Annotated in this window: 101 protein-coding genes, 2 tRNA genes, 1 other RNA gene, 1 pseudogene and 2 riboswitches (2 of these 107 only partly in view); of the genes and pseudogenes, 61 read left to right on the top strand and 44 right to left on the bottom strand. The window is 50.2% G+C overall.

The genetic code is table 11. The annotated features are described in order from the left end of the window. The 4 genes from ruvB to fba all read right to left on the bottom strand — a co-directional run. Window positions 1-703 carry the 5' portion of a Holliday junction branch migration DNA helicase RuvB gene (gene ruvB / locus JMW05_RS02535; RefSeq protein WP_201505492.1) on the bottom strand. It extends 275 nt beyond the left edge of the window, so the window shows 703 of its 978 coding nt (coding positions 1-703); the start codon lies at window positions 701-703; its stop codon lies off the left edge, out of view. Between the two features lie 218 nt (window positions 704-921). Further along, window positions 922-1,176, bottom strand: a complete 255-nt coding sequence (locus tag JMW05_RS02540; RefSeq protein ID WP_201503841.1) for a hypothetical protein — start codon at window positions 1,174-1,176, stop codon at window positions 922-924. 143 nt (window positions 1,177-1,319) lie between these two features. After that, window positions 1,320-1,940, bottom strand: a complete 621-nt coding sequence (gene ruvA, locus JMW05_RS02545; RefSeq protein WP_201503842.1) for a Holliday junction branch migration protein RuvA — start codon at window positions 1,938-1,940, stop codon at window positions 1,320-1,322. A gap of 85 nt (window positions 1,941-2,025) precedes the next feature. Further along, window positions 2,026-3,063, bottom strand: coding sequence for a class II fructose-bisphosphate aldolase (gene fba / locus JMW05_RS02550; protein ID WP_201503843.1), 1,038 nt, complete (start codon window positions 3,061-3,063; stop codon window positions 2,026-2,028). 31 nt (window positions 3,064-3,094) lie between these two features. Between fba and JMW05_RS02555 the strand changes: the two genes are divergently transcribed. Continuing rightward, on the top strand, window positions 3,095-3,298 hold the full coding sequence (locus JMW05_RS02555; protein ID WP_201503844.1) for a hypothetical protein: 204 nt from the start codon (window positions 3,095-3,097) through the stop codon (window positions 3,296-3,298). A gap of 47 nt (window positions 3,299-3,345) precedes the next feature. Here JMW05_RS02555 and JMW05_RS02560 read toward each other — a convergent pair whose 3' ends face one another. Then, window positions 3,346-3,750: a hypothetical protein gene (locus tag JMW05_RS02560; RefSeq protein ID WP_201503845.1), complete on the bottom strand. Its 405-nt coding sequence runs from the start codon at window positions 3,748-3,750 to the stop codon at window positions 3,346-3,348. A gap of 296 nt (window positions 3,751-4,046) precedes the next feature. Then, window positions 4,047-5,255: a phosphoglycerate kinase gene (locus JMW05_RS02565; protein ID WP_201503846.1), complete on the bottom strand. Its 1,209-nt coding sequence runs from the start codon at window positions 5,253-5,255 to the stop codon at window positions 4,047-4,049. Between the two features lie 251 nt (window positions 5,256-5,506). On the opposite strand from JMW05_RS02565, the gene JMW05_RS02570 reads away from it, so the two are divergent. Next, complete coding sequence (locus JMW05_RS02570; RefSeq protein WP_201503847.1) at window positions 5,507-5,836, top strand: TraR/DksA family transcriptional regulator; 330 nt, start codon at window positions 5,507-5,509, stop codon at window positions 5,834-5,836. Window positions 5,837-5,906: 70 nt separating this feature from the next. Here the strand turns inward: JMW05_RS02570 and JMW05_RS02575 are convergent, their stop codons facing one another. Next, entirely contained in the window at window positions 5,907-6,572 is a 666-nt protein-coding gene (locus JMW05_RS02575; protein WP_201503848.1) for a thiamine phosphate synthase, read from the bottom strand. Window positions 6,573-6,664: 92 nt separating this feature from the next. Next, a complete protein-coding gene (locus JMW05_RS02580; protein WP_201503849.1) occupies window positions 6,665-7,717 on the bottom strand; it encodes a serine hydrolase in 1,053 nt (350 codons plus the stop codon). Window positions 7,718-8,139: 422 nt separating this feature from the next. On the opposite strand from JMW05_RS02580, the gene JMW05_RS02585 reads away from it, so the two are divergent. From JMW05_RS02585 to JMW05_RS02595, 3 genes are all read left to right on the top strand, one after another. After that, a complete protein-coding gene (locus tag JMW05_RS02585) occupies window positions 8,140-8,775 on the top strand; it encodes a response regulator (RefSeq protein ID WP_201503850.1) in 636 nt (211 codons plus the stop codon). Between the two features lie 44 nt (window positions 8,776-8,819). Then, window positions 8,820-10,571, top strand: coding sequence for a sensor histidine kinase (locus JMW05_RS02590; protein ID WP_201505493.1), 1,752 nt, complete (start codon window positions 8,820-8,822; stop codon window positions 10,569-10,571). Between the two features lie 143 nt (window positions 10,572-10,714). Further along, the gene (locus JMW05_RS02595; RefSeq protein ID WP_201503851.1) at window positions 10,715-12,334 is read left to right on the top strand and encodes a sigma-54-dependent transcriptional regulator; all 1,620 of its coding nucleotides are present in this window, start codon (window positions 10,715-10,717) and stop codon (window positions 12,332-12,334) included. Between the two features lie 26 nt (window positions 12,335-12,360). Here JMW05_RS02595 and JMW05_RS02600 read toward each other — a convergent pair whose 3' ends face one another. Beyond that, window positions 12,361-13,800 carry a S41 family peptidase gene (locus tag JMW05_RS02600; RefSeq protein WP_201503852.1) on the bottom strand — a complete coding sequence of 480 codons (1,440 nt, stop codon included), beginning with the start codon at window positions 13,798-13,800 and terminating at the stop codon, window positions 12,361-12,363. Between the two features lie 291 nt (window positions 13,801-14,091). Further along, a complete protein-coding gene (gpmI, locus tag JMW05_RS02605; RefSeq protein ID WP_201503853.1) occupies window positions 14,092-15,711 on the bottom strand; it encodes a 2,3-bisphosphoglycerate-independent phosphoglycerate mutase in 1,620 nt (539 codons plus the stop codon). Between the two features lie 168 nt (window positions 15,712-15,879). On the opposite strand from gpmI, the gene ssrS reads away from it, so the two are divergent. Beyond that, a non-coding RNA gene (ssrS, locus tag JMW05_RS02610) (6S RNA) lies at window positions 15,880-16,074 on the top strand. Between the two features lie 111 nt (window positions 16,075-16,185). Here the strand turns inward: ssrS and JMW05_RS11985 are convergent. Beyond that, window positions 16,186-16,851: a tetratricopeptide repeat protein gene (locus tag JMW05_RS11985; protein WP_227691413.1), complete on the bottom strand. Its 666-nt coding sequence runs from the start codon at window positions 16,849-16,851 to the stop codon at window positions 16,186-16,188. Between the two features lie 20 nt (window positions 16,852-16,871). On the opposite strand from JMW05_RS11985, the gene JMW05_RS11990 reads away from it, so the two are divergent. After that, on the top strand, window positions 16,872-17,045 hold the full coding sequence (locus JMW05_RS11990; RefSeq protein WP_227691414.1) for a hypothetical protein: 174 nt from the start codon (window positions 16,872-16,874) through the stop codon (window positions 17,043-17,045). Between the two features lie 619 nt (window positions 17,046-17,664). On the opposite strand, the gene JMW05_RS02620 is transcribed toward JMW05_RS11990, so the two are convergent. Then, a complete protein-coding gene (locus tag JMW05_RS02620; protein WP_201503854.1) occupies window positions 17,665-19,194 on the bottom strand; it encodes a cardiolipin synthase in 1,530 nt (509 codons plus the stop codon). Between the two features lie 469 nt (window positions 19,195-19,663). Here JMW05_RS02620 and JMW05_RS02625 point away from each other — a divergent pair. Both JMW05_RS02625 and JMW05_RS02630 read left to right on the top strand, forming a co-directional pair. After that, window positions 19,664-19,739, top strand: a tRNA-Val gene (locus JMW05_RS02625). 36 nt (window positions 19,740-19,775) lie between these two features. Then, window positions 19,776-19,852, top strand: a tRNA-Asp gene (locus tag JMW05_RS02630). 190 nt (window positions 19,853-20,042) lie between these two features. Here the strand turns inward: JMW05_RS02630 and JMW05_RS02635 are convergent. Then, on the bottom strand, window positions 20,043-20,954 hold the full coding sequence (locus JMW05_RS02635; protein ID WP_201503855.1) for a DMT family transporter: 912 nt from the start codon (window positions 20,952-20,954) through the stop codon (window positions 20,043-20,045). A 420-nt stretch (window positions 20,955-21,374) separates the two neighbouring features. Here JMW05_RS02635 and ppc point away from each other — a divergent pair, with 420 nt between their 5' ends. After that, window positions 21,375-24,152 carry a phosphoenolpyruvate carboxylase gene (ppc, locus tag JMW05_RS02640; protein ID WP_201503856.1) on the top strand — a complete coding sequence of 926 codons (2,778 nt, stop codon included), beginning with the start codon at window positions 21,375-21,377 and terminating at the stop codon, window positions 24,150-24,152. 141 nt (window positions 24,153-24,293) lie between these two features. Continuing rightward, window positions 24,294-25,592 carry a serpin family protein gene (locus tag JMW05_RS02645; RefSeq protein ID WP_201503857.1) on the top strand — a complete coding sequence of 433 codons (1,299 nt, stop codon included), beginning with the start codon at window positions 24,294-24,296 and terminating at the stop codon, window positions 25,590-25,592. A gap of 112 nt (window positions 25,593-25,704) precedes the next feature. Here the strand turns inward: JMW05_RS02645 and JMW05_RS02650 are convergent, their stop codons facing one another. After that, a complete protein-coding gene (locus JMW05_RS02650; protein WP_201503858.1) occupies window positions 25,705-25,980 on the bottom strand; it encodes a YrhK family protein in 276 nt (91 codons plus the stop codon). A 264-nt stretch (window positions 25,981-26,244) separates the two neighbouring features. Beyond that, window positions 26,245-26,739, bottom strand: coding sequence for a hypothetical protein (locus JMW05_RS02655; RefSeq protein ID WP_201503859.1), 495 nt, complete (start codon window positions 26,737-26,739; stop codon window positions 26,245-26,247). 233 nt (window positions 26,740-26,972) lie between these two features. Between JMW05_RS02655 and JMW05_RS02660 the strand changes: the two genes are divergently transcribed. After that, the gene (locus tag JMW05_RS02660) at window positions 26,973-27,575 is read left to right on the top strand and encodes a hypothetical protein (protein ID WP_201503860.1); all 603 of its coding nucleotides are present in this window, start codon (window positions 26,973-26,975) and stop codon (window positions 27,573-27,575) included. Then, window positions 27,572-27,997, top strand: a complete 426-nt coding sequence (locus tag JMW05_RS02665; RefSeq protein ID WP_201503861.1) for a GNAT family N-acetyltransferase — start codon at window positions 27,572-27,574, stop codon at window positions 27,995-27,997. Before JMW05_RS02660 ends, JMW05_RS02665 begins: the two co-directional genes overlap by 4 nt. A 78-nt stretch (window positions 27,998-28,075) precedes the next feature. Here JMW05_RS02665 and JMW05_RS02670 read toward each other — a convergent pair whose 3' ends face one another. Both JMW05_RS02670 and JMW05_RS02675 read right to left on the bottom strand, forming a co-directional pair. Next, window positions 28,076-28,456, bottom strand: coding sequence for a carboxymuconolactone decarboxylase family protein (locus JMW05_RS02670; protein WP_201503862.1), 381 nt, complete (start codon window positions 28,454-28,456; stop codon window positions 28,076-28,078). Between the two features lie 18 nt (window positions 28,457-28,474). Further along, window positions 28,475-29,125 carry a GntR family transcriptional regulator gene (locus tag JMW05_RS02675; protein ID WP_201503863.1) on the bottom strand — a complete coding sequence of 217 codons (651 nt, stop codon included), beginning with the start codon at window positions 29,123-29,125 and terminating at the stop codon, window positions 28,475-28,477. 182 nt (window positions 29,126-29,307) lie between these two features. On the opposite strand from JMW05_RS02675, the gene JMW05_RS02680 reads away from it, so the two are divergent. The 6 genes from JMW05_RS02680 (at window position 29,308) to JMW05_RS02705 (ending at window position 36,225) form a co-directional block, all read left to right on the top strand. Then, entirely contained in the window at window positions 29,308-29,910 is a 603-nt protein-coding gene (locus tag JMW05_RS02680) for an amino acid synthesis family protein (RefSeq protein ID WP_201503864.1), read from the top strand. Window positions 29,911-29,943: 33 nt separating this feature from the next. Then, window positions 29,944-30,768, top strand: a complete 825-nt coding sequence (locus JMW05_RS02685) for an alpha/beta fold hydrolase (protein WP_201503865.1) — start codon at window positions 29,944-29,946, stop codon at window positions 30,766-30,768. 41 nt (window positions 30,769-30,809) lie between these two features. Next, a complete protein-coding gene (locus JMW05_RS02690) occupies window positions 30,810-31,727 on the top strand; it encodes a flavin reductase (protein WP_201503866.1) in 918 nt (305 codons plus the stop codon). A 73-nt stretch (window positions 31,728-31,800) separates the two neighbouring features. After that, window positions 31,801-32,838 carry an LLM class flavin-dependent oxidoreductase gene (locus JMW05_RS02695; RefSeq protein ID WP_201503867.1) on the top strand — a complete coding sequence of 346 codons (1,038 nt, stop codon included), beginning with the start codon at window positions 31,801-31,803 and terminating at the stop codon, window positions 32,836-32,838. An 89-nt stretch (window positions 32,839-32,927) separates the two neighbouring features. Then, window positions 32,928-34,415: an aldehyde dehydrogenase gene (locus tag JMW05_RS02700; protein WP_201503868.1), complete on the top strand. Its 1,488-nt coding sequence runs from the start codon at window positions 32,928-32,930 to the stop codon at window positions 34,413-34,415. Between the two features lie 49 nt (window positions 34,416-34,464). Beyond that, on the top strand, window positions 34,465-36,225 hold the full coding sequence (locus tag JMW05_RS02705) for a BCCT family transporter (RefSeq protein WP_201503869.1): 1,761 nt from the start codon (window positions 34,465-34,467) through the stop codon (window positions 36,223-36,225). A gap of 174 nt (window positions 36,226-36,399) precedes the next feature. Here JMW05_RS02705 and JMW05_RS02710 read toward each other — a convergent pair whose 3' ends face one another. The 3 genes from JMW05_RS02710 to JMW05_RS02720 all read right to left on the bottom strand — a co-directional run bounded on the left by JMW05_RS02710 (window position 36,400) and on the right by JMW05_RS02720 (window position 39,182). Then, the gene (locus tag JMW05_RS02710) at window positions 36,400-37,710 is read right to left on the bottom strand and encodes a lytic murein transglycosylase (protein WP_201503870.1); all 1,311 of its coding nucleotides are present in this window, start codon (window positions 37,708-37,710) and stop codon (window positions 36,400-36,402) included. 272 nt (window positions 37,711-37,982) lie between these two features. Further along, complete coding sequence (locus JMW05_RS02715) at window positions 37,983-38,600, bottom strand: hypothetical protein (RefSeq protein ID WP_201503871.1); 618 nt, start codon at window positions 38,598-38,600, stop codon at window positions 37,983-37,985. 261 nt (window positions 38,601-38,861) lie between these two features. Continuing rightward, entirely contained in the window at window positions 38,862-39,182 is a 321-nt protein-coding gene (locus JMW05_RS02720; RefSeq protein WP_201503872.1) for a YcgL domain-containing protein, read from the bottom strand. Window positions 39,183-39,405: 223 nt separating this feature from the next. After that, window positions 39,406-39,499: riboswitch (glycine riboswitch) on the top strand. A gap of 24 nt (window positions 39,500-39,523) precedes the next feature. Further along, window positions 39,524-39,643: riboswitch (glycine riboswitch) on the top strand. Window positions 39,644-39,726: 83 nt separating this feature from the next. Between JMW05_RS02720 and gcvT the strand changes: the two genes are divergently transcribed. The 5 genes from gcvT to JMW05_RS02745 all read left to right on the top strand — a co-directional run bounded on the left by gcvT (window position 39,727) and on the right by JMW05_RS02745 (window position 46,166). After that, window positions 39,727-40,887, top strand: a complete 1,161-nt coding sequence (gene gcvT / locus JMW05_RS02725; protein ID WP_201503873.1) for a glycine cleavage system aminomethyltransferase GcvT — start codon at window positions 39,727-39,729, stop codon at window positions 40,885-40,887. A gap of 135 nt (window positions 40,888-41,022) precedes the next feature. After that, window positions 41,023-41,403 carry a glycine cleavage system protein GcvH gene (gene gcvH, locus JMW05_RS02730; RefSeq protein WP_201503874.1) on the top strand — a complete coding sequence of 127 codons (381 nt, stop codon included), beginning with the start codon at window positions 41,023-41,025 and terminating at the stop codon, window positions 41,401-41,403. Between the two features lie 160 nt (window positions 41,404-41,563). Then, window positions 41,564-42,307, top strand: a complete 744-nt coding sequence (locus JMW05_RS02735) for a nitroreductase family protein (RefSeq protein WP_201503875.1) — start codon at window positions 41,564-41,566, stop codon at window positions 42,305-42,307. A gap of 95 nt (window positions 42,308-42,402) precedes the next feature. Beyond that, a complete protein-coding gene (gcvP, locus tag JMW05_RS02740; RefSeq protein WP_201503876.1) occupies window positions 42,403-45,306 on the top strand; it encodes an aminomethyl-transferring glycine dehydrogenase in 2,904 nt (967 codons plus the stop codon). 149 nt (window positions 45,307-45,455) lie between these two features. Next, entirely contained in the window at window positions 45,456-46,166 is a 711-nt protein-coding gene (locus JMW05_RS02745) for an alpha/beta fold hydrolase (RefSeq protein WP_201503877.1), read from the top strand. Between the two features lie 148 nt (window positions 46,167-46,314). On the opposite strand, the gene JMW05_RS02750 is transcribed toward JMW05_RS02745, so the two are convergent. The 4 genes from JMW05_RS02750 to JMW05_RS02765 form a co-directional block, all read right to left on the bottom strand. Then, window positions 46,315-47,565, bottom strand: a complete 1,251-nt coding sequence (locus JMW05_RS02750) for a ribonuclease D (RefSeq protein ID WP_227691415.1) — start codon at window positions 47,563-47,565, stop codon at window positions 46,315-46,317. Between the two features lie 104 nt (window positions 47,566-47,669). Next, entirely contained in the window at window positions 47,670-48,263 is a 594-nt protein-coding gene (recR, locus tag JMW05_RS02755) for a recombination mediator RecR (protein ID WP_201503878.1), read from the bottom strand. A 326-nt stretch (window positions 48,264-48,589) separates the two neighbouring features. Next, window positions 48,590-48,919, bottom strand: a complete 330-nt coding sequence (locus JMW05_RS02760; RefSeq protein ID WP_199508567.1) for a YbaB/EbfC family nucleoid-associated protein — start codon at window positions 48,917-48,919, stop codon at window positions 48,590-48,592. 101 nt (window positions 48,920-49,020) lie between these two features. Next, a complete protein-coding gene (locus JMW05_RS02765; protein WP_201503879.1) occupies window positions 49,021-50,274 on the bottom strand; it encodes an O-succinylhomoserine sulfhydrylase in 1,254 nt (417 codons plus the stop codon). Between the two features lie 556 nt (window positions 50,275-50,830). On the opposite strand from JMW05_RS02765, the gene JMW05_RS02770 reads away from it, so the two are divergent. The 3 genes from JMW05_RS02770 (at window position 50,831) to dusA (ending at window position 54,992) form a co-directional block, all read left to right on the top strand. Next, complete coding sequence (locus JMW05_RS02770; protein ID WP_201503880.1) at window positions 50,831-52,480, top strand: phospholipase D family protein; 1,650 nt, start codon at window positions 50,831-50,833, stop codon at window positions 52,478-52,480. 141 nt (window positions 52,481-52,621) lie between these two features. Then, entirely contained in the window at window positions 52,622-53,926 is a 1,305-nt protein-coding gene (locus JMW05_RS02775; protein ID WP_201503881.1) for an MFS transporter, read from the top strand. Window positions 53,927-54,020: 94 nt separating this feature from the next. Next, window positions 54,021-54,992 carry a tRNA dihydrouridine(20/20a) synthase DusA gene (gene dusA, locus JMW05_RS02780; protein WP_201503882.1) on the top strand — a complete coding sequence of 324 codons (972 nt, stop codon included), beginning with the start codon at window positions 54,021-54,023 and terminating at the stop codon, window positions 54,990-54,992. A gap of 85 nt (window positions 54,993-55,077) precedes the next feature. Here the strand turns inward: dusA and JMW05_RS02785 are convergent, their stop codons facing one another. The 4 genes from JMW05_RS02785 to JMW05_RS02800 form a co-directional block, all read right to left on the bottom strand. Next, entirely contained in the window at window positions 55,078-55,842 is a 765-nt protein-coding gene (locus tag JMW05_RS02785) for a CPBP family intramembrane glutamic endopeptidase (RefSeq protein WP_227691416.1), read from the bottom strand. A 77-nt stretch (window positions 55,843-55,919) separates the two neighbouring features. Further along, window positions 55,920-56,816, bottom strand: coding sequence for an alpha/beta fold hydrolase (locus JMW05_RS02790; RefSeq protein WP_201503883.1), 897 nt, complete (start codon window positions 56,814-56,816; stop codon window positions 55,920-55,922). A gap of 243 nt (window positions 56,817-57,059) precedes the next feature. Beyond that, on the bottom strand, window positions 57,060-58,109 hold the full coding sequence (sppA, locus tag JMW05_RS02795) for a signal peptide peptidase SppA (RefSeq protein ID WP_201503884.1): 1,050 nt from the start codon (window positions 58,107-58,109) through the stop codon (window positions 57,060-57,062). A 139-nt stretch (window positions 58,110-58,248) separates the two neighbouring features. Continuing rightward, window positions 58,249-60,927 carry a ComEC/Rec2 family competence protein gene (locus JMW05_RS02800; RefSeq protein WP_201503885.1) on the bottom strand — a complete coding sequence of 893 codons (2,679 nt, stop codon included), beginning with the start codon at window positions 60,925-60,927 and terminating at the stop codon, window positions 58,249-58,251. A gap of 216 nt (window positions 60,928-61,143) precedes the next feature. Here JMW05_RS02800 and JMW05_RS02805 point away from each other — a divergent pair, with 216 nt between their 5' ends. After that, window positions 61,144-61,725: a DUF2062 domain-containing protein gene (locus tag JMW05_RS02805; protein ID WP_201503886.1), complete on the top strand. Its 582-nt coding sequence runs from the start codon at window positions 61,144-61,146 to the stop codon at window positions 61,723-61,725. A gap of 46 nt (window positions 61,726-61,771) precedes the next feature. Here the strand turns inward: JMW05_RS02805 and lolD are convergent, their stop codons facing one another. Both lolD and JMW05_RS02815 read right to left on the bottom strand, forming a co-directional pair. Next, window positions 61,772-62,458, bottom strand: a complete 687-nt coding sequence (gene lolD / locus JMW05_RS02810; protein ID WP_201503887.1) for a lipoprotein-releasing ABC transporter ATP-binding protein LolD — start codon at window positions 62,456-62,458, stop codon at window positions 61,772-61,774. A 70-nt stretch (window positions 62,459-62,528) separates the two neighbouring features. Then, the gene (locus JMW05_RS02815; RefSeq protein WP_201503888.1) at window positions 62,529-63,764 is read right to left on the bottom strand and encodes a lipoprotein-releasing ABC transporter permease subunit; all 1,236 of its coding nucleotides are present in this window, start codon (window positions 63,762-63,764) and stop codon (window positions 62,529-62,531) included. Window positions 63,765-64,203: 439 nt separating this feature from the next. Here JMW05_RS02815 and JMW05_RS02820 point away from each other — a divergent pair, with 439 nt between their 5' ends. Next, window positions 64,204-65,169: a hypothetical protein gene (locus tag JMW05_RS02820; protein WP_201503889.1), complete on the top strand. Its 966-nt coding sequence runs from the start codon at window positions 64,204-64,206 to the stop codon at window positions 65,167-65,169. 97 nt (window positions 65,170-65,266) lie between these two features. On the opposite strand, the gene JMW05_RS02825 is transcribed toward JMW05_RS02820, so the two are convergent. Next, the gene (locus tag JMW05_RS02825; RefSeq protein WP_201503890.1) at window positions 65,267-65,656 is read right to left on the bottom strand and encodes an SCP2 sterol-binding domain-containing protein; all 390 of its coding nucleotides are present in this window, start codon (window positions 65,654-65,656) and stop codon (window positions 65,267-65,269) included. Between the two features lie 941 nt (window positions 65,657-66,597). Between JMW05_RS02825 and ccoN the strand changes: the two genes are divergently transcribed. The 6 genes and pseudogenes from ccoN (at window position 66,598) to JMW05_RS02855 (ending at window position 72,544) form a co-directional block, all read left to right on the top strand. Continuing rightward, window positions 66,598-68,076 (top strand): cytochrome-c oxidase, cbb3-type subunit I, encoded by a 1,479-nt coding sequence (gene ccoN / locus JMW05_RS02830; RefSeq protein ID WP_201503891.1) that lies wholly within the window; start codon window positions 66,598-66,600, stop codon window positions 68,074-68,076. Window positions 68,077-68,085: 9 nt separating this feature from the next. Further along, a complete protein-coding gene (ccoO, locus tag JMW05_RS02835; RefSeq protein WP_201503892.1) occupies window positions 68,086-68,724 on the top strand; it encodes a cytochrome-c oxidase, cbb3-type subunit II in 639 nt (212 codons plus the stop codon). Then, a complete protein-coding gene (locus JMW05_RS02840; protein ID WP_201503893.1) occupies window positions 68,724-68,903 on the top strand; it encodes a cbb3-type cytochrome oxidase subunit 3 in 180 nt (59 codons plus the stop codon). The genes ccoO and JMW05_RS02840 overlap by 1 nt, the downstream gene beginning before the upstream one ends. Next, window positions 68,900-69,970 (top strand): annotated as a pseudogene (ccoP, locus tag JMW05_RS02845) (cytochrome-c oxidase, cbb3-type subunit III); the annotation flags it as partial. The gene JMW05_RS02840 and the pseudogene ccoP, both read left to right, overlap by 4 nt. A 395-nt stretch (window positions 69,971-70,365) precedes the next feature. Then, the gene (gene ccoG, locus JMW05_RS02850) at window positions 70,366-71,772 is read left to right on the top strand and encodes a cytochrome c oxidase accessory protein CcoG (RefSeq protein ID WP_201503895.1); all 1,407 of its coding nucleotides are present in this window, start codon (window positions 70,366-70,368) and stop codon (window positions 71,770-71,772) included. A gap of 163 nt (window positions 71,773-71,935) precedes the next feature. Beyond that, complete coding sequence (locus tag JMW05_RS02855) at window positions 71,936-72,544, top strand: FixH family protein (protein WP_201503896.1); 609 nt, start codon at window positions 71,936-71,938, stop codon at window positions 72,542-72,544. 111 nt (window positions 72,545-72,655) lie between these two features. Here the strand turns inward: JMW05_RS02855 and ttcA are convergent, their stop codons facing one another. Then, window positions 72,656-73,720, bottom strand: coding sequence for a tRNA 2-thiocytidine(32) synthetase TtcA (ttcA, locus tag JMW05_RS02860; protein ID WP_201503897.1), 1,065 nt, complete (start codon window positions 73,718-73,720; stop codon window positions 72,656-72,658). 232 nt (window positions 73,721-73,952) lie between these two features. Here ttcA and queC point away from each other — a divergent pair, with 232 nt between their 5' ends. The 12 genes from queC (at window position 73,953) to JMW05_RS02920 (ending at window position 86,832) form a co-directional block, all read left to right on the top strand. Further along, a complete protein-coding gene (gene queC / locus JMW05_RS02865) occupies window positions 73,953-74,729 on the top strand; it encodes a 7-cyano-7-deazaguanine synthase QueC (RefSeq protein WP_201503898.1) in 777 nt (258 codons plus the stop codon). A 229-nt stretch (window positions 74,730-74,958) separates the two neighbouring features. Continuing rightward, entirely contained in the window at window positions 74,959-75,288 is a 330-nt protein-coding gene (locus JMW05_RS02870) for a hypothetical protein (protein WP_201503899.1), read from the top strand. A gap of 209 nt (window positions 75,289-75,497) precedes the next feature. Continuing rightward, window positions 75,498-75,995, top strand: coding sequence for a peroxiredoxin (locus tag JMW05_RS02875; RefSeq protein ID WP_201503900.1), 498 nt, complete (start codon window positions 75,498-75,500; stop codon window positions 75,993-75,995). A 147-nt stretch (window positions 75,996-76,142) separates the two neighbouring features. Then, window positions 76,143-77,606 carry a dihydrolipoyl dehydrogenase gene (locus JMW05_RS02880; protein ID WP_201503901.1) on the top strand — a complete coding sequence of 488 codons (1,464 nt, stop codon included), beginning with the start codon at window positions 76,143-76,145 and terminating at the stop codon, window positions 77,604-77,606. 87 nt (window positions 77,607-77,693) lie between these two features. After that, window positions 77,694-78,860 (top strand): mechanosensitive ion channel family protein, encoded by a 1,167-nt coding sequence (locus JMW05_RS02885; RefSeq protein ID WP_201503902.1) that lies wholly within the window; start codon window positions 77,694-77,696, stop codon window positions 78,858-78,860. A 175-nt stretch (window positions 78,861-79,035) separates the two neighbouring features. Then, entirely contained in the window at window positions 79,036-81,309 is a 2,274-nt protein-coding gene (rlmKL, locus tag JMW05_RS02890) for a bifunctional 23S rRNA (guanine(2069)-N(7))-methyltransferase RlmK/23S rRNA (guanine(2445)-N(2))-methyltransferase RlmL (protein WP_201503903.1), read from the top strand. 224 nt (window positions 81,310-81,533) lie between these two features. Then, window positions 81,534-82,109 (top strand): TerD family protein, encoded by a 576-nt coding sequence (locus tag JMW05_RS02895; RefSeq protein ID WP_199508542.1) that lies wholly within the window; start codon window positions 81,534-81,536, stop codon window positions 82,107-82,109. Window positions 82,110-82,336: 227 nt separating this feature from the next. Further along, window positions 82,337-83,404: a DUF475 domain-containing protein gene (locus JMW05_RS02900; RefSeq protein ID WP_201503904.1), complete on the top strand. Its 1,068-nt coding sequence runs from the start codon at window positions 82,337-82,339 to the stop codon at window positions 83,402-83,404. Window positions 83,405-83,551: 147 nt separating this feature from the next. Next, window positions 83,552-84,478 (top strand): glutaminase, encoded by a 927-nt coding sequence (locus JMW05_RS02905; protein WP_265090592.1) that lies wholly within the window; start codon window positions 83,552-83,554, stop codon window positions 84,476-84,478. A 216-nt stretch (window positions 84,479-84,694) separates the two neighbouring features. Further along, the gene (locus JMW05_RS02910; protein ID WP_201503905.1) at window positions 84,695-85,270 is read left to right on the top strand and encodes a TerD family protein; all 576 of its coding nucleotides are present in this window, start codon (window positions 84,695-84,697) and stop codon (window positions 85,268-85,270) included. A 153-nt stretch (window positions 85,271-85,423) separates the two neighbouring features. Then, entirely contained in the window at window positions 85,424-86,176 is a 753-nt protein-coding gene (locus JMW05_RS02915) for a TIGR00266 family protein (protein WP_201503906.1), read from the top strand. Window positions 86,177-86,223: 47 nt separating this feature from the next. Beyond that, entirely contained in the window at window positions 86,224-86,832 is a 609-nt protein-coding gene (locus JMW05_RS02920) for a TerD family protein (RefSeq protein ID WP_201503907.1), read from the top strand. A gap of 108 nt (window positions 86,833-86,940) precedes the next feature. Here the strand turns inward: JMW05_RS02920 and JMW05_RS02925 are convergent, their stop codons facing one another. Next, on the bottom strand, window positions 86,941-88,206 hold the full coding sequence (locus JMW05_RS02925) for a TerD family protein (RefSeq protein ID WP_201503908.1): 1,266 nt from the start codon (window positions 88,204-88,206) through the stop codon (window positions 86,941-86,943). 299 nt (window positions 88,207-88,505) lie between these two features. On the opposite strand from JMW05_RS02925, the gene JMW05_RS02930 reads away from it, so the two are divergent. The 5 genes from JMW05_RS02930 to JMW05_RS02950 all read left to right on the top strand — a co-directional run bounded on the left by JMW05_RS02930 (window position 88,506) and on the right by JMW05_RS02950 (window position 94,034). Next, a complete protein-coding gene (locus tag JMW05_RS02930; protein WP_201503909.1) occupies window positions 88,506-89,591 on the top strand; it encodes an ATP-grasp domain-containing protein in 1,086 nt (361 codons plus the stop codon). A gap of 91 nt (window positions 89,592-89,682) precedes the next feature. After that, complete coding sequence (locus tag JMW05_RS02935; RefSeq protein WP_201503910.1) at window positions 89,683-90,951, top strand: phosphoribosyltransferase domain-containing protein; 1,269 nt, start codon at window positions 89,683-89,685, stop codon at window positions 90,949-90,951. Window positions 90,952-90,955: 4 nt separating this feature from the next. After that, entirely contained in the window at window positions 90,956-91,771 is an 816-nt protein-coding gene (locus JMW05_RS02940) for an HAD hydrolase family protein (RefSeq protein ID WP_201503911.1), read from the top strand. A gap of 7 nt (window positions 91,772-91,778) precedes the next feature. Beyond that, the gene (locus JMW05_RS02945) at window positions 91,779-92,954 is read left to right on the top strand and encodes a cysteine protease StiP domain-containing protein (protein WP_201503912.1); all 1,176 of its coding nucleotides are present in this window, start codon (window positions 91,779-91,781) and stop codon (window positions 92,952-92,954) included. A gap of 57 nt (window positions 92,955-93,011) precedes the next feature. Then, a complete protein-coding gene (locus tag JMW05_RS02950) occupies window positions 93,012-94,034 on the top strand; it encodes an HpcH/HpaI aldolase/citrate lyase family protein (protein ID WP_201503913.1) in 1,023 nt (340 codons plus the stop codon). A gap of 14 nt (window positions 94,035-94,048) precedes the next feature. Here the strand turns inward: JMW05_RS02950 and JMW05_RS02955 are convergent, their stop codons facing one another. The 4 genes from JMW05_RS02955 to acnB form a co-directional block, all read right to left on the bottom strand. Next, the gene (locus tag JMW05_RS02955) at window positions 94,049-94,864 is read right to left on the bottom strand and encodes an alpha/beta fold hydrolase (RefSeq protein ID WP_201503914.1); all 816 of its coding nucleotides are present in this window, start codon (window positions 94,862-94,864) and stop codon (window positions 94,049-94,051) included. A 376-nt stretch (window positions 94,865-95,240) separates the two neighbouring features. Then, on the bottom strand, window positions 95,241-95,678 hold the full coding sequence (locus tag JMW05_RS02960) for a PACE efflux transporter (protein ID WP_201503915.1): 438 nt from the start codon (window positions 95,676-95,678) through the stop codon (window positions 95,241-95,243). Between the two features lie 266 nt (window positions 95,679-95,944). Further along, window positions 95,945-96,868 carry a hypothetical protein gene (locus JMW05_RS02965; protein WP_201503916.1) on the bottom strand — a complete coding sequence of 308 codons (924 nt, stop codon included), beginning with the start codon at window positions 96,866-96,868 and terminating at the stop codon, window positions 95,945-95,947. Window positions 96,869-97,052: 184 nt separating this feature from the next. After that, window positions 97,053-99,656, bottom strand: coding sequence for a bifunctional aconitate hydratase 2/2-methylisocitrate dehydratase (gene acnB, locus JMW05_RS02970; protein ID WP_201503917.1), 2,604 nt, complete (start codon window positions 99,654-99,656; stop codon window positions 97,053-97,055). 497 nt (window positions 99,657-100,153) lie between these two features. Between acnB and lipA the strand changes: the two genes are divergently transcribed. Both lipA and JMW05_RS02980 read left to right on the top strand, forming a co-directional pair. After that, window positions 100,154-101,200: a lipoyl synthase gene (lipA, locus tag JMW05_RS02975; protein WP_201503918.1), complete on the top strand. Its 1,047-nt coding sequence runs from the start codon at window positions 100,154-100,156 to the stop codon at window positions 101,198-101,200. A 200-nt stretch (window positions 101,201-101,400) separates the two neighbouring features. Then, a complete protein-coding gene (locus JMW05_RS02980; protein ID WP_201503919.1) occupies window positions 101,401-101,727 on the top strand; it encodes a hypothetical protein in 327 nt (108 codons plus the stop codon). 98 nt (window positions 101,728-101,825) lie between these two features. Here JMW05_RS02980 and JMW05_RS02985 read toward each other — a convergent pair whose 3' ends face one another. From JMW05_RS02985 to JMW05_RS02995, 3 genes are all read right to left on the bottom strand, one after another. Beyond that, the gene (locus JMW05_RS02985) at window positions 101,826-103,874 is read right to left on the bottom strand and encodes a TRAP transporter permease (protein ID WP_201503920.1); all 2,049 of its coding nucleotides are present in this window, start codon (window positions 103,872-103,874) and stop codon (window positions 101,826-101,828) included. Further along, complete coding sequence (locus JMW05_RS02990) at window positions 103,846-104,304, bottom strand: DUF1850 domain-containing protein (RefSeq protein WP_227691417.1); 459 nt, start codon at window positions 104,302-104,304, stop codon at window positions 103,846-103,848. Before JMW05_RS02990 ends, JMW05_RS02985 begins: the two co-directional genes overlap by 29 nt. 64 nt (window positions 104,305-104,368) lie before the next feature. Next, on the bottom strand, window positions 104,369-105,379 hold the full coding sequence (locus tag JMW05_RS02995; protein WP_201503922.1) for a TAXI family TRAP transporter solute-binding subunit: 1,011 nt from the start codon (window positions 105,377-105,379) through the stop codon (window positions 104,369-104,371). A 358-nt stretch (window positions 105,380-105,737) separates the two neighbouring features. On the opposite strand from JMW05_RS02995, the gene JMW05_RS03000 reads away from it, so the two are divergent. The 6 genes from JMW05_RS03000 (at window position 105,738) to JMW05_RS03025 (ending at window position 111,442) form a co-directional block, all read left to right on the top strand. After that, window positions 105,738-106,664 (top strand): alpha/beta fold hydrolase, encoded by a 927-nt coding sequence (locus tag JMW05_RS03000; protein ID WP_201503923.1) that lies wholly within the window; start codon window positions 105,738-105,740, stop codon window positions 106,662-106,664. Window positions 106,665-106,825: 161 nt separating this feature from the next. Then, window positions 106,826-107,647 carry a 2,3,4,5-tetrahydropyridine-2,6-dicarboxylate N-succinyltransferase gene (gene dapD / locus JMW05_RS03005; RefSeq protein ID WP_201503924.1) on the top strand — a complete coding sequence of 274 codons (822 nt, stop codon included), beginning with the start codon at window positions 106,826-106,828 and terminating at the stop codon, window positions 107,645-107,647. A 296-nt stretch (window positions 107,648-107,943) separates the two neighbouring features. Next, the gene (queE, locus tag JMW05_RS03010; protein ID WP_201503925.1) at window positions 107,944-108,666 is read left to right on the top strand and encodes a 7-carboxy-7-deazaguanine synthase QueE; all 723 of its coding nucleotides are present in this window, start codon (window positions 107,944-107,946) and stop codon (window positions 108,664-108,666) included. Between the two features lie 45 nt (window positions 108,667-108,711). Then, a complete protein-coding gene (locus JMW05_RS03015; protein WP_201503926.1) occupies window positions 108,712-109,800 on the top strand; it encodes a multidrug resistance efflux transporter family protein in 1,089 nt (362 codons plus the stop codon). A 167-nt stretch (window positions 109,801-109,967) separates the two neighbouring features. Then, window positions 109,968-110,603 carry a trimeric intracellular cation channel family protein gene (locus JMW05_RS03020; protein WP_201503927.1) on the top strand — a complete coding sequence of 212 codons (636 nt, stop codon included), beginning with the start codon at window positions 109,968-109,970 and terminating at the stop codon, window positions 110,601-110,603. A 23-nt stretch (window positions 110,604-110,626) separates the two neighbouring features. Then, complete coding sequence (locus JMW05_RS03025) at window positions 110,627-111,442, top strand: trimeric intracellular cation channel family protein (protein ID WP_406947445.1); 816 nt, start codon at window positions 110,627-110,629, stop codon at window positions 111,440-111,442. A 90-nt stretch (window positions 111,443-111,532) separates the two neighbouring features. Here the strand turns inward: JMW05_RS03025 and recJ are convergent, their stop codons facing one another. From recJ to JMW05_RS12095, 3 genes are all read right to left on the bottom strand, one after another. Then, window positions 111,533-113,287 (bottom strand): single-stranded-DNA-specific exonuclease RecJ, encoded by a 1,755-nt coding sequence (recJ, locus tag JMW05_RS03030; protein ID WP_201503928.1) that lies wholly within the window; start codon window positions 113,285-113,287, stop codon window positions 111,533-111,535. A gap of 144 nt (window positions 113,288-113,431) precedes the next feature. Then, a complete protein-coding gene (locus tag JMW05_RS12090; protein ID WP_201503929.1) occupies window positions 113,432-113,773 on the bottom strand; it encodes a LysE family translocator in 342 nt (113 codons plus the stop codon). Window positions 113,774-113,787: 14 nt separating this feature from the next. Further along, window positions 113,788-114,081 (bottom strand): LysE family translocator, encoded by a 294-nt coding sequence (locus tag JMW05_RS12095; RefSeq protein ID WP_201503930.1) that lies wholly within the window; start codon window positions 114,079-114,081, stop codon window positions 113,788-113,790. A gap of 522 nt (window positions 114,082-114,603) precedes the next feature. Between JMW05_RS12095 and JMW05_RS03045 the strand changes: the two genes are divergently transcribed. Continuing rightward, window positions 114,604-115,119: a hypothetical protein gene (locus JMW05_RS03045; RefSeq protein WP_201503931.1), complete on the top strand. Its 516-nt coding sequence runs from the start codon at window positions 114,604-114,606 to the stop codon at window positions 115,117-115,119. A 99-nt stretch (window positions 115,120-115,218) separates the two neighbouring features. On the opposite strand, the gene JMW05_RS03050 is transcribed toward JMW05_RS03045, so the two are convergent. Then, a protein-coding gene (locus JMW05_RS03050; protein ID WP_201503932.1) for a LysR family transcriptional regulator crosses the window boundary here: on the bottom strand, window positions 115,219-115,343 show its end. 835 nt of this gene lie beyond the right edge of the window; 125 of the gene's 960 nt are visible here — the last part of the coding sequence; the start codon falls outside the window, past its right edge; its stop codon occupies window positions 115,219-115,221.

Here is a 115,343-nt window from a genome sequence, read left to right on the forward strand (position 1 = left end):
TTTTGACCTCAGCATAGTCACGCACACGGCGCAACAGGCGGTTGGCGATACGTGGTGTCCCGCGCGCACGGCGGGCAATCTCCACCGCGCCCTCTTCACTCATGGACACTCCCATCAGACGCGCGGCACGGCGGACAATCGTGGTCAAATCCGCCACGCTATAAAACTCAAGGCGCTGTACGATACCAAAACGATCACGTAGTGGTGAGGTCAACAGTCCCGCACGCGTGGTCGCCGCCACCAAGGTAAAAGGTGGCAAGTCGAGCTTAATCGAGCGCGCCGCAGGACCTTCACCTATCATAATATCAAGCTGAAAATCCTCCATCGCAGGATACAGAATTTCCTCAATCACAGGGCTTAAGCGGTGAATCTCATCGATAAACAACACATCACCTGCTTCAAGATTGGTCAGCATCGCCGCCAAATCGCCCGCACGCTCCAGCACAGGACCTGAGGTTGAGCGCAGATTGCCGCCCATCTCGCGCGCAATGATATTGGCAAGCGTGGTCTTACCCAGCCCAGGCGGTCCAAATATCAGCGTATGGTCAAGCGCTTCATCACGAGCGCGCGCCGCACCAACAAAGACCTCCATCTGCTCACGCACCACGGGCTGACCGATATATTCAGCCAGTAACGCAGGACGAATATTGCTGTCAGGGGCATCGGTGGCGGTTTCGTTGGGATTGATCAGGCGGTCTTGCATCATAGTATCTACATCATCTTGGGTTATCATCAGCGCTGCTATCAGCAATAGACAGCATACCCAATGCCGCGTACAAAGTCATGCAAAAAGGCACAGCATTGCAACAGGTATTAAAAATAAGCGACAATGAATGTCGTGTTATATGGTGTACTGGAATTTGAAGGGCGTGGAGGTAATACTGAGTGTACAGTGAAAAGAAATCTATCTGTACAATATAGTTATTCAATATTATAAGAAACTAACTGAGCTAATAAATCATCAATAATTTTTAAGCACGTTTCTTGTGACAATACAAACTCAGCACCAATATCCATCGCAATCAAGCTGTGTAGATCGCTCTGCATACAGTAGGGTATCTCAGCGGAATATTGTAATAAAAAACGCATGGACAATTCTGCTACCTTAATGGGCTGGTAGTCGACTGCTATTTTCTCCCGCAAGCTTAAAAGCTCTTTTTGCTTCATTGACTTCATATTTTTTCAACATTAACATTTAATTATCATTCAGTTCTATATAGCCTTTAAGCTGCTTTATTAGTCATAACATATAAAACATTATAGCGAACAATAAAAAAAGCTGGCTACTTTACAGTAACCAGCTTTGATAAAGCACCTGATTAAAAGCTCGACAGCTGCCGTAGGGTCGCTTTGAGCAAGCTTTGCGTGTCATCAAAGTCATCTGACTGACCACGCGCCGCTTTAATCGCTTGCTGCGCTTCTTTTTCCTTATAACCAAGGCTAATCAGCGCGCCTTCAACCTCTGCATTGATGCTGCTATCACTGCTGATGGCGTGCTCGGTATACTCAGGCATACCTGCATTGCCCGCCACTTCAATATTCTTAAGCTTGTCTTTGAGCTCAATGAGTAAGCGCTGTGCCGTCTTTTTACCAATACCTGGAATACGCGTCAGCGCAGCTTCCGAGCCTTGCTCGACCTGCGCTTTTAGCTCTGCCGCCGACATCGCTGAGAGCATCGCGAGTGCCATTTTTGCGCCCACGCCGTTGATTTTAATCAGCTGGCGGAACACATCACGCTCACTGCGACTCATAAAGCCATAGAGCAGCTGGGCATCTTCGCGCACATGGTGGTGTGTCCAGATACGCGCATCGTGCTCTAATTGCAGCTGACAAAATGATGGCAGCGGCAGTTCGATATCATAGCCGACCCCTGAGCTGGTCAAGACACAGGCGCTGGGGGCACTTAGGTGTACCACTTGCCCACAAATCAGTCCAATCATCGCCTGCTCCTCTATTCTCTATTGGTGGCTGTTCTTTGACTGCCGCCATGAATACATGACGGCGATTTGCGCTATATCGCCAAGCTTACTCGTAAAATGCGACCATGCCTTCTAGGCTGATTGGACGGATTTTGCTGGCTTGACCTGCTGAACCAAAGGCTTCAAAGCGGTTGGTGCAGATATCTGCCATCGCTTGCATTGAGGCTTTGAAGTATTTGCGTGGGTCAAATTCGCTTGGGTTGTGCGCCAAGTACTGACGAATCGCGCCCGTCGATGCCAAACGCAGATCAGTGTCGATATTGACTTTACGCACGCCGTGCTTGATGGCCTCAACGATTTGCTCAACCGGTACGCCGTACGTTTCGCCAATCTCACCGCCAAACTCGTTAATCACTTTTAGCCATTCTTGCGGCACGGATGATGAGCCGTGCATGACCAAATGCGTGTTCGGGATACGTGCATGGATTTCTTTGACGCGCTCGATAGATAGGATGTCCCCTGTCGGTGGACGGGTGAACTTGTACGCGCCGTGGCTGGTACCGATGGCGATAGCAAGGGCATCGACGTTGGTGTCATTTACGAACTGCTCCGCTTCATCCGCGCTGGTCAATAGCTGGGTGTGGTCGAGTACGCCTTCTGCACCGATGCCGTCTTCTTCGCCCGCCATGCCCGTCTCTAAGCTGCCTAGGCAACCGATTTCGCCTTCAACAGACACGCCACACGCATGCGCCATTTTGACCACTTCTCGGGTCACGTCAGCATTGTAGTCGTAGTCCATTGGCGTTTTGCCGTCGGTACCGAGTGAGCCGTCCATCATCACTGATGAAAAGCCCAGCTGGATTGAACGCTGACAAACGGCAGGCGATGTGCCGTGGTCTTGGTGCATTACCACAGGAATATGTGGCCATTCTTCAATCGCGGCAATAATCAGATGACGCAAAAACGCTGAGCCTGCATAGTTACGCGCGCCCGCACTCGCCTGTACTATAACAGGTGAGTCACAAGCATCCGCCGCCATCATGATGGCACGCATTTGCTCTAGGTTGTTGACGTTAAAAGCAGGAACGCCATAGTTGTGTTCAGCCGCGTGGTCTAACAATTGACGCAAGGAGATTAAAGCCATAAATCGCTCTCTGGTTGGGTATAAAAAAGTCATGATGACAGCAGATAACCGCACGCATCACCATCAGGCGCAGATTATAACAAAAATCATCGCGCTCTCGCAGCTTTACGCCATTATTTATGCCAATCTGTATGCAAAATCCTCAGACACAAAAAAAGCCTTAGCAATAACTAAGGCTTTCGTCACAATGAGGACTAATAAGAAGCAAATGCGCTATACATTGACCATCAAATAAACAGCAATGTACTTATATGGCATGTCGCTAAGCGTTTATAAAAACGATTAGTAGTTTTGCTCTTCAGAAACTTTGTCTTTCGCTTCAGCGTCAGCAGCGACATCGTTCGCGCCTTCAGCAACGTTGTTTGCGCCATCAGCAACGGCTTCAGCAGTGTTTTCTACTGCATTGTTAGCGCCTTCTGCGATTGCGTCACCAGCGTTTTCAGCAGCACCCGCAGCAACTGCGCCTGCAGTCTCTGCACTGTCAGCAACTTCTGCGCCAGCGTTTTGAGCTGCAGCTTCTGCATCAGCAGCAGCAGCTTGGGTGTTTGCAGCAGCGTCATCAGCTGCAGATTCTGCAGCTGCTTCAGTGTTGCCTGCATCCGCTTGCTCTTCAGTTTGTTGGCTACAAGCCGTAACTGCAAAAGTACCAGCAAGTACGCTAGCAAGTAACAAATGACGTTTTAACATAGTCAACCTCGTGTAAATAATGCATGCCCTCTGCATGCTGGCGCTATTTTATAGCCAGTAAATCAGACATGCAATAATAATTTTTAGTATAAAATTTCATACCTGCGTAAAAATCATTGCTATTGTCAGTATGGCTATTCATCTTATTAGTATGGCTTCATAATGTTGATACTATGACGCATACTGATATGGGCTAAATAGCGCTGCGCTCCTATAAATGGCGCAAAGCGACTGACAACGTGCTTATAGCCTATCGCAGTTAATTGTCACTTGCTGTACGTATCGTGTTACCGAGTTTATACTTGTAGTGCAGCAACGGCGGGTAATACCTTGCCTTCGACAAACTCTAAGAACGCGCCGCCACCCGTTGACATGTAGCTGACGTCATCGGCGACATTGTACTTGTCAATCGCCGCGAGCGTATCACCGCCACCTGCGATGGAAAAGCCTGCGCTTTCTTTGACCGCTTGTGCCAAAATCTCAGTACCTGCACCAAAGGCATCCACCTCAAACACACCGACAGGACCGTTCCAAAGAATGGTTTTGGCGTGGCAGATGGCATCGGCCAATACCGCGGCGCTCTTTGGTGCGATATCCAAAATCATATCATTGTCACCGATGGCATCGACCGCTTTGATGGTCGCCGTCGCGTCTTGCAAGGAGTGCGTAAAGTCTGAAAAATCAATCTCACTCTTATCCGCGACCACCACATATTCAGGCAATAAGATGTCGGTTTTGGTCATAATCTCGCGCGCGCTGTCAATCAAGTCAGGCTCATACAAAGACGCGCCCACGCTGTGCCCTTTGGCCGCCAAGAAAGTATTGGCAATGCCGCCGCCGACGATGATTTGCTTGCACACTTCAGCCAGACTGTGCAGCACTTCAAGCTTGGTTGACACTTTTGAGCCGCCCACGATGGCGAGCATGGGCTGGGCTGGCGTTTCAAGCGCACGGCTTAGCGCGTCCAGCTCGGCGGCAAGCAGCAAGCCTGCACAAGCGCTCTTGCCTTCTTCACGCATGATGCGGGTCACGCCTTCTGTCGAGGCTTGCGCGCGATGCGCCGTACCAAAGGCATCCATCACGAACACATCGCATAGGTCAGCGTATTTTTTGGCAAGGGTCGCGTCGTTTTTCTTCTCGCCTGCATTAAAGCGCACGTTTTCGAGCAATACCAGCTCGCCTGCGGCAATCTGTACGCCTTCGGTCAGATAGTCGCGGCTTAAGGTAACTGGGCTCTTTAGCTCTGTCGCCAGTGCGTCATTCAGATAATCAGCGACAGGGGCGAGCGAATACTTTTCTTCAAACTCGCCTTCGGTGGGGCGACCCAAATGCGAGCAGACAATGACCGCCGCGCCTTTTTCGAGCGCCAAGCGAATGGTGGGCAAACTTGCCTGCAAGCGTGCAGCACTGGTCACCTGCCCGTTTTTGATAGGCACATTCAAATCTTCACGAATCAGTACCACTTTGTTGTTTAGCGAAAGCTCACTCATACGCAAAAAATTCATGACTCACTCCTATTATAGACATCGATAGAATAAAAAATTGGCGGCACAGGCGATAGTGATGCCCGATACACAGTCGCGCGTGAGTGTAGCACAGCCATAGATTTTGCGGTAAAAATATCGCCATTTACCGCCCAGACGGTGTCACTTGCGCGTTGTAACATTTCGTGGTGGCAACCGCTGCCCTATACTTTTACTATAGACAGTCACAACAACGATTGATAAAAAATTGCTTAATATTAAAGGATAAGACAATGACCGATAACAATAATGATGCCCGCCAGCGCCTATTGGCACTCAAAGAAGAATACCGCACGCGTATCGACGCCATCGAAGACCATATTCAAAACCCGCAAGACGACTTAAACGAACATTGGGAAGACCAAGCCATCTCCTATCGCCAAAACGACATGCGTAAAAACCTGCAAGCAGAAGCGCAGCAAAATCTGGTGTATGTGGACAATGCCTTGAGCCGTATCGAAAATGGCACCTATGGCGAATGCGAAGTGTGCGGTGAAGCCATTGAGCCGCAGCGCCTAGAAGCCGTCCCTTATGCAACCCTGTGCATGCAGCACGCTGAATAAACGCCTATCCATATATTTAATAATAAGCGCCTATCCATGAGGCGCTTTTTTTGTGCTGGGCACTATGCTACTACGACTTGGCACCCAGCTTTGCTAAAGCGCTTTGCCATTCTGCGCAGCGCGCAGCAATCTTGTCAGCGGGCAAATCCATGACATCGCCGACCACCGCCACATAACGTATCGGCAGACCTGTAAGCGACGATACGTTATGCGGGGTCAAGCCACCAATCACACAAATCGGCATGCCTGTTGCGCAGCCATCCGCGAGCGCTTCTCTACTGATGGTCGCCGCATTCGGCTTGGTCGTTGAGGCAAAAATCGCACCCATCGCCGCATAATCTGCGCCCGCCGCTTGCGCGTCTTTTACCAAGTCCGCGTCGCCATGACAGGTGCGACCAATGATTTGCCCTTTTGCCAGCTGGGCTTTTGCCTCACGGACACTGCCGTCTTGCTGTCCAAGATGCACACCGACGCCCAGCTGTTTTGCCAAGTCCATATCATCGTTCATGACCACAGGGACATTATACTGCTTAGCAAGGGCAACCATTGCTTTGGCTTCAGCGTACAGCTGTGCTTGCCCATCAGCCTGCGCCAAGACTTGTTTGCGGCGTATTTGTAACAGACCGACCACCTGCGTAGCAAAGGCGGCTTTAAGCTTTTGCAGCAACACATCAAGCGGGTCATCGTTGGTCAATAGATACAGCATTGGGGCTGCTGGTGGATGCGGCTGGGTCATAGCAAGATTCTTTTATGGTTAATGGCAATAAAGCGCGGCAATAAAAAAGACCGTTATGGCAATAACAGTCTTTTTTTAAAGCTTACACTGACTTATACCGTACGGCGCGTCGCCAAACTGGTTAGGATATTTTTGGCATCGCCCCAGCGGGTGGCTGAGCTGTTCGCACCTAGGATAACAATGATGGCAGGGCGGTTGTTGACGCGGGTTTCCATCACCACGCAGCGACCTGCTTCGTTAATAAAGCCTGTTTTTGACAAGCCAATTGGGTAATCGCCTGAGCGTACTAGGCTGCTGGTGTTGTTGGCTTTGTACACGCGGTTGCCGCTTGAGTAGTTTGACACATAAAAGTCATAGCTTTTGGTGGTCGAAAAACGGCGAATCACGTCATAGTTGCCCGCAGCGCGTACCATTTTGACAAGGTCATTTGGTGAGGCGACATTGCGCTTATCTAAGCCTGTTGGGTCACCAAAGAAAGCGCTGGTCATGCCAAGCGATTGCGCTTTGCGGTTCATATCACGGATAAAGGCATTGTAACCGCCTGGATAATTGCGCGATAGGCTCTTAGCGGCTGGGTTTTCTGATTTCATAAGTGCCATCAGCAAAAGCTCAGCACGGTTCATGCGGTCGCCTGATTTGAGATTTGAGCTGGCACGTTTTGGACCTACAAAGTCTTCGGGGTCAAGCGTAATCTCTTCACGCATATCAAGGTTGGCGTCTAGGACGACCATCGCGGTCATCAGCTTACTGATACTGGCGATAGGACGCGCCACATCAGCACTTTTTTCGTAAAGCGCTTCGCCTGTTTCGGCATCAATCACCGCTACGCTACGCGAATCGGCACTGATAGGAATCATATTGCTGCTGCCAAAACTGCCACGGTAAGTGGTTTTGTATGTATTGGCGCTGTTGGTATTGGTGATGTTGGTGGTGCCATAACCAGAATCTACTGAGCGAATGCTTGAGCTGCCACTGCTGCTGTACATAATGTTACGTGCTTCTGACAGACCGTTCGCGCCGCCCCAACCGATACGTGCGCTGCTGTCTGCGCCATTAATAGTAAGTCCCGCCTGTGCAAGGCTGCCTAGGCTCAAGGACATCATAGCAGCAAACAGTTGCTGCTTCGTTAATGGTAGATATTTCATGCTTCCCCCGCTCATATTTCCGCGGCAACAAGGTACATATTGTCGCGATGAGGTGATTACGTTGCGATTTTAAGTGCTTTGTAGGTAGTCGTACAAGGTTTTTGTACTTTTAGTGTATCATGGTTTGTATTTAAGTTTAGTGTACGAAGCGGTTATCATAGAGTTTTTTCATCCTTGTTCAAACTTTATTACATTCCCTTATGTTTTGGACAATCTTGCTTAACACTATAGCAATATATAATATTCAAACACCTTTTGCAGCATATTGACGCAAAATAAGCGGCTTTTTTTCAATGATTTATCCAAATATGGTCATAAAAGCGTGTATCAATAAGTCCCCATCTTCCCCGTAACTGCGTTACACTAATGATATGGTCGGTGGCGGATGCTGCTGTCATTGAACAGTGATGAAGAGTGAGATTATGATTCGAGTGTTGGTGGTTGATGACCACGATTTGGTACGTATGGGTATCAGCCGAATGCTGGCAGACAGTGATGATATCGAGGTGGTCGGTGAGGCAGACAGTGGCGATATGGCCATCAAACTTGCCAAGCAGTTGAGCCCCGATGTGGTACTGCTGGATGTCAATATGCCCAATATTGGCGGGCTTGAGGCGACCAAGCGCTTGGTGCAATTGGATATGGGTATTAAAATTTTAGCGGTCAGCAGTATGGCAAGCCAGCCCTACCCATCGATGCTGCTAAAGGCAGGGGCAAACGGCTATATCACTAAGGGCACGCCACTTGATGAGATGATACGTGCGATTAAAAAGCTGTATCAAGGCGGGCGTTATTTTAGTCAAGATGTCGCCGAACAGCTCGCTGAGGTACTGCTCTCAGACAATGCAGGCTCGCCTTTTGATCTGTTAAGCGACCGCGAAAAACAGGTGGCGATGATGGTGGTCAACTGCCAAAGTCCGCAGCAAATCGCAGACCAACTGTTTGTCAGTGTAAAAACCATCAATACCTATCGCTACCGTATTTATGAAAAAGTGGGCGTCGATAGCGATGTAAAACTCACGCATATGGCCATTCGTCACGGACTCATTCAGCCATAATCACAATGCCTTATGAGCACTCACCCCAATAGGATGACGCTTTGATGAAATCGGCCACCTCCCCCATCAACGATGCCATCTTAGGCTACTTACAGCGCGCCGACACCCTGCCTCGACCCCAGCTCAGAAAGCTGGGACTGATTTATAGCAGCTATCGCGTGGCGGTCAGCCTGTTTTTTGTGATGATGGGCTACGTCTCTGTCAAAGCGGACAGTAACTTTTTGCTGGTCACGCTATTGCAGCAGGCTGCATTGCTGTTTTATGTATTGCTCAGTGTCATTTTATTTGCGCTGTTTTTGGTGGTCACCAAGCGGCCATGGCACCAGTTGGCATTTGGGCTTGGGCTGGATGTGATTATTCTAAGCCTACTGCTGTATACCAATGGCGCGCCCGATTTGCAGCTGACCATGCTGTATATGGTGGTGGTGGCGGCAAGTTTTATGCTGCTGCACGGCACGCAAGCGCTGATTATCACGCTGCTCGCCATTATTTTGGTCATTTATCAGCAGTTTTTTTATGCGATTGCCAACAGTATGAGCCTGACCAATTTGGGCGATGCGCTACTCATGTCGGCAAGTTTTTTGGCGGTCGGGTTTTTAAGCTGGTCGGTCTCTCAGCGCTTGGTACACGTCGAGCGTATGGCGCTACAGCACGCAGAAGAGGTGGAGCGCCTAAATACAATCAACCAAGAAGTCATCAGCCAGATGCTAAACGGGGTGATGGTGCTAGAGTGTGGCCGCGTGGTGATGGCCAATACCGCCGCCTATCAGCTCTTGGGCATCAGCGACCATCACGAAGATATGCCACAGGATGCGCCCACAAATGAGCGCCGCTGGTATCAAAAAAAAGTCATTACAGACAATCTTGACCCCTTAGCGGCGTTTCAAGCGCAATTGCAAGAGCAGCACGACACGTTATATCAAGGGTTTTCAGCGGTGCCGTACGGGCAGTCGCGCGCCTTTGTGTACGAGCCTCCTTATAGCATTCAAGAGACGGCTGCCAGCAAGATACGGGTGCAAGTCATCCCGCTCAAAGACCGCAGCCAGCTGATACTGCTTGAGGACTTGCGCCGCGAGCAGGCCCAAGCGCAGCAGCTCAAGCTTGCCGCCCTTGGGCAGCTGACCGCCAGTATCGCGCATGAGATTCGTAACCCACTCGCCGCCATTTCACAAGCCAGCCAGCTATTGATGGAAGATGTGACTGAGCTTGAGGAGACCGAGACGCCTATGGGCATGGCGATGGCGGCTAACTTTGAGCTGTATGAGATGATTTTTGGTCAAACCAAGCGCGTCAACCGCATCATCGAGGATGTGTTAAAGCTCTCCAAACAGCAGCCGCCCAAGCAGCAGCGTATTGATTTGTCCTTGTGGCTGCCTGAATTTTTAAAAAATTATTTTACAGGGCATGATGTGTTTTTGCGCTGCAAACTGTGCCCCAGCATACAGTTTGATACCCATCAGCTTGAGCAAGTATTGATTAATTTGATTAACAATGGGCTGCGCTACAGCAGCTATGCCCACCCTCATGCGTGTGTGGAAATCGAAACCTATTGCCAGCAGAACGATGTTATAATCGACATCCTAGATGACGGCGCGGGCATACGCCCTCAAGACGTTGAGCAGCTTTTTCATCCTTTTTTTACCACCGATAAAGCAGGCACAGGACTGGGACTGTATTTGTCGCAAGCCTTTTGTGAAGCCAATCACGCGCGCCTGCTGTACGTGACAGAGCATGAAAAAACCTGCTTTCGCCTGTTGATACCGACGGCAGGCTATCAAGTAGACATTCACACCTAGCACATACTGCCTATCACAGCGCAGTTGCAGCCGCCGCTACGTCTGCTATGCTAAAGGTGACAACAACAATAAACGACAAACCGCAATACACATGACATCTGCACGCAGGCGGGTGTCATCGTGATGGGCACTATGGGGTGATTATGACAGCAACAGCATTGGTGGTTGATGATGAGGTGGATTTGTGCCGTTTGATGCAAATCACACTGACCAAAATGGGCATCAAAAGTGATGTCGCCTATACCCTAACCCAAGCGCGCGAGTATTTAGAAGACAAAAGCTATGACTTTTGCTTGACCGATTTAAAGCTGCCTGATGGCTCGGGACTGGAGCTGGTGCAACAAATCAGCGGCAGCCGTACCCCTGTTGCGGTGATTACCGCGCATGGAAGCATGGACTTGGCGATTGAGGCGCTTAAGCTTGGCGCTTTTGATTTTGTCAATAAACCCCTTGAGCTGCCTCGCTTGCGACAATTGGTCGAAAATGCGCTGAAGGTGGCGGCGCAAGCAACCGCTGAAACTGCCCCCAATACCCGCACCCCCGAACAGGTGCTGCTCGATGAGCGCTTAATCGGACAGTCTGCGGTTATGGTGCAGCTAAAAACAACCATCTTAAAGCTGGCGCGCTCGCAAGCGCCCGTGTTTTTATCTGGAGCATCCGGCACGGGTAAAGAGGTGGTGGCGCGTTTGATACACGATTTAAGCCCTCGCCGCGAGCACAGTTTTGTGCCTGTCAACTGCGGCGCGATTCCCTCCGAGCTCATGGAGTCGGAGTTTTTTGGGCATAAAAAAGGCAGCTTTACTGGTGCGGTGACGGACAAGCAAGGACTGTTTCAGCAGGCGAACGGTGGCACGCTGTTTTTGGATGAGGTGGCGGATTTGCCGCTTGCCATGCAAGTCAAGCTCCTGCGCGCCATTCAAGAAAAAAGCGTACGCGCTATCGGGGACACCAAAGAAGTCGCGGTCGATATTCGCATCTTGTCGGCCACGCACAAAGACTTAGCGCAGCTGGTACAGGTGGGCGCGTTTCGACAAGATTTGTATTATCGCATCAACGTTATTGAGCTGTCTTTGCCCGCCCTACATGCAAGGCAAGAGGACATTCCCGCCCTTGCGCAACATTTTTTGGCGCTGATTGCCAAAGAATGGCAATTAGAGAGTCTCTTTACCCTCACGCCCGCCGCCTACCAACGTTTGCGCCAGCATGAGTTTGCAGGCAATGTGCGTGAGCTGCGCAATATCTTGGAGCGCGCCATCACACTGGCAGAAGATTCAGAGATTGACGTTTCGCATTTGGGTCTGTCAACGCCTGTAGCGCCTGAACGCAATAATACAGCGGATATGACAGAAGCCACCGAAGCGACCGAGACTGCCCGCAGCGTACCATTTGAAGAGCCTGTCCTTGCAGTCACAGGCAAACATGCGGTGTCCGCTGCCGTAAATTTGCACCCCTATCGTACCAACAGCCAGCCATACCCGTCAGCCATCTCGTCTTTGGCCCACCCGCCTTTGCACGCGCCTGCGAGCGAGGCGTCATATAACGATGATGATGCAGCGTCTGAATCCGCATCGTCCACTACTGAGCTGCCACAAAAAGGGTTGGAAGCCTATCTGCAAGAACAAGAAAAGCGCTTGATTATCACAGCGCTAAAACAAACCGACTGGAACAAAACACAAGCGGCAGAGCTCTTGGGCACGACCTTTCGCTCATTACGCTATCGTATGAAAAAGCTCAATATCGATGACGGTCGCTACGATGATTGATAGCGACCGCGCTTGTTTGACCGCCGCTATTTTTTACTTGCCGCTTTATTTTTAGAGACAAAGCGAATCCCTGGCGTATAGGCTTTGTCTTGCAGTACAGCCAAAGCCTTGTCCTCCCACGTACGCTCATCATCAATTAAAGCAATGTCTGGCGTCACGCCCACCTCATCAATGCTCTTGCCTTTGGCAGTCAGATAATGCGCGACGGTTAGCTTGACCGCATGCTCATCATCAAGGGGAATCACCGACTGTACCGACCCTTTACCATAGCTGACCTCACCAACGATGGTCGCGCGCTTTTGCGTTTGTAGGCTGCTGGCCAAGACTTCTGCTGCCGAGGCTGAATATCGGTTTTGTAATACCACGACGGGCAGGCGTTTTAGGAGCGCACTGCCTTTGGTGCTGAGTGTCTGTAGCGGCTCTTTGCGGCTTTTGACTTTGACCACGTCTGTATTTTCCATAAAGAGGCTGGCGACTTGTACCGCCGCATCCAGCACGCCGCCTGGATTGTCACGCACGTCAATGACCACGCCAGATATGGGCGCATCAAGCTGAGTAAGTCCCTGCAATATCTTTTCGCGGCTGTTGTTTTGAAAGGCAGGCAGCTTTATCACTGCCATACCGTCTACCAGCTTGGTTTCGATGGTTTGCGGGTGGCTGTTGTTGCGCTGTAGCGTGCTGGTGTGCTTGCGCCGTCCTGCGCGCGAGGTGACCACGTCCACTTGCGTCCCTGCAATGCCTGTGAGCATCTGCGCCACGTCGTTGTCTTGTTGCTCGGTATCGAGTCTTAGCTCATCAATCTGATGCAGGTAGTCGCCTGTCTTGATGCCTTGCTTGGCGGCAGAAGAATTGCTGAGCACTTTGGTAATCACCCAGTAGCCCGCGTTTTCATCATAAGCGGCGCTGATGCCCACATCGCCGACATCGCCTTGGGTAAAGGCGCGTAGGTTTTCATAAGCCTCGGCATCCAAAAATTCTGCATGCGCATCAAGTTTGCTGAGCATACCGCTCATGGCATTGTTAAACAGCACTTCATCATTGACAGGGTCAACATACTCGCGGCGTACCAAATCGATGACGGAAACAAAGGTCTTTAAGGTTTCAGGAGAAATCGCGTTTAAAGACACGTGCGCCACAGGGTTGTTGCTCGCCTCTTCTATGGGCAAATCCTCGATATCAAAGGTGTCCTCTGACAAGTCATCGTCCACCGCGCTCATATCGCGCTCGCCATCAATCCAGTCGTCCTCGTTGATGCCCTCGCCATCATCAAAACCATTGCCTGCAGGCACCGCATCCCCTTGCAGGCTGATAAGCTCAATGCCTTTGGTCGCGTCTGGCGCGGCAAACGCGGTCACGGGCAGCAGCAGTGCACCGACCAAGCCCACGCTACAGGCTTGCGTTAAGCGGCTGGGCACAAGGACACGCCCGACAGACGCATGTAACAACTTATAAATGGCTTTATGCATATCTGAACTCAAAAAATAAGTAAATAAAAAAAAGCATAACATCAACCCGCCACACCAATCTAGAGCTGTATTGCAAGCGATGTGTGAATATACGCTAACAGATAAAGCGCACGCGTAGCCACCCGCATCGGCGCACAAAAAAGGGAAAGACAAAGATGCCTCTCCCTTTTTTAGCTGGCAGATTGTTCGCCAATAATCTTTCGCTAACCATTTCTTAGCCAACCATTTATTAAATAGCCGCGACTGCCAATAGTGGCGCAGTCATGACGCGTTTTGCCAGCAAAAATGGCATTACGCGCTTTGAAGCAAGCTCTCGCCCGTCATCTCTTCAGGAATCGGTAGCCCCATCAATGACAAAATAGTGGGCGCAACGTCGCTAAGCTTGCCGCCTTCACGCACATTGACCGCACGCTCGCCGACATAAATCAAAGGCACAAGCTCGGTGGTATGCTGGGTGTGTACCTGCCCGCTGTCGTGGTCGTGCATCTGCTCGCAGTTGCCGTGGTCAGCGGTAATCAGCATCTCGCCGCCCGCCGCACGCACCGCCTCTTCAATACGCGCCACGCAGACATCTAGCGCTTCGACTGCCTTAACCGCCGCATCAAAGACACCGGTATGCCCAACCATATCGCCGTTGGCATAGTTGACCACCAACACATCATATTTGCCCGACTCAATCGCCGCTACCAGCTTATCAGTGACTTCAGGCGCGCTCATCTCAGGCTGCAAGTCATAGGTCGCCACATCAGGAGACGACACCAGTATACGCGACTCGCCGTCGTATTCTGCTTCGCGGCCACCACTAAAGAAAAAGGTCACATGCGCGTATTTTTCGGTTTCGGCAATACGCAGCTGGGTTTTGCCTTGGTTTTGCAGATATTCACCCAACGTGTTGGTCAGTGAGGTGGGTAAATAAGCAATACTGGTGTGCGCGTTTTGCGCCAGCTCGTCTGAGTATTTGGTCATCATGACAAAGGCGGCAAGCTTTGGCTGCTTATGACGGGCAAAGCCTGAAAACTCGTGGTCAGGCAGGACAAAGGCTTGCGACAACTCACGCGCGCGGTCGGCACGAAAATTCATAAAAATCAGCGCGTCATTGTCATTGATAGTAATGGGCGTCTCACCGTGCTCAATGACCGTGGTTGGGGCAACGAACTCGTCCGTCTCACGCGCCTTGTATGCTGCTTGTACCGCGCCATCTGCACGCGTCGCTACACGGGCGCTTTTACCTTCGGTCATCAGCTCATACGCTTGCTGTACGCGGTCCCAGCGGTTGTCACGATCCATCGCATAATAGCGACCGATGATGCTGGCAATCTGCGTGTGCCCATCGTAGTGCGCGTTTAATTGGTTAAGATGCTCGCGCAAACGGTTGATGTACTTGTCTGCTGATTTTGGCGGGGTGTCGCGACCATCCAAAAAGCAATGCACAAAGACATTTTTGGCGCCATGCACCAGCGCCATGTGGCACATGCTTTCAATATGGTCTTGATGCGCATGCACGCCGCCATCTGAGAGCAGACCCATGATGTGTACGTCACCGCCTTTGTCATTGGCGGCATTGATGGCATTGACCAGTGCTTCATTTTTATAAAACTCACGGCTGGCGATTTGGCTTGAAATCAAGGTTGAGTCTTGATACAACACGCGACCTGCGCCAAGGTTCATGTGCCCGACCTCTGAGTTACCAAACTGCCCATCAGGCAAGCCCACATCTTCACCCGAACCTGAGATTAAACCATGCGGATACTGCGCATAGATACGGTCCATATTGGGCGTATCAGCCGCGGCAATCGCGTTGTCTTCAGTGTCTTCACGATGCCCAAAACCGTCCAATATCATAAGGACGTGTGGGGTCTTTTTCGTTGTGTTCGTAGCTTGCGCTGCTTGGGTGGTGTCTGTACTCGTCATAGATTACCGCTCCTTGAGTAAATAAGCGTCTATAGTGCCATAGTGAGGTGTTGTCAGCCTGCTATCTTAACACACATCTGAAAATTGCCGAAAACAACCCGCTCACAGCACCAAAAATGGGCTCTACAAATCTGACTTGCAATCTGACAAACCATTGGTTAAGATGGGTCTATTCTGAAGTGTTGGCTAGTAGATGTTTATTCCCTGAGCCGATAATCTTTTAAATGGATGCGCTACCTATTGTGTCAATGTGTATGCCTGCACCCTTGCGGTGTATCAGGAAACCTACCGATACAATGACGCATCCGCCCTGAACTTCACGGTTCATGGGTCACCATCTTACGGCGGCACTTCGGTTGTTATATTCCGCGACATACAGGCACAGATACCCGATTGGTTGATGCCTGTTAGCGATTTAAGCCCCCACTGTCTTTGACAATGGGGGCTTTTTTACGGTTATTTTTTATGAATAATTTACAAAAGAACAATCAGCAGTATTGCCACCACAGCGACAATGCCCAATAACATCTGATAGCGCTGGATGCTCGATTGCTCTTGTTTGCTACTCATCATCAGCGCTTCTGCTTGCTGCCACTCGGCAATCAAGGCACTTGCCTCAGGATGTCCATTGCTGGCGGCTTTCTCTAGCCAATATTTGCCTTGCAAGGCATTCATCGGCACGCCAATGCCTTGGTAATACAGATGACTGAGCAAGCGCTCGGCGCGGACATCGCCTTTTTCTGCCGCTTGTTTGACTAAGCTGACGCCCACTTCCTTATCATCATTTATTCCCTCGCCCAATAGCGTATACATGGCAAGACGCAGCTGTGCGCCTGTATGTCCTGCGTTGGCGGCTTGCTGCAATGTCAATAAAGCCTGCTTGCGCGCGCTGATGTGCTTGTCCGAAAAATGCACCTCAGCACGCGGTTTGTTTTGCTTGGCGATATGCTGCTCAAACTGGTCAAGGACTTTGCTGGCGTTTTGGTAGTCTTCTATCCCTGCGGTTTGTGCCACGTCGATACTTACAAGCTCATCTAACAGCTGCATAAAAGGCTGCGGGGTGGGCTTGATAGGCTGTGGTTTTGGTGGCGTTTCAACAACAGTCGCAACAGACTCAGGTTCAGGCTGAGGCGCTGGCATGGGCGGTTCTGGTAACACTTTTGGAGCTGGAGCTGGAGCTGGAGCTGGAGCTGGAGCTGGAGCTGGAGCTGGAGCTGGAGCTGGAGCTGGAGCTGGAGCTGGAGCTGGAGCTGGAGCTGGAGCTGGAGCTGGAGCTGGAGCTGGAGCTGGAGACAGGCTATCGCCTGCCGTATGGGCTTGCAAATAGCCACTGACCGCTTGATACAGCCCGCCTGCCACCGTGCCGCCTGCCGCAGCGACAAATGGTCGGTCAATCGAGCCAAACAAGCGCTGACCTATCGGCTCTAATAAAAACAATACCTGAGCCGACGGCGACTCATCATGCACCAGCGCCATCTGCTGATAAAAATCTGTCGGCGTCAATGTGAGCGTGGGCGCATACTGCTGCAAAGCAGCCTGACCATACCAGTGCCACGGCTGTCGGCTGGTCATCGCCAATACCCGCCCCGCATAAAATGCCAAGAACAACACCAAATGACGACTCGGCGCATGTTGCAACCGCATTACCTCATTACTGTCAGTCGCGCGCAACCAGTCACGGCGCACTTGCGAAAGCAAGCGATCCAAGCGCTGCAAACTGGCAAGCGACAAGTCCAGCTGACACGCACGCACCTCGTCTTCATAGGCCATGCCCCCAGCAATCGGACGTGCGGCAATCACATCTTGCCAGTAGTCTGCCGCCACTTCATCCAACGGCGTCTTGGTCTGTACTGCATGGTTCATAACTGCCCATCACCTCGTATTTGTGGCCCGTTTGACTGCCAGTAGTCTTTGATTTAATAAAAGCTTGTCAGCGTGTTATCCAATTAATCATTACAGCAGCGGGCTAAACAAGCGAATCACATCATCCAATAAGCGCTCAGTTCGTGGACGATAGCGCCACGTCTCAAGGCGCAAATACTCACAACTTTGTAAATAAGATGCCTGACACGCGGCAATCTGCGCCACCATATCTGGCGTATAAATGGCCAAACTGACTTCCATATTCAAATAAAAGCTGCGCATATCAATATTAACCGTGCCAAACAGCGCGTAATCATCATCCACCACCACTGTCTTGGTGTGCAGCAGCCCACCTTTAAAGCGTGCAATGTGAACGCCCGCCTCCAGCAGCTCTTGATAATAGGCTTGGGACGCGTGCTGTACCAAGAACGAATCCACCTTTTCTGGGATAATCAGCGTCACCGTGACTCCGCGCTTTGCCGCCGTACACAGCGCGCCTGACAACGCCTCATCAGGCACAAAATATGGCGTGGTGATGCGGATGCGGTGATTGGCACGGTGGATAATCGTCACCAGCGTGTTGTATATCACATGCGCAGTCACTTGCGGGGCAGAGGGAATCAGCTGCGCCACCACATCAGGTACGGCAGGCATCTGCGGCATACAGCGCGGATGCCGTGCGGCGTCATCGACCGTCTGTGCCGTCTCGACCAGCTGTACGCGGCTACTGATATCATTGATGGTCGGGCGCGACACATAAAGCTTACGCGTGTAGCTGTTCATGCGGTGATTCAGCGCGCTTAGGTTTTCATTGCTCTCCGCGCCGATGTCGGTCACCACCACTTTCGCCATCGCTGTTGCGATACTGACAGGCGCATCGCTCACGCTACGTATCATCACATCAATCCACTGACCGACGTTTTTTTCTTGTTTAAAAAACTTGGGATCAACCAAGTTAAAGCTGCCTGTATAGCCGATAGACTCATCAATCACCACCATCTTACGATGATTGCGCAAATCTGAACGCTTAAATAAAGTCTTAAACAGACCCACGGGCAGGGATTGGTGCACAAATACCCCTGCTTGCTCTAATGCCTGATGATGCACACTGCTTAAAAAGCTAAAACTGCCCACACTATCGACCAAGATATGGCACTCGACCCCGCGCTTTGCCGCCGCCGTCAGTGCAGCAAACACATCGAGCACCCGACCTTTGGGATAAATGATATAAAACTCCATCAAAATCCGACTGTGCGCCGCATTGATGTCCTTAATCAACCATTCAAACACCGCCTCTGTTGACGCGAGCAAGCGCATCTCTTGATTGCCAAGCACGCCAAACCCTGTCCAGCGTGTGCCGATACGGCTGACCCCGCGATATTCTGCGTCCAGCAGCTCCTCACCTTGGTCAAACACCAAGCGCTCGCGCGTCGCCATATCATTCATCAATAGCCGCGCCTGCGTCATACGCTGACGATAGCGCCGTCCGATGGTCGGCTCACCCACCAACATATAAGCAATCAGCCCCACCAGCGGCAAGGTATACAGTACCGCAATCCATGCGATAGCGACACCAATATTGCGCTGGATGCTGACGATACGCAGCGTCAGTACCACCATCACCAAGATATGGAGCAGCAGACCCAGACCCGCAAAGTCGCCCCACGTCCATGACGCCAGATACTGCTCATTCTCTAAAGCCGCTATAACCCTCTCCTAGCCCAATACTGCCCCAAACCTCCTTAGTATAGAGGCTTTTACCGCGCAGACAACAGCGATAACCTGTAACGCTGAGTGACCGCTTGCACCCTTGGTATCCATACCTATTTATTTATAAAAATATTATCTACAAAAACAATACCTTATAAAATATTTTAAAAAAAAGGCAAAATAACTGCAAAAAGTGTTTGACAGGGGTATGTAAATCTATATAATACACACCCACAGCAAGGGGCTAAACAAAACAAGCCCAGCTGGTTAAGTTAACATCGAGTGTGACAGCTGATGATAACGAAGCAATACAGAATTTTCGAATAAGAAAATTCTCTTGCGAACCTAAAATTGCAGTGCAATTTTTCAACGGTTCTCAGGGTGATTAGCTCAGTTGGTAGAGCGTCTGCCTTACACGCAGAATGTCGGCGGTTCGAATCCGTCATCACCCACCACTTATTAGCTTGTGGTAAAAAAGCTAGACGACCTAAGCAGCGGTAGTTCAGTTGGTTAGAATACCGGCCTGTCACGCCGGGGGTCGCGGGTTCGAGTCCCGTCCGCTGCGCCATATTTTAAAACGAATTTAAACTTTACGTTTATACAAGTTTCGCCCCAAGCATTAGATTGTTTGGGGTTTTTTTGTGCTTGTTGATTTGAACAGCTTCTATCTCTAATGACTTATTGTTAGGTATTGCCTATCGCAAATCTATTAGGTCATACCGCATGTAAACATCTGCAAGTACGACCGTATCTGTCGTCTACGACTTTGCCCCCACGGCATTGACCAAGGTCGCAAACACAATCAGCACCACGCCAAAGGTTTGTAACGGTTTTAAAGATTGATTAAGCAGCACGACTGCCAGCGTGATGGCGGTGAGTGGTTCAATGATGGTAAATACAGAGGCTTTGGTAGCGGAGAGTTTGTTTAGCGCACTGGTATACAAAAAAAACGGCGCAATCGTTCCGACCACACTCAAGCCGAGCGCCAGCGCCCATGCCGACATCGGCAGCTGAATTAACGCTCCGTAAGTCTGGTACGTTTGCGGGAGGAACAATAATACTGCCGCACTAAAGGTGACGGAGCTAAACAGTACCAGATTCGGCGGGTGCTGGTAGGAGAGCGCTTTTTTGCCCAAAATGCCGAATAACGAATAGCACACCCCAGAGAGTAGCCCGACCAGCATACCAAGGTTAACACTGATTTTGTCGCCGAGCATCAGGCACGCCACGCCCATAACCGCAACTATTGCCAATAATGCCGACTTAATAGACACCGCCTCGCCCAAAATAACTCTGGCAAAAATCAGACTAAAAATAGGCGCGGTGTATAAGAGCGCGACCGCCATACTGACGCCAACATGCGCGACGGCAAAAAAATAACACAGCGTCATACCAAGCACGCCGACGAGCGACTGCAGTATCAGATTCATCCATTCGGGGAGCTGCATGGTTTTGAGGGTTGACCAAACCTGCGGCAGCAAGGTCAATAGCAACACGCCTGCCGTCAGTATGCGCAGTATCGTGATTTGAAAGCTGCTAAAACCCATAGCGCCAAGCTGTGTTGAGAATATGCCAAGCGTGCCCCAACACACGCCCGCCATAATCACCTGTAGCGAGCCTATCAGTGCACCATGATTGACACTTGGTCTCGCCCCTATCGCTCTATTCATCCCGCCTTCCTTGATTTTTTATAACTTGATTTTTGTTCAATGAATATGCCTGAGTATACACGGCAAAATCTCGCTGCCCTATAGTCAATGCTGACTATACTGGGCACTCATACGATATTTAAACAATGACACATTGTATCTGAGGATTGCTTGCCTTCACTGCTCAATTTTTGCCGTATTTTTGAGCAATTTATCAGTAATTCTGCAAAAAATCCCTAATAACAGCATTGATTTTGTGCGATGGCTTGTATCGTCATACAGCTGTGGTATAAAAGAGCATACGGCGAGTGCAAACTCTTGCCGCTAAAATGTGTCATAACGTGTTAAAAATAAAGGGCGTAAATCACAACACAGGCGATAGGCTAAAAGTTTAAGCTTTACGCCGTGTTTTTTTATCCATCAATGTTAGGGAAGTTAGGGATGACTTTAGATAATGATGTATTGCGTAGACGTACCAGTGTGTTGGGCTCGTTATTGGGGGATGCCATCTCGCGCCAGTCTGGCAACGAGACGCTGGCGATTATTGAAAAACTGCGTAAAGGCTTTGTACAACAGCGCCGCACGCCCGATGAAGCGCACAAACAGCAGCTGCTTGATTTTATCGCCTCACTTGACAATCAGACGTTAAAAAACGTTATTCGCGGCTTTTCTATTTATTTTTTCTTAGCCAATCTGAGCGAAGAAAACTACCTGCGTGAAGTGCGCCGCGCCCAACGCACCCAGTTGGAGCAAAGTTGGGAAGGCTCGTTTCGCCGCACGCTACTTGAATGCCGCGAGCGCAATATCGAGCCTGCGCAAATGCAAGAATTGCTCGAGCATCTCAAATACATGCCTGTCTTTACCGCGCATCCCACCGAAGCACGTCGGCGTACCACCATGAATGTGCTGCAAGGGCTGTTTGCGCATAGCGATGCGCTGAACAACTATGAAGAAGGCAGCTACGCCTACGAAGAAGCCAAAGCGCAGACCGCACAGGCGATTGATTTGTTATGGCTGTCAGATGAGGTGCGGACCCGCAAACCCTTGGTGTATGACGAGATTAATAACGGGCTGCATTATTTTAATGCCAGCTTATTTAGCGCCATTCCCAAAGTCTATCGCAATTTAAAAAATGCCATCGTTGATATTTATCCTGAGCTGACAGACAACCCAGTACCTGCCTTTTTGCGCTTTGGTTCGTGGATTGGCGGCGATAGAGATGGCAATCCCTTTGTGACCCATGAGACCACTGAGCTTGCGGTATTAAAGCATGCCGATACGGTGCTGCGTCACTATCAAGTCTTAATCCGCCAGCTGCGCCGCCAGCTGATTCATAGCGATACCATCGTCACGGTATCACAAGCGGTTTATGCCAAAATCGACAGCTATGACGACTTAGCGCAGCGGGTGTTTGAATACAATCTTGATGACTACAGCAATGAGCCGTACCGCCGCTTGCTGTCGCTTATCTTTGCCAAGATCAATGCCACCAACCGCTTGATTCAAAGTAAAGGCGCGGACACGGATGCCAAACGCGATGCCTACAGCGATCCTGAAGCGCTGCTCGATGACTTGCGCTTGATTCGCCAGAGCGTCAGTACGCACGACAAGGCACACGCGGACGGTCTGCTGCTCGATACCATTCGCTTGATTAAAACCTGCGGCTTTCATTTGGCGGCGCTCGATATTCGCCAAGAGTCGTCTTATCATGGCGAGGTCATTGCCGATATTTTTGCCAGCGCCTCGAACCTGCCCGACTACCACAGTTTGAGCGAAGAGGAACGGCAAACATGGCTGACGCGCCTGCTGTCGCATCAAGGCACGCCGCTGATGTATACCGACAATCTTAGCGATAAGACCCGCGAGCAGCTGTCCTTAATGAACTCAATTGCTAAGCTGCGTAAACTTGTGGGTAAAGACACCTTTGGCAGCTATGTCATCTCGATGACCAACAATGCCAGCCAGCTGCTCGAAGTCTTGCTGCTTATGCGCTTTGCGGGTTTATGCACCATTGATGATGACGGCGTACTGTCAGCGGATTTGCCCGTTGCGCCTTTGTTTGAGACCATTGAAGATTTAAAAAATATCGACACCATCTTGCCTGCCGTACTTGATAATCCGCTATACCGCGGGCTACTGCAACACGGGGATAATACGCAAGAGATTATGCTCGGCTATTCGGACTCGTCCAAAGATGGCGGCATCATCACCTCGGCATGGCAGCTGTACAGCGCGCAGCAAACCATCAACGGCATTGCCGAAAAATACGGCATCAAAACCCGCCTGTTCCACGGTCGCGGCGGCTCAGTCAGTCGTGGCGGCGGCTCGACGCATAAGGCGATTGCCGCGCAGCCAGCAGGCACACTACACGGTCAGATTAAAATCACCGAGCAAGGCGAAGTGCTGTACGCCAAATATGCCAATACCGACACCGCTGTGTTTGAGCTGACGATGGGCATCACAGGTGCGCTCAAAGCCTGCTCTAGCCGCTTTGTCATGCAGCCTGAGGCGCTGCCCAATTACGAAGCCTTATTTGCGCGCCTTGCCGAAGCGGGCGAACAGCGCTACCGCCAACTGACCGACCATACCGATGGCTTTTATCAGTTTTATTCGCAAGTCACGCCAGTGCAAGAAATATCCTTGCTCAATATCGGCTCACGCCCCGCGCACCGCAAAAAAGGCGTGCCCAGCAAAACCACCTTACGCGCCATTCCGTGGGTGTTTGGCTGGTCACTCGCGCGCTTTACCTTGCCCGCGTGGTATGGCGTTGGCAGCGCGCTGCATAGCGTCGCTGAGGATGGCGAACTGATGAAAGAGATGAATGACAACTGGCCGTTCTTTAGTGTGTTTATCAGCAATATTGAAATGGCATTTACCAAATCGGAGATGAACATTGCCAAGGCCTATAGTCAGCTGTGCGATGATGACACGCTGCGTGATGCGATTATGAATGAGGTGCTAGAGGAGCACGCGCTGACTGAGTCGGGGCTGAACACCTTGCTTGACCAAGATACCTTGTTATCCAGTCAGCAAAGCCTCGCCAGCTCATTGCAATGGCGCGATGCGCACCTTGACCCGATTAATTACATTCAAATCGAGCTGCTCAAACGCGCCCGCCAGCAAGACGCCGACAGCCTTAACGATGGCGAGCTGAATGTGGAAGACCCCTTGATTCGTAGCATCAATGCGCTCGCCGCAGGTCTACGCAACACAGGCTAAAGGTATAATGAGGCGAATGAACGGTATCTGTCGAGCGATATGTTGCTGGACAGATACCGTTTTTAGCATACCGTTACGGTAGTAAACCAAACCTTTGTATATACTTAAGTCATATTTTTATGACTTAGCGTGTGTATGATTATGAAAACTTCTGACTCAATCCAGCAAAAACCAAGCCTATTTACCCCAAAAAAACTGAGCCTTGCCGTACTGGTCATCAGCGGTATTGTTGGGCTGAGTGCCTGTACCACCATGCCGACGACGGGTCAACCGAACGACGACCGTGACAGCGCCGAAGAGCGCATTGCCACCCCTGAGGGCATCGCGCAAGTGGTCAATGCCAACAACCAATTCGCTATCGATATGTATAAAGAAATCAATAGCAGCAATACGACAGACAATGTGTTTTTCTCGCCTTATAGCTTATCGACCGCCGTTGCCATGCTCTATGCAGGCGCGCAAGGCGACACGCAAGCGCAAATCCAAAACACCTTTCACTACCCTGCGCCACTGATATTAAATGCCAACAGTGCCGCGCTATACAACCGCTTTAACCAAGCGAACGCCGCCTACGACATTACCACCGCCAATGATTTGTGGCTCGATAATACACTCAAACCCAAGCAGCGCTATATCGACACCATCACCCGCTACTATGGCGGTAAAGTCACCAATTTAGACTTTGCCAACCGTCCTGAACCTGCGCGCCAAACCATCAACAGCACCATTGCTCAGCACACTCAGCAGATGATTCCTGAACTGCTACCCTCGGGCAGCATCAAGCGCGATACCGCCTCAGTATTGACCAATGCCATTTATTTTAAGGGCGATTGGGACGAAGCATTTGACATGAGCAGAACCGCTGACAACTTTTATAATCTTGATGGCACGGCGACACAAACCAAAATGATGATAAAAGACAAGCAATTTGACTATATGGAAAATGCGCAAATACAGATGGTCTCATTGCCTTATAAAGGCGATGACTTGTCGATGCTCGTTGTCGTGCCCAAATCAAAGAACGCCAGCGCCATACGCCAGCTAAACGCCAATCTCAGTATGGACAAAATCAACAGCTGGACAGCACAGTTAAAGTCTCGATACGCACGCGTGACCATGCCGAAGTTTAAACTGAGCGAAGACTATCAAATGAAACCGCTACTCAGCAAAATGGGCATGCCGATTGCCTTTAGTAGTCGTGCGGACTTTAGCGGCTTTAGTGACACCGTGCCATTGACGGTGGACGCTATCGTGCATAAGGCGGTGGTCGAAGTGGATGAAAAAGGCACCAAAGCTGCCGCAGGTACAGGCGTGACGATAAGACCTGTTTCTACTGAGTTCGCAAGCGTACCCGTCAAAGCCGATCACCCCTTTATGTTTATGATTAAAGACAACAAAACCAATGCTATCTTGTTCTTAGGACAAGTGAATGAGATTTGATTGAGACTGTTTTTTTTAAGCAGTATTTCAAGTAAAAACGCGCATTTTAAAAAAATTAACCTCAAGCATTTAGGTGCTTGAGGTTTTTTATTACTCATTGATGAACACAATATCAGCCATCAGCATTCTTAGCATAGCTTTTATACACCCGTCCCACATGAATCAGACCAATCAATTTAATCAATGGCTTGATAAGCAGCTGGGCGCTACCGACAATAAACAGCCACGTACCATCGGTGGTCAATGATTCTTTTAAAAAGAAAACACTGCCAATCAAAAACCAAATCGCAATCAGCGCGTCATTCACTGCCCCAAGCGCGTCATAGCGCCGCTGTATCACGATGTGTCGCTGCCCGATATCCACGTCTAGCTTATTATGTTGACTCAAAATCATTCCTTTCTTTCTATTATTTGCTTAGGGCGTGTCTTTATTTTAAAAATGACGATAAAAATGAGATAAATCGCAGGCAAACAAGGAAAATAGCGCAGCTAATATTGAGATATTAACCATCTATTTGACACCGTTTGCCAAAGATTTAGCCATTTTTAGCCCATTTAGTCTTAATCGTTTAAAGTGAAGACACGCCCTATACATTGCGCCATTAGGTATAGCAGCTGGGCATTTACGCTGTCAATGTCGTCCCTGTTGTCATTAGGCAGGCTCGATGCTGTTTGCCAGCCATGCCCGCTCTGCCACGCATTTAGTTTTTGGGGGCTGCTGCCATGGGGTGTCAAATGTCAGTATGTTTTGATAGGTCGTAGATGAGCCACCGACGACGACGCGCTCACCGAGGCGCACTGCTACTCTGTCGCCATCCGTGATGGTAAAGGGCGCATCTGTCCAGCGAATATAGGGACTGGCGATAATGACCAACATATCATCGACGTACAAACAACCGTGCTGGATGTTTAATACGCCTTCGCTCGCGGCGGCATTGCCTTCGTTACTTGAGACGTCGAGCGCAGTGACATAAACGGGCGGATGGTTATTGTCCTGGGTGGTGGTACTGACAATTGTTTTGGTATTAGCTGCTGTGTCGGTATTAGAAGGCTGGCTCTGTGTTTGCGCGTCGTTGATGGGTTGGCAGGCACTGATGGTGAGTGTGCTGATGAGTAGGCTGATGCTAATATCTTTTTTTGTCTTCATAACCTTTTCCAAAAGCTAAAATTATTTTGGGTATTTTACGTTATACTCATTATGGTGTGATATGCGGTTTATCTTGATTTAAGTTTACTGCTTTATTGTTTATAAATATATTTGAGTCCATCATCATGCGCCACACCCTACGCATTGCTGTTATTTTTATAGTAACAGCGAGTGCCTTAACAGGCTGCCAGAGTCAGCACTTAAGCCACTCTACGGCACCTCTTGACCAAAAAGTGAATACAAAAGCCGCCGAACCCTTTGCATCCTTAGTGCATGAGGATATTGAGATACTGCCCTGTCAGCCATGGTCAATGGGTATGTATGGTGATCCTAACGGTGTTGAGCTGGTCGATGTTGACCCAGACTATCAGCCGCCTGAGTTTGCACCTCTTGGCGCGGCTCAGATATTGGCTATCGACTCAAAATACTACGCGCTCGCTTACGGTGTGAGCCATACCGAGGCTATGCGTCAGATGCTCATACAACATGATAATAGTGCGGCTACAGAGGAGATACGGGCTGAGTTTGGTGACAAAATCACGGCAATCGGTCTGACTACTGAACCAGAATACGGCATGGTCGTAATATTAAAGGACGTAGAGACTGCGCCACCGATGCGCAGGATGTATCGTGATGCCAAACCATTGGCAGAACGCAAAATCGTTGCCGCTAGTTTTGCAACACCCAATGATCGGGGCGTCACGCTAACGCAAGCAGAAGTAGACACCGCAACGGCATTGATAACGTCGCCAACGGCGTTTATTGTCAGATTTGAGCTAGAAAAAGACTTGCTACCTCTTCCTGAGCCAGAATATAGATTGTGTACAAATCCATGATTACGCCCGCCACCTCACACGATACCGATGCCATTTTGTCTGTTTGGCTACAGACGTCCAAACAGGCGCATGATTTTATTACCCCCGATTTTTGGGACAGTCAGTTGCCTGCGATGAGGGAGGTTTACTTGCCTGCCGCAGATACTTATGTGTATCGCTTAGAGGATGCGGTATGCGGATTTTATTCGATGGTGGGTGATACGCTGGCGGCTATCTTTGTATTGCCAAGCCATCAAGGTCAAGGCATTGGCAAGCAGCTGATCAACCATGCAAAAGCGCGGCATCAAACGATAACGCTGAGGGTCTATAAAGACAATCAGGCGGGCGTTGGTTTTTATAAGGCGCAAGGGTTTGTGGTCACGCAGGAGCAAATGGACGCGCATAAGGGGCAACTTGAATGTGTGATGGTCTTTAATACATAGAAATAAGGCAGCGCATAACAATATGCCCTGCCCTTTTATCGTCTAATTATGGCGTTTGATTGTCGCTTTTGATTACCGTCACAGCATGCCGTGCTTGGTCAAAACAGGACGAGCAATACGGAAGCACTCGACCCCTTGTGGTACGCCGCAATAAATAGCGATGGCATGGATGGCGGCGCGGATTTCTTCGACTGTGCAGCCGTTGGTAATCGCGCCGTTCAAATGCAATTCCCACTCGTGCATTTTGCCGAGCGCCGCAATCATAGTGAGGTTCATTAGCGAGCGCGTTTTGGCATCAATCGCATCATCGCCCCAACCAAAGCCCCAGCACCATTCGGTCATGGCTTCTTGAAACGGCTCATTAAATGCATCGGCGGCTTGTAGGTTGCTCTCCACATAGTCAGCGCCTAGCGTGGCTTTGCGTTTGCTTAGTCCCAGTTCAAATCGCTGCTTATCCATCGTACGACTCCTTGTTTATTATTGATTCAATCGCAGACCTGTGCGGCATGCTTCATTGATGTGTTTGCGGCACGCATCCACCGCAGCGGCACTATCGCCTTTGGCAATATTACTGACGATATCTTCTAGATTTTTGGGACCTTGAATCACCCGTTCTTTGGTTGATAGGGTCAAAAACCGCAGGCGTCCGATACGTCCATTTAGTCTGTCAGTCAGCTCCCATGCTACCGTCATGCCTGCCGTCAAAAACAAGCATTCATAAAACAAATAGCTGTATTCCAAGGCTTTGACCACATTACCTGCCAGTAGCTCTTTACGTATTTCAGTCACTGCGGTTTCAAGCGTGGCGATGATTTCTGGGGTTGCTTGCTCTGCGCAGTGGCGCACCGCCTCACTCTCGAGCATAGCGCGCAGCTCGTAGACTTGACGAATCTCATCATTACCGAGCACGGCGACAGAAGGCCCGCCAGAGGACACCGTGACCAAGTGTTCACTTTCCAAGTGACGAATACATTCCCGTACGACCGTACGACTGACACCCATCTGCTCGCACAATGTGCGCTCTACCAAACGCTCCCCAGGCGGCAGCTGTCCTGTCATGATTGCCAGACGCAGCTGCTCGAGCGTGGTTTCTTTTAAGGTCTTTGGCTTTTCAACTCTACCCAACATCAGCACGGTACCTTTTTATGATAAAGCACAATTATAGACACAATCGGTGGAAAATACAGTACTGTTTCATATAATGATATGGTATACCATATTATCGTAATAAAGTTCTAGCAATTTAATTTTAGTTGTATTATGGTATACCAATAAATCAGATATTATTATAGGCATACAAGGAAGTCATCATGTCACACCCTCAAATCCGAAAAATCGTCACCTTCGAAGAAGAAACCCTCATCGAAGGCTATAAAACGGCAGCAACGCCTTTGCGTATGTTTGCGGTCGCTGCCGTGGTCACCAATCCATGGGCGGGACGCTATGTCGATGATTTACAGCCTGAGATTCAAAGTTTTGCGCCTGTACTCGGTCAGCTCTTGACCGATAAAATCATCGAAGTCGCTGGCGGCGCAGACAAGATTGAAGCCTACGGTAAGGCGGCAGTCGTCGGTCTAAATGGTGAAATCGAGCACGCCTCAGGTCTGATTCATACCCTGCATTTTGGTAATTTTTATCGTAAAGCCCTCTCTGCCAGCAGCTATCTGTCCTTTACCAATACTCGCGGCACAGCAAACACACCCATCATGGTGCCGCTCATGGACAAAGACGATGTCGGTCGTCGCTCTCACTATCTGACATTACAGTTTGCCATTGCTGATGCGCCACGCGATGATGAAGTGGTGATTGTGTTAGGCGGCGCAACCTCAGGACGTCCGCATCACCGTATCGGTGACCGCTATCAAGACTTAAAAAATTTGGGGCACGATGTGAATAACCCCGCCGCCGTTTAATACCTTACCGCTTGCTGACAAGGAGCAGTCACCATGGAATGGTCCCGTAAATCTTCAAATGGCATCGCCTACTACGCCGATACGCATGCCGATGACCGCGCCACCCCTGTGGTATTCATCCACGGTGTTGGGCTGCGTGCAGAGAGCTGGCAGCATCAGATGGAGGCTTTTATTGCTCAGCGTCATTGTTATGCCATTGATATGCCTGGACATGGTGAAAGTGCCTTATTGCCTATCACAGAAATCAACTTAAAACACTTTGCCGCTGCGGTATCGGACTTCATTCATACCGTGGTTGGCAAACCTGCCATCATCGTTGGGCACTCTTTGGGGGCGATGGTCGCGCTGCAACTGGCGGTCAGTTATCATGCGCTCGTGCAAGGTGTGGCGGCACTTAATGCCATTTATGAGCGCTCAGACAGTGCCATCGCAGACGTCCAAAAACGGGCAACATCGCTGCTACAAAACATGGAGCAAGATGTCAGCGCGCGCCCTGTTGAGCGCTGGTTTGTGAACAATCCGCAATATCAGACCGCTGCCGATTTGTGCCGTACTTGGCTAGAGAATGGCAATCGTTTGGGCTATGCCCGCGCCTATCAGATGTTCGCTCAGCTGCGCGGTATCGAGCCTGCCCAACTACAGCAGATTGGCTGTCCTGCACTGTTACTCACAGGTGAGCTGGATGCCAATTCCAGCCCTGAAATGTCTGAAGCGATGGCAGACATCATTCCTCATGCAACCGCTATTATCGTCCCTGACGCGCGCCACATGACTCAGATGACGCATGTTGATGCGGTAAATCAAGCGCTCGCTGATTTTTTTAAGCAGTGCGACGCGTATCACGTGTGTCAGGCATGATGATTTTTTAATTAAAAAATGAAAAATAAGACGAGGTTATTATGAAACAACTCGACCCCAAACTGCTCCGCAAAGCCTTTGGCAGTTATATGACGGGCGTCACCGTAATAACGGCGATAAATGATGACGGTCAACCTGTGGGCTTTACCGCCAATTCGTTCACATCCGTCTCTCTTGAGCCGCCGCTACTATTGGTCTGCCCGTCTAAGTTTTTATCAAGCTTTGATGTGTTTGCCAATTGCCAAAACTTTGCGGTCAATATTTTAAGCGAAGATCAGCAAAGCATCTCCAACATCTTTGCAGGCTCAAAAGACGACCGCTTTGCACAAGTGGACTGGCACATTGACGACTATGGCAATCCCATTCTTGCAGGCACCCTCACCCATTTTTCGTGCAAGACGCACCAGACTATTGAGGCGGGTGATCATCACTTACTCATCGGTGAAGTGCTGGACTTTGCATCGCGTGAAGGGCATGGATTGGGCTACGCATCAGGTGGCTATTTTAGCTTAGGTCTAGAGCGTGAGGCGGCCGAAATCAGCGTGCAGCAAACACACGTTCATGTCGGTGTCATCGTCGAACATGAAGGCAAAGTACTGCTCTGTACGCAAGACGGCAAAGCGAGCTTACCGAGCGTGGTGTGTGATGACAATGACAATACCAACGCCGTCAGCGCGATTGAGCAGTTTTTGATACAACAAGGTATTCAGGCACAGCTCGGTGCGGTGTTCTCTATTTATGAAAACAGCAAAACCCACAACAACTACATCTTTTATCGTGCCAGCGCAAGCGCACCTGATACGCAAGGTATAGGCGAGTATGTGCCGCTCAGTGAGCTGCCCACCCTTGACTTTGCGACACCAGCGATGCAGTCGATGATGAGCCGCTACGTCACCGAAAGCAAAAATGGTCTGTACGGGGTGTACGTGGGACAAGAAACCACAGGAAAAGTACATTAAATAAGCGTGTACCCGCACAAACCCATATAAAAAATAGGATATTACTACTCGAACCACGCAAAGGAAGGACCTTATGAAATTCTCATTATTTGTACACATGGAACGTACTGACGAATCACAAACCTACGAGCAGCTTTACCATGACTTTATAGAGCTGGCAAAAATTGCTGATGATGGCGGCATGCATGCCGTTTGGACAGGCGAGCATCATGGCATGAACTTTACCATCGCGCCAAACCCATTTTTAAACCTTATTGATTTGGCACATCAGACCAAAAATGTCCGCTTGGGTACAGGCACGGTCATTGCGCCGTTTTGGCACCCTATCCGCTTGGCAGGTGAAGCGGCGATGACCGACATCATCACCAATGGTCGCTTAGAGCTTGGCATTGCGCGCGGTGCCTATAACTTTGAATACGAGCGTTTGATGCCCGGTATGGATGCGATGGAGGCAGGCGGGCGTATGCGCGAGCTGGTGCCTGCGGTGCAAGCCTTATGGAAAGGCAACTATGTCCACAATGGCACATATACGCAGTTTCCAAAAACCACCTCTGCCCCAAAACCCATTCAAAAAGGCGGCGTACCGATGTGGATTGCCGCGCGCGACCCAAACAGCCACAACTTTGCCATTGAGCAGGGCTGCAACGTGCAAGTCACGCCGCTGTGGCAAGGGATTGAAGAGATTGAAACCTTAATGCAGCGCTTTAATGACGCCAAAGCAGCACATGGCGAAGGTAAAAATCCAAAAATTATGCTATTGCAGCACGCGTATGTGGGCAGCGATGCCGATGACGTGGCGGAAGCGGCCAAGTCTATCAGCCGCTTTTATTGTCACTTTGGCGCGTGGTTCAAAAACGAGCGCCCGATCAATCAAGGCATTATCGAGCCATTAAGCGAAGAAGAAATGGCAAAGATTGAGATGTATGCGCCTAAAAAAATGCTTGAGAACATGCCTATTGGCACCGCTGATACCGTCATTGAAAAACTCAAACATTACGAAGCATTGGGCTACGATGAATTTTCATTTTGGATTGATTCGAGCATGAGCCACAAAGACAAATGCGCCTCACTGCGCCGTTTTATTACTGAGGTGATGCCTGCCTTTGCCTAGCAGCGCATGCTTTGATTTTATTTGATGATTCACCTGTATTTTTGACGCACAGCGTGCGTAGATTCGCCCGATACCCCTAGGAGAACCCCATGACAAAGCCACACTATCAGCTCTATATCAACGGCGCATGGTGCGAAGGCAGCGACAACCAGCGCCTCGACAGCATCAACCCTGCCACTGGTCAGGCATGGGCGAGCTTTGCTTGCGCCAATGCTGACGATGTCGAGCGCGCAGTACAAGGCGCACGTGCAGCGCTCAACAATCCTGAATGGTCTAAGATGAGCGCCACGAATCGCGGCAAATTGCTCTATCGCTTGGCGGAACTTATTGAACAAAACGCCGAGCGCCTTGGACAAGTCGAAACCACCGACAGTGGCAAACTGGCGCATGAGACCGTCGCACAAACCCGCTATGTTGGCGATTATTATCGCTACTATGCAGGGCTTGCGGACAAAATCCAAGGCGCGACCCTACCCATTGATAAGTCTGACATGCACGTGTTTACGCGCCGAGAACCCATCGGCGTGGTCGCCGCAGTCGTCCCTTGGAACGCGCAGATGTTTTTGACAGCGACCAAGCTCGGCCCTGCCCTTGCAGCAGGTTGCACCATCATTTTAAAAGCCTCAGAAATTGCCCCATGCCCGATGTTTGTCTTTGCTGAGCTGATTGAACAAGCAGGCTTTCCTAAAGGTGTCGTGTCCGTCATCACAGGTGATGCCGAAAATTGCGCCATACCCCTAACCAGTCATCCTGATATCGACAAAATCGCCTTTACTGGCGGACCTGAAGCAGCGCGGCACGTGGTCAAAAACTCCGCCAACAACTTTGCGGTCACCAGCCTTGAGCTGGGTGGCAAATCACCGATTATCGTCTTTGACGACTCCGATTTAGAAAGCGCCGCCAATGGTCTGATTGCAGGTAATTTTGGCGCGGCAGGTCAGTCCTGCGTGGCAGGCTCACGCGGCTTTGTACAGCGCAGTATCTTGCCCAAGTTGATTGAGCGTATCGAAGAAAAAGCCAAAGACATTATCATTGGCAATCCCCTTGACCCGGCAACGCATGTCGGCCCGTTGTGTACCAAGGCGCAAGTCATGCGTATTAAAGACACGCTAGCAAAGGCCACCGAACAAGGCGCGACCATTCGTTTTGGCGGTACTGCGCCTGAGGATGCGGCATTACAAGGCGGCAACTACTTTTGTCCCACGCTTGTTGAATGTCCCAATACCGATATCGAAACACAAACCATCGAGATGTTCGGACCTGTGATGTCGCTGGTCGCCTTTGATACTGAGGAAGAAGCCATCGCGATGGCGAACAACAGCGTTTACGGTCTAGGCTCAGGCGTATTCACCCAAAACTTGGCGCGCGCGCACCGCGTCTCCCAGCAAATTCATGCAGGTATCTGCTGGATCAATACCTACCGCGCGATATCGCCCATCGCACCTTTTGGTGGCTATAACCAATCGGGCTATGGACGTGAGGCAGGCAGTGATTCGGTTTTAGAGTATACCCGTACCAAAACGACGTGGATTAACATCTCAGCAGAACCAATGGCCAATCCATTTATCATGCGGTAGTTAATCGACACAAATGCAATAAGGAACATTGTATTTTGAGGAAACCACTATGTCTATCCGACCCCCACTCAAAGAGCTGAACATCAAAACCCATAACAAGGGATTTTATAAGGGTTTTAACCGTTCAGTCACCGTCACCTCCAAAATTTTGGTCACGCTGGTCGTCATCTGGATTCTAAGCGACATTGAAAATTCAGGTGCGATTTTAGAGGCGATGAAAAACTGGTCATTCACCAATTTAAACAGCTACTACACCTATGCGGTCGCTTTTTATGTTCTGGTATGTTTGGCCGTCATTCTCATCCCTTCATTTGGACGCACCAAGCTGGGTTCAGACCCCAATGGCAAGCCTGAATTTTCTAATTTTTCATGGTTTTCGATGATATTTGGCGCAGGTATTGGTATCGGCGTGCTGACATATAGCGCTGCCGAGCCGCTATGGCACTTGGCAAACAACCCTGATACCATCATGGCCAAAGATATGATTATTGCCTCGTTGAACAGCAATAACATTCCGATTCCCCAAGATGCAGATGTCTTTGCGCTCTATCAATCAGAAGTGGCCGCCAATGCCATCCCTGCGCTTGATGGTATCGTCGTGCCAAAAACCGAAGCCGCGCTTGACGCTGCTTATCGCTACTCCTTTTTTCACTGGGGTATCAGCGCGTGGGCGACCTACAGTCTGGTTGGTATTTGCCTCGCGTTTTTTTGCTACGCGCGCAATCTGCCTTTGACCATGCGCTCCGCTTTAGCGCCTTTATTTGGACGCAGTTTGGAAGGTCCCTTGGGCAATATCATCGATATCTCGGCAGTGATTGCCACCATTTTCGGTATCGCGCAGACCATCGGTATTGGTCTCAGCTCCTTTGCCTCAGGGCTGTATAGCTTGACAGGCATGACGTGGCTGGTGACCGATGCTGCCAATCCTGAACCTACCGTTGGCGCGCTATTGATGTCTTTACTCGTGGTGATGTGTTTATCAATGGCATCAGCGCTGTCCGGCGTCGGTCGCGGGGTAAAATGGCTCAGTAACATCAATATGGTGCTGTCGTTCTTATTACTCGCGTTTTTCTTAATCTTTGGCGCGTCTATGTTTGCGCTAGAGATGCTGGGCAAGGGTATCTTGTCTTATGTGATACATCTGCCTGCGATGCTCGTTACCGTATGGGACCCCAATACCGAGCTTGGGGTATGGCAGACCAGCTGGTCAGTGTTTTATTGGGCGTGGTGGATTGCGTTTGCGCCTTTTGTCGGCATGTTTTTGGCGCGTATTTCCAAAAACCGTACCATCCGTGAGTTTGGCTTGATTGGTATTGTCGCGCCGAGCTTAACCTTATTTATCTGGTTTTCATTCATCGGCGGTACAGGCATTAACCTTGAAATGAGCGGCATTGCCAATGGTCAGATTTACAACTCAGGTTTGACCGCGCAGCTGTTTGATATCATTGGCTTGATGCTAAGCCCTGCGATGGCAAACGCTTTATCCGCGATGGTGGTAGTACTGCTTTTGACTTATCTGGTGACGTCTGCGGACTCTGCCTTGCTGGTCATCAATATGGTTAATGCCGCAGGCAAAGTGCAGGTGGAAAACGGCCAAAAGCACATCATCGTTTGGACCATAGCGCTAACGGCAGTGATTGCCGCGCTTATCTTGGCGGGTGGGCTGGACGCCATTACTTCAGCGATGATGGTCGCGGCAATCCCCTTCTCCTTTATTATCATCCTTATGGCAATCAGTCTATTAAAGGCGCTGATATTGGATAACCGACGAGCGAAAGAAGAGATACTAGAAATAAACACCGAACAATAAATAAAAAAAGCCCTCGATAATAGAGGGCTTTTTTGTGATTATCACGTCATTATTTTTTGAGTCAAAGGTTGGATAGATGACATACTCCAACAATCAAAACACATCGCTTCAAAACCAAGACTTTATATAGTCAATCAAGCTGCCGATACTGCCGCACAGCTTATTGTCATCACTTCACCATGAGGTCAATGACGCCGCACTGCTTTGGCTGATAAAGCCATCAGGCGTCTGTCCGTTGTCTTGCTGCCAGCGCTGAAAGGCTTTTTTGGTGTTGGTGCCGATGACGCCATCCGCGCCTTTGGTATCATAGCCTGCGCGGGTTAAGCGCTCTTGTAGGTTACGTACTTGGCTGGTCGATAGCGGGCGCTCGTAGCGTGGCCATGACTGACGCAGACCAATCTGACCATCTATCGCACGACCAAGCAGGCTCACACCGAGCGCGTAGTTCGATGAGTTATTGTACACTTTGATGGCGTCAAAGTTTTTGCTGAGCAGCAGTGCTGGACCATCTTTACCAGCAGGCAGCCACAGCTCGAGCAAGGTATTGGCATCAAGGGTCACATCCGCCATGGTATCAATACCTGTCGATGCCCAATAAGCGGCAGTTTGCTTGCTGCCGACTTTTGAATAGTCGAAGCCTGCAGGAATCGTGACTTCATAAAAAGGTGACAAGCCGCGTACCCAGCCTGCATTGTTCAGATAGCTGGCGGTTGACGCGAGTGCATCGGCGGTTGACCATGGGTTTTTGTGTCCATTATAGTCGCCATCGACGCCTTCATTCAGCCACGTTGTGGGGATAAACTGCGTCTGTCCCATACCGCCTGCCCACGAGCCTTCAAGCTGCGACCACGACACATCACCGCGCTCAAGCAAAGTCATGAGTGATAACAGCTGCGACTCAGCAAACTCCTGACGGCGACCATCATAGGCCAGACTCGCCAGCGCGCTTGGCAGATAGGTACTGCCTGTCACCGCCCCATAGGACGATTCCATACCCCAAATAGCCGCGACAATCTCAGCATTGACGCCGTAGCGCGACTCAAGCCCTGACAAATAGCTGCGCTGGTCGGCAAATTTGCTTTTACCACGGCTTACGCGACCGTCAGATACGGCAGAATCAGCATATTCCCATGGCATTTTTGAAAATTCTGGCTGCCCTGAATCAAGTGAGATGACGCTGCTTTTTAGCGATGCCGAAGCCAATAGGCGCTGTACATCATTGCCATTGTGACCTTGCGCGATGGCGCGCTGGGCAAAGTCCATCTTCCAGTCATCAAAGCTATTGTAGTTGGCTTTAGGCGTAGGTATGGGCTTTGGCGCAGGCGGCGTGGGCTTTGGCGTGACACGCACAGTCTGCTGCTCTTCAATCTGCACATTGCCTTGGCGCACAGGCTTTTGTACTTGCGGCTGCATGGTGGGCTGGGTGGCACAGCCCGCTAGGGTCAATACTGACAGCACCGCGATATAAGGCTTTTTTAACATCATAATCATCTCAGGTAGGAATAAGAACAAAAATAAATCAAATATAGAGCAAGGCAGAACACCTGCATGACTTTGAAAGATAAGGAAGTTTACCCTTAAAAGGTCAAATTACTGTAGCAACAAATGCCCATAATGTCGATACGAAAATAGCGATATCTTAGCGCTCCCCTGACGCACACCATGCCAAAATAGAGCCTCAAAACACCGCCATAAAATACAGGCACAAAAAAAAGACACGCTTGGGTGTCTTTTTAATCATCAAAGTTATCAGCTGCTTACTTGTCCGCGCCCTTTGCCTTGGCTTTTACTTTGTCTTTGGCGCTGCTGTCTTTGATAAGATTAACCTCAGATTTTGGCGTTTTTTCTAGCACCGCTGGCACATCGTCTGGTTTTTCTGCGATATAGTTGCCGCCTGCAAACTGCATATTGGCGACCGTGTCATCTTCGGTGCGGCGGCGCGCAGCGTCCATACTGACGGCGAACACACCGCGTATCAGCTGCCAGATAAAGCCCATAAACAGCCCGACCACGAACACCACGAGCACAGGCACCGCATTGCTAATAGCAGCAGGGATGTCTTTCATCAGTACGGCGTAGACCACGCTGATGCTGGCAGGCGCCATGCTGCTTGGGTCTTCTAGGGCGTAGCCTGGGGTAAATAAAATCGCAAAAATCCCCACCCATGTGATGCCGCCCAATGGACGCGGCAATACGCGCGCGACCAATATCCACAGCACCAGTACCACAATCGAGCCACCAATGTAAGCGTACATTGGCAAGTCGGCAGGCGGTACGTCTTTGACCATCTGACTCCACCAAATCACAATCTCGCCGAGAATGTCACTGAAGGTATCGAGTGGCAAACTTTGTATAATACTTTTTAACCAATCCATGCGGGGTAAGCTACCTGAATATGTAAGTCGCGTGCGCTAGAAAAATATGGTCATCGGTCATCCAAGCTAAAAAACCACGCCACCAACACGCGCCCTACCTTACCAGTAGGTCACCTATTGCGGCAGTGCTCAGATATACCGACAGCTACTCATATACGATAAACCGCTAGTTTATCACGACTTTAGCGCAAAAAGCATACGCACTATGTAATACACCGCGCGACTTGCCCACCAAAACTTGGCGGCGCGTGGTCTGGCGCGTTAGTGATATTTGCTGTCTTGCATCTCAAGGGCGCGCAATTTGGCTTGTTTGAGCATCACATCGGCAGGCGGCATCTGTACGTAATAGCCTTGTGATTCGAGCTTTTCGAGCACTTCGGCTTTGTCCACGCGTGCCAGCCTTTCGGTGGCATCAAGGTCAAGGTGCATGACAAATTTGCTGGTGCCGAGGCTTGCACGAAAGTCCTTGGGCAAGACCGACAGCCAATCACGCACCGTCTCGGTATCGTCTGGATAATCAGGTCGCGCAATGTAGACGTACATGTCGTCGTGTTTGGAAAATTTATAAATATCGCAGTGCATACATCACCCTTATGTCATCAAAAAAGTCTATTGGTTATGGCGCTAAGCCTAGCACAGTTTGGCTATCAACCTAAAAGCCGTCAGACAAAAAAGTACCAAAAACCGCGCCTAAGCCCTCAAGCCCGCCAGCAGCGCACGACCCCGCACCTGTAGCACGCATGATGCTGCCCTAAAATTAATCGCGCGTATGCCTTGTAAAAGCGTTAGTAACCTTTCATAATAAAGTCCTTATTCAGGAGAGCGCACGCCCATGTTGCGTGCCACCGAAGGCGCATCCACCCTGCCAATCGCTCAGGTACAAGGACTGAATAACACATGCCTTAATGGTCATACGACCACGGCATAACAAATCTGGAGAGCGGTAAGTACGGACGACGGCTTACCCACCGAAGGGGAGAAAACGCCAGCGCTGCACCATGCTGGACGTTGAAAATCTCAGGTCACAGGACAGATAGGGCTATACGACCAGTATTGATGACTGGTTTGGCTTTATTGACGTTCTTCTCCACTATTTATGACGCTTTTGCCGTCTTTAGGATTTGTTATGACCGACACCACCCAAGCCGCAGACGCCCCACAAAAAACCCCACTGTATCAAGCGCATATCGATAGCGACGGCAAAATCGTTGACTTCTCAGGCTGGCTATTGCCCATCCATTATGGCTCGCAAATTGACGAGCACGAAGCGGTACGCACGGACGCTGGGATGTTTGACGTCTCACACATGGTTGTCGTCGACGTGACAGGCAACGACAGCAAAGCATGGCTACAAAAGCTGCTCGCCAATGATGTCAATAAACTCAAAAAAGTCGGTAAGGCGCTGTATTCTGCCATGCTAAATGAGCAAGGCGGCGTGATTGATGACCTTATTGTTTACTTAATGAACGAAGAAGAAACCGCTTACCGCATCGTCTCAAACGCCGCGACCCGCGCAAAAGATTTGGCGCAGTTTGGGCGCGTTGCCGAAGGCTTTGACGTCACCATTACCGAGCGTCCTGAGCTGGCGATGCTTGCGATTCAAGGACCAAACGCGATTGCTAAATTATCTGATGCCAAGCCTGCTTGGGCGGACACCTTAGCGGGTCTAAAGCCATTCGTTGGTGCAGACTTGACCGAGATTGAAGGCGATGATTGGTTCGTCGCCCGTACAGGCTACACAGGTGAAGACGGCGTTGAAGTAATTTTGCACGCTGATGACGCGCCCGCCTTTTTTAACCTATTAAAAGAGCATGGCATCCAGCCAGCGGGACTTGGCGCACGCGATACCTTGCGCATGGAAGCGGGTATGAACCTTTACGGTCATGACATGGATGAGACCATCAATCCGTATGCTTGCGGTATGAGCTGGACATTGGCACTCAAAGACGAGCGCGACTTTGTCGGTCGTCCTGCCCTACTTGCCAGCAAACAAGCCGATGATAATACGTTGATGAAGCAAGTCGGTCTGCTGCTAGAGACGCGCGGTGTACTGCGTGAAGGCATGAGCGTTACTATCAATCAAGGTACGGACAAGGAAGCGACAGGCATCATCACCAGTGGCACCTTCTCACCCACCCTAAAACAATCTATCGCTATTGCGCGCGTGCCCGCCAGCCTCACCGATGGCGACAGCGTCCAAGTCGATTTGCGCGGTAAAGGCAAATATGTGGACGTGCGCGTGCTTAATTTGCCGTTTGTGCGTCATGGCAAGGCACAATTTGACTGATTGCGGCATTGTCGTCTTGACGTCATCGAATGAATAGTATGAGATAAGCCCTGTGCAATGTCTGCTAACATTGCCCACGCTCATCCATATATGATGCGTATTTTTTATTGTTAACTATCCTTAGAGGAGCTTTTTATGAGCAACATTCCTGCCGAATTAAAATACGTTGCCAGCCACGAGTGGCTACGCCTAGAAGACGACGGTACCATCACTGTGGGCATCACTGACCACGCTCAAGACTTGCTGGGCGATGTGGTGTTCGTTGAGCTGCCAGAAGTCGGCGACACGGTCGCGGTCGATGACGAAATCGCCGTTGTTGAGTCGGTCAAGGCTGCATCAGACGTTTACGCGCCACTATCAGGCGAAATCGTTGCTATCAATGACAACCTAGAAGACGAGCCAGAAATCATCAACTCTGACCCGTACGGCGATGGCTGGTTCTTTAAAATCAAGCCGCTAAACGCTGATGACTATGATGAGCTGTTAAGCGCTGAAGACTACCAAAACGAGCTATAAGCGATGGCGTTTCCGTTTTAAAAACAGCTAAATACTCATTGATTTACAGGTACTAAGGCACGCTTGGTATCTGTCCTCATTTTTACCTTTTGGCACTTTTATACGTGCGTACCCTTTTATTTTTATATGTGTTTCAGACGCTTCGGCTTAGGAGTCATTGATGGGCAATCAAGAGCAAACCAGCACCATAGATACCCCGCATTTAGACAGCTTTCGTGCGGTGGTCGAGTCGCGCCGTTCGGTACGCCGTTTTACCGACACGCCCATTCCTGATGATGTGTTGCGTGAGTGTTTGCGCCTTGCCATGCTCGCGCCCAACTCCAGCAACTTGCAGCCGTGGGAATTTTTTGTCATCGACAGCCCCAACATTCGCGCCAAAGCGGTAGACAACTGCATGCGCCAAAATGCGGCAAAGACCGCAGCGCGCCTAATCGCTATTGTTGCGCGTACTGACAACTGGCACGAGCACGCCAAACAAGTGCTGCGCGAATATCCGCTGTCGCCTGTCCCCAAAAAAGTCAAAGACTATTACGGTCGCTTGATTCCGCTGGAGTTCGTACGCGGTCCTGTCAATGTGCTGTCCCTTGCCAAATGGGGCGTGACGCAAACGCACCGCCAGCTCAAAGGTCCGATTAAGTCGCCGTATTATACCCTTGAAGACATTAAGCAATGGGCGACCAACAATACCGCGCTGGCTGCCGAAAACCTAATCTTGGCACTACGCGCGCACGGTTTTGACAGCTGCGCGATGGGCGGCTTTGATGAGCCTGCTATGAAAGATCTCTTAAGTCTTGGCGAGCACCAGCATATTGTGATGATGCTCGCGGCAGGAGAGCGCGCCGATAAAGGCATCTATCACCCGCAGTTTCGCTTTGCCCAAGAGCAATTTGTCCATTATGTTTAGCCCCGCATGATATTAAGCCAAGCGAAGCACTAAGCTTGGCGCAATGATTTATTTTTTGTGTCACCCCTCGTAAAGACTTTTAGTTAAGGATTGTCATGACTCTATCCCAACGCCCGACCTTTGCTACGTTCCAAGGCTTGTTTAACGATGCCGAATTTGTCTACCGCCATCTTGGTTCAAACGATGAGATGCAGCAAGAAATGCTGTCTGCGATTGGCTACGATGATATGGACAGCTTTATCAATGACACTGTGCCTGAGCCTGTTCGTTTGCATAAAGATTTAAACTTGCCAAAAGCCATCAGTGAACACGCCGCCCTTGCCAAACTGCGCGGCATGGCGGACAACATCACGGTCAATAAAAGCTATATCGGTCAAGGCTACTCGCCCGTGCGTATGCCTGCGGTCATTCAGCGCAATGTGCTCGAAAATCCAGGCTGGTACACCGCGTACACGCCGTATCAAGCAGAGATTTCACAAGGTCGTCTAGAGGCGCTATTAAACTTCCAGCAGGTGTGTATTGACCTCACAGGATTGGAACTGGCTGGTGCGTCATTACTTGACGAAGCTACCGCCGCTGCCGAAGCGATGGCGATGTCAAAGCGCGTAAGCAAAAGCAAATCGAACGCCTTTTTTGTCGATGAGCGCGTGTACCCACAGACGCTCGACGTCATCAAGACACGTGCCAAATACTTTGGCTGGGATGTGGTGGTCGGTGATTTTGACACCGCAACATCAGGCGATTACTTTGGCGCGCTGTTCCAATACGTGGGTAAAGAAGGTGATGTTAAAGACTTGACCGACGTTATCAGCGCGGTAAAAGCCAATAAGACCTATACCACCGTCGTAAGCGACATCATGAGCCTTGTGTTGCTCAAGTCACCTGCCGAGATGGGCGCGGACATTGCGCTTGGCAGCACCCAGCGCTTTGGTATCCCCATGGGCTTTGGTGGTCCACACGCCGCCTACTTTGCCTTTAGCGATAAGGCAAAACGCTCGGCCCCTGGTCGTATCATCGGCGTATCAAAAGACGCCGAGGGCAACACCGCCCTACGCATGGCGCTACAGACCCGCGAGCAGCACATCCGCCGCGAAAAAGCCAACTCCAACATCTGTACCTCACAAGTACTGCTCGCCAACCTTGCAGGTATGTACGCTGTGTATCACGGTCCCAGCGGGCTACAGCGCATCGCCACACGTATCCATGCGCTCGCCAGCGCCTTTGCTAAGGCTATCGACAACACAGCGGGCGACAGCACTGAACTAAAAGTCGTGCATCAGCAGTTCTTTGATACCGTCTTGGTCGATTGCGGCTCAGAAAAGCTCGCTACCCAAATCTTTGATAATGCGGACAACTTAGGCTACAACCTCTGGCGCATTAGCGACAGCAAAATCGCGGTATCCTTTAGCGAAACCAGCGACAGCGAAGACTTTGCAGTCTTAACCCAGCTGTTTACCAATAAAGCGCAAGACTTGCCCACTGACGCTACTTTGTCACTGGACAGCGCGCATTTGCGTACCGATGACATCTTGACCCATCCTGTGTTTAACTCGCACCACACCGAGCACGAGATGCTGCGCTACTTAAAATCGCTTGAGGACAAAGACCTTGCGATGAACCGCAGTATGATTTCACTTGGCAGCTGCACCATGAAGCTCAACGCCACCAGCGAGATGCTGCCGATTACGTGGGATGAGTTTGCCAATGTGCATCCGTTTGCCCCGCGTGACCAAGTCAAAGGCTATATCGAGATGATTGATAGCCTACAAGACCAGCTCAAAGCCATCACAGGCTTCGACGCCGTGTCGATGCAGCCGAACTCTGGTGCGTCAGGTGAATACGCTGGTCTGCTCGCGATTCGCCGCTATCATGAGTCACTGGGCGAGACCGAGCGCGATGTGTGCTTGATTCCAAAATCAGCACACGGCACCAACCCCGCCACCGCGATGATGATGGGCATGCAAGTGGTCGTGGTCAATACCGATGACAATGGTAACGTCGATGTTGATGACCTGACCGCCAAATGTGAAGAGCACAGCGCACGCTTGGGCGCGTTAATGATTACCTATCCATCAACGCACGGCGTGTTTGAAGAAGGCATCCGCCATATTTGTGACCTCATCCACAGTCACGGCGGTCAAGTGTATATGGACGGCGCAAATATGAACGCGCAGGTCGCCATCATGCAGCCAGCGGACGTGGGCGCAGACGTATTGCACATGAACCTACACAAAACCTTCTGCATCCCACACGGCGGCGGCGGCCCTGGCATGGGTCCAATCGGTATGCAAGCGCACCTTGCGCCATTCATGGCGAACCACGTGGTCAGCCCTGTACACAACGCAGAAAAAGACGGCATGGCGGTATCGGCTGCCCCGTATGGCTCGGCGAGCATCTTGCCCATCTCATGGATGTATATCACCATGATGGGTCGCGATGGACTGCTCAAAGCCACCAACCTTGCGCTGCTTAACGCCAACTACGTGGCCAATGCGCTCAAAGACGATTACCCCGTCTTGTATACAGGCAAAAGCGGTCGCGTGGCGCACGAGTGCATCATTGATATCCGTCCGCTGAAAGAGAAAACAGGCTTTAGCGAAACCGACATCGCCAAGCGCTTGATGGATTATGGCTTCCACTCGCCCACTATGAGTTTCCCTGTCGCGGGCACGCTGATGATTGAGCCGACCGAATCTGAGCCAAAAGCTGAGCTTGACCGCTTTATCTCTGCGCTCAAAGCCATCAAAGCCGAAGCGTTAAAAGCGCATAGCGAAACCGATGGCTGGAGCTTGACGGACAATCCGCTGGTCAATGCGCCGCACACTGCATCCATGATTACCAAAGACACGTGGGAACACGCCTACAGCCGCGACGAAGCCGCCTTCCCGCTGCCGTATGTACGCGCGCATAAGTTCTGGCCAAGCGTCGCCCGCATTGATGATGTGTATGGGGATAAGAATCTGATGTGCTCATGCCCAAGTATTGAAAACTATATGTAAGCTTTTGCACATGTAATCATTAAAAGACCATACAAAAGCCCCCAAGTCAGCGCTTGACTTGGGGGCTTTGTTTTTCTTACGCTTAGGCTATCGACTGTTTTTTATTAATACTTTATTCCTTTACCGCTGCCATAAGGACGACAGACGTCATGAGCCTACCCCCTGCCCCAGAAGCCAACCGCGTCATTTTAATTCACGGTCTGCACCAGACCGCGTGGGTCATGCGCCCAATGGCAAAGCGCTTACAAGCGCAAGGCTTTCGTACCCACCAATACGCGTACCGCAGTATGCGCGATGACATCCAGACCAACAGCCGCCGCCTAAACGACTGGCTTACGCAGTATCACGACCCTGAGCAGCCGATTGACCTTGTCGGGCACAGCTTGGGCGGGCTGATTATCCGTGATTTTGTTTATCGGTATCCCAAATGGACAATTGGACGCTGTGTGACGCTCGGTACGCCGCATGTGGGCAGCACCTGCGCCGCTTACGTCAAGCGCCTGACGCCTGTGATGATGGGACGCGCTTATCAAGGGGCACTCGATGGCTGCGTGCCTGAATTGCCCGCGCACATCACGCTTGGGGTGATTGCAGGGGACAAGCCTTACGGCATCGGTCAGCTGTTTTTGGAGTACCACAATCGCAAGCTGCGCCGTAGTGGCAAACCCTTACCGCTCGGCGAGCGTGCACATGATGGCACGGTGTATGTGAGTGAAACCAAAATTGAAGGCGCGTGCGACCATTTGGTATTGCCTGTGACGCACACAGGAATGCTGGTCAATCCTGAGGTGGCGCGGCAGACGCTGCACTTTTTGCAGCATGGGGAATTTAATCACGCCAAACGGGCGCAGCCTTTATAAAAGGTCGGACAATCAGCGAAATATAGCTGATTGCTTATAGAAGTAGCATAACGAGATTGACCCCTAGTTTTTGCAGCCTCTGGAGATGAAGTCACAGCAAGCAAAAAAACAGGGGTCAATCGGAATATATTGCGCAAATATAATGTTACTAAGCCAAGCCCATGCCTTGCTTTAGCTCTGCTTGGTGGGTTTTGATTAACGGAATCAGCGTGTCTGTGACCCACGATTGACGCCAGCCTTGCAAGCCCTCAGGCAGCGCCTTGGTATCGTCCTCTTTATCTAATGCCACGACTTCATATAAATCGTTTAGCCATTTTTTACGCATAAGGACATTTTTGGGCACGCCAATTTCTGCGGCATGCTGATTGACCGCCTTTTGTACCGCATTGCTCAAAGTTTTGTTTTTTGAACGATATGGCGGCAGCGGACTTGCTGGCTGCTCGGCGGGGTGGCTGTCTTTTGCTGCTTTGATGACCGCGAGTAGCTCGTCACCGTACAGACGTATCACGTGCCGATGTATGGTGGTCTTGTGCATCAGCTCACGAATGGTCTTGGGCTGCATCTCCACGATTTCGCGCATGGCTTGTTTTTTGATGATAAAAGTGCGCGGCTGATTGGTGGCACGTGCCAAGGCTTCGCGCCACGCCGCCACATCACGCAAGATGGTCATCTGAATGGGATTGTAGCGAAAGTCCGCCATGCTGTGATACATCTGGTCATCGTCCAGATGCTGCGCGCCATGCAGCTCACGCGCATACAGCTGACAGTCTTCCCACACCGCGTCCGTCAGCCCTTGCGCTGCCAAACAGGTCTGTAAACGCTCGTATAAAGGTATTAAGTAGCGCACATCAGCAATCGCGTAGCGCTCTTGCTCATCAGACAGTGGGCGCTGTAGCCAATCGGACTGGCTCTGCTCTTTGTCGATATGGATGTCTAGCACATCACTGATGGCCTTCTGATAGCCAATTTGCAAATCACCTGTCAAATACGACAGCGCAATTTGGGTATCAAAGATATTGTCCAGCGCAGGACAACCTGATAAGAGATAAAAAATCCCCAAATCCTCGCCGCACGCGTGCCACACCGCAACCGACACCTTACCGAGTATTTGCCACAGCGCATCTAGGCGCAATGTGGGCGCATCGAGCAAGTAGATGTGCGTGCCTGTATTCACCTGCACGAGTGCCAAGCGCGGATAATAGGTATCGCGCTTGATAAACTCGGTGTCAAGTGCCACCACCTGCGCGTTTTCAACGGCGCTCAGCACAGCGTCCAAATCGGTCTGCGCAGACACCCACGTGACAGGCAGCGTATCGGCAGCCGCCACGACGGATGACGTATCGGGCGCGCGCAGCGCCTCATAAACAGAAGGTAGCGGGGTAGAAGACGACTCAGACACGGGCAGATACCTGCAGTAATGATAAAGATAATAAAAAAGGCGCTCAGTATAACAGCATCGCTAGTCGCGATGACAGCAAGATGACACAGATAAGCCGCTACGCGCTATAAAAAAGCGCGGTTTTGTAGCGCTTGCCCAAGCGTCATACTGTCCAAATACTCAAGCTCACCGCCCATCGGTACGCCCTGCGCCAGACGCGAGATTTTTTGTACATGACGGCTGACTGCTTCACTGATAAAGTGCGCGGTGGTTTGCCCCTCAACCGTCGTGCCTGTTGCGAGTATCAGCTCGGCAATCGGCTCTTGCTGTACGCGGCGCACCAGCTGCTCAATGTGCAAGTCATCGGCGCTGATGCCATCGATGGGTGACAGATGCCCACCCAGCACAAAATAGCGCCCCTGATAGCCTGCGGTCTGCTCAATCGCCATCACATCCGCCGCCGTCTCGACCACGCACAACACGCTATCATCACGGCGCGGGTCTTGGCACAGTGGACACACTGCCTCATCACTAAAGCTGTGGCAGCGCTGACACTCAACGATACCGCGCATCGCCTCATCAAGCGCGGCGGCGAGCGCCATACCTTGCGGGCGTTTTTTGCTCAGTAAATGCAGCGCCATACGTTGGGCGCTCTTTTGTCCCACCCCTGGCAGGATACGCAGCTGTTGTACCAGTGCGTCAAACTTGGCTGTAAGCAAAGCGACTTCCTTTATCTGTTGATCGTATCGGTAACGTGCGGTCGGTTATGTGCCTGATGGTTAACCAGACGATTGCCCTAAATGATGGACCATTATCAAAGTATTATTCAGGCATCAATAACAAAACCTACCCATAAAAATGGGGTCGCATCCTATGGATAACAACCCCAAATCCGCGCAGCCAACCCCTTTATTACACGGGAAATATTAGTCTGCGTCTTACTACTTATAGCGCCAAACCTAAATAAAAACGACAGCTTGTGAGCAACCTGCTCGACCAAACGGTATCGCTTTATACCACATGCTTATAGGCGTCGCCGAATTGCTTAGAACAAGCCTTGCATGCCTGGTGGCAAGCCCATGCCAGAGGTCGCGCCCGCCATGGTCTCTTCATACAGCTCGTCCGCTTGACGTACCGCATCGTTAATTGCTGCGGCAATCAAGTCTTCAATCATGTCAGGCTCGTCTTCAAGTAGGCTTGGGTCGATGCTTAAGCGCTTGACCACATGGCGACCTGTCATGGTGACTTTGACCAGACCGCTGCCCGCTTCTGCGTGGACTTCTTTATTTGCCAATTCTTTTTTTGCCGATTCGACATTGGCTTCGACTTTCTTTTGCATGTTTTGTGCTTGTTGCATCAATGCTTGAATGTTCATAACTGCCTCGAGTGCTGGTGAATAAGGGAATACCTAAAAACTAAATTTGTTGTAATCGTGAGCATCATAACGATGCGCTGGCGCTGATTATACCGCCATCTTTATAAACTGTCTAAACCACGCGCCAAATCTTTGATGATGTCATCGGCGTCCTCTAGCCCGACCGATAGGCGAATTAAGCCGTCTTTGACGCCCGCTTCTGCACGCGCTTCTGGCGTTAAGCGAAAATGCGTGGTGGTCGCAGGATGGGTGATGGTGGTTTTGGCATCGCCAAGATTGTTGGTGATAGATATCATGCGCGTGTTGTCAATCACGTGCCACGCAGCGGCTTTTTCGTCTTTATCTGCCGAGGCTTTGACCTCAAAGCCCATAATCGCGCCGTAGCTGTCTTTTAGGTGGTGCTGCGCTTGCGCCAATGCGTGCGCGGGATGGTCTGTAAGCCCTGAAAAATGCACTTTGCTGACCTGCGGATGCGCGTCCAAAAATGCCGCCACTTGGTTGGCATTGTGGCAATGCGCCTGCATACGCAATTTGAGCGTCTCAAGTCCTTTGGTAAACACCCATGCGTTAAACGGACTCATGCTGATACCGCCGGTGCGCACCACGGCAAAGGCTTCTTGCATCAAGGCATCACTACCGACCAATGCGCCGCCAAGCACACGTCCTTGACCATCCAGATACTTGGTCGCTGAGTGAATGACCACATCGGCGCCCAGCTCTAGCGGACGCTGCAAGGCTGGCGTGGCAAAGCAGTTGTCCACGACCAATAAAATCTCATTGTCGCGGGCGATTTTGCTGAGCGCTTTGATGTCGCAAATTTGCGCTAACGGATTGCTTGGGCTTTCGCAATACATGACCTTGGTGTTTGGCTGTACGGCATTCGCCCACGCGTCATTGTCAAAGCAATCGACATAGCTGACTTCGATGCCAAGCTTTGCCATGTAGTTGTTAAACAGACCAATTGATGAGCCAAACAACTGATTGGCGGCGAGCAGATGGTCGCCTGCTTTTAGATACGCGAGACACATGGTCAAAATCGCGCCCATGCCTGAGGCGGTCGCTACCGCACGCTCACCGTTTTCGAGCGCAGCAAGACGACGCTCAAAGGTGCGTACGCTTGGGTTGGTGTGGCGTGAGTAGACGTTGCCCGTCTTACCGCCGTCAAAATGTGCGGCGGCATCGGCGGCAGACTCGTACACATAAGAGCTGGTGGTAAAAATCGGCTCGGCGTGCTCGCCCTCATCGGTGCGGTGCTGACCTGCACGCACAGCGATGGTTTGCATGCCGTAATCTAGGCTCAAATCTAGGGCATCATCACGCCAGTTGGCATCGAGGTTTGCAGTGTTTTGACTCATAAGGTATCCATTATTGTTGTGGGTCGGTGTCTTATCGCAGTGGCAGCGCTGAGGCGATGGCGTAGCGTTACGCCTTTTGTCTTTTACTTTTTTGCTGCGTCTTATACACTGCCGCGCATGGCTCACTATCATAGCACGCCCGCCACCGAGGCGCAGCTGTCGGTTTTACCGCGCTTGAGGGAGCGTTTTTTATAGGTATATGCTTGATTTTTTGGTTCTTTTTAGTATATTTACGCCTGTAAAAAATTCGCTCACAGACGTTGCGCGCTTTGATAATGCAGCAAAACAAACGACGCGATGCACCCGCATTGCCCATGCTACGTCGTGTTTTTACAATTCTCGCTGCCAAGTGGTGGGTTTGATAACAGTCTGATACATACCAAAAATAGATAACCCATTATCATAAAACTTAATATTTTTGTTATCGTCATCGTGATGCCGCATAATACACGCCTATATTGCCAATCATCAGGTAATCGGCGGCATCATTCGTGCAGTGATATCAGCGCTATTTATCAGACTTGTTTTGGCTCAGCATACTTAAGGTACACCCGTTATGTCGATGTTTCAGATAGACCCAAGCCATTTATTGCTGATACTCGTTTTGGTATTGCTGGTGCCGCTTAGCGCATGCCAGAGCTTGCCTAAAGAGCCACATTTGACAAAGAGTCAGAATTTATCGACGCGTATTAACGCTTTGTACCAAAAATCAGACGATTCATCAGCCAATACTGACAGCAGCCAAAGTGTTTCTACGGAGGCGACCGATTTGGTCGCCGCCATCAGTGAGCAAAACGAAGTCCACCCTGAGCTGTCAGGCTATCACCCAATCGTCACTGGGGCGAATGCCTTTGCCGCGCGCAGTATTTTGACGGGCATGGCGACCCGCACCATTGATGTACAGTACTATATTTGGCACGACGACCAAGCTGGACAGCTACTCTTAAAAGACTTGTGGGAAGCCGCGGAGCGCGGGGTGATTGTGCGCTTGTTGGTCGATGACTTTAACAGTAGCCCTGAATTGGACCAGCAGCTGCTGCGCTTTTCGAGTCATCCTAACATTGCCGTTCGTATCATCAACCCGCTCATGCACCGCAAGTTTCAGGCATTGAACTTTGTCACAGGCTTGCCGCGCATCAATCGGCGCATGCACAACAAAAGCATGATTTTTGATAAGCAAATCACCATCATCGGTGGGCGCAATATCGGCAACGAATACATGAGCAATGACCAAAAAAGTCAGTTCGCTGACCTTGATGTCTTGCTGATTGGTAAAGTGGTCGGCGATATTGACAACAGCTTTGTCGATTACTGGTCATCAAACTTATCTTTTGATGTCGAAACACTGGTCAAGCCAAAAGACGAGCAGCCGACCGACTTTATCGCAGGCTTGGACAAGCTCAACAATGACAATCTAGAGCAGCGCCAAAGCAGCCTATCGGTGTACAAGTCGGCGATTGAAGACTCGACCATCGACACCGACCTTATCACCAAACGCATTCCTTTTCGCTGGACGGACATGCAGTTTTTAAGTGACGACGTCAATAAGCTGAGCAAAACCGCGCCGACCGAGAGCAATCTGGTGCATCAGCTGCGCACCCTACTCGGTCGCCCCTCCGACAAGCTGACCATCATCTCTTCTTACTTTGTGCCCACCAAAAACGGCGTTGAAACTTTGGTACAGCTCGCCGAATCAGGCATTGATATTAAGATTTTGACCAATTCATTCGACGCCACCGATGTGACCGCCGTGCATTCAGGCTATAGCCAGTGGCGACCCAAGTTGCTCAAGGCTGGTATCAAAATCTATGAGCTAAAATCTACCGCCAGTGATGACAAGCGCGACAACAAGCTGTGGAAAGCGCGTAGCCAATCCTCAACCAGCCTGCACGCCAAGACCTTTGCCGTCGATGACCATCAGGTCTTTATCGGCTCATACAACGTAGACCCCCGCTCCGCCAATATCAATACCGAGATGGGCGTGATTATCAATGACGATGAGCTGGCGCGTCAGCTGCACAAGGCATTGAGCGATGACTTATTAAACCAAGCCTATGAAGTCAAGATGACCGATACAGGGGCGCTTGAGTGGCACACCCTAGAGGACGATCAGCCTGTGGTCTACGACAGCGAGCCACGCGTGGACTTTACCGACCATGTTTGGCTGACCATCATGTCGTGGTTGCCTATTGATTGGCTGTTATAGGTAGCAGCAAGCGGGCTGTGGTGGTAGTAGGTGCGCCAGCACAGCCCTCACAATGAGAACGTCTGCATACTGCATGAGGTTCATTTGTTTTTTTTCTTGTGGTAGCGGTTGTCTGCCACGTGATTCATAAGTGTGTTATTTATGCCCAATCGTTCTCCGTACGCCATGATGTCGGTGCAAGATAAGAATATGGTCGCTTTCACCTGCGCCTGTAGTGCCATATTGTTTTTTGATTTTTTGATTTACCTGTATTTGGCGGACGTCATCTCGACCACGGTATTTTCAGCCGATGTGGATAAGCACTTTTCACAGATACAAAGCTTGGGACTGTTTGCGGCGGGTTATTTGGCGCGTCCTTTGGGCGGTATTTTCTTTGGGCGCTTTGGCGATACGCTCGGTCGGCGACCGATTTTTATTGCCACGCTGATGGTCACCGCAGGCACGATGTTTGCGATGGCGCTGATGCCAACGTACGCTGAATGGGGCATTGCAGCACCGATTTTGTTCATTACTTTACGCTTGATACAAGGTATGGCCTTTGGGGTGTTTGTGCCTTTGTCGTGGATATTCGTCTCTGAGCATCTGCCGCGCCAGTATCTGACAGTGGGCTGTAGCTATGTGACGGCAAGCTTTTTGCTCGGCGTGCTGTTTTCAAACGCCTTTTTTAGTTGGTTGACCGATACCATGAGTCCTGAGCAGCTGGTGTCTTACGGCTGGCGACTGCCGTTTATGATTGCGGCGTTGTTCAGCTGTTTGCCACTCTTAGGCTGGCGCTATATCAAAGAGTCGCCTTATTTTTTGAACATGCAAAAAACCATGCCCAACAATTATGAGCCGCGCCCCATCAGGATGCTGTTCACGCAGTGCAGACAAGCGATATTCGTGACGATGATGCTCACTTTGGTGACTTCCAGCGTCACCTTAGTGGTGGTCTTAATCATGCCTGAGCTGGCGATTGTCAACTTTCCCGTTGATGGCGACTTGTTTAACTTTTCGCACAGCTTGGGGCTGGTATTTATGATGATTGGCTGTGTGTTTTATGGCGTTATCTCCAGTAACAGCAACTTTGGCAAGATATTGATGATTGGCTGCTTGGTACTGATTTTGCAGATTTTTGCATTTTTCTATCAGATGCAGGCAGGCGGTGATTACTTGCTGATTATGTATGCGCTGCTTGGCTTTTCTGCGGGCATTATCGGTATGGTGCCTGCCGTCTTTGTTAAGCTGTTTTCGACCAACGTCCGCCTAACGGGTCTGTCGATTGCTTACAATGTGATGTACGCCTTTGTCGGCGGGGTGATGCCCTTTGTCATCAGTCATTTTACAGACACGGTCAGCTTTTCAGCAGCGCTGTATACCGCCTTTATTTGTGTGATTGGTATCATCATGGGATTGTATTTTTATCATTTGCCTGAGTTTAAGCGTATTGACCACGTCATGCGCTAGGGACTGACCAACGATTTCATGGACTTGGCTGCATTTATCAGCAAAACCTTTTACAATAAGCGCCCTGATTGGCAGCAAACAAGGCAACACAGCAATGATGGATATGACCCAAAAACGCCTATCGGTCGCACCGATGATCGACTGGACGACGACCGATTATCGTTATTTTGCGCGGCTCTTTAACCCGCATGTCTATCTGTACACCGAGATGATCAGCACAGGGGCGCTGCTGTTTGGCAATCGTGAGCGTCATTTGCGCTTTGATGCCCTTGAGCACCCGCTGGTGTTGCAGCTTGGCGGCGCTGATGCAGACGAGATGATGAAATGCACCGTCATTGCGCAAGAATACGGCTATGATGAGGTCAATATCAATGTCGGCTGCCCCTCAGACCGCGTGCAGCACAATAAGATTGGTGCGTGCCTGATGGCAGAGCCTGAGACAGTAGCAAAGGCGTTTGCCGCGATGCAAGCAGCTGTTGATATTCCCGTGACGGTCAAGCACCGTATCGGTATTGATGATTTTGACAGTTACGAGTTTATGCATCAGTTCGTGGAGACGGTCGCCGCCGCAGGCTGTGAGCGCTTTATTGTCCATGCGCGCACTGCGTGGCTACAAGGGCTGAGTCCCAAACAAAACCGCGAAATCCCGCCGCTGCGCTACGAGGATGTGTACCGTCTTAAGCAAGACTTCCCCAGCCTTCATATTGAGATTAATGGCGGGGTGGCGACGGTTGAGGATATCGAGCAGCATTTAGCGCATGTCGATGGGGTGATGATTGGGCGCGCGTTTTATCACAACCCGTATTTGCTCGCTGAAGCCAATCGCCTATGGGGCACGCCTGCCCCGACCCGCGCGCAGGTACTTGAGGCGCTGTATCCGTATCTAGAGCAACAAGTAGCAAAAGGCGAAGCGCTACCGACCATGACGCGTCACTACTTGGGACTGTTTCAAGGGCTGACTGGCGCGCGCAAATGGCGACAGGCATTAAGTGGCAAACCGCAGCTGACCTTGGACGACATTCAACGCGCCGCCGATGAGGTATTGGCATTGAACCCTGAGGCTTAACTTTAAAGTTTGATAGTTAATCAAAGAAAAGCGCGCTCGGTGGTGACTGAGCGCGCTTTTTTTAGCTAGCAAACAACAGTACGCGTTAAGGCATTTGACTGACAAACTGCCACATCGCCACCCCATTATTGACCATATGCAAAATGATGGGCAGTAGCAAAGAGCCTGAGCGAAAGCGCGCATAGGCGAATAACAACGCCAAAACCACAAGCGAGCCAAGCTCATACCAGCCATATTGCAAATGAATCCCCGCAAACAGCACACTGGTCAACACGCTAGCGACGAGTGCGCCGCGATTGGGGTGCGTGCTTGACGCAAACTGTTCGGCAATCGCTGACCACAGCAGACCGCGAAACACCAGCTCTTCGTATATCGGCGCGACAATGACCACCACCACGACCAGCAGCCAGACATTGCTGACCGACTGATAAAGGACATCCATAAACAGCATGGGGTCTTGATCAAGCACATACGTCAGCGCCTGACTGACCAAAGAATACGCCAGCCACAATCCAAGCATGCCAAGCGTCATCCGCCACGTTATCGGTCGTAGTGCCAGATAGTCCTTTGCCGATGCCCCATGCCAGCGTATCAAGGCGATGCTGAGCGCGCTTAACACCACCGCGCTAAACAGCACCGACCAGCTCACAATCGTGCCGTCACTACCCCCGCGCGCTAAAATATCCAGCGCGCTTAGCGTCTGAGCCTCTGGCAGCAAAGCAAAACCTGCAATATACACCCCCAACAGCTGGGTAAATAAAAACAGCAGTAACATACCGATGACGATGACCACCACAGCCAGACGTGAGAATACAGGGGGTTGGGCTACTGCCGTGCTAGAGACACGCATAAGACACTCGATACATCAGTTATGATTCATATAAGCCAGCCGTGGGGGCTGACGGGCTTTATCACCAGCCATCACGGCTAAGCGTTGTCTTTATTCAGCTGCGCGGCGATGATGGACAACACCTTGTCCGCCACTGCGTCAGGGTGCTCAAGCGGGAACATGTGCCCGCCGACATGCACCTCATAATCAATGCCCAAACGCTCATGCACTTGCTGCGGAAAGCGGCGCTTTAAAAATAGGCTCTCTTCGCCGATAACGAGGGTTAAAGGCGGCTTTGGGGCGCGATTGGGCTTGAGCCAATACCATGAGGGGTTGGTACGAAACACAGCAACCTCGACCTCTTTGGGAATTGCCAACGTCACCTTGCCATCGGCGCGCGCGTCAAGACCATGCTCGATATAGCCCTGAAAACTGCGCTCGTCAAAGTCTTTAAAAAATCTTTTGTTGCGCAGCTTGTCATACGCCTCTTCGCGGCTGTCCCACACATCGCGGCGATGCTTAGACGTGCCTGCAGGGGACAGCTTGTCCATAAAGCGATGGTTCATCAGCGGCAGCTTGTCCGTCACTTTTGCCACATGCCACAGCAGGCTGGTCTTGCCATATATCCACGGCGGGTCGAGCAGCACCGCTTGCGCCACTTGCTCAGGCGCTTTATACAGTGCTTGCAGGGTACAGAGCGCCCCAAGCGAATGCCCAAGCGCCACCACCTGCGTCACGCCATGCTTTTCACGCGCGCGCGCGATGCTGTCCACGACCTGCTGGGTCAAGCGCTGCCAGTGATTGTCTACAGGATAGTTTGGGTGCGTGCCCAAGCGCTCGATATATTCAATGGTAAAAAAAGGCTCAAGCTTGGCAAACAGCGGCGCATAAACGGCGCTTGGCATGCCATTGGCGTGAGCAAAGTGCAACACAGGCTTGCCCGTCAAAATAGAGACAGGCAACTGCTCAAGACTGAGCGCGGATAAGGTATTCATAATAGACTCGTTGTTGGTATCCATAATTGTTATTGTCGTACTTTTCGTTCATGGCGGTAGAAAAACAGCTGTGCTTTATAGCTTAGGCTATTGTGACCTGCCAGCCCCCGTCCATGCAAGGCGCAATCAGATGCCATGTGTGCATGATTGCTATAAAAAACGCCACAAAGTAACCGATACTTTGTGACGCTGCGTGGTACACACAATACTTTTGCCTTTTTATCCGTCGGTTTTATCCGTCACTTAACGCATTTCGGTATTGTTTTCTTCTTTTGGCAACACATCAAGGTTGATGCTTGAGCCAATGCCCGCGCCCATTTTGACAGCAAAGCGATCCATAAATAATGAGAACGGATCGACAGGCGTATAGTTGACTGCCGTGTCTACGCCCAGCTCTTTTTCTAGACTGGCGATGCTGCCTTTTTTATCGGCAAGACCAAGGGCGATGGACTGCTCACCTGTCCAGAATAAGCCTGAGAACAGTTTGTTTTGTTCAGGGTTTTTGAGTCGGTCGCCGCGCCCTTCTTTTACCGCATTAATAAAGTGCTGATGCGTGTTTGCCAATACGTTTTCGACATGCTGCTCTTCGTAATCGGTCAAGGGACGCGACATGCTTAAAATGTCTTTGTACTCGCCTGCGGTGATGGTGCGGTCTTCAACGCCGACTTTGTCCATCAAGCCTTCGATGTTGTAATTGGGCATAATCACGCCGATTGAGCCGACAAGGCTTGACGGATTGACATAAATTTCATCTGCCGCCGAGGCGATATAGTACGCGCCAGAAGCGCCGATATCCCCAATGACTGCGTACAGTTTTTTGTTAGGGTACTCTTGGCGCAAGTCCATCATGGTTTGCCAGATTTCATCCGACTGTACGGGCGAGCCACCAGGCGAGTTGATGTCGAGTGCCACTGCTTTTGAGTTGCTGTTTTCAAAGGCAGCGGTCAGCGCTTTACTGACGTCGTAGGCATTGGCAGGGTCGTCATTGCTAATCGTACCTTGCAGCTCCACGACCGCCAGATGCGGCGCGCTGGTATTAATCTCAATACCTGAGCCGCTGTCTTCACTACAGCCGCGCCCCAGCATTAAGAATAAAAACAAGATATAGCCAAAGGTTAAAAGCTTAAAAAAGATGCTCCAGCGGCGCGCACGGCGTTGTTCTTCCACACTGGCGAGCAGCGTTTTTTCAATCAATCGCCATTCTTGCCCACTTGGCTGCTGTTGGTTGTGCTGAGGTGAAGGTTGAATGGGATTGTTTGGACGCTTGTTGGGGTCTGGTGGCCAGTTGGACATATAATTTCCTACAATAAAAACACGCTAAAGATAAAACAAAAATAAGGTCAATTGGCAAGAGTGCAATCATGCAACAGTATGGTGACGTTTGCCTTGCGGTTCAATAGCAATCACGTGAACGGTGCGGTTTTTGTGCCCCTCAAGGGGTATCCACCGCTTGCTCAAGCCCCCATGCTGTCGCCAAAGGTGCGTCATTATACGTTGCCAGCGCGGTCACTTGTTGTTTTTTGAGTGTCTCTTCATTAATAACCGCGTCACTGTGCCCGAGCCACAATGTGGGCAAAGGGGCAGGCAGTGGCGCGACCTCACACAGCAATGACCACAGCTGCCAGTGCCGCTGATGCGTACTGGCATCGATGAGCAGCTGCGTTTGCGGCGGCGTCTCGGTCAGCTCTGTTGTCTCTGAGTGGGCGGCAGTGATGGCATTGACTGCGACGGGGTGTGCGGTATCCATGGCATTGTAGCGCTTTATGGCAATAGGCGCTTGACTGCTGATACGTAGGCTACAATCCCATACCGCCGCATCATCAATCTCTGACCAGCCTGTAACCGCCTCGATACGTAGTGCGGCATCAGGCAGCTGCCACGCTTGACCTGCGGTACATGGCGTTTTGGGCAGAGGCTGTTGGCTACTGCTGGCCGCATCTACAGACTGCTGCCCTGCTTGCCAGTAATATTTGGTGGGCATCAGCGCTGCTATTTGCGTTGCGACCGCATCCAGCCGCTGTGCGCCTTGGTCAGCGGCTTCAATAGGCGTCTGAACCACCATCCCTTCTAAGCTGTCGATACCGAGCGTGTGTATTTGCGTGACGAGCTGTGTTGACCACGCCTCAGCCGTTGATATGCTCGGCGGTGTGCGTGCTTCCTGTAAACGGTGGTCTGCCAAAAACAACCACGATGCACGATAAGACTTGCTCGGATAATGCAGCAGCACGGCACTCAGATGCGTATCCGCCACGGGCAGCACGTAGAGGACAGGTGCGCCCGTCAGCCGCGCTTGCTGTTGCCACAGCAACAAGCCCAGCAGTAATAAAGGCGGCGCGCTCCAGCCTCGATGCAGCAGACTGCGCGGCAACAGCCACGGCAATAGTGCAAGCATCGCCACACAAAGACCTGCGACCGTCATCGGTGTATAAAGCCAGCCCTTCGCCGCAGATACCGCACTCAGCGCTGCCATCATGCCATGTATGCCCAGCAGCGCCGTATCCACCGTATACCATAGGCTGTCTGCCAGCGCAGGTAAGATAGGATAAACAACGCCCGCCAGCAGATTCAGCGGCACCAGTACCCAGCCAAAGACTCCTATCATCACTACATTGACCAGCAGTCCCCACAGCGATATTTTGCCAAACAACAGCAGCGTCAATGGCAACAGCGCCACAAACAGCCAGCACTGCAAGCGTAACAGTGGCCACAATCCCCACCACAGCCGCTCAAACCAGCGCATATCGCTGTGCTGATCATGCTTATTATTTGCTTTGGTTTCGTATTGCAGCAGCAGCGCCACGGCAACGAACGACAGCCAATAACCTCCCTGCCACAACACATAAGGGTCAGCCCATGCCATAACTACGGCAAGCGCGAGCAGCACGCGCAGGGTCGAGACAGGCAGCAGCAGCACACGCACCAATCCAATCACCAGCAGCAGCCATGCCGTCCGCGCCGCAGGCACGTCAAACCCTGTGAATAACGCATACAAAAATGCTGCGGCCACCATCACCAGCCAACGTATTTGCCAGCGCGCAAGCACACGATAGAGTTGCGGACAACGGCGCTCAATCACCATACAAACCAACGCTGCCAGCACAATCGCTAAGAACAGCACGTGCGTGCCAGAAATGGCGAGCAAATGCGAGATGCCCGCCGCTTGATAGTGCGTTTTGGTCTGCTGGCTGATAAGGCTACGGTCGCCTGTCAGCAGGCTAAGTGCAACTGCCGATGCTTGCTGCGCGGTTTCAGTTTGCATCTGCCACGCCGCTTGTCTGTGCTGCCGCAGCATCCAGCGCCCTGTCTCAATCGCTTGTTGCCCTCGCGCCAGCACCGACGCTTCATTATCCGCGCGCATCGCCAGCACCTCACTGGCATCGAGTATGCTCGCGCTGCCATCAAGGTGACGGCTTTTAAGCCAGCGATAGCTGTCAAAGCCTGTGGCGCTGACTTTATTGTTATCAAGTGGCTGTATCCTTAGGCGCATGATGAGCACATCATTTGGGCGTAGGGCATTGAGTGCTTGCATACGTGGGTCTTGCGCTGCTTTGTTATTTGGCTTGGGATAGTAGCTCAGCAAGAGGCGCTGAGCGGGCACAGCACTGTCTGTCACAGGCGCGCTCAGCTGTGCTTGTAACGCACGAAAGGCAGGCAATGTACTACGCAGCGTGCTGGGCTGCTGCGTCACTGGTAATAGCTTGTGGATGCGTGCCACCTGCCGATAGCCCTGCGCAGGTGTGCTGCCGCCGACGCTGTCACTGATGCCCTCAATACGCACTAAGGCATAGACTTGCATCGGCGCCGCTACAGCGCGGCGGGCGGCTTGCTGCTGCTGACTGAGCGCTTGTATTACGCTGGCGACCAGCAGCAGTACGGATAATACAGCAAGGCTCAAGGTCAGCTGTATTCTTTGCTTTTGCGCCGTATGGAGGCGTCTTTGATTAAGCTTGTGACACCACAGCAGCGCGGTCGCACCAAGTATACAGAGCCGCACACCATCAGCGGCGGGCGTCAGTAACCAGCTGGGCAGGACGGGAACGGGCAGCGTCTCAGCAACACCGAGCGCCGCCAGCATCAGCGATAGCAACAGACCGCCTGTCAGCCAATACATGCGCGCTCCTTGCACTCTTTCACGACAATGTTACCTCACCGTATATCTTATGGGTGTGATGATGGCATTTGCCGAAATATTATCCTATACTAGCGACACTGTGGACAGTAGATACTGCCGCAGTCTTCCTTCCTGACCAGCCAACGTCTGCAACACCCATAACGACGCAGCCTTGTGTGGCTGCTGCTATTTATTTGTGACTAAAAAGGCAATCGTGTGCCCAAAAAACGCTTACAAAGTCTATTGCCCACACCTGAGAAAATCTTGGAGAGCCGCTCTTTAAGATGGTTTGCTCCGCATCTGGTCGACGCGCGTCTGTGGCATTTTAACCGCCACAGCTTAAATAAAGCGGTCTATATCGGCGTGCTGAGTGCCTTTTTCCCATTGCCAGGGCAGATGCTTTTGGCATTGATTGGGGCGCTGATATTTCGTGCCAATGTCCCGATGTCTGTGGGGCTGACGTGGATTACCAACCCTTTGACCACCTTGCCGATTTTTTATGCAGGCTACTACGTCGGCGCCAAGATTTTGGGCGAGCCAATGATTAGCCTGCGCTTGATTGGGCGGATGATTGCTGATTTTAGCTTGTGGTTGTTGTCCAATGGTGCCAACCCTTTTGAGACTTATCAAGGCAGTGTGTCATTGGGTGCGTTTTGCTTGGGCTTAACCCTGCTTGCGATTGCCACAAGTCTGGTGTGCGGATTGGCATTTAAGGTGATCTGGCGTTACAAAACGGTCAGCTCATGGCAGCAGCGCCAAAAGTCTGACCGTGCTTCTGAGCGCTCATCTAAGCGCTAACCGACTGCCCTACGCTACGTAATGTCTTACGCGCTACAGCTTTTGCTTATTCATCAAATTCTGCCCAATGACCGTTACGCAGCAGTAGCTGTCTGTCCGCGAGAGCTGCTAAGTTACGGTCATGGGTGACCATCAGCAGCGCGGTTTTTAGCGTGGTTTGCAGCTCTGAGAGCAGACCAAAGACACTTTGCGCATTGTCATAGTCAAGGTTACCTGTCGGCTCATCGGCTAGGATGACTGACGGCTCTGTGACCAGCGCGCGCGCAATCGCGACCCGCTGACGCTCACCACCTGATAGCTCCCCAGGACGGTGCGTATGTCGATGCTCTAATCCTACTTTGTTAAGTAATGATATTGCCTTATCACGCGCTTCGCTCGGCGTGACTTTTGGGCGCATCAGTAGCGGCATGGCGACATTCTCGACCGCTGTAAACTCCGACAACAGATGGTGAAACTGATAAATAAAGCCCAAATACTGATTGCGCATATCACCGCGCTGCGTCTCGTTCATCGTATTTAGGCATTTGCCATGCAGCCACACCTCGCCACTGCTTGGGGTATCCAAGCCGCCCAATAAATGTAGCAAGGTACTTTTGCCTGAGCCACTGGTACCAACGATGGCAATACGCTCGCCGGCATGTACGCTCAAATCCAGACCCGTCAATACCTGCGTGCGCACCGACCCTTCGTCATAGATTTTATTGATATTTTTTGCCTCTAAAATGGCGCTCATAATCTGTCCTTTATTGATGCTGTGAAATGCTCAGCACGCGACTGCCGAAGCGGTATCGGTAGCAGCGCGATTACTCATAACGCAAGGTCTGTGCAGGCTGAATACGTGCCGCACGTCGCGCAGGATAAATGGTTGCCAAAAAGCTCAAGGTAAATGACGCGCCCGTAATCAACACCACATCTAAGAAGCGCAGCTGCGATGGCAAATAATTGATAAAGTAGGCATCAAACAGATGCAAGCCAAAGGTTTGATTAATAAAGCCTAAAATATCACTAATGGTCAGCGCAAATATCACCCCAAGTATCGTTCCTGCGACCGTACCGATGACACCAATCACCAAGCCTTGAACCATAAAGACTTGGGTAATGAGGCGTGGTGACGCGCCAAAGGTTTTTAAAATCGCGATGTCCGCTTTTTTATCAGTCACCAGCATCACAAGACTTGAGACGATGTTAAAAGCGGCGACCAAAATGATTAAGAACAGCAGCAAGCCGACCATCGCCTTTTCCATCTGAATTGCGCCGAACAAGTTGCCATGCGTTTGCGTCCAGTCGTTCGGGTACAGCTGATCAGGTGCGATAGCCGCCGCCTTTTGTGCCGCCATCGGCGCGTTAAAAATGTCATCAAGCTTCATACGTACGCCCTGCGCGCCATCAGGGAGGCGCAGCAATTTTGCCGCATCATGCATCGGGATAAACGCCATGAGGCTGTCGACTTCAGGGCTGATATTAAATACCCCGCTTAGCGTAAAGCGTTTAAAGCGCGGAATGACCCCAGCGGGTGATGGTGAGGCTTCAGGCAGCACCAGCGTCACTTTATCACCGATTTGTAGTCCCAAAGACTGCACCATGTCTTGACCCAAGACGATATTAAAATCACCGCCTTGCAAGGTGTCGATGCTGCCTTCAACCATATGCTGATTGATGATGGACACCTTTTTTTCGTAATCAGGCTCAATACCCGTCACCATCACCCCAGACACCTGACTGTTGGCTGTCAGCATGCCTTGGAGCTGAATAAAAGGCGCGACCGCATCGACCTCAGGGTCTTCTTTAATGCGCGTGGCAAGGTCTTGCCAATCACTGATAATCTCAGGCGATACCACCGTTGCTTGCGGCACCATACCTAAGATGCGTGTTTTTAGTTCGCGGTCAAAGCCATTCATCACCGACAGTACCGTGATTAGTACCGCAACCCCAAGCGTCAAGCCAAGCATGGAGATTAAGGAGATAAAAGAGATAAAGCGATTACTACGCTCTGCACGCGTGTATCGCAAGCCGATAAATAACGCTAAAGGACGAAACATATTCAAACTCTTTGTTTTATCTGCACGGTATCTTTGCTGCCGACATCAACGCATACCTAGGCGTGTCGACGACGATACGGTATCAGATAGGGTTTTAGACCGCTCATCAAAGGCGCTCAAAAAAGGGGTTAGTTTGACACAATTTATGGGATATGTGCCAATCATTCAAAAAAACTGCGGATATTTTTCCATCAAAAGCGCGTGTTTTGTGATTATTTTTTTATTCAGCACTTGCTATTGGTTACGTCCATACCTATATATTGTATGCTAGGGGGCAATACATTCACCTATCATGGTGCGGCACGATTGACAGCACACACCATAGCATACTGCCCGCTACTCAAATATTGCGCTGCGATGTGCTTATGTTATTTGCCTGATGGCAACCAAGCCGCGCTTTATATCTGCTGCATCCATGACTTAGAGTTTGAGTATATTCATGACTATCCAATACCAATATAAAAACGTACAAGCGCCAACCAAAGTAACCCTGACAGACGAGCAAACCGCAGGTCATGGCGACCATTGGCGCATTCTCACCGATGACGTCAGTCATGACGTACCCACATGGCTACAAGCCATGATAGACAAAGCCACCGTCCCCAAAGGCTTAGGCACAGGCACCAGCCCGCAAGACAACCGCTTGTTGCTCTCGGAAAACGAAACCTGCCATATCAATCAGATACTCGCCATGAAAGATGGCAAGCCTGAATGCTTTATCAACGCTTACCCTTGCGTCAATGGTCCTTATGGATTGAACTGCACGATTGAGCGCGTGATTGTCAATGAAGACGCGCACGATGCGGTACTGCGCTTGCGTAGCAGTGATGGCAGCGTGATTTATGCCTTTGACCAGCTCTACACCACCAATCGCCATTTGTATCAGCAAAACACCCCTTATTTTGTCAATTTTAGCGCGTGGGCATATGAGATTCAGCCAAGCGATCACAGCGAAGTGATTGCCATCGAAGACCAAGACGCCATCCGTTATCATCGCGCTTTTAACGATATCGTGGCGAACAATAACGGCGACGTGCCTGATGACTTGCAGGCGCAAATTGACGCTTGGCAGCCCGATACCGATGGTGAGCTTGCCCCTGTTGAGATTAACTTAGGTCACATGTGTGCCTATCTGTTCGGCGATACTTTGGGTCAAGAAGACGAAGCATGGTGCCAAGGACAAGTGCTTGGCAAGCAGGAAGTGACGTTCAATGACAAACCGATGTATCTGTTCGACGTGGTGATATTGCGTGAGCCTGACGCTGCGCCTTTTGTGGTGCGTATCGGCGCGTGCAAAGGTGAGGTCACTGACGCGATTGCGGTCAATGATTACGTACAAGCCAATATCTGGCTACAAGCAGCGATTTATAAAGAAAACCAAGACACGGCGCGTGCCGCCAGCTGATGCTTGATGGATAACGATTAAAGTACTTTATAAGAAAAGCTGTCCCATAAAAAAAGCCTCTATCACTAGAGGCTTTTTTGCGTCTGTACGCTTGGCATTACGCCATTTGCGTCACGTCACGAATGCGCTTGAACAGCTGCTTTTGCTCATCGCTTGGGCGTGCTGTTTGTAGTGCCATCAGCTGAGACATATCGCCTTCAACGCGGATTTTGCCGCTCATAAACGCGCCCATGATTTCATTGGTGTCAAAGTCGGTCACGATAGACTGCAACACATCACGGTCAAGCAATAGCGTGGTGGTGGCGTTTGGGTTCAACCCTTTGTGCAACAAGCCGTTGGCAAAATGCGCTTCTACGTCGCCATTGCCGTCAGAGACTTTCACGTTAATGACCATATTGGCAAGTGCTGGTGGCAAGTTCAGCTCGCCTGCGTCACGTGCCAAGGTGTCCACTTCTTCAAACCAAGCATCCGTCAAAAAAACCGCCATAATCTTATCCTTTGGTTAATAATTGATAATTTTCATTGAAAACGAAAGCGACTGTGCCGTATTATGGCGCGGTTTTTAAATAAGTAAAACCTAAAATCATTATGATTTGTTAAATAGTCACAAATTCCTCGCAGCAAAGCGACAATGCATGTCGCTAGCAAGCTTATTGCTCAGCGGTTACCCGCATATCGATTAATTCCTTACTAATGGTATTGATATGTGTCGGTTTTTTGCTATGATAGCTCATCACACACTGTGACGTGTCCGCCGTTGTCGAGGTTAAGTCGCCTTTTTTCCTATAGGTGCACATGCTGTATGGTCTGTTTTTTTTGCAGCATTGGGGCAGCAGATGGTGCGACTGGGTTCAGGCTTTTGAAAACCTTAAGTGGCGGTCAACGGGGTCGCCATTTACCAAAGAGTTTGTATTTTAGCGCAGAGTTCTGGTGATATTTGATTAAGATTGCGTTACAATACCTTAAACAGAGTCGGGAGTTTTAACTAAACGTTACGTAAACATGTTTGTTGTCAGCCGCCGCTAGCATATTTCTGTCGTTAATAGGTCATATTGCTTTGTAGATGAACGTCTGTATTCATCCTTTTACCACCTATCAGCAGTAGATGTCCAAAGACGGTGCTTTTTCCTATTCACCTTAACGATGTATTAATTGTCTAATCATCGCCATTCTTGTGCCGTATGATTTTTTTGCGGTGTGGATGTGTCTGCGCGCTCCCCCAATTGGTGAGCCAAAAGACATGATGAGCCAATGAGTTAATAAACCGTTACGGTAGCGAAAAGACATACATCAATGTGTACCACAGATAGGCTGTGGCTAGTTTATGAGGCATCGACGATGCTTGTCATCTTGCCCTCATTTATAGCATAAATATCGTGGTGCGTTAGTTAATTCTGTTGATAATTCGGGCTGTAAAGGAATCATCCAATGAGTTTACAAAACACAGCATTCGCCCCTATTGACCGTGAGTATGAAATCACCATCGTGCGATTTTTTACTGTCATGGCTGTGGTGTGGGGCATCGTCGGCATGGGTCTTGGTGTCTTCATTGCTTCACAGTTGGCGTGGCCAGCACTGAACTTTGACATTCCATGGCTGACATTTAGTCATTTAAGACCACTGCATACCAATGCGGTGATTTTTGCGTTTGGTGGCTGTGCCCTATTCGCGACCTCTTATTATATTGTTCAGCGCACTTGTAAGACGCGTCTTTTCGCGCCTTACTTGGCATGGTTCACCTTTTGGGGCTGGCAGGCGGTTATTGTGTCCGCTGTCATCACGCTACCACTTGGTTTGACCTCGACCAAAGAATATGCAGAACTTGAGTGGCCGATCGATATTCTAATCGCTTTGGTGTGGATTTCTTATGCCATCGTTTTCTTTGGCACGCTCATCAAGCGTAAAACGTCACACATCTATGTGGCCAACTGGTTCTTTGCTGCCTTTATCATTACCATTGCGTTATTGCACATTGTGAACAGCTTAGCCATCCCTGTGAGTGCCTTTAAGTCGTACTCGTTATTCAGTGGCGCAACCGATGCCATGATTCAGTGGTGGTATGGTCATAACGCGGTTGGTTTTTATCTGACAGCAGCGTTCCTTGGTATGATGTATTACTTTGTGCCTGTACAGATTGGTCGTCCTGTCTATTCTTACCGTTTGTCTATCGTTCACTTTTGGGCATTGATTGCTGCCTATATGTGGGCAGGTGGTCACCATTTGCATTATTCAGCACTGCCAGATTGGACGCAGTCGTTGGCGATGGTGTTCTCAATCATCCTATTCGCGCCATCATGGGGCGGTATGATCAACGGTGTCTTGACGCTATCAGGCAGCTGGGACAAGCTGCGTACTGACCCTATCATTCGCTTTATGATTGTTGCCTTGTCATTTTATGCCATGTCAACGTTTGAAGGCCCAATGATGTCAATTAAGACGGTCAACGCCTTGTCACACAACACCGACTGGACAATCGGTCACGTACACTCAGGCGCACTTGGCTGGGTAGGTATGATTACCATCGGTTCACTGTATGTGCTATTGCCACGTGTGTATAACAAACCAAAAATGTACTCTATCAGCCTAATCACCACGCACTTTTGGTTGGCGACGGCAGGTACGGTCTTTTATATTGTCTCAATGTGGATCTCAGGTATCGGTCAAGGCATGATGTGGCAAGCCACCAACCCAGACGGTACATTGGTTTATAGCTTTGTGGATACGGTTGCATTCTCTCATGGTCCTTATATGGGTCGTGCGTTTGGTGGCTTCTTGTATGTATCAGGTATGCTTGTGATGGCCTACAACTGCTATCGCACCATCAAAATGCCTGAAGGCAAACCAGTTGATAGCGCTGATCCTACTGATCATAACCCTGTTGATGCACCACAGACAGCGAACGTATAAGGAGCGATCATGGCTGGTACACCGCATGAAATTATTGAAAAAAATACAGGCTTGTTGGTCATCTTTATCGTTATCGCCATCAGCTTTGCAACGCTGGTTGAGATTGTACCGTTAATATATGACTACAAAGCCCCTGAGGACGGTGGTGTCAACAAACCCCTACCCTCTATGGAGCCTTGGACAGCGCTTGAGTTTGAAGGTCGTGATATCTATATCCGCGAAGGCTGTCACGTTTGTCACACCCAGATGGTACGCCCACTACGTGCTGAGGTTGAGCGCTATGGACCGTACTCACGTGCCGCAGAATCTGCTTGGGATCACCCATTCTTGTGGGGTTCAAAGCGTACAGGTCCTGACCTGGCACGTGTCGGTGGCCGCTATTCAGACGATTGGCAAAAGCAGCATTTGATTGCACCGCGCTCATTGGTACCTGAGTCGGTCATGCCTGCTTTCCCATGGCTTGCGACCAATGAAGTGGATGGCGAAAAAATCCAAGCAAAAATGCGTCTATTCCGCGATCGTTTTGGCGTGCCTTACACTGAAGAGCAAATCGAAGGTGCTCCTGATGAAGTTTTGGGTGCCACCGAGCTTGATGCCTTGGTTGCTTATCTACAGCAGCTGGGTACCGCAATGGAAGGGCAGCGCTAATGGGCATTGGTGAATTACAAACTATTGCAACCGTCTCTGCCTTTGTGGCCTTTATTGGGGTGGCATGGTGGGCATATTCGCCAAAAAATAAAAAACGCTTCGAAGAAGATGCAAAACTTGCGCTTGACGACGAGGTTGACCCCTCGTCTGATGAGCAGCGCAATAAGGATGAACGATGACATTGTTTTGGAGTTCTTGGCTCTCGTTATTTAGTTTTGCGTGCTGGTTGTTTATTGCAGGGGTTTTATTTTTTGTTATCAAATATAAGCCAACCCTAAAAGATGACGGCACGACTGGACACACATACGACGGCATTCAAGAATACGACAAACCACTACCTAAATGGTGGGTAGTAATCTTTGTAGGCTCACTTATTTGGGGGGTTGCGTACTGCATCTTTTTCCCAAGTATGTTCCCAAAGAGCTGGGGTGGTCTGGCAACGGTAAAAGTTGATGGCGAAACAGTGCCATGGACCTCAAAAAACGAGCTGAACAGTGACCTTGAAAGCAACAATCAAGTATTCACTGAAAGCTTTGAAAAAGACATTTTGGTCAATGCTGATGCTGCAGGCGCAGTAGGTACGCTTGATGAGCTGGATAAGTTACAAACGACCTTACGTCGTAGCGACAATCCACCTGCTGATTTGCAAGCGCAAATCGATGCAAAGGTGGCGGAGCTTGATCCATACGTTGCCAAACTGTCACAAAACCCAAATGCACTAAAAGTGGGTAGCCGTCTGTTTTTGCAAAACTGTGCGGTCTGTCACGGCTCAAACGCGAAGGGTGCACCAGGCTACCCGAACCTAACCGATAACGATTGGTTGTATGGCGGCGAGCCAAAGAACATCTTGACCACCCTGCATAACGGTCGCGTAGGCGGCATGGCAGCATGGCGTGATCAACTTGGCGAAGACGGTGTGCGCGCTGTTGCCGAATATGTATTGTCACTGTCTGGTAATCAGAACGATTATCAGCTTGATAAGACGAAAGTTGCCCAAGGTGAGCGTATTTTCCATGAGCCAACCAACTGTGTGCTGTGTCATGGCCCAGAAGGTAAAGGTATGATTACTGCAGGTGCGCCAAACCTAACCGATAACATCTGGTTGTATGGTGGCGATCGCGAGACGATTCGTGAGACCTTGCGTTATGGTCGCGCAGGTGTGATGCCTGAGTGGCAAACCAAGTTGGGTAATGAGCGTATCATGCTGCTAGCAGCTTATGTGTACTCATTGTCAGACAAAAAAGCCGTCAGCACGCCAGCACCAGCGGCCAAAGCGCCTGCAGCAACACCCGCTGCTAATGCCGCAACCGCTGACAGCGCAGCGCCTACAGAGGCAGCTGCCAGCACTGACACAGCCGCTACCGAAGCAACCGCTGAGGCTGCTGCTAACTGATTATTTACGCATCAGTAGCCCATATTGTTTCATAGTATGACCGTAATATCGTATAATAAAGGTCGGCAAAAGGAGGGCTGTTCATCAGCTCTCCTTTTTTTATTGTTTTTGTTTTGACTGCTTTGAGTACATTTATTATTGATCTTCTTCCCTGACATTGATAACACACCCTATTCATACATCTTATTGTCACAAAGATGTCGGTTAACTATGCCAGCAAACTGATTCTTTTTTTAAAGAGGCACGTTATGTCAGCACCATCCAGCAAAATTCCTGTTAAAGAAGTTGAACTCGACGCCAACAAACAGCGCATTCACCCGCGATTTGTCACCGGCTTTTATCAAAACATTCGCGTGGTCAGTATGTATTTTTTTCTGGCACTGTTTTTGGTCTTGCCGTGGATTACCTATAACGGTAGGCAGGCGATTTGGTTTGATGTTCCTTCGCAGCACTATTACATTTTTGGTCTGACGTTCTTGACACAAGATTTTTACTTTATCGCTATTTTTGCGATGATTGCCGCGTTTGGGCTGTTTATGGTGACCGTCTATGCAGGGCGGGTCTGGTGCGGCTACGCCTGTCCGCAAACCATCTGGACGCATATGTATCAGTATGTCGAAAAGCTGGTGATTGGCGATAGAAACAAGCGCATCAAGTTTGATAAAGCACCGCTGAGCGCAAGCAAAGTGGGCAAGCGTACGCTGGTATACAGCATCTGGCTGCTGCTCTCTATCCTGACGGCAACGACGTTCGTCAGCTATGTGGCGGGTACCGATTTGATGTACCAAAGCTGGCAAAGTATGAATGGCATTCCCCTACCCGATTGGCCAACGTGGGTGTGGGTCGCGATGTTTATTTTTACCTTTGCCACTTATGCCAACGCAGGCTATATGCGTGAGCAGATGTGTGTACAGATTTGTCCTTATGGTCGTTTTCAAAGTGTGATGTTTGACAAAGACACCTTGATTGTCTCATATGACTATGAGCGCGGTGAGCCACGCGGCGCACGCAAAAAAGGCACGCATCCTGAGGATTTGGGCGACTGTGTTGAGTGTACGATGTGTGTGCAGGTCTGCCCAACGGGGATTGATATCCGTGATGGCTTGCAGGTTGGCTGTATTCAGTGTGCCGCGTGTATTGATGCTTGTAATGATGTGATGGACAAGGTCGGCTACCCACGCGGACTGATTCGCTATACCACCGAGCATCAGCTGGTTGAAAAGAAGAAAAGCAAAATCCTGCGTCCGCGCTTGTTCGGCTATTTGGCGATATTGACCGTGCTGTGTGGCGGCTTGGTGTATGCCTTGACCGACCGCGTGCCGCTTGAGATTGACATTCGCCGCGACCGCAATCAGCTGTCCTCGACCAATGCTCAAGGCATGATTGAAAACAGCTATGTGGTAAAACTGACCAACAAAACCCAAGCAGAGCACAACTACCGCATCACGCTGACGCCTGTCGAAGGTTTGAGTCTACAGACCCGTTTTGATACCGTGCCACTGACTGCAGGCGAAAGCTTTGATATGCCTGTCAGTATCTATGGTGACCCTGCGGTGGTAAGTGAGGGTCAGACGCCTATTACGCTCACGGTTACCAGTGAAGATGGACAATATAGCGCAAGCCATCAGAACGTGTTTACCACACAAGGTCAGTGACGTCATACTACTTATACCGCGCAAGCAACCGCGCGGTAAAATGTGCTGACAAAGCAAGCACTTAGCATGACGTATCCGAGCAATCGGCGTATAATGGTTGCTCGGTGCTTTTTTATCCTTGATCTGAGAGGCCACTCAGGTCGCAATCTTATATAGGTGCGTTATGTCCTCAGCGGATTCATCAGCCGACTTTAAGCAACAAGACTCTCAGCCATGGTACAAAAACTACATGGTGATTATCTTTGTCATTGGTATGCCGACGTTCGTCGTGGTGGCGTGCTTGTGGTTCGTGTACTACTCGTACCAGATTCGCGACAGCGTGGTGCGTGATGACTGGTATATGGATGGCAAGACCCTGTACCAAGACGTGTCGCGCGACAAGCTGACTTATGACTTGGATTTGCATGGCAAAATGACGTTTGCGCCAAATGGTGAGGTGACCTTTTATTTGGACTATCCTCAAGAGAGTCTGGCATCTGGCAAACTGCTGAACGGTGACCCGCTCACTTATCCTGCAGAGCTTGCGCTGTCTATCTCGCATGCGACCGATGTGCACAAAGACCGTGACGTGATGCTCAAGCATGTCGCGGGCAACAAATACACGGCTAATGTGACCCTTGATGGCGTTCCTGCAAAATACTATCTGCAAGTAAGCCACGATGGCGTCGATGATTGGCGCATGCAGGATGTGGCGAAATTGCCACGGCAGTCGGTCAGTTTTGAGCCGCTGGCGTCCTTTACCAAAGAAGCAGCGCACGCACAGACGTCTTAATACGTATCTGATAAGCCTTTCTTATCCAGAAAAAACCAGCGCCACGTGATATCGTGACGCTGGTTTTTTTTGGGTTTGTATCATTCACAAACCGTAAGCGGAATACGCCGATTAAATGACAGGATTAATCACAGGGATTTTTTGGCTATCATTGTTTGCGGCTTTATCGGTAGTGCTGCGCTCAGCAAATTTAGGCGTGTAGTCCTGAGTTTGCGGCGCGGTCGGCAGACCAATTTGTGCCAGACGCTCGCTTTGTCCCACTTGGATATTGTCGCCTTCAAATAAGCGCTCGTCTTCATCGCGGTCAAGGCTGAGGTTTTCAAAGTCGAACAGTTCGCGGTCAGCCAGCTGTGAAGGCGCGACGTTTTGAATGGCTTTAAAAATCGACGCCAAGCGCTGCGGGTGCGCCCCATCCCATTCGCGCAGCATGTCATTAATGATGGCGCGCTGTAGATTGGTTTGGCTGCCGCACAAGTTGCACGGAATAATCGGAAACTCACGCAGACGCGCGTATTCGATGATATCTTTTTCTTCAACATAGGCAAGCGGACGAATCAAGACGTTTTGCTTGTCATCGCTCAATAGCTTTGGCGGCATGGCTTTGAGCGCGCCGCCGTGAAATAGGTTTAAGAAAAAAGTCGCCAAAATATCATCGCGATGATGCCCAAGCGCAATCTTGGTCGCGCCAATCTGCTTGGCAAAGCCGTATAGTGAGCCTCGGCGCAAACGCGAGCAGGCGGAGCAGTAGGTTTTGCCTTCTGGCACGACACTTTTGACAATACTATAGGTGTCTTTTTCTAAGATATAGTGCGCGATGCCTTGCTCGTTAAGATAGTTTGGCAAGATATCTTCAGGGTAGCCTGGTTGCTTTTGGTCAAGGTTGACGGCGACCACATCAAAGTTAATCGGCGCAATGCGTTTGAGCAATAGCAAAATGTCGAGCAAGGTGTAGCTGTCTTTGCCGCCTGAGACGCAGACCATCACCACATCGCCATCTTCAATCATATTAAAGTCACGTATCGCCCACGAGACCTGTTTGCGCAGCTTTTTTTGCAGCTTTTTGAGTTCGGTCGCGGCGGCAGCGCTATCGCTCGTGGTGTCGGTGGCGGCTGGGCGGCTATCGGCGGGCATGTCGGTGGTGTCGGTCTGAGGAACAAAAAGACTGGCTGAGGTCATAAACTACTCAATATAACGATAAGGGTAATAAATAAAGGTGCAGGTGCTAAGCGCTTGAGATTATAACAAAAATAACGCCCATTTTGAAAAATAGTGCCGCACGCACACGCTATAGAACGCATGGTTTGTCGCATGCAAGCAAACGCAGGCGCATGGGTACAGCGCCGATGGTTTGTTGCGGGCGCTAATTTTGGTAAAATAGCGGTTTTTCTGAGTGAAGATAGAGCCGATAATGACGCACGCCAGCCACAGCACCCAAAACCTTTCTGACATCAACACCACCACAGACAGCACCGCAAACGACAATGCGGTGGTACTGCTCTCAGGCGGTCTGGACTCTGTCACCTGTCTGTATTGGGCAAAGGCACGCTATCAATCGGTCACCGCCGTCAGCTTTAACTACGGTCAGCGCCACAACAGTGAGCTGGTCGCAGCCAAAGCCATCGCTGAGCGTGCAGGTGTCAGTCACCGTGTCATTGATATCGACATTGCGCAGCTCGGCGGCTCATCGCTGACCGACCACAGCATGATTGTCCCTGATGGCGATGCCGACAAGTTCCCGACCGATGGCGATAGTACCCCTGACAACAGCGCGATTCCGAACACCTATGTGCCTGCGCGCAATACCATCTTTTTGTCTTATGCGCTCGCCGTCGCCGAAGTCACTGAAGCCAAGCACATCGTCATTGGCGTAAGCTCAGTCGATTATTCAGGCTATCCCGATTGCCGCCCTGAATATATTGAAGCCTTTGAAACCATGGCGAACCTTGCGACCAAAGCAGGCGTAACGGGGCACAAATTGCACATTCAGACCCCGCTACAGACCTTGTCAAAAGCGCAAACCATCGCGCTTGGCGTCTCGCTCGGTGTTGATTATGGACAGACCATCTCTTGCTACAAAGCCGATACCGATGGACGCGCTTGCGGCGTTTGTGACAGCTGCACCCTACGTCGTCAAGGCTTTGCACAAGCGGGTACAGCCGACCCCACCCGCTATCAAGCGGCATAATGCCCAAGCACACGGTTTATGGACAATCCAAAGCGATAAACCAGTGTGCTAAACAGCGTATCAAGCCATATTACACAAACGCGTAACATTTGCTTGCACAGGCACAGCATGTTATTGGTTGGCTTTAATATTTAGAATTGCTATCGTAATGACGATTTTCATCTCTGCCACTGGCCGCTTATTCAGCGATGAGATGTCTGACCCTGATTGTTTATCGTAGAGGATAGTTATGAAGTTGTTGAAGTTAATCCCATTCGCTGTCGTCGGTTTGATGGGCGTCACCCAAGCGAATGCTGTCGATATCAAACAAGACAATATCAATAAGTGTGTGACTGGCGCGGTCAAATACAAAGTGGCGGACAAAAATACCGCAAGCAAGCTGTGTACCTGCACCATTGGCGTGCGCAGCAAAATGACCATCGGTCAAATGTGGGAAATCGAAAGCTACGCACAGAGCAAAAAAGACCCATCGACCCTACCGTATGTCAAAACCATGCAAAAAGACTTGCAGCAGTGCACCGAAGGCTTGGATCTAAAACAACCACAAAAGCCTGCGTAAATCGCTTTTCATCCGCGCAGCAAACGCGCCGATGCTACAAAACGATACACGGTTTTTACAAAAAGACTGACCTAGGTTGGTCTTTTTTTGTTGCTTGGTATCCCAACTGGCACGCCCATACAGAACCTGCTACTCTAGCTAAAAAAGCGAAAACGTCAGTATCCTGACCCCTCGCACCATAATTAGCATAATGAATAAAGGACTGTATCATGGCCAAGCCCACCGATGAAAACATCGCACTTCCTACCTTTCCTGTCTCGATGGTACGCAAACTGGACGGCAACTTTGTCACCGATGAGGTGGTCCTTGCCGATATGATTAAAAACACCCAGCGCGGACTCATCTTATATTTTTATCCCAAAGACAATACCTCAGGCTGCACCACGCAAGCCACAGAGTTCACCGAACACTTGCAGCATTTTGACACCCTCGGCTATCGCGTCGTCGGTGTCTCACGCGACAGCATTGAATCGCACAAAAAGTTTATGGACAACCATGACTTACAAATCGCCCTCATCAGCGATGAAGACGAGCAGCTGTGTCAGCATTTTGACGTCATCCGTGAAAAAAACATGTACGGCAAGACCACGTTGGGTCTGGTGCGCTCTACCTTTGTTTTTGATGCCGATGGCACATTGACTCATGCGCAGCGCAACCTACGCGCCAAAGGTTATGTCGAGCGCTTGTTAGAAACGCTCGCTCGCTAATCAAACGCCGATACGCCGTCTTAAGCATTATACTTATCCTCATGTATTTTTAAAATCTGGCTTGGTTACTTTGGTATACACCTAATGTGTGCCCGCTATAAGACGATAATGCCAGCTTTTTTGCCCTTCTTTTAACTTGGACAGTTTATGACAATCAATAATAATACCAATCGTTCAGATACCAGCCGCACAGTCACTCGCAGCGTGGCGGTCGCCATTATCGGTGCAGGTACGGCAGGGCAAAATGCCTTTCGTCAAGCCAGCAAACAGACCGATGATATCGTGATTATCAATGACGGCTTTTGGACGACGACTTGTGCCACCGTTGGCTGTATGCCAAGCAAGCTGTTGATTGCCGCTGCCGACCGCGCGCATGAGGCAAAAACCGCAGACATCTTTGGCGTGCATGCCGAGGTTGAGATAGATGGCAAAGCGGTGATGGCACGGGTACAAGCAGAGCGCGACCATTTTGTCAGTTTTTCACAAAAACAGGTCAACGACTGGGACGATGATAAAAAAATCGCAGGACAGGCGTGTATCAATGCTGATGGCAATATTGAAGTGAATGATGAGTGTATCGAGGCGCAGCACATCATCATTGCGACAGGCAGCTCGCCGTTCATTCCTGAGGGCTGGGCAGAGACGCTGGGTGACAGCCTGCTGACTTCGGACACGGTATTTGAGCTGCAAGATTTGCCTGCGTCTTTGGCAGTGGTCGGCGCAGGTGCAATCGGACTGGAGTTGGCGCAAGCCTTTGCCCGCCTTGGGGTTGAGGTCACCCTCTTTAACCGTGTAGGGCGTGTGGGCGGTCTCAAAGACAAAGACGTCAATCAACAAGCCATCACTTGCTTGTCTAATGAGCTGACCCTTGAGCTTGACAGTAAAATCAATGAGGTCGCCTGCGACAGTCAGGACGGTACACTGCGTGCCACCATTGATTACTGCGACCATCATGGCGAGCAAAAACAGTGGCAAGGCGAGCGCGTGTTGGTCGCTACAGGTCGCCGCAACAACATAGAGCGCCTTGGCGTCACCCATCTGGGTGTGAGCTTGGATGACAAAAACCGCCCGCAAGACTTGGATAAAAACACGGGGCGCATCGGTGATTTGAACGTCTATATCATCGGTGATGCCAACGCGCACCTGCCCATCTTGCACGTGGCAAGTGATGAAGGCTTTAGCGCGGGACATTCGGTATGCCTTAACGATGAGCAAAGCCATTTGCGCCCGCCGTCCATCCCGCTGTCTATCGTATTTTGTGAACCACAAATCGCCACCGTCGGCATGTCGTTGCCCGAGATCGAAGCGCAGAATCTTGAATATGTGATTGGCAAGGTCAACTTTAGCAATCAAGGGCGCAGCCGTATCATGGCGGTCAACTGCGGTAAGCTGCACATTTATGCATGTGCTAAGACGGATAAAATCTTGGGCGCGTGCATGGCAGCACCCGATGGCGAGTACATTGCCCATATCTTAGCCATCGCCATCACCAATGAGATGAGCATTAAGACCTTGCTGGAGTCGCCTTTTTATCATCCGACCATTTTGGAGGGCTTACGCAGCGCCCTGCGCCACGCGCAAGAGCAGATGTCTATCCCGCACCAAAGCTGATGGCATCGTGGGCAGATAGGTATATACTAGGGACGTTGTATATACGTTGAATCACATACGCTAGGCAAAAGACAAACAGGGAAGCAAATGGCTGGTATTACCGATTTTTTTCAAGAAATCATACAAGATTTGCATACCAGCTTGTATCTTGCGATTGGTGGCTCATTAGAAGAGGACTCGCGTGATTGGCAAACCCATGCGGTTGAGCTGACCAGCACAGGCATCAAAATCGTCATATTGCTGGCGGTGCTTGGCTTTGTCTATTGGCTTGCCAATTATGTGTTAAAGCACAACCACCGCCGCCTACATTTTAATGAGCGCCGCGCCAAGATTGCACGCTCCTTTTTGCGCTATGTTTGGATTGTCGCCAGCCTGATTGCGGTCATGAGCCAGATCAATATTGAGCCTACCACCATCAAGGCGACCGCCAAAGCGAGCATTTGGGCGGGTATTTATTATGTGCTGTGGACGTCCTCAGGGCACATCATCCACCGCGTACTGCAGCATTATGGGCTGAGCGCCTCCATCGAGCAGCTGCTCAAAAACATCCTATCGGTTCTGATTTTAGTCCTAGGACTCGCCAGCGTGATGGCGCAGTTTGGCTTTGATATCGTCTCACTGGTAGCGGGTCTGGGGATTGTCGGTTTGGCGGTGGGTTTTGCCGCACAGTCCACGCTTGCCAATTTTATCGCGGGCATTACCATTTTGCTTGAGCAGTCATTTCAGGTGGGCGATTGGATCAGTATCAGCGACCGTGAAGGACGTGTGGTGCTGATATCTTTGCGCACCACGCACATTCTGACCCGCGACAACATCACGGTGATTATCCCGAACTCCAACGTTGCCTCCTCCGAGGTGATTAACCTGACTGCCAAAAACTTTGTGCGCTTTGACATTCGCGTGCGTATCGCCTTTGAAGCCGATGTCGATGCCGCACGTGAGGTGATACTAAACACGCTAAAAGATACCGAAGCGGTACTGAGCCGTCCTGAATCCTCCGCGACGATTGCGGAGATTGGTGAGTATGGCGTGTATTTTATCGTGCGCTTTTGGGTCAAGCCCGCCTCTGTCGCCAGAATGCCGATTATCAAAGAAGGACTGTACGAAAATATCAAGTCAGGCTTTGATACGGCGGGCATCTCTATCCCCTATCCGCACATGCGCTTATTGATGCCAAAAGACGTGGACTACCCCATCCACACCAAGCCCTTTGCCACCACCATGGAAGTGGTCAAAAAAGACGCCCCGCAGTAACCCTACCCACATCGCGCCCAAACCACGCCCAAATCCAGACCAAAGACGCGAGGCAGTATTACCTCGGTCAAGCGGTCTTGTGTCCCCCTATCGGTAAACAATTTGTGTTAAAATCACGGGTTAATTGAGTTTATTTTACCACCCCATTTATGCCGCCATTGGCACAGGTATTTGTATGACAGACCCCCGCACGCCCCTATCTTCACTTGAGCTTATCATCACTTGTGCCGATGGCTTGGAGCTGCCGCTACAGACCGAGCTTGCCAGCTTTGGTATTAGCAGCGAGATTAAAAGCACTGGTCGCCTTGCGATTACCGCAAGTCTGCGCGATTTGTACACCATTTGCTTGTGGTCGCGGGTGGCGTCACGGGTATTGATGCCGATTAAACGTCGCAATATCAATAAAGAATACGATGTCGCCGAGCAGCTGTATGGTCTAGCCAAGTCGGTCAACTGGCTAGAGCAATTTTCGGTAGACGATACCTTTGCCATCCGTCTGTCGGTCGATAAGCGTGTGGCGGTCAATCAGCAGTTCGCTATGCTGCGTATCAAAGACGCCATTGCCGATACCTTTAATGAAGCCAGCGGCAGCCGCCCCAATGTCGATAGCCGCAATCCTGACTTTGCGATTTTTGCGACGGTGAATGACAAGCAAGCCGAGCTGTATTTGGACTTGTCAGGCACCAGTTTGCACCGCCGTGGCTACCGCGTGGCGATGACCGAAGCACCCTTAAAAGAAAACCTTGCCGCCGCCCTACTCTATAGCGCAGGCTGGCACAAAAAGAACGAAGACGGCAGCCGATACTATGACACGCTGGTTGACCCGATGTGTGGCTCGGGCACGTTTTTGATTGAAGCTTTGCTTATGCACTGTGACTACGCGGTCGGTATCGATAAAGCGGCGCGTCAGTTTGGCTTTTATGCGTGGCAGCACCATGATGCCGAGTTGTGGAACAGCTTGGTTGGAGATGCGCAAAGCCGCTTTGCCGCCGCCCTTGCCAAAGTACAAGAAAACCCTGAGTCCCTGCCAAACGTGCTGGGCTTTGATGCCGATATCGGCGCGATTATCGCCACGCAAAAAAACCTCCTTGCCGCAGGTCTGCACGATGTCGTCCCGCACATCACGCTAGAAAACCGCGCCCTTGTGCATTTAAGCCGTCAGTTGCGCCCCTTGGTGACAGCGGGCAGCATTAAGCGTCCGCTGATTATGACCAACCCGCCATACGGTGAGCGTCTGGGCGATGAGGCAATGATTAAGCCTTTGTATCAAGCCTTAGCATTACAGCTGCAAGACAGCTTTGCAGGCAGCGGTATCGCACCAAAGCTTGGGGTACTTGCCGCGCATGTTGAGCAGGCGGATATTCTGCCGATTACTGAGCCTGAAACCCTGCGCTGCCACAACGGCGCGATTGTGGTCTATTTCCGCCACGGCACGCTACAGATGCGCCAAAATATTCCGCTGATTGAGCGTTTTGAAAAACGTGAGATTGACAGCGAAGAGGCACAAGACTTTATCAATCGCTTGCAAAAAAACCTGCAACGCCTCAAAAAAATAGCCATGAAGTCTGGCGTGACCAATCTGCGCATCTACGATGCCGACTTGCCTGACTTTAAAGTCGCGGTCGATGTCTATGGCGACTATGTCCACGTACAAGAATACGCGCCGCCAAAGAGCATTCCGCCAGAAACCGCCAAAAAACGCTTTAACCTTGCGCTGCTCGGTATCCGTGAAGTGCTCGGCGTCAACCGTGAGCAGGTGTTTATTAAGACCCGCGCGCGTCAATCGGGCAATGAGCAGTACAGCAAGCAAGGACAGGCGGACAAAAAAGGCAAGTTTCATATCGTTAAAGAAGACAACGCCTATTTTTATGTCAACTTTACCGATTATCTGGACACAGGCTTGTTTATTGACCACCGTAACATGCGCGCGCGCATCAAGGCGGCAAGTGCCAATCAGCGCGTATTAAACCTATTCGCCTATACCTGTACTGCCAGTACCCACGCGGCATTGGCGGGCGCAAGTCATGTCACGAGCGTCGATTTGTCACAAAACTACCTCGACTGGGGCAAACAAAACTTTGTGTTAAACGGTATTGATATTGAGCGCCGTCATTATCAGTTCATCGCTGCCGACACCTTTGAGTGGATTAAAAACAACACCGAGCAGTACGATGTGATTTTTATCGACCCGCCGACCTTTTCTAACTCGAAAAAGTTCCAAGGTACGTTCGATGTGCAGCGCGACCATGCGGCACTGATTAACCGCGCGATGAACCGCCTCAGCTCAGACGGCGTGCTGTTTTTCTCAAACAACTTTACCCGCTTTGAGTTGGATGAGGGCTTGCGCCAGCGTTATGACGTGATTGATATTACCGCCAAAACCATTGGCTTTGATTTTAATATCAAAAAACCGATTCACCAAAGCTTTGAGTTTCGTCATAAGGCGTAGTCACAAGGCATAGTCACGCGCGATACTGCCAAGTCTTCAAGCGATATTGACGGCAAAAAAAACGTTGCAAAAAGTACATTGCTTGGTAAATCAAAGTCATATATGTTACAAAGGATGGTGACCTAATCATTGCGTGATTGGGTCATTTTTATGATTTTTTATAATAATATCGCAGTGCCTCGATACTGACGCTGATATTCATTCTAATAACAAAAGGGTTTTTTATGGCTTTATCATTAAACAAAGGCGGCAACCTCTCATTAACCAAGACCGACCCCAACTTAACCAAACTGCTGGTCGGTTTGGGCTGGGATGAGCGCGCAACCTCGGGCGCGGAGTTTGACCTCGATGCCAGTGTATTTTTGCTCAGCAATGCAGGCAAGGTACGCGGCGACCATGATTTTATTTTTTATAACCAATTAAAGTCTGACAATGGCGCGGTTGAGCATACTGGCGACAACCGTACTGGCGAAGGCGATGGTGACGATGAAGTCATCAAGGTGAACCTCACCCAAGTACCGAGCGATGTGGACAAAATCGTGGTCACGGTCACCATTCACGAAGCCGCAGCACGTAACCAAAACTTCGGTCAAGTGGCGAATGCCTTTATCCGTGTGGTCAATGAAGAGACGGGCACGGAAGTGGTGCGCTTTGACTTGGCAGAAGACTACTCGGTTGAGACGGCGATGGTCTTTGGCGAGGTGTATCGTCACAATGGCGAGTGGAAATTCCGCGCCGTTGGTCAAGGGTATTCAGGCGGCTTGCAGGCAATGTGTCATCAGTACGGCGTCGATATCTAAAGCGCTTATCGCAGCGACTGCCGTCTGATGCACTATGTGATTGACGAGTATTTATCGTATTGTTTTTAATGATTAAAGCGTGTTCGTTCACGCTTTAATTGGTTTTCTACTGCTCATCTGCTATACCCACTGCTGATTTTTTATGCGTTACTTGAGCCATTGAATCTGACAGTGCGCGGGTCTGAGTCTGACTCTCTCTCGTTTTACACTCTCTTATAGGATATGTCATGAGGCATTTTTATTTAGACTTTATCTTTACTGCGATTGCCCTGATTGTGGCATCGTGGTGGGGATATTCACATGGCGGCATGGGCGGACTGATTTCAGCGCTGTCTATCACCGCGATTTTGGCAGTGATGGAAATCTCGTTGTCGTTTGATAACGCGGTCGTCAATGCCTCGGTGCTTAAGCACTGGGATCATTTTTGGAAGATGATTTTCTTGACCGTCGGTATTTTGATTGCCGTCTTTGGTATGCGTTTGGTCTTCCCGATTGTCATTGTTGCCGTCACCGCCGATATGGGCATGATGGAAGTCATTAATTTGGCACTGTATGAGCCGACTGAGTATTCAGCAAAACTCATGGCGCACCATGCAGAGATTTCGGCATTTGGTGGTATTTTCTTGCTGCTGGTGTTCTTAAACTTTGTCTTTGATGACAAAGACGTGCACTGGTTTGAATGGTTAGAAAGCCGTCTTGCCAAGCTCGGTAAAGTCGATGCCATGAGTGTGTTTGTGGCGCTGATTGTGCTGATGATTGCGGTATCGCAGGCAGCGACCCAGCAAGCAAGTGCGGTATTAATCGCGGGCGTTTGGGGTATTTTGGTATACCTTGGCGTGCAGGTGGTCTCAGGTATGCTAGAAGGTGATCTTGAAGAAGATCTGGCAGCCGAGGAGTCAGGCAATGCGGGTGCTGCGACCAGCGCGATTATGAAAGGCGGTATCATTGGTTTCTTATATCTAGAAGTCTTGGATGCATCGTTCAGCTTTGATGGGGTGATTGGCGCGTTTGCGATTACCAATGACGTGATTATCATCATGCTGGGTCTCGCGATTGGTGCGATGTTCGTGCGTTCGATGACCATCTTTTTGGTGGAAAAAGGCACGCTTGATGAGTTTATTTATCTCGAGCACGGCGCGCATTATGCTATCGGCGCACTTGCCATCATCATGCTGCTGTCGGTCAAATTCCATGTCCCTGAGCTGATTACGGGTCTTATCGGTATTGCCTTTATCGGTCTTGCATTGTGGGGCTCGCTCAAACATCGCAAGATGGAAGCGGCCAATATTGAATAGTGTCCAGTAAAATATAAGCACCCCAAGCAAGCCATCACTTTTGTGGTGGCTTGTTTTTTTATGCGCGTTTTTTGCGATTTTGCTGCCCTTAGCCGTAGATTCAGTTACAATCGTGCGCATTCAATCACCAGTAATGCGATGAGTGGTATGACTATGCAACACATTTTAAATAATATCGCCAAAGAGATGGCGCGTGAGACAGAGCGCGGCAAAGTCGCCGATTATATTCCGCAGCTCGCGCATGTCGATCCCAATCAGTTTGGTATTGCGGTGGCGACCCCTGATGGCAAGATGTATGCCGCAGGCGATGCCGACACGCTGTTTTCGATTCAGAGTATCTCAAAGGTATTCACCCTGACCATCGGTCTTGGCAAGCTTGGGGACGCGCTGTGGACGCACGTGGGGCGCGAGCCATCAGGCGATCCGTTCAACTCCATTATGATGCTCGAGCATGAGTCTGGACGCCCGCGCAACCCGTTTATCAATGCAGGGGCGATTGCGGTGGTTGACGCCATCATGATGGGACACGAGCCAAAAGAGACGCTGGGCGAGATTTTGCAGTTTGTGCGCTTTATTGCCGATGACGATACCATCAGCTTTGACCACAAGGTTGCCGCCTCAGAGATGCAGCACAAAGACCGCAACGCATCGCTTGCCCACTTTATGAAGTCCTTTGGTCGCCTAAAGCATGATGTGGACAAGGTATTGGGCACCTATTTTCACCAGTGCTCGATTGCCATGAGCTGTCGCCAGCTGGCGCGTGCGGGGCTGTTTTTGGTATCCAATGGTGTCAATCATCACACAGGGGTGCGCGTGATTAATGCCCAGCGCTCACGGCGTATCAACTCACTGATGATGATGTGCGGGCATTATGATGGCTCGGGCGAGTTTGCTTATCGGGTCGGTTTGCCTGGCAAAAGTGGTGTTGGCGGCGGTATTTTGACCATCGCTCCAGGCAAAGGCTCTATAGCAGTGTGGTCGCCTGGACTTGACCATATTGGCAACTCCAGACTGGGCTCTAAGGCGCTTGAGATGTTCGTTCAAGAGACGGGCTGGTCGGTGTTTGGGCACTAACGTGTCGCTTGTTCATCGGTATATTACCAATGCGTAACTGCACAAAATTCGCCTTGCGTCCCTACGCCACGCTTAGTATAGTAAAGTGTCACCTAAGCGATAACCCTTATCACTTATCTGAGCGTATCGCGGCGGTGCAGATTGTACGATTTTGTGTTTTCGGGCGTAAGGGTTTGCCCTTTGTCCACTATTTAAATAACGATTAAGGATACAAACATGGCTATCAGCTTAACCAAAGGCGGTAACGTTAACCTATCAAAAGAAGCACCAGGCTTAACCAACATTACAGTTGGTCTGGGTTGGGATCCACGTGCCACCGACGGTCAAGATTTTGATTTGGACGCGATTGGCTTTTTGCTCAACGATGCAGGCAAAGTGCGTCATGACCAAGACTTTATCTTTTTTAACAACCTAAAATCTGACAACGGCGCTGTTGAGCACACAGGCGACAACCGTACTGGCGAAGGCGACGGCGATGATGAAAAAATCAAAGTCAACCTAGCGAGCATCCCTGCAGATGTGAATAAAGTGGCCGTTTGCGCCATCATCTATGAAGGTCAAAGCCGCAACCAAAACTTCGGTCAAGTCGGTGACGCTTACATCCGTGTGGTCAATGACAATGGTAACAGCGAAATCGCGCGTTACGACCTATCAGAAGACGGCAGCACCGAGACGGCAATGATTTTTGGTGAATTGTACCGCCACAATGGCGACTGGAAATTCCGTGCCGTTGGTCAAGGTTTCAGCGGTGGTCTTGGTCCATTAGCGGCATCATACGGCGTTAACGTATAAGTCTGACGCAACCACGCTGGCGCATAGGTATCCTACCTGTGTGCCACGCACCGAGATATTATGCGGTCGCAACGTGCGTATGCCGCAGGGCATAACTGCCCACGTTCTTTTTTATTCCCTATCTAATTCGCTTGATATAAGGATGGCGTACTTATGGCGGCGACCTTCAGTCTGATTGGCACGATTGAGCCTTTTTTACATTGCAACCTAAAGCGCGGCGACTCTATTTATTGTGAAGCCAATGCCATGGTGATGATGGAATCGAACCTTGAGCTAAAAGGTAAGCTGCAAGGCGGCATTATGCAATCACTCATGCGCCGTTTTGCCAATGACGAGTCCTTATTCCAGCAAGAGATTGAAGCGGTACACGGCGAAGGAGACTGCCTGCTCGCCCCTACCCTTGATGGCGATATGCAAATCATTGAGGTCGGCGCGGCACAGTACACCCTAAGCGATGGCGCGTTTGTCGCCGCACAGCGTGACGTGCAAATTAATGCCAATATCCAGCGCAACCTTGGCGGCGCGGTATTCGGCGATACTGGCGGCTTTATGGTCATGCAGACCCAAGGACACGGGCAAGTGGTGGTCTCAGGCTTTGGCTCGTTGTTTGAGATTGAGGTCACGCCTGACAAAGATGTGATTATTGATAATGGTCACGTCGTCTGCTGGGACTCACGCCTTGACTATCGCCTGTCGGTATCGACCAGTAAGAAAAAAGGCTTTATGGGCAATATCATCAACTCGGTGACCAGTGGCGAAGGGATGGTTTTGAACTTCTCAGGACACGGCAAGGTCATCATTTGCTCACGCAACCGCGACAGCTATCAAGGCTGGATTCAAAGCATCCTCGGCAGTAGCTCAGGCGGACGCGGCGGCAACAGCAGCTTTTTAGACCAAATACTTTAATACCCTCTTTTGACTATGACACATTATTAATTATAAGGATAAAACAGATGGCAGTCAGCTTACAAAAAGGACAAAAAATCTCGCTGAGTAAAGAAGCGGGCGGGAACTTAACCAAGGTAAAACTGGGTCTTGGCTGGGATGTGGCAGGCGCTGAGCCCAGCAAGCAAGGCGGCTTTTTGGGCAAGCTATTCGGTGGCGGCGGCGGTGGCAAATCGATTGATTTGGACGCCTCATGCATCATGTTCGATGCCAATAAACAAGTAATCGATACCGTTTGGTTCCGTCAGCTACAGTCTAATGACGGCAGCGTATTACACACAGGTGACAACCGTACAGGCGACGGTGATGGCGATGATGAGGTCATCAATGTGGACTTATCAGCGATTCCTGCGCAAGTGACCTCACTGGTCTTTACCGTCAATAGCTTTACAGGTCAGACCTTTGACAGCGTTGCCAATGCGTTTTGTCGTCTGGTGAATGCCGACAACAACCAAGAAGTCGCACGATACAACCTATCGGCGCAAGGCGGTCATACCGCGATGATTATGGCCAAGGTCTATCGTCACAACAACGAATGGAAAATGCACGCTATCGGTGAAGCGGCGAAAGGTCGTACCTTCCACGACTTGCTACCCGCAGTAACGCCGCACGCGTAACATGTGCGATAGTAAAAACACGAAAAAGCCCACCAGCTACGGTGGGCTTTTTTTGGTCGGCTGCTTGTGTTATCTACATTTTGTAGAACACTTTATACAAGCTGATGGCTATTTTCTACCGCGCTTCCACTGAAAGCCCCAGCCAAACGCTTGGTCCATCTCTTGATGCCCTGCAAAGTAGCGGTTGATGCGCTCGACATTGATGCTGCCGTTTTGATTGACCAAGCGCGCGATGGCACACATGGGCAGATTGCCCGCGCCTTCTGTCAAGCGCGTCTCAATCGGCGGCTGTTCAGGCACGTGAATGGTCACCGCGCCATCGGTTTTTGCCCAGTTGGGTACGCCTTGATAAATAAAGGCAAAAATAAAGACTTCTTTGATGTTTGCCCACTGTGCCCCGTTGATGTCCAGCCATTCGCCCGTTTTGTTTTGTCCTGTGCGGTCGTCAGCGCGCAGGCAGACATACGGCGGCGCGTTTAATTGCCCAAAACGGTCACCCAAAGCCTGAATCAAGGTTTTTTCGCCATTTGCCAGATGCACCATCGCCCCGACATCCAAATCAATATTTTGCCCTTTGCTTAGATGCTGGCTAAATAAATCAGAGAGCAGTCCTTTTTTGGGCGCTGGGCTGCTGTTTTGGTTACCCGTATCGCCTTGCTGATTCCAGTTTAGGTTAACCGCGATTTTACCAAAGTTGTCGCGTTTTTTTAGATTGATGCTCGATTGCGATTTGGTCAGGCTGATTTTGTTTAAATTGATGCTGCTGGGCGCGGCGCTCGGTATCGGCGGCGGTGTAGGTGCGCTGTTTTGACCTGCATTTTGATTTACATTTTGGCTCGTATTTTGAGTATGGTTTTGATTGGCTTGGCTGGGTGCGTCATCGGCAATCTCGACGCCAAAGTGCTCGGACAACGGCTTTAACCCGCCATTAAACCCTTGGGCAATAAAGCGAAATTTCCACGCGCCTTGACGGCGGTAGCATTCAGCCAAAATGATGGCTTTTTCTTCGCGCCCTACGGCAGGCAATGTGGCGCTGAGCAGCTGCTGATTGCCTGCGATGACCTGAATCTCAACGTCACCGATTTGCGCCAAGGGCTTGTCGTTTGAAAAAGCCAAGGCAATTTTTTCAATAGCGCTTGGCTGCGCGGCCAAATCAATGTCGAAGTACCCATCGCTGTCATGACCGCGAAAACTGACGCTGCCATCATCGCTGCGCTTTTGCCCATAAAACACCATATCGCCATCACCACGTACTTTGCCAGTACTGGCCAAACGGTAGGCGGCGCAGTCAATCGGGGCGTTACTCAAGATACGCACGCTGATGGGTTGCGTCGGTAAGGGTGCGTTGGCACCTGCGACTAAGCTTTGGCTCATAATCTCGTCCTATTTGTCTGTATTTATCCTATAAAAATGCGGCGGTGCTCTACTCTACTGACTCAGCAGTCGTGCGCCACCATGGACAGCAGCAAAGGCACATGCTGCTTTGACTATAACAAAATACACGCCAGCGTACCTACTGTTATTGGCTTTTTTGTCAAAATCCAATGCACGCCGCCGCCCGCTACTGGCAGCGCCATCTTATTGATTGCGGGCACTGCACCAAGCTGCTACTATCGTCGCTACAGCGCTGATAAAGCGCTTTTACTGTTTGTTTTTTTAGGAATGACTCATTTATGGACGACACTGCTGCCAAACCCTTGCGACCTGCCGTTTGGCTGGCTGAGGCGCAATCTAGCCAGCGCGATATGTTAGAGAGCCTACAGCTGTTAAAGGTGCAGACGGGCGCTGATTTTGAGATTATCGCCTCCCATCGCAGTGAGCGTCCTGAGATTTTTGAGTTTGCGGACACCGTGTACTATGAGCCTATCGATGAGACGCCGCGCTGGCAGTTCGTGCTTGATAAGGCGATTCAGCACAATGTCAAAGTGCTGTTGACGGGACGCAATGGTCATGAGTACGAAGCCGAGCGTGAGGCCTTTACCCAAGCAGGCATCCGTCTGTTGACAGGGGCGCTGAGCGTCGAGGATTTGGCCGATATCGAGGACAAGTTTGCGTTTACGCAGCGCTGCAAAACAGCGGGCATTGCGGTCGCCGACAGCTGGCGCTTTGATACCGCCGCTGAGCTGAATGACTTGCTGAGTGAGCACGGCGGTCAGCCCTTGTGCGTCAAGCCGATTGTGGGTATTTTTGCCCAAGGGTTTTGGCGTCTTGACAGCGAACGCGCGGCGGACACGCGCTGGGACAGCTTTGAGCATCTGTACTATACCGAAGAGAAAAAAATCACCACCGAGCAGTTTGTTTCCGCTTATACACACAGCGATATGGTGCAGACGCGCCCAATCCCAATGCTGCTGATGCCCTATTTAGATGGGCAAGAATATTCGATTGATATCGTCTGCGAAGCGGGTGAAGTGCTGGCAGCCATCACCCGCTATAAGACAGGCAAAATCCAGCATATCGGCTATGACGACGCTGTGATGAGCGTGGTCAAAACCTTGATTCGCGAATTTGGCTGCGATGGTATCGTGAGCGTCCAGACCAAAGCCGACAAAGCGGATGACGAAGGGCGTCACCATGTGCTCGAAATCAACAGCCGCCCGTCTGGCGGCATCGGCTATACCAATCACAGCGGACTTGACTTGACGCAAGTGGCCTTTGCCTATTGGCTCGGTCTGAGCGACAAACCGATACTTGATGACGTCAGCACACGCATCACCTCCTGCCAAGTACGCTCAATTATGGTGAGTGTGAAGATATAAAGCGTGCTTTACGCTGTCTCATCACACGCACTTAAAGAATAAATACCCTCTGTAATACAGCCTTATCGCCTCTATGGACAACCGCTTTATAATGACCGAACACGACCACGCCTCCCCCACACACCAGCATCAAGTCACCCTACCACGCGGGACATTGCAGCTGTCTTATCGCATCTGTGATCCCCAAACGGTGGCAGATGCGCCTTACCAGCTCGATGATTTACTTGGCTTTGCGCAGCGTATTAACCCAAAACGCGCGTTTTTGTTTGTCTCCAAAGTTTTGGGGCGGCATATCCCCGTTGTGCCCAGCACCATGCGCCGCAGTTTCACGGATTTGGCAAATGCCATTCCTGATGACTTGCCCGAGCCGATTGTGGTGGTGGGCATGGCGGAGACGGCGGGCGGCTTGTCTGCAGGCGTACATAGCGCCTTGCAAACGCGCTATCCCAATGCTTTGTTATTAAACTCCACCCGCCACGCGCAGGCGGACGCGACCTTGCTGACCACCTTTAGCGAAGACCACAGTCACGCCAGCCGTCACTTGCTGTACCAAAGCAATGACCCTGAGGTGCAAGCGCAGCTTTTTGCCAGTAAAACCTTGATTATGGTCGATGACGAGGCATCAACAGGCAACACCTGTATTAACGTGGTCAATGCACTGCGGCAAGCAGGTTTGAGCGCTCTTGAGCAAGTTCATCTGACCACGCTGGTCGATTGGTCATTAGGGCAGGCGGCGATGGATGAGATGCTGGCGGACAAGCTGGCAGGCATCGCTTTTTATCGCCATCATTTATTATCAGGCGCGTGGCAATGGCAAGACGCGCCGAACCCGCCTGCCATCACCATGCCAAGCGTGGACACCACCGATGCAGGCAGCCAGCCCCTGTTACCGACGGGGCTGTGGGGACGCCTGCCCACGCACGACAGCCGCGCTGGGTTTCAGAGCTATGTGACGCAGTTTCAGGCGCAGTTTGCGCAGTATAGTGGCAGTGCTTCTTTTGAGAGTACCAAGCTGCCACAGCGCATTTTGGTGCTAGGCAGCAATGAGTTTGTGTGGTTGCCATTTTTATTGGCAGAATGGTTAAGTCAGCAAGCAAGTGACAGTGAGGTAAAGTTCTCCGCCCTCACCCGCTCACCCATTGCGCTCGGCGGCGCGATTGAATGTATGCTCTCTTTTCAGGACAATTACGGTCTTGGCATGACCAATTTTGTGTACAACGTCGACTCCAAGGCGTGGGACTTGATTGTACTATGTATTGAGACGCCGCCCGATAGTGTCGATGCGCTGTGGTCAGATTTGGACAATGTGCTGGTGCTCAGCCCCGCCACCTGTGACGCGTCATCATTTAAAAGAGCTTAATATCATGCCTGATACCGCCCTATTTTTTACCCCTGATGCCACGATTATCAAGCCCTATGCGCTGATGGATTTGGACGACACCTTGTTTCAGACCATGCGGAAGATTGACGCGTGGGACATTCCGACCACCGCCGCCGATGATTTGGTATGCGCTTCGGTCAACCGCGACGGCGAGCCATTAAGCTTTATGAGCGCGCGGCAAGCGGCGTTTTTTAATTGGCTGCTGCACAGTACTGATCTGATTGTGGTGACCGCGCGCGATACAGACGAGATTCAGCGCGTAAGACTGCCCTTTAGTAGCTGGCAAGTGCTGACCCATGGCGCAGTAATTATGACGCCAGACCGTCAGATGCTGCCCACGTGGGCAGCGCAAATGCACCAAACCTTAATAGCTTTGCAACATAAAATCCGTGCAATACAAGCGCACTTGCAGCACGCCCAACCTACGCTGCGGGTGCGCTTGCACAGTGACCGCTTTTGTGATGAGCACTTGGTCATTTATATTTCTATTAAGCATCCAGACAAAGACCATGACGCCCTAAAGACATTGGCACAAACTTTGCCACAGCAAATTGATAATTTTGCCCAAGATTTTTATGTGCATGTGAATGCCAATAATTTGGCGATACTGCCGCACGCGGTACATAAAAAGCACGCGGTGCAGTTTTTATTAGACCAGCATTTAGAGCCGCGCCGACCAAGCTTTGGCTTTGGCGACAGCTTGGCAGATGTGCCCTTTTTGCAGTGTTTGGACTGGTATGGCACGCCAAGCCGTGGACAGCTGCACGAGCATCTACACACCTCATTGACCGACGAGTAACTGATTCATGACCATTGACCCTACTGCTGATGTCACCCCTTGTCTGTCTGGCTACGGCTCGGGCAGCTACCCTCAAGAGGATGTGACCTTGCTGCTTGACATCGTGGACAAAGACGCGATAAGTGATGTGCCCGTCGATAAAAAAGAAGCCTTGATACAAAGTGGACAGCGGCACTATTCAGACATGCTGACCTTGGAGCGCGCCCCAAGCGCCATACACGAGGCGCTGTACCAAGAGGCGCTGGACGCTGGCGGCGCGCGTATGGCGACGGATATTGCCAATCTGGCGCATACCTTGCACCAGCTGTTCGCTAATGATACCAGCGCACAGACGCCTTTGGTGTTAATCAGCTTGGTGCGTGCAGGTCTGCCTGTTGGGGTGTTGTTGCAGCGGGCGCTGCGTGACCGTGACGCAGATTACGCTTTGCCGAGCGTGCATTACGGCATGAGCATCATCCGCGACCGCGGTTTGGATGCGAACGCTTTGACGCAAATACTGACACAGCACAAAGGCAGCAAGCTGGTCTTTGTCGATGGCTGGACAGGTAAAGGGGCGATTTATGGTGAGCTTGAGCGCAGCCTTGCCGCGTATCAAGACCCCGCGCACCCACATTTTGCCGCGATTTTTCATCAAGGCGCGGATGTCGTGCCGCTATTGACCTTGGCTGACCCTGCGGGCGTGGCGTGGCTGTCAGCGAGTACGGACGACTGGCTGATACCCTCGGGACTACTCAACAGTACCGTCTCAGGGCTGGTGTCGCGCAGTCTGTATACCGCACCTGAAGCGGGCGTTCACCGTGCGGTGATGTATGACGATTTAAGCGAGCACGACCACAGCCGCGCTTTTATTGAACATATCGATGCACTGCGACCACAGCATAATGGGCTGCACCGCTTGCCAACCTATGACGCGCCGCGCTACAGTACCGCGTTGATTGTAAAAAAAATCGCCAGCGAGCAGCAGATTGACAACCCCAACCGCATCAAGCCCACCATCGCTGAGGCCACCCGCGCGATTTTGCGCCGTGACCCTGAGCAAGTATTGCTCGCGAATGCTGAGCATCCAGACACCAAGCTGTTGCGGCATTTGTGCGCGCAACAGCGGATTACCGTGACCATAGCCGGCACAGAGATTTTACCTTATCAAGCCATCACCATCATTAAATCGCGCAGCAAAGACTGAGCGTCTAGCGCTGCTGTTATTTTTTGATTGTATTGATTTACGAGACCACGGTTCATTATGTCAGACACTTCTTTTTCAAGCTTTAGCCATCCCCAGTCTTATCTGCATCATGTGACCGAGCGCCATGACATCGTGCGTGCAGAGTCGCATCACCCCTATCAGCTGGGGGCGAGCCTATATATGCCCGCCACCCGCCAAGACATCTGGCAAGTGATTACGCGTGAAAAGCTTGGCAGTATCAACAGCATTATCATCTGTCTTGAAGACGCGGTCGGGCACAATGAAGTGGACTTTGCCCTTTCGCAGTTGACGTCATTGCTTGCGACGTGGGCGACGCGTATTCAGGCGCAAGGTGATGTGCCTGGGCGACCGTTGGTGTTCGTGCGTCCGCGCCACCCAACCATGCTCCAAGAGCTCGCCGACTGGCCCAATATCGGGCTGATTGATGGCTTTGTGCTGCCCAAGGTGGATATGTATCGGCTCTCAGATTGGCGTATTTCCTGCCAAAATCTGCCAGAAAAGCAGCTGTTGATGCCTACCCTTGAGACCGCCGCCTTGTTCGATGCGCATCACAATCAAGATTTGGCAATTGCCTTTAAAGAGGCTTTTCGTCAGCCTGTTTTTGCGCTGCGCATCGGTGGTAATGACTTGTTTTCGACCCTGCGCTTGCGCCGTCCCAAAGACAGCATCATTTACCAGACGCCTATCGGCACGCTCATCTATCAGATGCTTGGCTGTTTTGTGCCGCACGGTTTTTATTTGACCGCGCCTGTGTTTGAGTATCTTGAACAGCCAACGCTGTTTATGCAGGAGCTGACGCAGGATGTCAGCTTGGGTTTGGTGGGAAAAACGGTCATTCATCCCAATCAGATTGCCTTGGTGCAGCAAGCCTTTGCCGTGCCTTTTGGGACGCTCGATGAGGCCAAAGCCATCTTAGATACTGAAGCCAAAGCGGTGTTTAAATACAACGACACCATGCTCGAGCCTGCCACCCACCGCGCGTGGGCAGAAGAAATTATTGAGCGTGCCAAGGTCTTTGGTACGCTCGATGACCACAGCGCGCCTCAGACCTATTTATAAATCAGCACGCCACTTTAGGCGGCGCAGGTTTCTAAAAACTGTCCCAGCAGCGTATTGATTTGCTCGGGCGCTTCGACGGTGACGGTGTGCCCCGCTTTGTGTACGATAGCAAGTTTGGAGCCTGCAATCGCAAAATGCATGCGCTCAGAGTTATGATAAGGAATGGCATTGTCCTCATCACCGACAATGATGAGCGTGGGCGTTCTGACCCCGCCCAACCGCTCATAGACCCCCGCGCGCGCGATAGCGCCTTGCGCAGCTTTAATGACGCCCACTTTGTGATTGCCCTCAATCTGCTCGAGCCACCACTTGCATTCCTCTTTACGCGAGCGGTCGTTTAAAAAACTCTCACCAAATAAGATGGGCAATACTTTTTTGCTGACGCGCTTTACGCCCAGCCAGCGCACAGCGTTGATGAGCCGCTGATAGTTGGTCACATCTGTAGGGTCGGCTGGGTCTGAGGTAGTTTCGAGCAATATCAGCGAAGCCAAGCGCTGTGGGTGGTAGATGGCCATACGCTGCGCCACAAACCCGCCCATCGACATACCAACAAGATGACACTGCTCAATATTGAGCGCATCCAGCAAGCCCACGACATCGCTTGTGAGCGTATCCATATCATAACCGTCTTTGGTAATCTCCGATTTGCCTTGACCACGAAAATCAAAAGCAATGCAGCGGTACTGCTGACGAAAATAATCCACTTGCTTGTCATACATGCGGGTACTCCACAGCAGACCATGGGCGAACAGCAGCACAGGCTTGTTGGGGGCGTCGGGGGCGCTGTCTTCGTAATAAATATTCGCACCGTTTACGGTCACATATGACATATCAAACTCCTTGTAAATAATGATGGCAGCGTACCGCTATCATGGTTGTTGCATTTCTTATGGGGCTATTGTTGTTGATGGCGTACGGCCAACCTCAAATCCATTGATGGCAAAAAGGTTTGCTTAGCATAAATCACATTGCAGCGCTTGAGTAGCAGGCTTTGTGCGCAATCTGTAAAAATCTCGCCAACGCCGATTTATCCCTTACTAGCGGATAAATACAGCCGTGATTGCCAAGCCATCAATGATAGCGCACCGACAATCGGCACAAAAAAACCCCGCATCTGATTGATACAGGGTTAGTGTGCAAGCGGTATGTGACTTATATTTTGATGGTACCAGACCCGCGTCTGCCGCCTCTTGCCATACACACGCATTATAGCGATGCTGACTGATAGGCATACGGTAAGGTAAATATCTTGTCAAAAATGAGTGTAAACACAAAAGTATAGACTAAGAAAAACAGCAGCAATGCCACCTCCATCATAAAGGCTTGCACCAAGCTCACATCGTACCAAATCATATATAAAGGCAAGCAAATGACCACCAAACCGCCCTCAAAGCCAACGGCATGAATGCTGCGTGTCCATAATGTGCGCTGTGTCTGACGCCTACGACTCTCCCACGCCTCAAAAGCTATGTTGTACAAAAAATTCCAAATGACCGCTGCCAAAGACACTATGATAGCTAGCAATAAAGACTCTGAGGCATCGCCATGACTGAGCTTAATCAATATTAAGGTAGATAAGACAATCGCAAGAAGCTCAAAGGCAACAACATAAACGATGCGACGTTTTAATGGGGATAAGGTCATACACCAAGACTCCACAGCACCTGTTCTTAAAAAAAGTGCTTAACAAAGTATCGGTCCGTCCCGAGAGATAAAAAAGAGAAAATGCAGTGCCACGGTTTCCGCCTGCATGTCCGTCTATTATATAAAAGATGGTGAGAGAAGTCAGCGTGTGGGCTTACAAATAAGACACTTTAGGGCTGTACCTATTATCATTTATCGATCAATAGCGATGGTAAAGCTTATCTACTATTGCTAAGTCTACAACTTATACTAAGTTCTCTCACTCTCTAATTTTTGTCCACAATTTTTGGGATATAACGTATTCTAGGTTTTTTCACAATAACTTTCTGATGTCTAGCTAACATATCTCTAAAAATCTCATATCTCCAAATAACTAACTGTTTGTTTGTAGTCGTATACTCGATAAACCAAACGAATGTCATAAATAAGAACTTTATTAATAACAAAATAATTATTAATATAAACCATACTGCGACTGAGGAAGAAAGAAGAAAAGTCATAATAGAAAAGAAGTTATCATTATTTATAGAAGAGTTTAGAGGTGATAAGCTTACTGTTAAAGCTACTGTAGAAACAACTACCAATGAATTGACTATATAAGAATTTTTTAAAATATTTAAAACTACTAATTCTAAACTTCTACTTGTTGGTTTTCTATATTCAATATTATTATTAATTTCTTCGACTAGATAATCTATATTGTTATTATTTAAAATCTCGCTAACCCAAATTTCCTCCAACTCAAACCTTTTGGTATACATATTGTTTTTATCAATATTTTTTAGATTAGAATTAATTCCAAGTTCAAACTTCATTCTGTTTTCTATGGTATTTCCTTTTAATGGCGAAAGCATTATATTACCCATTGTTAAGCTTATAAACATAAAAAACCAGCCAATTACCGTTGATATTATAAAAAAATTAGATAGATTATTAATATAAAATATACTAACGAAATTATTAACTACAAATAATGATGCATAAAAAATTGTCGACCAACCTAACAAACCTATAGCTTTAATCAAAGACCTTCCTATTTTGTTTTTTGGTACCCAAGCATAAAATATATAAAAATAGTGGTGGACGATATTTATGATATAAGTATCAGTAACCTTGTAATTTTCTCTATCAATTTTTTTGTTTTTTCTACTCTCTTCTAAATTTACATTTTCTTTATCACTATTTTTCAAAACCACCGTATTATCCTCTCTCAATAATTAATTTCGTTAATTATCAACAAATACAAAGAAAATTACAATCAAACATCTGTCGGTAAGCGACACTATATGTCGTAAAGAAAATTTGAGCAAAAAAAACCCCGCATCTCTCGATACGGGGTTTTTTAGTTTAAACAGTAATGAGTCTAAGCAGTGCTTATGCCAACTGCGCGACGTTAATCTTGTCCGCTTCGCTGGTGTATTCTTGCATACGGTCAAAGTTCATGTACTGATACACTTCATCGCCCATGCTGTTTAGCATACCTGCGTACTGCTGGTATTCTTCGTTGGTAGGCAGTTTGCCCAGTACCGCAGCGACTGCCGCAAGCTCAGCTGACGCAAGATACACGTCTGCGCCTTGACCCAAACGGTTCGGGAAGTTACGCGTTGAGGTCGATACCGCGGTAGACTTCGGTGCGATACGTGCTTGGTTACCCATACAGAGTGAGCAGCCTGGCATCTCCGTACGTGCGCCTGCATTGGCGTACGTGTTGTAGTAGCCCTCTTCCATCAACTGACGCGCATCCATCTTGGTCGGTGGTGCAATCCATAGGCGGGTTTTTAGGCTGCCTGCGGGGACGTCTTGCAAGAGCTTACCTGCCGCGCGGAAGTGACCGATGTTGGTCATGCACGAGCCGATGAACACTTCATCAATGCTATCGCCTGCCACATCTGCCAAAGTCTTGGCATCGTCTGGATCGTTCGGGCAGCATAGGATAGGCTCTTTGATGTCGCTCATATCGATGGTCATGTCGATGGCGTATTCTGCGTCGTCATCGGCGCGCAGTAGGCTTGGGTTTGCCAGCCACTCTTGCATGGCTTCGATACGGCGGCTGATGGTACGCGCATCGCCATAGCCTTCGGCAATCATCCATTTTAGTAGCGTGATGTTTGAGTTTAGGTACTCGGTCACTGACGCTTCTGACAAGGTGATGGTACAGCCTGCCGCACTACGCTCAGCAGACGCGTCTGACAATTCAAACGCCTGCTCTGCGGTCAAGTCTTCTAGACCTTCAATCTCAAGGATACGACCGTTAAACTCGTTGATTTTGCCTTTCTTATCAACGGTTAGGTAGCCTTCTTTGATGGCTTGATACGGGATGGCATGTACAAGGTCACGCAAGGTGATGCCAGGCTGACGCTCACCGACAAAACGTACACGTACCGACTCAGGCATATCGAGTGGCATGACGCCCGTTGCCGCAGCAAATGCAACCAGACCAGAACCTGCTGGGAATGAGATGCCCATTGGGAAGCGGGTGTGTGAGTCGCCGCCCGTACCGACCGTGTCAGGCAGTAGCATACGGTTTAGCCATGAGTGAATGATGCCGTCACCTGGGCGGAGGCTTACGCCGCCACGGTTCATGATGAAGTCAGGCAGGGTGTGCTGGGTCTCAACGTCAACAGGCTTTGGATACGCGGCAGTGTGACAGAATGACTGCATCACAAGGTCTGCTTGGAAACCTAAGCACGCCAAGTCTTTTAGCTCGTCACGGGTCATTGGACCTGTGGTGTCTTGAGAGCCGACGGTGGTCATTTTGGGTTCGCAGTACATGCCAGGACGTACGCCGTCTAGACCGCAGGCTTTGCCGACCATTTTCTGTGCCAGCGTGTAGCCTTTGCCAGTCTCTTCTGGCGCTTCAGGTTTTGCGAACACGTCTGAGTATTCAAGTCCCAAATAATCGCGCGCGCGGTTGGTCAAGCCACGACCAACAATCAGTGGAATACGGCCGCCTGCGCGAACTTCATCCAATAGCGTTGGTGAGTTTAACGAAAACTCAGAAATCACTTCGTCTGAATCGTGCTTGGTGATTTTGCCATCGTGTGGGTAAATGTCGAACACATCGCCCATCTCAAGACCATCAACATTGACGTTTTCAATCGGCAATGCGCCTGAATCTTCCATGGTATTAAAGAAAATCGGAGCAATTTTGCCGCCCAATACCAAGCCGCCACCGCGTTTGTTCGGTACGTTTGGAATGTCGTCACCCATCAGCCACAGCACTGAGTTGGTCGCAGATTTTCGGCTTGAGCCTGTACCGACCACATCACCAACATAGGCAAGCGGATGACCTTTTTCTTTAAGCGCTTCAATCTGCTTCATCGGACCACGTACGCCCTCTTCATCAGCAGTCAAACCGTCACGCGAGTTTTTGTGCATCGCAAGTGAATGTAGCGGGATATCAGGACGGCTCCACGCGTCTTGCGCAGGAGACAAGTCATCGGTGTTGGTCTCGCCTGTCACCTTAAAGGTGGTGTAGGTCATTTTTTTAGGCACTTCTGGACGGTTTAAGAACCATTCAGCATTTGCCCAAGACTCGATGACCGATTTTGCGGTTTCGTTGCCGGCTTCGGCTTTTTCAGTCACGTCATGGAACGCATCAAAGACCAGCAAGGTCTTTTTTAGCGCTTCAGCGGCGTTTGCTGCCAGTGCTTCGTCATCTAGGGCAGCGACCAGCGGCTGAACGTTATAACCGCCTTGCATGGTGCCTAAGATGTCTACCGCTTGCGTACGGCTGATAAGGGGTGACTCGGCTTCGCCTTTGATAATCGCTGCCAAGAACGCCGCTTTTACATACGCCGCTTGGTCAACGCCCGCAGGTACGCGCTCGGTCAATAGCTCAAGCAAAAACTCCGCTTCGCCTTCAGGTGGATTTTTTAACAGCTCGGTCAATTCAGCGACTTGATGCTCATTAAGTGGTAGCGGTACAGTTCCTTGTGCGGCACGCTCTTCGACATGCTTACGATAAGCTTCTAACACGATAGTCATCCTTATTTTGAGAGTGGAGCACCGAGCATACGTCAACGCGGGGTTGTGTTTATGCGCGGCAAAATGAATTGGCAACAATATAGCCGAAAATTGTAACAATGTTAATGACCACTGAGCAAAGCTTTGGGCATAATCAACATTTAGTAGAAAAATACAGCTATTGCAGGCGTCTATATATCCATGATAAATAACACAAAAAGTCATTTTGGTAGCACAGCATTTGCGCGGTCATCTGTGCTACAAAGCATTAACCGCGCGGCAAACGTCTCTGCCTTTGTTTATTACCATCAGGAATCTGCAAGCGTATTCGCCATGATTTGCTTTTTATAGCGCCTGCGCCGTTTACCATAACGGCTCTAGATACCCGCTGGCAATAGGTGGTGAAAATTTAGATTCATTTTGTTATAATCACCAGATTAAATACCACGATGTATTGTCACTGCAAAATAAATAAAACCCGTGTCTTTATAAGGGTTTAGGATTCGTTTATGAGCTCATCAGCTGTACAAACACACGTCCCCGCCAGCCAGCCAAAACCAAAAAAAGCAGTTCAAGGTGAAAAGCTGCGCGGCTACGATAAAGTTGCCCGTATCCCAATTAAGATTATCCCGACCGTTGAGGCAAAGAAAAAGCCTGATTGGATTCGCGTCAAAATGTCGTCACCTGCCGAGGTGGAGCGCATCAAAAAGACTTTGCGTCAGCAAAAGCTATACACCGTCTGCGAAGAGGCTGCCTGCCCCAACTTGCCGCAGTGCTTTGGTGATGGTACCGCGACCTTTATGATTATGGGTGACATCTGTACCCGCCGCTGTCCGTTCTGCGACGTGGCGCACGGTCGCCCGAACAAGCTCGACGCTGATGAGCCGCGCCACACTGCTGAGACCATTTTGGGCTTGCAGCTCAAATATGCAGTGATTACCTCAGTTGACCGTGACGACCTAAAAGACGGCGGCGCAGGTCACTTTGTCGAGGTCATCCAAGAATCAAAAGCACTGAGCCCCAACTGCTTGATTGAAATCTTAGTGCCTGATTTCCGTGGTCGTATGGACATCGCGCTGGACTTGCTCTCAGAGACCGCGCCTGATGTGTTTAACCACAATATCGAGACCGTGCCGCGTCTTTACAAAGCGTTCCGCCCAGGCTCAGACTATCAGCACTCGCTTGATTTGTTAAAACTGTACAAAGCGCGCCGCCCTGATATCGCCACCAAATGCGGCTTTATGGTTGGTTTAGGTGAGACCGAAGAAGAAGTCTACGCCCTACTTGACGACCTAAAAGCGCACGATGTGGACATGATTACCATCGGTCAGTACTTACAGCCCAGCAAAAACCACGCGCCTGTAGACCGCTATGTGCATCCTGACGAGTTCCAGCGCTATATGGACTACGGCAAAAAGATTGGCTTCTTTAACATCTGGGCAGGTCCGATGGTACGCTCCAGCTACTTTGCCGACCGTCAGTACTACGGTGAAGACTGCCCAGCGCCAGTACGCAGCAAAAAAGCCTTAGAAGCCGAAGGCAAATTGGGCTGCTAAGCGCTCGACGCATAAGCGTATCAAAGTGATATGACAGGACAGAACAAAGGGAGCACTCAATATGACTGCTCCCTTTTTAGTGGCTAAGCTCCTGTAGCTAAGTTACCGTGAGTTGAGTCAGTTACCACGGCTAAGTTATCGCAGGTAAGTTAGTTTTGCTCGGTGCGCCCAAACTGTCATAAAACGCAAAAGGATATATCGTGATGAACAAGTATTTTTTATTACTAATCAGTGCGCTGCTCATATCCTGCACCTCTATGAACGAGGACAAAGGCAAGATTACGATAAACAATACCAGCGCATCCCCTGTGTCTGATGTCCGCATCGAATACAAAAATGCTGGGCGCGTCGATGCCATCGGCGACCTACCTGCCCACAGCACATACACCTACGCCATCACGTATACCGACGCTGAGGACTCCCTTTATATCCACTATATTGACAGCCATAACCAAGCGCATGCGAAAAACGTGGTAGCGTATGCCGCCAAATACGACAAAGAGCACCATACCTTTACCATAAAATAATAAAATAACCGTAAAGAAAAAGGAGCAATCAAGATGACGGCTCCTTTTTTATTTACGGTTAATCTTGCTTAAATGCTCTAGCTAATACCCAGACCCTATCACGCCATCACAGGTGCTTTGTTGCTACGTGCATTCCAAACAGCGATGCCAAGCACAATCAACCCACCCGCAATGTCAGTCACCATCTCAGGATAAATAAGCATCAATGCGCCCGCCGCTAAAGCAATACGCGTCAATGGGTTCATCACGCCTTTAAAGAACCCTTCGAGCGCTGCACTCAGACCAATCACGCCAATAAACGAGGTAATGACCACCGTCACAATATCAATCACAGGCGGCAGTGGGAACTCTTTTGCCGTGACCGCAAGCCCTGTTGGGTCAATCATCAGCATCGTGGGGTTATAGATAAACATAAACGGCACGATAAAACCTGCCAGCGCCAGTTTTAATGACTGAAAGCCCGTTTTCATCGGGTCGCCGCCCGCAATCCCTGCCCCAGCAAAGGCGGCAAGACACACAGGCGGGGTAATATTGGCAAAAATACCAAAATAAAAGACGAACATATGCGCCGATAAAATCGGAATATCAAACCCTGCCAATGCTGGCGCAGCCATCGTCGCGGTAATGATATACGCAGGAATCGACGGCAGACCCATACCCAGCACCATAGACGCAAGCATGGTAAGTATCAGCGTGAGCAGTAGCGAGCCTGCGCCCAAGGTCACGATAGATGAGGTCATCACCGTACCAAAGCTGGTCAAGCTGACGACACCAATGATGATACCAACGACCGCACACGCCGCCATCACCGCAAGCGACTGGCGCGCACCATCTTCTAATGCGCCCAAAATATCCGAAAAGCTCATGCGGGTCTCAGGACGCAGCATACTGATGACCACGGTAAAACCAATGGTATAAGCGGCGGCATAGCCGACAGGCACATTTCTGATTAATAAGAAAATCAAAAAGACAATCGGTAGTAGCATGTGACCACGCGCTTTTAGCACCTCTTTGACCGCAGGCAAGCTCTCTTTGGCAATACCTTTTAGGTCACGACGTCCTGCGCGAAAGTGCACCTGCGCGATAACGCCCAAATAATACAAAATCGCAGGCAATAAGGCAGCCAGTGCAATCGTGCTGTACTGGACGCCTGTGGTCTCCGCCATGATAAAGGCACTCGCGCCCATAATCGGTGGCAATACCTGACCGCCCACGGACGCACTGGCCTCTACCGCCCCTGCAAAGTCTTTGTGATAGCCGACCTTTTTCATCAAAGGAATGGTAAATGCGCCCGTACTGACCACGTTCGATAACGCAGAGCCATTGATACTGCCCATAAAGCCACTGGAGATGACCGCGACTTTTGCAGGGCCGCCTTTTTTGTGACCCGCAATCGCGAGTGCCAAATCGTTAAACAGCTGCCCCATACCTGAGCGCGCCAAAAATGCGCCGAACAGAATGAATAAGAAAATAAAGGTCACCGATGCGCCAATCGCAACAGAATACAGACCTTCGGTTTTTAAAAACAACTGACCAAAAATATCGCCCATGTCATAAGGGCGCGTCAGCAGTCTGTCTGGCATAAAATCCATATGACTGATAAAGGGATACGCCAAAAATATCCCTGCCAATATCGGCAAAATCCAACCTGTGATACGGCGACTGCCTTCGAGCACACACACCACGGTAATCAGCGAAAATATCACATCGAGCGAGTTTGCCATACCGCCGCGTGAGGTCACGATGTCTTGATATTCATAAATCAAATAGCTCATGCCAGACAACGACAGCAAGAACCAAATCCAGTCATACCATGCCACTCGCTTGCGACTGCTTTTTTTGCCTGCGGGAAAGATTAAAAAAATTAAGGAAAAACCAACACCCACGTGTACCGCGCGCTGCAAGAGTGCTGGCATGGGGTTAAAGGTGATATATAAGTGAAACAGGGAATAGAGTATGCAAATACCAGCGATAAAATACTTGACTGGTCCTTGCGTGATATGACGCGTGATTGACTCTCGATCGTACTTTTCTAATACCGCTTGGTTGTGGGCTTGCGCCTCAAGTTCAGCGTCGACATTCGTCTCAGAGTCGTTGTTGGCGTGTATGGGCACATCATTATTGTGATCCGTCACTTTTGAGTTCATGACACAAGTCCTTTTTAAATCTATCAATGACACCATACGCTTTAGGCATAATCACCACTTCAGAATAGTCTGGCACCCATTGATGTATAAGAAATCGGTGGCGGCTATAATCAATCTCACCTTTGGTAAGCCTTGACACCACCCAATTAAGACGGGGCAGTTGCTCGTTAATTTGATACCCCAAATAGCCCTCTTTTTGTACAGGCGCAAGCGTTTCGGTGGACGGTGTGCCTGCACCGAACGCTTCAAAATACGTGGTGGTCAGTAGCAGACCATCGTCTTGACGTTGGTACTGCTCCTCCCACCACTGCTTTTCTACAGAATGCATCCAGCGCAGTTGAAAATTAGGGTCGGTAAAATAACAAACCTTATCGCCTGCACCATCAGCGCCTTTTACGCGGACCTCAACCACAGGTTGACGGACAGCCACACGCCATAGGGTCAAACATAACAGTGAAACAACAACTACCGCGCCAATAAGTAACCAGAGTCGCTTACTTGGCAGTTTGTTCATCATAGTATTTTTTCGCGCCAGGATGGATAGGGGCTACCATGCCATCACGGGCAGTCTCTAAGCTGATGTCGTTGGCCGCTTGGTGCGCGGTTTTTAGACCATCGAGATTGTCGAACAGTGCTTTGGTCAGTTTGTAACCATCGGCTTCAGACAAATCCGAGCTGACCAACAGCGCATTCATGATGGCAGCGGTTGGAATGGCGGTATCGTTGCCGTAGGTGCCCGCAGGAATCTCAAAGGTTTTGAAATAAGGCTTGGTGGCGATGATTTCTTTGAGCTTATTTTGGTCAATAGTCACCAGCTGCAAATCTAAGCCCTGCTCCAGCTCCATAAGTGATGAGTTGGGCAGACCACTACTAAAGAACGCGGCTTCGATTTTGCCCGCTTTCATACCGTCGGCAGCTTCTGCAAATCCCAAATAATCGACCGTGATATCATCATAAGTGATGCCAAAGCCTTCTAGCAGAGTACGCGCATTCACTTCTGTACCAGAGCCTTGGTCACCGACAGCGATGCGCTTGCCTTTTAGGTCTTCAATGTTTTTGATGCCCGATTTTTTGGTGGTCACGATTTGCACCACGTTGGGGTACAAGACCGCAATCTGCTGGATGTTATCAATGGGCTTATCGAAGTTGTTTTTGCCCTCGACCGCATCGGTGACCACGTCACTGAGCGCCATGACCATATCTACTTTGCCTTGCGTCAATAGGTTGACGTTTTCGACAGATGCGCCTGTGGTTTGTGTTTTTGAGTTGACGCCAAAGGTTTTGGCATAGACTTCGGCTAACGACGTACCAATGATGTTGTACGGACCAGACGCACCGCCTGTCGCAATCGTGAGAAACTTGGTATCAAGCTGGTTTTCGTTTGTGGCACTGCTTTCTGTGGCGGCGCTCTCCCCTTCTGAGCTGGGTGATGAACAAGCGCTCAGTCCTAAGGCAGCACTCAGCATGGCACTTAAAAGCAATGAGGATTTTGAAAAATTTGACATAATTTCTTCCTTGAAGGTATTAAAATAATCTCGGCTAGGCACCACGACCTAACAACCATCTGAACACAACGCCCAAAACTGGGACAAAGAAAAGACAGATACTCAACGATAGTCCCTTACACATCGGTAATACTATAGCAATTTTGTAGACAAATAAACGCCACCTAAAGTTACGCATCAGTCAGGAAGCTACATTTGCCTATCTTTATATAAAAGACGATATAAGTGGCGCTATAGACAGCGTGCGCAGCAATGCAGTAACAGGGCACGATACAATATGGTTTATAAAACCTGTCACCGACCCTATATAATAGGCTAACTATTTTATAAGACCCATAATTCAAGGAATGCAACAGACATGAATTATCCAGAGCAGATTACCTCATCCAACCAAAGCCATTATTTGCACCATACTTTTTTTACGCCCAACACTGAGACGCAAGCCACTTTATTGATTGTGCATGGTATGTGCGAGCACAGTGGTCGCTATGATAAATTTGCGCAGTTTTTGGCAGACCATGGCATTGCGGTGGTGACTTATGATCAGCTCGGACATGGGCAGACGGTCAAAAATGACGAAGAATTTGGCTTTTTTGACGAGGCGCATCCTGTGCAGGCGCTACTAAAAGACGTGGTCATTATGGCGGATGCGCTAAAGACCCGCTACCCTGACGTGCCGCACTTTATCATGGGGCATTCGATGGGCTCGTTTATTGTGCGTACGGTCTTAAAGCATCATGCACAAGACTTTGCAGGCGCTATCTTAATGGGTACAGCGGACTTAAATCCCGCCATCAATGTGCTGCTGCCCATCAATGCGATGCTGGCAAAAGCGGCGCCAAAAAAGGTCAATGCCACCTTTGCCGATTTGATGAGCCAGCACTTTAACCAAAAGCTGGGCTGTAGCGCGACCCCTTCTAAATTTGCGTGGCTGAGTGAAGATGAGGACAACGTCAAAAACTACGAAGACGACCCATTAACGGGCTTTCACTTTACCAACAATGGCTTTTTGACCCTATTTGCGCTTATGAAAGCGGGTCTGAATAAAAACTGGGCAATGACCATTGATAAAGACTTTTCGATGCTGCTCGTCAGCGGTGCCAATGACCCTGTGGGCGATATGGGGCATGGGGTACGCCGTGTGGCAAAACGCCTGCGTCAACAAGGCTTTACGCAGGTCGATACGCGCCTGTATCCCAACATGCGCCATGAGCCATTGAACGAGCGTCAGCATATGGATGTGTACCGCGATATCCTGCGCTGGATACTCGCCCGCAGCCGCTAATGGCGTGCGTTTGCCAAATGCGGTCAAATTAGCGACAATAGGCGGCATATCGGTCGCCATGCATGCTTTGGTATCCATGCGTTTTCAGGGTGTGTTACAATCACGCCGTATTTTTATTCTGTTTCGTTATCTACATTTTGTCATCACCATTAGGATAAATTATGTCACTACAACAAATCATCGAAGAAGCTTTTGAAAACCGCAACGACTACAGCCCAAGCACCATGCCACAAGACGTGCGCGATGCGATTAACGCGGTACTTGAGCAGCTAGACAACGGCAGCCTACGCGTTGCTGAGAAAAAAGACGGCGAATGGGTCGTCAATCAGTGGGCAAAAAAAGCGGTACTGTTGTCATTCCGCCTAAACGACAACTACGCGATGCCAGCGGGTGAGCACGTACAGTTCTATGACAAAGTACCGACCAAATTTGCCGACTGGTCAGAGGCTGACTTTAAAGCCGCGGGCGTCCGTGTTGTGCCACCTGCGGTCGCGCGTAAAGGCTCATACATTGCTGCTGGTGCGGTACTGATGCCATCATACGTGAACATCGGCGCATTCGTTGACCAAGGCGCGATGGTAGACACTTGGGCGACTGTCGGCTCATGCGCACAAATCGGTAAAAACGTCCACCTATCAGGCGGCGTAGGCATCGGCGGCGTACTAGAGCCACTACAAGCCAACCCAACCATCATCGAAGACAACTGCTTTATCGGTGCGCGCTCTGAGATTGTTGAAGGCGTTATCGTTGAAGAAGGTTCGGTCATCTCTATGGGTGTATACATCGGTCAATCAACGCGCATCTATGACCGTGAGACAGGCGAGATTCATCGCGGCCGTGTACCTGCAGGTTCCGTCGTTGTCCCAGGTAGCTTGCCTTCAGAAGACGGCACGCACAGCCTATACGCGGCAATCATCGTGAAAAAAGTGGACGCGCAAACCCGTGCCAAAACCGCAGTAAACGAACTGCTACGCTTAGACTAGGCTTTTATTAAACGCCGATGAGGCTGACGGCAGTCACGAGCCGCTGATGGCGCACGTTGCTGCCCAACAGACTAAATGCAAAAAAGACGCTGAGGTTGACTTCAGCGTCTTTTTTTACAGTCTATGTGCCTGATATACGTTATAATTTTGTACCGCAATCTTTGCGATTTTCTCTTTTAGTTTTAGCACGCTTTAAGACGTGTCTGGAACTTCCCTTTTTGTTGACTGCCCTGTATTTATGGCGCTTTGGCGGCTGTATAAATACAGGGCAGTCAACCTTTTATGATATGACTGCTATGAGTGACCACCCTTTACGTAATACCAGCATCGCTGTGACCGACCCTTCAGCAGGGCTGCGCGTGACCGAGATTTTTTATTCTTTGCAAGGTGAGGCGCTGACCTCGGGGCTACCGACCATCTTTATCCGCTTAACGGGCTGCCCGCTGCGCTGCGTGTACTGCGATACCGAATATGCCTTTGTTGGCGGTGAGCGCCAGTCGCTTGATGAGATTATGACCACGGTTGCCAGCCATCCGTGCAAGCGCATTTGCTTAACAGGTGGCGAGCCACTCGCGCAGCCCAATGCCATCGCCCTCATTAAGATGCTGCTCGCTGAGGGCTACGAGATTTCGCTTGAGACCGCAGGCGCACTGTCGGTCGCGGATGTGCCGAGCGCGGTCAGTAAAGTGATGGACATCAAAACCCCAAGCTCAGGCGAAGCGGACAAAAACCTGTGGTCAAACCTAGACTATCTAACCCCTCATGACCAATTAAAATTCGTGATCATGAATCGCGCCGATTATGAGTGGTCGGTTGAGCAATTACGCACGCACGCGCTTGATGAACGCGTGGGCACGGTGTGGTTTTCACCCATGTTTAATGTCGCAGAAGACGACAGCAGCCCTGAGGTGCCGATGCTGGCGCAAGAGCTGGCAGAGTGGATATTGACCGATGCGCTGCCCGTGCGCTTTCAATTGCAGCTGCACAAAATCATTTGGGCAGACGCTAAAGGCAAATAAAAAAGTGCGCTCATAAAAATAAAATAACAATAAGGACGTTGTTAGATGGTCAGGCTGATTTTGTTAGGGCTACTGGCAGGGGCGTTTTTTAGCTCCACCTTTGTGCTCAATGAGCTGATGAGTAGCGCGGGCGGGCATTGGTTTTGGTCAGCGAGCCTGCGCTATGTGTTTATGCTCTTATTATTGACGTTCATGATTGGTATACGTTCAGGGGCGGCACGTATTGGTGCGCTGTTTACGATTTTTTGTCAGCATTGGCGCTTTTGGTGCTTGACGGGCAGCATTGGTTTTGGGGTGTTTTACACAGGCATTTGCTACGCGGCTGACCACGTGAGCGGCTGGGTGGTGGCGGCGACCTTTATGTTTACGGTCGTCAGTAGCCTACTCGTACTGCTTGCCTTTGGGCAGCGCTTTGATAAAAAGTTTGTGTTTTATGCGCTGCTGGTGTTCATCGGCGTATTGCTGGCGAACATCAGCGAGGGGCTGCATGGTGGCGGCACAGATGGCGCAGCACTATCAGACCTGCTGCTATACGGTGCGCTGCCCGCCTTAATTGCGGCGTTTAGCTACCCGATTGGCAATCAGCTGGTGTGGCAAGCGTCCTTTAATGCGAAGAAAAACGCTGCCGAGCAAGAAAATCATATTCTTTTGGCGCAAGCGGCTTTAGATATGCATGAGACGCCCCATAGTACACAGACGCAAGCGGCAAGCCCGTCAGTAGACACACCTAACAGCATATTATCGGCATGGATTGCGCGTATCCCTGTGATTGAGACGCAGCTTTTGACCGATGCTTTTAACAAGGTCTGGCTGATGACGCTCGGCAGTTTGCCGTTTTGGTTGGTGCTGGGGCTTGTGGTGCGTCCTGAGCTGCCCGCATCCAGTCAGGTTGTGAATACCTTTTTGGTGGCGCTGCTCTCAGGGGTGGCGGCGACCAGTATTTTTTTATACGCGCGTGAGCAGGCGACGACCTCCAGCGAAGTGGCGGGCGTGGATGCCACCCAAGCCAGTGAAGTTATTTTTGCGCTGATTGGCGGCATGGTTTTGCTTGGCAGTCCCCTGCCATCGATGCTAGGTCTGTTTGGCATTGTGCTGATTATTATTGGCTTGATTTTATTTGCCAAAGACGGCTAATGCCGCGTTTGTCTTATCGCTGACTTATTTTTTTAATAAAATCAAACCTTATCAATGACTTGTCATTATATTATGACAAGCACTTATGATTCATCGCGCAAGCCGATTGCGCGATTATTTTTTTTCCCGATGTTTTTATCGATTGCGCCGCTATAAGGAGTGACCAGATGGCAGATGAGTTGGTGTCCCCTGCGACGCTGTTGTATTTTTTGGACATGATTGGTGTGATTGCGTGCGCCATCGCAGGGACACTACTTGCGCAGCACAAAGGCTTTGATATCTCAGGCTGTATTTTGGTATCGATGGTCAATGCGATTGGCGGCGGCACGCTGCGCGATATGGCTTTGGACAGACATCCTTTATTTTGGATGACCGATTTGAATTATGTGATTGTCATCACCATCACCTCGGTCGTGATACAGGTGTTTTTTCATTTGTATCACAAGATAGACAACGCGCTCAACCTGTTTGACGCCATTGGACTGGCGGCATTTAGTGTCATTGGCTTTAAAGTGGCGCTGGCACAAGACGTCTCGCCATTGATTGCGGTCATGATGGGCGTCTGGACATCCATTGTTGGTGGCTTGATGCGTGATATTATCTGTAATGAGCTCCCCTTGGTGCTCCAGCGCGAGATTTATATCACGGCCAGTGTCGCAGGTTCAGTGACCTATTTGCTGCTTGACCATTTCGGTATGGATGCCGGCGTCAACGAATTTATCATGCTGGGTGTCATCTTTGCGGTGCGTATGCTCGCACTGCGCTTTGATTGGCATCTCCCTTCCATTCGCTTAGTGAAATAAGCAATCAGATAACGTGACCGCTTATGATACAAACGTTTTTGATGCATGTGTATGCTTTTTTAAATACCTGTTCGCTGACACTGTTTGATAGACCCATCACTTTGTCTTGGTCATCGGCGACGCTGGTGGCGACTGACCATAAGGTACCTATCGATCCACTGACAGGGCTGCCCATCGTGCTGACGCCAGATATCGTCACCACCTTTGAGCCGACCTCGTTTATGTTTTGGCTCGATATGCTGGGGATTTTTGCCTGTAGCGTGTCGGGGACGATTCTTGCCAAACACAAAAACTTTGACGTGTTCGGCTGTATTTTGGTGGCGATGCTGACCGCTATCGGCGGCGGCACAGTGCGTGATGTTATTTTGAATCGCAATCCGCTGTTTTGGCTGGTGGATATGAACTATTTGCTGCTTATTACCATTTCATCCTTGGGCTTTCAGATTTTTTGTAACCCGCAAGCCAAACACGTCGATGCGCTGCTCAAGTGGTTCGATACATTGGGGCTTGCGGTCTTTACCTTAATCGGTATCAAGGTCTCGCAAAGCATGGGCGCAAACATCCCTGTGTCTTTGCTGCTTGGGGTGGTCACCATCATCGTCGGCGGTATCATCCGCGATATGATTTGTAATGAGATTCCGCTGGTATTACAGCAAGAGATTTACATCACCGCTGCGCTCATCGGTGGCGGGCTGTACTTTGCTTTAGGCGCGATTGGCATGACCGATTGGGTCAATGAAATCGTCACCATGACGACGATTTTTATCATTCGCACCTTTGCCATTTTGTACGACTGGCACTTTCCTGATATCAGCTTGATTAACAGACGCGCCAAATAACAGCGCCCAACAAATACTTTATAAAAACACAAAAAGGTCTGAATACGCATTCAGACCTTTTTTATTAAACAACACTTATTTTTACTGGGCTTAATCGGTTGCCACCACTGCCAAATCGCGCACCATCAACTGAATGCTTTGTTTGCCTTGCCATTCGTTGATGTCCAGCTCAAAGAGCACATGCACTTGGGCGGCGCGGTAGTCCCATTTGTCGGTATCATAGTTAAAATAAATCGCCTCAATCGGATACTGCACGTCGGGGTAGCGTAAAGACAATTTTAAATGCTTGTCTTTTAATATCTTGGTTTGCACCACCTCAAACACGCCATCAAAAATAGGCGGCACAAAACCATGCCCCCAAATCGCAGCGTGCTTGAGCATATCGGCAAACTGTAGGCTAAAATCCATCGCTTGCAGCTCACCATCAGTCATTACTTGCGGGGTGAATAATGCCGCGTCAAAGTCGCTCAGTACCTCAAAAAAGGCGTCTTGGAACGCGGGCAGATTCCCTGCCTTTAGGGTCAAGCCTGCTGCCATCGCGTGCCCGCCAAAGTGGCTAATCAGCTCAGGATAGCGCTCTGCCACCTGCTCGATGGCATCACGAATATGCACGCCTGCAATAGAGCGCGCCGAGCCTTTAATCATGTCCTCAGGTTCGGTCTTGTCAGTGTCCGCAGGCGCAAAGACGATGCACGGGCGGTAATAGCGCTCTTTTAGGCGCCCCGCGACAATACCAATCACCCCTTGATGCCAGTGCGGCTGATACAGCACAATACCGCGTGCGCTATCGGCTAACGTATCCTCGTCACCGAGGCGCTGGACAATCTCGTCCGCCTGCTCGCGCATCTCGCCCTCGACAGCGCGGCGCTCACGGTTTAGGCGCTCTAACTGCTGCGCCAAGCCTTCTGCCTCAGCCCAGTCGTCAGCGAGCAAGCACTCGATACCGATACGCATATTGTCCATACGCCCTGCAGCATTGATACGCGGACCGAGCACAAAGCCAAAGTCCTGCGCGCTGATGCTCGCCACATCACGTCCTGCTTGCGCAAGCAGTGCCAAGATGCCGACCGAGCAGCGCTTTTGCCGAATCGCCGCAAGACCATAATGCACCAAGATGCGATTGTTTTTATCCAAAATACCCACGTCGGCGACCGTACCGAGCGCCACCAAATCCAGATATTTACTGACCTGTACGCTCGGTTTGTCCGCCTCGCGGCGCAATTTTGCCAAGCGCCCCAGCACATAAAACGCCACGCCGACCCCAACCAAAGATTTACTGGCAAAGTCGCACGCGTGCTGGTTGGGATTGACCACTGCTTTGGCTGGCGGCACAGGCTTGGTGGTCAAATGATGGTCGGTGATAATCACCGATACGCCAGCGGCTTCGGCACGTGCCACACCTTCATGGCTCGATATGCCATTGTCCACCGTCACAATCCACTTGGGCTGATAGGTGGCAATGCCCAAATCGACAATTTCTGGCGTCAAGCCATAGCCGTATTTAAAGCGGTCAGGAACGACAAAGTCTACGTTTGCCCCCATCGCGGTAAGGGCGCGCATCATCAGCGCGGTACTGGTCGCGCCATCGCAGTCAAAGTCGCCAACGATAAGGATGCGCTCGCCTGCGTCAATCGCTTGATCTAAGAGCTGGGCAGCAGTGTCCACGCCATACAAGCCATCAGCGGGCAACAGATGGGCAATCTGCGTGTCCAGCTCATCAAGATGGATCACACCGCGTGCGGCGAACAGACGTGCTAGCGTGGGAGATTCAGCCGCTAGGGGCTGCAAATCGGCGGGCAGCGCGGCAGCGCTAGGGGTCGGGTATCGCGGGGTTAAATTTAGCATCCGCACATTTTACTGGCTTTTATGAGCGGTCACAACGCTATTTTGAAGTAAAAAGTAAAACCGCATGAATACGGTTTATTCTGTCAACTATGACATGGATGACTTAAGTAACAATAAATTTAAATTAAAAATTTGTCCTTTATATCAACTGTTTAAAATACTTTTTCCTGCGCTGATGATCAAGACGATAGACAATAGCACCAAGACAGCGCCGCCGATTTTGGTCATAACTGACAGCTTATCTTGCGCTTTCCACACATATTTACTGGCAAGCGAAAACAGCGCTGCATAGCAGCAATGAATCATAATCACCAGCAGACAAAAACTTAATGCCAACAACAAAAACTGCGGCAAATAGGCGTGCTCCGCTTCGATAAATTGCGGAAAAACCGCCATAAAAAACAAGATTGGCTTCGGGTTAGAAGAAGAGGTCAACAATCCTTGCTTAAACAGTCCCCAGCTATCATAAGCCTTGTCACAGATCACGTCTTTCGTCTCATCTACGGGCAGCCCGCTGCTTTTTTAAGCAACATTTTACTGCCCATATACAGAATATAAAACGCCCCGATAATTTGCAGGGTTAAAAATGCACTTTTTGATGTGGCTATCAACACACCAACACTGGTCGCTGAAACAATCGCCACCGCCAGCATGCCTAGCGACAAGCCAAATATACCGCAGAGGGTTTTTCTTCGGTCGTAAGTCAGCGCGTTGGTAATACTCAGCACCACACCAGGACCTGGACTGGCTATCGTCGCCGAAGCAATGAGCAAATAAACAAAGATACTGTTCATAAATTAAGGCTGCCCTATCAGCGTTTGTATATCAAAAAACATAGCATCATTTAAAAATAAACCTTCTTCATCTGCTCTAATAAGTGGCTGACTGTATCATCAGCGCCTGTTTTTATTAGCCAAATAAAGTTTTATCAGTCGCAGTATATAGCATACTTTTGTTTGTTAATACACCTTCGTCAGTAGGGTTATACTATTTACAATGACAACGGCAGCAATCCATTACGCCCCTTTACAAAAACTGTGCATAGAAAACGCTGTTTTTCGTATTTTGATACAAAGCGGGGATTGTATCTTTGTACAGAACCCATAAAATGACAGCTAGTCCAAGGACAGATGTCATGGATACTGTATGGCGGCTTGACGATAGACGATAACTATTACGAACGACTATAAGCCGCCTTTAACATACCGTATCTGTACGATGACATCCTCTGCTTACTTCTGGGCGTGCTTTATTGATTGCCTGACTCATTGGTAAATCACACGCCCTATTATGCTTTTGAATAAGGAATATCATTTATGAATACCACGCCTGCTGTAGAAAAATTACCAGAAACAATCGACCCAAGCCTAGATTTGGACAAAGTACGCAAAGAATGCATCAAAATGGTCAAACGCCGTGCCAAAGTATCGGCAGGTGTTGCGGTTGTACCTGTACCATTTTTTGATGTGGCGGTCGATGCAGGCCTATTGACCCAGCTGCTTCCTGAGATTAGCGCCCGTTTTGGTTTGCTCGAAGACCGCGCCGCTGCCGTTAATTTAGAGACGCGTGCGGTACATTGGAAAGAAGTCAAAGACCGCGCTGTAGACTTCGCAGGTCTAATGGCAACTCGCGGTATCGTGAAAAAGACGGTACAAGGCTTTGGCGGTCGTATCGTTGCCAAGCAAGTGACCAAGTTTGTACCACTTGGTGGTCAGATGGTCGCAGCGACTATGGGCTATATGATTTTCAAAAAAATCGCCGTTGACCACATCAACGAATGCTACAACTTGGCAAAAGACATCCAAACCAAACAACACGGCAAAAACGTGTAAGCCAAGTAAAAATAATCCGTCATCTGATTGATGGCTGATGATAAGAACACATGCTAAAAACAAAAAACCAGCCCATGTATAGGCTGGTTTTTTTATGCGTTATTCAAACCCTACCGCAAGATGTGCCCAATCCTCCGAGCATATCCACTCATAAAACTCAGCAATAAAGTCAATGTGCAGACGCGATTGCGGGGTGAGTAAATAAAACCCTGGCACTTCGCTGT

Source organism: Psychrobacter aestuarii, from assembly GCF_904846035.1.
In the GTDB taxonomy this organism is placed as follows: Bacteria; Pseudomonadota; Gammaproteobacteria; order Pseudomonadales; family Moraxellaceae; genus Psychrobacter; species Psychrobacter aestuarii.

Coding starts and splice junctions, on each gene's coding strand:
- JMW05_RS02540 (WP_201503841.1), bottom strand. CDS start 1,176: ATGAAGTCAATGAAGCAAAAAGAGCTTTTAAGCTTGCGGGAGAAAATA.
- ruvA (WP_201503842.1), bottom strand. CDS start 1,940: ATGATTGGACTGATTTGTGGGCAAGTGGTACACCTAAGTGCCCCCAGC.
- fba (WP_201503843.1), bottom strand. CDS start 3,063: ATGGCTTTAATCTCCTTGCGTCAATTGTTAGACCACGCGGCTGAACAC.
- JMW05_RS02555 (WP_201503844.1), top strand. CDS start 3,095: ATGATGACAGCAGATAACCGCACGCATCACCATCAGGCGCAGATTATA.
- JMW05_RS02560 (WP_201503845.1), bottom strand. CDS start 3,750: ATGTTAAAACGTCATTTGTTACTTGCTAGCGTACTTGCTGGTACTTTT.
- JMW05_RS02565 (WP_201503846.1), bottom strand. CDS start 5,255: ATGAATTTTTTGCGTATGAGTGAGCTTTCGCTAAACAACAAAGTGGTA.
- JMW05_RS02570 (WP_201503847.1), top strand. CDS start 5,507: ATGACCGATAACAATAATGATGCCCGCCAGCGCCTATTGGCACTCAAA.
- JMW05_RS02575 (WP_201503848.1), bottom strand. CDS start 6,572: ATGACCCAGCCGCATCCACCAGCAGCCCCAATGCTGTATCTATTGACC.
- JMW05_RS02580 (WP_201503849.1), bottom strand. CDS start 7,717: ATGAAATATCTACCATTAACGAAGCAGCAACTGTTTGCTGCTATGATG.
- JMW05_RS02585 (WP_201503850.1), top strand. CDS start 8,140: ATGATTCGAGTGTTGGTGGTTGATGACCACGATTTGGTACGTATGGGT.
- JMW05_RS02590 (WP_201505493.1), top strand. CDS start 8,820: ATGAAATCGGCCACCTCCCCCATCAACGATGCCATCTTAGGCTACTTA.
- JMW05_RS02595 (WP_201503851.1), top strand. CDS start 10,715: ATGACAGCAACAGCATTGGTGGTTGATGATGAGGTGGATTTGTGCCGT.
- JMW05_RS02600 (WP_201503852.1), bottom strand. CDS start 13,800: ATGCATAAAGCCATTTATAAGTTGTTACATGCGTCTGTCGGGCGTGTC.
- gpmI (WP_201503853.1), bottom strand. CDS start 15,711: ATGACGAGTACAGACACCACCCAAGCAGCGCAAGCTACGAACACAACG.
- JMW05_RS11985 (WP_227691413.1), bottom strand. CDS start 16,851: ATGCCAGCGCCTCAGCCTGAACCTGAGTCTGTTGCGACTGTTGTTGAA.
- JMW05_RS02620 (WP_201503854.1), bottom strand. CDS start 19,194: ATGGTGGTACTGACGCTGCGTATCGTCAGCATCCAGCGCAATATTGGT.
- JMW05_RS02635 (WP_201503855.1), bottom strand. CDS start 20,954: ATGAATAGAGCGATAGGGGCGAGACCAAGTGTCAATCATGGTGCACTG.
- ppc (WP_201503856.1), top strand. CDS start 21,375: ATGACTTTAGATAATGATGTATTGCGTAGACGTACCAGTGTGTTGGGC.
- JMW05_RS02645 (WP_201503857.1), top strand. CDS start 24,294: ATGAAAACTTCTGACTCAATCCAGCAAAAACCAAGCCTATTTACCCCA.
- JMW05_RS02655 (WP_201503859.1), bottom strand. CDS start 26,739: ATGAAGACAAAAAAAGATATTAGCATCAGCCTACTCATCAGCACACTC.
- JMW05_RS02665 (WP_201503861.1), top strand. CDS start 27,572: ATGATTACGCCCGCCACCTCACACGATACCGATGCCATTTTGTCTGTT.
- JMW05_RS02670 (WP_201503862.1), bottom strand. CDS start 28,456: ATGGATAAGCAGCGATTTGAACTGGGACTAAGCAAACGCAAAGCCACG.
- JMW05_RS02675 (WP_201503863.1), bottom strand. CDS start 29,125: ATGTTGGGTAGAGTTGAAAAGCCAAAGACCTTAAAAGAAACCACGCTC.
- JMW05_RS02680 (WP_201503864.1), top strand. CDS start 29,308: ATGTCACACCCTCAAATCCGAAAAATCGTCACCTTCGAAGAAGAAACC.
- JMW05_RS02685 (WP_201503865.1), top strand. CDS start 29,944: ATGGAATGGTCCCGTAAATCTTCAAATGGCATCGCCTACTACGCCGAT.
- JMW05_RS02690 (WP_201503866.1), top strand. CDS start 30,810: ATGAAACAACTCGACCCCAAACTGCTCCGCAAAGCCTTTGGCAGTTAT.
- JMW05_RS02695 (WP_201503867.1), top strand. CDS start 31,801: ATGAAATTCTCATTATTTGTACACATGGAACGTACTGACGAATCACAA.
- JMW05_RS02700 (WP_201503868.1), top strand. CDS start 32,928: ATGACAAAGCCACACTATCAGCTCTATATCAACGGCGCATGGTGCGAA.
- JMW05_RS02705 (WP_201503869.1), top strand. CDS start 34,465: ATGTCTATCCGACCCCCACTCAAAGAGCTGAACATCAAAACCCATAAC.
- JMW05_RS02710 (WP_201503870.1), bottom strand. CDS start 37,710: ATGATGTTAAAAAAGCCTTATATCGCGGTGCTGTCAGTATTGACCCTA.
- JMW05_RS02715 (WP_201503871.1), bottom strand. CDS start 38,600: ATGGATTGGTTAAAAAGTATTATACAAAGTTTGCCACTCGATACCTTC.
- JMW05_RS02720 (WP_201503872.1), bottom strand. CDS start 39,182: ATGCACTGCGATATTTATAAATTTTCCAAACACGACGACATGTACGTC.
- gcvT (WP_201503873.1), top strand. CDS start 39,727: ATGACCGACACCACCCAAGCCGCAGACGCCCCACAAAAAACCCCACTG.
- gcvH (WP_201503874.1), top strand. CDS start 41,023: ATGAGCAACATTCCTGCCGAATTAAAATACGTTGCCAGCCACGAGTGG.
- JMW05_RS02735 (WP_201503875.1), top strand. CDS start 41,564: ATGGGCAATCAAGAGCAAACCAGCACCATAGATACCCCGCATTTAGAC.
- gcvP (WP_201503876.1), top strand. CDS start 42,403: ATGACTCTATCCCAACGCCCGACCTTTGCTACGTTCCAAGGCTTGTTT.
- JMW05_RS02745 (WP_201503877.1), top strand. CDS start 45,456: ATGAGCCTACCCCCTGCCCCAGAAGCCAACCGCGTCATTTTAATTCAC.
- JMW05_RS02760 (WP_199508567.1), bottom strand. CDS start 48,919: ATGAACATTCAAGCATTGATGCAACAAGCACAAAACATGCAAAAGAAA.
- JMW05_RS02765 (WP_201503879.1), bottom strand. CDS start 50,274: ATGAGTCAAAACACTGCAAACCTCGATGCCAACTGGCGTGATGATGCC.
- JMW05_RS02770 (WP_201503880.1), top strand. CDS start 50,831: ATGTCGATGTTTCAGATAGACCCAAGCCATTTATTGCTGATACTCGTT.
- JMW05_RS02775 (WP_201503881.1), top strand. CDS start 52,622: ATGCCCAATCGTTCTCCGTACGCCATGATGTCGGTGCAAGATAAGAAT.
- dusA (WP_201503882.1), top strand. CDS start 54,021: ATGATGGATATGACCCAAAAACGCCTATCGGTCGCACCGATGATCGAC.
- JMW05_RS02785 (WP_227691416.1), bottom strand. CDS start 55,842: ATGCGTGTCTCTAGCACGGCAGTAGCCCAACCCCCTGTATTCTCACGT.
- JMW05_RS02790 (WP_201503883.1), bottom strand. CDS start 56,816: ATGAATACCTTATCCGCGCTCAGTCTTGAGCAGTTGCCTGTCTCTATT.
- sppA (WP_201503884.1), bottom strand. CDS start 58,109: ATGTCCAACTGGCCACCAGACCCCAACAAGCGTCCAAACAATCCCATT.
- JMW05_RS02800 (WP_201503885.1), bottom strand. CDS start 60,927: ATGTATTGGCTGACAGGCGGTCTGTTGCTATCGCTGATGCTGGCGGCG.
- lolD (WP_201503887.1), bottom strand. CDS start 62,458: ATGAGCGCCATTTTAGAGGCAAAAAATATCAATAAAATCTATGACGAA.
- JMW05_RS02815 (WP_201503888.1), bottom strand. CDS start 63,764: ATGTTTCGTCCTTTAGCGTTATTTATCGGCTTGCGATACACGCGTGCA.
- JMW05_RS02820 (WP_201503889.1), top strand. CDS start 64,204: ATGACTATCCAATACCAATATAAAAACGTACAAGCGCCAACCAAAGTA.
- JMW05_RS02825 (WP_201503890.1), bottom strand. CDS start 65,656: ATGGCGGTTTTTTTGACGGATGCTTGGTTTGAAGAAGTGGACACCTTG.
- ccoN (WP_201503891.1), top strand. CDS start 66,598: ATGAGTTTACAAAACACAGCATTCGCCCCTATTGACCGTGAGTATGAA.
- ccoO (WP_201503892.1), top strand. CDS start 68,086: ATGGCTGGTACACCGCATGAAATTATTGAAAAAAATACAGGCTTGTTG.
- JMW05_RS02840 (WP_201503893.1), top strand. CDS start 68,724: ATGGGCATTGGTGAATTACAAACTATTGCAACCGTCTCTGCCTTTGTG.
- ccoG (WP_201503895.1), top strand. CDS start 70,366: ATGTCAGCACCATCCAGCAAAATTCCTGTTAAAGAAGTTGAACTCGAC.
- JMW05_RS02855 (WP_201503896.1), top strand. CDS start 71,936: ATGTCCTCAGCGGATTCATCAGCCGACTTTAAGCAACAAGACTCTCAG.
- ttcA (WP_201503897.1), bottom strand. CDS start 73,720: ATGACCTCAGCCAGTCTTTTTGTTCCTCAGACCGACACCACCGACATG.
- queC (WP_201503898.1), top strand. CDS start 73,953: ATGACGCACGCCAGCCACAGCACCCAAAACCTTTCTGACATCAACACC.
- JMW05_RS02870 (WP_201503899.1), top strand. CDS start 74,959: ATGAAGTTGTTGAAGTTAATCCCATTCGCTGTCGTCGGTTTGATGGGC.
- JMW05_RS02875 (WP_201503900.1), top strand. CDS start 75,498: ATGGCCAAGCCCACCGATGAAAACATCGCACTTCCTACCTTTCCTGTC.
- JMW05_RS02880 (WP_201503901.1), top strand. CDS start 76,143: ATGACAATCAATAATAATACCAATCGTTCAGATACCAGCCGCACAGTC.
- JMW05_RS02885 (WP_201503902.1), top strand. CDS start 77,694: ATGGCTGGTATTACCGATTTTTTTCAAGAAATCATACAAGATTTGCAT.
- rlmKL (WP_201503903.1), top strand. CDS start 79,036: ATGACAGACCCCCGCACGCCCCTATCTTCACTTGAGCTTATCATCACT.
- JMW05_RS02895 (WP_199508542.1), top strand. CDS start 81,534: ATGGCTTTATCATTAAACAAAGGCGGCAACCTCTCATTAACCAAGACC.
- JMW05_RS02900 (WP_201503904.1), top strand. CDS start 82,337: ATGAGGCATTTTTATTTAGACTTTATCTTTACTGCGATTGCCCTGATT.
- JMW05_RS02905 (WP_265090592.1), top strand. CDS start 83,552: ATGACTATGCAACACATTTTAAATAATATCGCCAAAGAGATGGCGCGT.
- JMW05_RS02910 (WP_201503905.1), top strand. CDS start 84,695: ATGGCTATCAGCTTAACCAAAGGCGGTAACGTTAACCTATCAAAAGAA.
- JMW05_RS02915 (WP_201503906.1), top strand. CDS start 85,424: ATGGCGGCGACCTTCAGTCTGATTGGCACGATTGAGCCTTTTTTACAT.
- JMW05_RS02920 (WP_201503907.1), top strand. CDS start 86,224: ATGGCAGTCAGCTTACAAAAAGGACAAAAAATCTCGCTGAGTAAAGAA.
- JMW05_RS02925 (WP_201503908.1), bottom strand. CDS start 88,206: ATGAGCCAAAGCTTAGTCGCAGGTGCCAACGCACCCTTACCGACGCAA.
- JMW05_RS02930 (WP_201503909.1), top strand. CDS start 88,506: ATGGACGACACTGCTGCCAAACCCTTGCGACCTGCCGTTTGGCTGGCT.
- JMW05_RS02935 (WP_201503910.1), top strand. CDS start 89,683: ATGACCGAACACGACCACGCCTCCCCCACACACCAGCATCAAGTCACC.
- JMW05_RS02940 (WP_201503911.1), top strand. CDS start 90,956: ATGCCTGATACCGCCCTATTTTTTACCCCTGATGCCACGATTATCAAG.
- JMW05_RS02945 (WP_201503912.1), top strand. CDS start 91,779: ATGACCATTGACCCTACTGCTGATGTCACCCCTTGTCTGTCTGGCTAC.
- JMW05_RS02950 (WP_201503913.1), top strand. CDS start 93,012: ATGTCAGACACTTCTTTTTCAAGCTTTAGCCATCCCCAGTCTTATCTG.
- JMW05_RS02955 (WP_201503914.1), bottom strand. CDS start 94,864: ATGTCATATGTGACCGTAAACGGTGCGAATATTTATTACGAAGACAGC.
- JMW05_RS02960 (WP_201503915.1), bottom strand. CDS start 95,678: ATGACCTTATCCCCATTAAAACGTCGCATCGTTTATGTTGTTGCCTTT.
- lipA (WP_201503918.1), top strand. CDS start 100,154: ATGAGCTCATCAGCTGTACAAACACACGTCCCCGCCAGCCAGCCAAAA.
- JMW05_RS02985 (WP_201503920.1), bottom strand. CDS start 103,874: ATGAACTCAAAAGTGACGGATCACAATAATGATGTGCCCATACACGCC.
- JMW05_RS02995 (WP_201503922.1), bottom strand. CDS start 105,379: ATGTCAAATTTTTCAAAATCCTCATTGCTTTTAAGTGCCATGCTGAGT.
- JMW05_RS03000 (WP_201503923.1), top strand. CDS start 105,738: ATGAATTATCCAGAGCAGATTACCTCATCCAACCAAAGCCATTATTTG.
- dapD (WP_201503924.1), top strand. CDS start 106,826: ATGTCACTACAACAAATCATCGAAGAAGCTTTTGAAAACCGCAACGAC.
- queE (WP_201503925.1), top strand. CDS start 107,944: ATGAGTGACCACCCTTTACGTAATACCAGCATCGCTGTGACCGACCCT.
- JMW05_RS03015 (WP_201503926.1), top strand. CDS start 108,712: ATGGTCAGGCTGATTTTGTTAGGGCTACTGGCAGGGGCGTTTTTTAGC.
- JMW05_RS03020 (WP_201503927.1), top strand. CDS start 109,968: ATGGCAGATGAGTTGGTGTCCCCTGCGACGCTGTTGTATTTTTTGGAC.
- JMW05_RS03025 (WP_406947445.1), top strand. CDS start 110,627: ATGATACAAACGTTTTTGATGCATGTGTATGCTTTTTTAAATACCTGT.
- recJ (WP_201503928.1), bottom strand. CDS start 113,287: ATGCTAAATTTAACCCCGCGATACCCGACCCCTAGCGCTGCCGCGCTG.
- JMW05_RS12095 (WP_201503930.1), bottom strand. CDS start 114,081: ATGAACAGTATCTTTGTTTATTTGCTCATTGCTTCGGCGACGATAGCC.
- JMW05_RS03045 (WP_201503931.1), top strand. CDS start 114,604: ATGAATACCACGCCTGCTGTAGAAAAATTACCAGAAACAATCGACCCA.